This window comes from Mesosutterella porci, from assembly GCF_022134585.1.
Taxonomy (GTDB): domain Bacteria; phylum Pseudomonadota; class Gammaproteobacteria; order Burkholderiales; family Burkholderiaceae_F; genus Mesosutterella; species Mesosutterella porci.
Map to the genome: position 1 here is coordinate 1 of NZ_JAKNCT010000010.1, position 108,379 is coordinate 108,379.

The 108,379-nt window shown below is 62.9% G+C and carries 92 protein-coding genes and 4 pseudogenes; 50 read left to right on the forward strand and 46 right to left on the reverse strand.

Annotated features, from left to right (window positions below):
• Nucleotides 1-680: 680 nt before the first annotated feature.
• The 8 genes from MAF45_RS08490 (at nucleotide 681) to MAF45_RS08525 (ending at nucleotide 8,623) form a co-directional block, all read left to right on the forward strand.
• Complete coding sequence (locus MAF45_RS08490; RefSeq protein WP_237979212.1) at nucleotides 681-1,484, forward strand: nucleotide-binding protein; 804 nt, start codon at nucleotides 681-683, stop codon at nucleotides 1,482-1,484.
• Between the two features lie 17 nt (nucleotides 1,485-1,501).
• Nucleotides 1,502-2,830, forward strand: a complete 1,329-nt coding sequence (locus tag MAF45_RS08495; protein WP_237979213.1) for a nitrogenase component 1 — start codon at nucleotides 1,502-1,504, stop codon at nucleotides 2,828-2,830.
• Nucleotides 2,827-4,035 (forward strand): nitrogenase component 1, encoded by a 1,209-nt coding sequence (locus MAF45_RS08500; protein ID WP_237979214.1) that lies wholly within the window; start codon nucleotides 2,827-2,829, stop codon nucleotides 4,033-4,035. The genes MAF45_RS08495 and MAF45_RS08500 overlap by 4 nt, the downstream gene beginning before the upstream one ends.
• 21 nt (nucleotides 4,036-4,056) lie before the next feature.
• The gene (locus MAF45_RS08505; protein ID WP_237979215.1) at nucleotides 4,057-5,166 is read left to right on the forward strand and encodes an ABC transporter substrate-binding protein; all 1,110 of its coding nucleotides are present in this window, start codon (nucleotides 4,057-4,059) and stop codon (nucleotides 5,164-5,166) included.
• 18 nt (nucleotides 5,167-5,184) lie between these two features.
• Nucleotides 5,185-6,189, forward strand: a complete 1,005-nt coding sequence (locus MAF45_RS08510) for a FecCD family ABC transporter permease (RefSeq protein ID WP_237979216.1) — start codon at nucleotides 5,185-5,187, stop codon at nucleotides 6,187-6,189.
• Nucleotides 6,190-6,208: 19 nt separating this feature from the next.
• On the forward strand, nucleotides 6,209-6,994 hold the full coding sequence (locus MAF45_RS08515) for an ABC transporter ATP-binding protein (RefSeq protein WP_237979217.1): 786 nt from the start codon (nucleotides 6,209-6,211) through the stop codon (nucleotides 6,992-6,994).
• Nucleotides 6,995-7,084: 90 nt separating this feature from the next.
• A complete protein-coding gene (locus tag MAF45_RS08520; protein ID WP_237979218.1) occupies nucleotides 7,085-7,351 on the forward strand; it encodes a DksA/TraR family C4-type zinc finger protein in 267 nt (88 codons plus the stop codon).
• 90 nt (nucleotides 7,352-7,441) lie between these two features.
• The gene (locus tag MAF45_RS08525) at nucleotides 7,442-8,623 is read left to right on the forward strand and encodes a sugar transporter (protein WP_237979219.1); all 1,182 of its coding nucleotides are present in this window, start codon (nucleotides 7,442-7,444) and stop codon (nucleotides 8,621-8,623) included.
• On the opposite strand, the gene MAF45_RS08530 is transcribed toward MAF45_RS08525, so the two are convergent.
• Together MAF45_RS08530 and MAF45_RS08535 are read right to left on the reverse strand one after the other, a co-directional pair.
• Complete coding sequence (locus MAF45_RS08530) at nucleotides 8,592-8,783, reverse strand: hypothetical protein (RefSeq protein WP_237979220.1); 192 nt, start codon at nucleotides 8,781-8,783, stop codon at nucleotides 8,592-8,594. The genes MAF45_RS08525 and MAF45_RS08530 overlap by 32 nt on opposite strands.
• Before the next feature lie 100 nt (nucleotides 8,784-8,883).
• Entirely contained in the window at nucleotides 8,884-10,179 is a 1,296-nt protein-coding gene (locus tag MAF45_RS08535; RefSeq protein WP_237979221.1) for an NRAMP family divalent metal transporter, read from the reverse strand.
• Nucleotides 10,180-10,327: 148 nt separating this feature from the next.
• Here MAF45_RS08535 and MAF45_RS08540 point away from each other — a divergent pair, with 148 nt between their 5' ends.
• Entirely contained in the window at nucleotides 10,328-11,014 is a 687-nt protein-coding gene (locus MAF45_RS08540; protein WP_237979222.1) for an alpha/beta hydrolase-fold protein, read from the forward strand.
• Here the strand turns inward: MAF45_RS08540 and MAF45_RS08545 are convergent.
• Nucleotides 11,011-11,697 (reverse strand): cyclase family protein, encoded by a 687-nt coding sequence (locus tag MAF45_RS08545; RefSeq protein WP_237979223.1) that lies wholly within the window; start codon nucleotides 11,695-11,697, stop codon nucleotides 11,011-11,013. The genes MAF45_RS08540 and MAF45_RS08545 overlap by 4 nt on opposite strands.
• Before the next feature lie 114 nt (nucleotides 11,698-11,811).
• Here MAF45_RS08545 and MAF45_RS08550 point away from each other — a divergent pair, with 114 nt between their 5' ends.
• From MAF45_RS08550 to MAF45_RS08565, 4 genes are all read left to right on the forward strand, one after another.
• On the forward strand, nucleotides 11,812-14,313 hold the full coding sequence (locus MAF45_RS08550; RefSeq protein WP_237979224.1) for an excinuclease ABC subunit UvrA: 2,502 nt from the start codon (nucleotides 11,812-11,814) through the stop codon (nucleotides 14,311-14,313).
• 64 nt (nucleotides 14,314-14,377) lie between these two features.
• On the forward strand, nucleotides 14,378-14,794 hold the full coding sequence (locus MAF45_RS08555; RefSeq protein WP_237979225.1) for a deoxycytidylate deaminase: 417 nt from the start codon (nucleotides 14,378-14,380) through the stop codon (nucleotides 14,792-14,794).
• A gap of 89 nt (nucleotides 14,795-14,883) precedes the next feature.
• A complete protein-coding gene (locus MAF45_RS08560) occupies nucleotides 14,884-16,194 on the forward strand; it encodes a ferric reductase-like transmembrane domain-containing protein (RefSeq protein WP_237979226.1) in 1,311 nt (436 codons plus the stop codon).
• 134 nt (nucleotides 16,195-16,328) lie between these two features.
• On the forward strand, nucleotides 16,329-18,047 hold the full coding sequence (locus MAF45_RS08565) for an ATP-dependent nuclease (RefSeq protein ID WP_237979227.1): 1,719 nt from the start codon (nucleotides 16,329-16,331) through the stop codon (nucleotides 18,045-18,047).
• Here MAF45_RS08565 and MAF45_RS08570 read toward each other — a convergent pair.
• On the reverse strand, nucleotides 18,044-18,694 hold the full coding sequence (locus tag MAF45_RS08570; protein WP_237979228.1) for a nitroreductase: 651 nt from the start codon (nucleotides 18,692-18,694) through the stop codon (nucleotides 18,044-18,046). The genes MAF45_RS08565 and MAF45_RS08570 overlap by 4 nt on opposite strands.
• A gap of 128 nt (nucleotides 18,695-18,822) precedes the next feature.
• On the opposite strand from MAF45_RS08570, the gene MAF45_RS08575 reads away from it, so the two are divergent.
• The 4 genes from MAF45_RS08575 (at nucleotide 18,823) to mmuM (ending at nucleotide 21,459) form a co-directional block, all read left to right on the forward strand.
• Nucleotides 18,823-19,272, forward strand: a complete 450-nt coding sequence (locus tag MAF45_RS08575; RefSeq protein WP_237979229.1) for a MarR family winged helix-turn-helix transcriptional regulator — start codon at nucleotides 18,823-18,825, stop codon at nucleotides 19,270-19,272.
• Nucleotides 19,273-19,331: 59 nt separating this feature from the next.
• Nucleotides 19,332-19,715: a cupin domain-containing protein gene (locus tag MAF45_RS08580; RefSeq protein WP_237979230.1), complete on the forward strand. Its 384-nt coding sequence runs from the start codon at nucleotides 19,332-19,334 to the stop codon at nucleotides 19,713-19,715.
• A 72-nt stretch (nucleotides 19,716-19,787) separates the two neighbouring features.
• Nucleotides 19,788-20,438: an NAD(P)-dependent oxidoreductase gene (locus MAF45_RS08585; protein WP_237979231.1), complete on the forward strand. Its 651-nt coding sequence runs from the start codon at nucleotides 19,788-19,790 to the stop codon at nucleotides 20,436-20,438.
• Nucleotides 20,439-20,502: 64 nt separating this feature from the next.
• The gene (gene mmuM / locus MAF45_RS08590) at nucleotides 20,503-21,459 is read left to right on the forward strand and encodes a homocysteine S-methyltransferase (RefSeq protein ID WP_237979232.1); all 957 of its coding nucleotides are present in this window, start codon (nucleotides 20,503-20,505) and stop codon (nucleotides 21,457-21,459) included.
• 64 nt (nucleotides 21,460-21,523) lie between these two features.
• Here the strand turns inward: mmuM and MAF45_RS08595 are convergent, their stop codons facing one another.
• Nucleotides 21,524-22,165, reverse strand: coding sequence for a 4Fe-4S dicluster domain-containing protein (locus tag MAF45_RS08595; protein ID WP_237979233.1), 642 nt, complete (start codon nucleotides 22,163-22,165; stop codon nucleotides 21,524-21,526).
• An 8-nt stretch (nucleotides 22,166-22,173) separates the two neighbouring features.
• Between MAF45_RS08595 and MAF45_RS08600 the strand changes: the two genes are divergently transcribed.
• Both MAF45_RS08600 and MAF45_RS08605 read left to right on the forward strand, forming a co-directional pair.
• Nucleotides 22,174-23,124, forward strand: coding sequence for a LysR family transcriptional regulator (locus tag MAF45_RS08600; RefSeq protein WP_237979234.1), 951 nt, complete (start codon nucleotides 22,174-22,176; stop codon nucleotides 23,122-23,124).
• A gap of 58 nt (nucleotides 23,125-23,182) precedes the next feature.
• Nucleotides 23,183-23,989, forward strand: coding sequence for a ZIP family metal transporter (locus MAF45_RS08605; RefSeq protein ID WP_237979235.1), 807 nt, complete (start codon nucleotides 23,183-23,185; stop codon nucleotides 23,987-23,989).
• Between the two features lie 188 nt (nucleotides 23,990-24,177).
• Here MAF45_RS08605 and MAF45_RS08610 read toward each other — a convergent pair whose 3' ends face one another.
• The 6 genes from MAF45_RS08610 to MAF45_RS08635 all read right to left on the reverse strand — a co-directional run bounded on the left by MAF45_RS08610 (nucleotide 24,178) and on the right by MAF45_RS08635 (nucleotide 29,605).
• The gene (locus tag MAF45_RS08610) at nucleotides 24,178-24,420 is read right to left on the reverse strand and encodes a cupin domain-containing protein (RefSeq protein ID WP_237979236.1); all 243 of its coding nucleotides are present in this window, start codon (nucleotides 24,418-24,420) and stop codon (nucleotides 24,178-24,180) included.
• A gap of 356 nt (nucleotides 24,421-24,776) precedes the next feature.
• A complete protein-coding gene (locus tag MAF45_RS08615) occupies nucleotides 24,777-25,808 on the reverse strand; it encodes a DUF362 domain-containing protein (protein WP_237979237.1) in 1,032 nt (343 codons plus the stop codon).
• A 164-nt stretch (nucleotides 25,809-25,972) separates the two neighbouring features.
• Entirely contained in the window at nucleotides 25,973-26,323 is a 351-nt protein-coding gene (locus MAF45_RS08620; RefSeq protein ID WP_237979238.1) for a rhodanese-like domain-containing protein, read from the reverse strand.
• Nucleotides 26,324-26,345: 22 nt separating this feature from the next.
• A complete protein-coding gene (locus MAF45_RS08625) occupies nucleotides 26,346-26,660 on the reverse strand; it encodes a hypothetical protein (RefSeq protein WP_237979239.1) in 315 nt (104 codons plus the stop codon).
• 104 nt (nucleotides 26,661-26,764) lie between these two features.
• Entirely contained in the window at nucleotides 26,765-28,369 is a 1,605-nt protein-coding gene (locus MAF45_RS08630; RefSeq protein ID WP_237979240.1) for a phospholipase D-like domain-containing protein, read from the reverse strand.
• Nucleotides 28,370-28,495: 126 nt separating this feature from the next.
• Complete coding sequence (locus MAF45_RS08635) at nucleotides 28,496-29,605, reverse strand: alpha/beta hydrolase (RefSeq protein ID WP_237979241.1); 1,110 nt, start codon at nucleotides 29,603-29,605, stop codon at nucleotides 28,496-28,498.
• Nucleotides 29,606-30,016: 411 nt separating this feature from the next.
• Between MAF45_RS08635 and MAF45_RS08640 the strand changes: the two genes are divergently transcribed.
• The 3 genes from MAF45_RS08640 (at nucleotide 30,017) to MAF45_RS08650 (ending at nucleotide 33,544) form a co-directional block, all read left to right on the forward strand.
• Complete coding sequence (locus tag MAF45_RS08640; RefSeq protein ID WP_237979242.1) at nucleotides 30,017-31,498, forward strand: ISAs1 family transposase; 1,482 nt, start codon at nucleotides 30,017-30,019, stop codon at nucleotides 31,496-31,498.
• A 164-nt stretch (nucleotides 31,499-31,662) separates the two neighbouring features.
• A complete protein-coding gene (locus MAF45_RS08645) occupies nucleotides 31,663-33,153 on the forward strand; it encodes an FAD-dependent oxidoreductase (RefSeq protein ID WP_237979243.1) in 1,491 nt (496 codons plus the stop codon).
• Nucleotides 33,154-33,190: 37 nt separating this feature from the next.
• Nucleotides 33,191-33,544, forward strand: coding sequence for a cytochrome c3 family protein (locus tag MAF45_RS08650; protein ID WP_326520681.1), 354 nt, complete (start codon nucleotides 33,191-33,193; stop codon nucleotides 33,542-33,544).
• Between the two features lie 420 nt (nucleotides 33,545-33,964).
• On the opposite strand, the gene MAF45_RS11410 is transcribed toward MAF45_RS08650, so the two are convergent.
• Entirely contained in the window at nucleotides 33,965-36,889 is a 2,925-nt protein-coding gene (locus MAF45_RS11410) for a YadA-like family protein (RefSeq protein ID WP_237979244.1), read from the reverse strand.
• Between the two features lie 501 nt (nucleotides 36,890-37,390).
• Nucleotides 37,391-37,513 (reverse strand): annotated as a pseudogene (locus MAF45_RS11465) (ESPR domain-containing protein); the annotation flags it as partial.
• Between the two features lie 1,055 nt (nucleotides 37,514-38,568).
• Here MAF45_RS11465 and MAF45_RS08660 point away from each other — a divergent pair.
• Together MAF45_RS08660 and MAF45_RS08665 are read left to right on the forward strand one after the other, a co-directional pair.
• Nucleotides 38,569-39,018 carry a transposase gene (locus MAF45_RS08660; protein WP_326520682.1) on the forward strand — a complete coding sequence of 150 codons (450 nt, stop codon included), beginning with the start codon at nucleotides 38,569-38,571 and terminating at the stop codon, nucleotides 39,016-39,018.
• A 261-nt stretch (nucleotides 39,019-39,279) separates the two neighbouring features.
• A pseudogene (locus MAF45_RS08665) lies at nucleotides 39,280-39,630 on the forward strand (transposase); the annotation flags it as partial.
• Between the two features lie 447 nt (nucleotides 39,631-40,077).
• Here the strand turns inward: MAF45_RS08665 and MAF45_RS08670 are convergent.
• On the reverse strand, nucleotides 40,078-40,809 hold the full coding sequence (locus MAF45_RS08670) for a Crp/Fnr family transcriptional regulator (protein ID WP_237979247.1): 732 nt from the start codon (nucleotides 40,807-40,809) through the stop codon (nucleotides 40,078-40,080).
• Between the two features lie 208 nt (nucleotides 40,810-41,017).
• Here MAF45_RS08670 and MAF45_RS08675 point away from each other — a divergent pair, with 208 nt between their 5' ends.
• The 3 genes from MAF45_RS08675 to MAF45_RS08685 all read left to right on the forward strand — a co-directional run bounded on the left by MAF45_RS08675 (nucleotide 41,018) and on the right by MAF45_RS08685 (nucleotide 45,128).
• The gene (locus tag MAF45_RS08675; protein ID WP_237979255.1) at nucleotides 41,018-42,541 is read left to right on the forward strand and encodes an FAD-dependent oxidoreductase; all 1,524 of its coding nucleotides are present in this window, start codon (nucleotides 41,018-41,020) and stop codon (nucleotides 42,539-42,541) included.
• A gap of 101 nt (nucleotides 42,542-42,642) precedes the next feature.
• Nucleotides 42,643-43,794, forward strand: a complete 1,152-nt coding sequence (locus MAF45_RS08680) for a 2-hydroxyacyl-CoA dehydratase subunit D (RefSeq protein WP_237979257.1) — start codon at nucleotides 42,643-42,645, stop codon at nucleotides 43,792-43,794.
• Between the two features lie 20 nt (nucleotides 43,795-43,814).
• Nucleotides 43,815-45,128, forward strand: coding sequence for a 2-hydroxyacyl-CoA dehydratase family protein (locus MAF45_RS08685; RefSeq protein ID WP_237979259.1), 1,314 nt, complete (start codon nucleotides 43,815-43,817; stop codon nucleotides 45,126-45,128).
• A gap of 429 nt (nucleotides 45,129-45,557) precedes the next feature.
• On the opposite strand, the gene MAF45_RS08690 is transcribed toward MAF45_RS08685, so the two are convergent.
• The 3 genes from MAF45_RS08690 to MAF45_RS08700 are packed head-to-tail and all read right to left on the reverse strand — an operon-like array spanning nucleotide 45,558 to nucleotide 46,687.
• On the reverse strand, nucleotides 45,558-45,773 hold the full coding sequence (locus MAF45_RS08690) for a hypothetical protein (RefSeq protein WP_237979261.1): 216 nt from the start codon (nucleotides 45,771-45,773) through the stop codon (nucleotides 45,558-45,560).
• Nucleotides 45,774-45,776: 3 nt separating this feature from the next.
• Nucleotides 45,777-46,043, reverse strand: coding sequence for a hypothetical protein (locus MAF45_RS08695; protein WP_237979262.1), 267 nt, complete (start codon nucleotides 46,041-46,043; stop codon nucleotides 45,777-45,779).
• Nucleotides 46,037-46,687 carry a porin gene (locus MAF45_RS08700; protein WP_237979264.1) on the reverse strand — a complete coding sequence of 217 codons (651 nt, stop codon included), beginning with the start codon at nucleotides 46,685-46,687 and terminating at the stop codon, nucleotides 46,037-46,039. Before MAF45_RS08700 ends, MAF45_RS08695 begins: the two co-directional genes overlap by 7 nt.
• A gap of 459 nt (nucleotides 46,688-47,146) precedes the next feature.
• Between MAF45_RS08700 and MAF45_RS08705 the strand changes: the two genes are divergently transcribed.
• Nucleotides 47,147-47,644: a GNAT family N-acetyltransferase gene (locus tag MAF45_RS08705; RefSeq protein WP_237979266.1), complete on the forward strand. Its 498-nt coding sequence runs from the start codon at nucleotides 47,147-47,149 to the stop codon at nucleotides 47,642-47,644.
• Between the two features lie 124 nt (nucleotides 47,645-47,768).
• On the opposite strand, the gene MAF45_RS08710 is transcribed toward MAF45_RS08705, so the two are convergent.
• The 3 genes and pseudogenes from MAF45_RS08710 to MAF45_RS08720 all read right to left on the reverse strand — a co-directional run bounded on the left by MAF45_RS08710 (nucleotide 47,769) and on the right by MAF45_RS08720 (nucleotide 51,868).
• A complete protein-coding gene (locus MAF45_RS08710) occupies nucleotides 47,769-49,298 on the reverse strand; it encodes an FAD-dependent oxidoreductase (protein WP_237979278.1) in 1,530 nt (509 codons plus the stop codon).
• 173 nt (nucleotides 49,299-49,471) lie between these two features.
• Nucleotides 49,472-50,194: a Crp/Fnr family transcriptional regulator gene (locus tag MAF45_RS08715; protein ID WP_237979280.1), complete on the reverse strand. Its 723-nt coding sequence runs from the start codon at nucleotides 50,192-50,194 to the stop codon at nucleotides 49,472-49,474.
• Nucleotides 50,195-50,393: 199 nt separating this feature from the next.
• Nucleotides 50,394-51,868 (reverse strand): annotated as a pseudogene (locus tag MAF45_RS08720) (FAD-dependent oxidoreductase).
• Between the two features lie 282 nt (nucleotides 51,869-52,150).
• On the opposite strand from MAF45_RS08720, the gene MAF45_RS08730 reads away from it, so the two are divergent.
• Entirely contained in the window at nucleotides 52,151-53,278 is a 1,128-nt protein-coding gene (locus MAF45_RS08730) for a porin (protein WP_237979305.1), read from the forward strand.
• 412 nt (nucleotides 53,279-53,690) lie between these two features.
• Here the strand turns inward: MAF45_RS08730 and MAF45_RS08735 are convergent, their stop codons facing one another.
• From MAF45_RS08735 to MAF45_RS08745, 3 genes are read right to left on the reverse strand one after another with little or no spacing between them, the layout of a single operon-like run.
• Complete coding sequence (locus MAF45_RS08735; RefSeq protein ID WP_237979307.1) at nucleotides 53,691-53,981, reverse strand: hypothetical protein; 291 nt, start codon at nucleotides 53,979-53,981, stop codon at nucleotides 53,691-53,693.
• Nucleotides 53,956-54,357: a hypothetical protein gene (locus MAF45_RS08740; protein WP_237979309.1), complete on the reverse strand. Its 402-nt coding sequence runs from the start codon at nucleotides 54,355-54,357 to the stop codon at nucleotides 53,956-53,958. The genes MAF45_RS08735 and MAF45_RS08740 overlap by 26 nt, the downstream gene beginning before the upstream one ends.
• Nucleotides 54,320-54,493 (reverse strand): hypothetical protein, encoded by a 174-nt coding sequence (locus MAF45_RS08745; RefSeq protein WP_237979311.1) that lies wholly within the window; start codon nucleotides 54,491-54,493, stop codon nucleotides 54,320-54,322. The genes MAF45_RS08740 and MAF45_RS08745 overlap by 38 nt, the downstream gene beginning before the upstream one ends.
• A gap of 318 nt (nucleotides 54,494-54,811) precedes the next feature.
• Here MAF45_RS08745 and MAF45_RS08750 point away from each other — a divergent pair, with 318 nt between their 5' ends.
• On the forward strand, nucleotides 54,812-55,387 hold the full coding sequence (locus tag MAF45_RS08750; RefSeq protein WP_237979313.1) for an NAD(P)H-dependent oxidoreductase: 576 nt from the start codon (nucleotides 54,812-54,814) through the stop codon (nucleotides 55,385-55,387).
• A 267-nt stretch (nucleotides 55,388-55,654) separates the two neighbouring features.
• Here the strand turns inward: MAF45_RS08750 and MAF45_RS08755 are convergent, their stop codons facing one another.
• Nucleotides 55,655-55,813 (reverse strand): hypothetical protein, encoded by a 159-nt coding sequence (locus MAF45_RS08755; protein ID WP_237979315.1) that lies wholly within the window; start codon nucleotides 55,811-55,813, stop codon nucleotides 55,655-55,657.
• 49 nt (nucleotides 55,814-55,862) lie between these two features.
• Nucleotides 55,863-56,285: an alanyl-tRNA editing protein gene (locus tag MAF45_RS08760; RefSeq protein WP_237979317.1), complete on the reverse strand. Its 423-nt coding sequence runs from the start codon at nucleotides 56,283-56,285 to the stop codon at nucleotides 55,863-55,865.
• A 145-nt stretch (nucleotides 56,286-56,430) separates the two neighbouring features.
• On the opposite strand from MAF45_RS08760, the gene MAF45_RS08765 reads away from it, so the two are divergent.
• A complete protein-coding gene (locus MAF45_RS08765) occupies nucleotides 56,431-57,552 on the forward strand; it encodes an MFS transporter (RefSeq protein ID WP_237979319.1) in 1,122 nt (373 codons plus the stop codon).
• Nucleotides 57,549-57,731: a hypothetical protein gene (locus tag MAF45_RS08770; protein WP_237979320.1), complete on the forward strand. Its 183-nt coding sequence runs from the start codon at nucleotides 57,549-57,551 to the stop codon at nucleotides 57,729-57,731. The genes MAF45_RS08765 and MAF45_RS08770 overlap by 4 nt, the downstream gene beginning before the upstream one ends.
• Nucleotides 57,732-57,862: 131 nt before the next feature.
• Here the strand turns inward: MAF45_RS08770 and MAF45_RS08775 are convergent, their stop codons facing one another.
• The 5 genes from MAF45_RS08775 to MAF45_RS08795 all read right to left on the reverse strand — a co-directional run bounded on the left by MAF45_RS08775 (nucleotide 57,863) and on the right by MAF45_RS08795 (nucleotide 63,098).
• Nucleotides 57,863-58,654, reverse strand: a complete 792-nt coding sequence (locus MAF45_RS08775; protein WP_237979322.1) for an ATP-binding protein — start codon at nucleotides 58,652-58,654, stop codon at nucleotides 57,863-57,865.
• A 90-nt stretch (nucleotides 58,655-58,744) separates the two neighbouring features.
• Entirely contained in the window at nucleotides 58,745-59,491 is a 747-nt protein-coding gene (locus tag MAF45_RS08780) for a hypothetical protein (protein ID WP_237979324.1), read from the reverse strand.
• Between the two features lie 25 nt (nucleotides 59,492-59,516).
• The gene (locus tag MAF45_RS08785) at nucleotides 59,517-60,308 is read right to left on the reverse strand and encodes an acyl-CoA dehydratase activase (protein ID WP_237979335.1); all 792 of its coding nucleotides are present in this window, start codon (nucleotides 60,306-60,308) and stop codon (nucleotides 59,517-59,519) included.
• A gap of 283 nt (nucleotides 60,309-60,591) precedes the next feature.
• On the reverse strand, nucleotides 60,592-61,917 hold the full coding sequence (locus MAF45_RS08790; RefSeq protein WP_237979337.1) for a 2-hydroxyacyl-CoA dehydratase family protein: 1,326 nt from the start codon (nucleotides 61,915-61,917) through the stop codon (nucleotides 60,592-60,594).
• A 20-nt stretch (nucleotides 61,918-61,937) separates the two neighbouring features.
• Nucleotides 61,938-63,098: a 2-hydroxyacyl-CoA dehydratase subunit D gene (locus MAF45_RS08795; protein WP_237979339.1), complete on the reverse strand. Its 1,161-nt coding sequence runs from the start codon at nucleotides 63,096-63,098 to the stop codon at nucleotides 61,938-61,940.
• Nucleotides 63,099-63,437: 339 nt separating this feature from the next.
• Here MAF45_RS08795 and MAF45_RS08800 point away from each other — a divergent pair, with 339 nt between their 5' ends.
• Nucleotides 63,438-63,986 carry a hypothetical protein gene (locus tag MAF45_RS08800; RefSeq protein ID WP_237979341.1) on the forward strand — a complete coding sequence of 183 codons (549 nt, stop codon included), beginning with the start codon at nucleotides 63,438-63,440 and terminating at the stop codon, nucleotides 63,984-63,986.
• 81 nt (nucleotides 63,987-64,067) lie between these two features.
• On the opposite strand, the gene MAF45_RS08805 is transcribed toward MAF45_RS08800, so the two are convergent.
• The 7 genes from MAF45_RS08805 to MAF45_RS08835 all read right to left on the reverse strand — a co-directional run bounded on the left by MAF45_RS08805 (nucleotide 64,068) and on the right by MAF45_RS08835 (nucleotide 72,318).
• A complete protein-coding gene (locus MAF45_RS08805) occupies nucleotides 64,068-64,817 on the reverse strand; it encodes a TIGR04076 family protein (RefSeq protein ID WP_237979342.1) in 750 nt (249 codons plus the stop codon).
• 4 nt (nucleotides 64,818-64,821) lie between these two features.
• The gene (locus tag MAF45_RS11415; RefSeq protein ID WP_237979344.1) at nucleotides 64,822-67,383 is read right to left on the reverse strand and encodes an autotransporter outer membrane beta-barrel domain-containing protein; all 2,562 of its coding nucleotides are present in this window, start codon (nucleotides 67,381-67,383) and stop codon (nucleotides 64,822-64,824) included.
• Nucleotides 67,384-68,168: 785 nt separating this feature from the next.
• Nucleotides 68,169-69,635 carry a sensor histidine kinase gene (locus tag MAF45_RS08815; RefSeq protein ID WP_237979354.1) on the reverse strand — a complete coding sequence of 489 codons (1,467 nt, stop codon included), beginning with the start codon at nucleotides 69,633-69,635 and terminating at the stop codon, nucleotides 68,169-68,171.
• Nucleotides 69,635-70,309: a response regulator transcription factor gene (locus MAF45_RS08820; protein ID WP_237979356.1), complete on the reverse strand. Its 675-nt coding sequence runs from the start codon at nucleotides 70,307-70,309 to the stop codon at nucleotides 69,635-69,637. The genes MAF45_RS08815 and MAF45_RS08820 overlap by 1 nt, the downstream gene beginning before the upstream one ends.
• 166 nt (nucleotides 70,310-70,475) lie before the next feature.
• On the reverse strand, nucleotides 70,476-70,898 hold the full coding sequence (locus MAF45_RS08825; RefSeq protein WP_237979358.1) for a PepSY domain-containing protein: 423 nt from the start codon (nucleotides 70,896-70,898) through the stop codon (nucleotides 70,476-70,478).
• A gap of 178 nt (nucleotides 70,899-71,076) precedes the next feature.
• Entirely contained in the window at nucleotides 71,077-71,811 is a 735-nt protein-coding gene (locus MAF45_RS08830; protein WP_237979360.1) for a DUF6803 family protein, read from the reverse strand.
• A gap of 141 nt (nucleotides 71,812-71,952) precedes the next feature.
• The gene (locus MAF45_RS08835; RefSeq protein ID WP_237979363.1) at nucleotides 71,953-72,318 is read right to left on the reverse strand and encodes a hypothetical protein; all 366 of its coding nucleotides are present in this window, start codon (nucleotides 72,316-72,318) and stop codon (nucleotides 71,953-71,955) included.
• Nucleotides 72,319-72,507: 189 nt separating this feature from the next.
• Between MAF45_RS08835 and MAF45_RS08840 the strand changes: the two genes are divergently transcribed.
• The 3 genes from MAF45_RS08840 (at nucleotide 72,508) to MAF45_RS08850 (ending at nucleotide 76,690) form a co-directional block, all read left to right on the forward strand.
• Complete coding sequence (locus MAF45_RS08840) at nucleotides 72,508-73,839, forward strand: sodium-dependent transporter (RefSeq protein WP_237979365.1); 1,332 nt, start codon at nucleotides 72,508-72,510, stop codon at nucleotides 73,837-73,839.
• Between the two features lie 113 nt (nucleotides 73,840-73,952).
• Nucleotides 73,953-75,650 (forward strand): FAD-binding protein, encoded by a 1,698-nt coding sequence (locus tag MAF45_RS08845; RefSeq protein ID WP_237979374.1) that lies wholly within the window; start codon nucleotides 73,953-73,955, stop codon nucleotides 75,648-75,650.
• Nucleotides 75,651-75,802: 152 nt separating this feature from the next.
• Nucleotides 75,803-76,690 carry a DMT family transporter gene (locus MAF45_RS08850; RefSeq protein ID WP_237979376.1) on the forward strand — a complete coding sequence of 296 codons (888 nt, stop codon included), beginning with the start codon at nucleotides 75,803-75,805 and terminating at the stop codon, nucleotides 76,688-76,690.
• Between the two features lie 489 nt (nucleotides 76,691-77,179).
• Here the strand turns inward: MAF45_RS08850 and MAF45_RS08855 are convergent, their stop codons facing one another.
• Together MAF45_RS08855 and MAF45_RS11470 are read right to left on the reverse strand one after the other, a co-directional pair.
• Nucleotides 77,180-77,659 (reverse strand): hypothetical protein, encoded by a 480-nt coding sequence (locus MAF45_RS08855; RefSeq protein ID WP_237979378.1) that lies wholly within the window; start codon nucleotides 77,657-77,659, stop codon nucleotides 77,180-77,182.
• A 25-nt stretch (nucleotides 77,660-77,684) separates the two neighbouring features.
• On the reverse strand, nucleotides 77,685-78,266 hold the full coding sequence (locus MAF45_RS11470; RefSeq protein ID WP_237979380.1) for a hypothetical protein: 582 nt from the start codon (nucleotides 78,264-78,266) through the stop codon (nucleotides 77,685-77,687).
• Between the two features lie 60 nt (nucleotides 78,267-78,326).
• Here MAF45_RS11470 and MAF45_RS11475 point away from each other — a divergent pair.
• The 3 genes and pseudogenes from MAF45_RS11475 to MAF45_RS08870 all read left to right on the forward strand — a co-directional run.
• Nucleotides 78,327-78,581: pseudogene (locus MAF45_RS11475) on the forward strand (FAD-binding protein); the annotation flags it as partial.
• Between the two features lie 130 nt (nucleotides 78,582-78,711).
• The gene (locus tag MAF45_RS11335) at nucleotides 78,712-79,413 is read left to right on the forward strand and encodes an FAD-binding protein (RefSeq protein ID WP_283207053.1); all 702 of its coding nucleotides are present in this window, start codon (nucleotides 78,712-78,714) and stop codon (nucleotides 79,411-79,413) included.
• A gap of 244 nt (nucleotides 79,414-79,657) precedes the next feature.
• Entirely contained in the window at nucleotides 79,658-80,497 is an 840-nt protein-coding gene (locus MAF45_RS08870; RefSeq protein ID WP_237979382.1) for a hypothetical protein, read from the forward strand.
• Between the two features lie 140 nt (nucleotides 80,498-80,637).
• Here the strand turns inward: MAF45_RS08870 and MAF45_RS11340 are convergent, their stop codons facing one another.
• The 3 genes from MAF45_RS11340 to MAF45_RS08880 form a co-directional block, all read right to left on the reverse strand.
• Entirely contained in the window at nucleotides 80,638-80,844 is a 207-nt protein-coding gene (locus tag MAF45_RS11340; protein ID WP_283207054.1) for an FAD-binding protein, read from the reverse strand.
• Nucleotides 80,802-82,121 carry an FAD-dependent oxidoreductase gene (locus MAF45_RS08875; RefSeq protein WP_283207055.1) on the reverse strand — a complete coding sequence of 440 codons (1,320 nt, stop codon included), beginning with the start codon at nucleotides 82,119-82,121 and terminating at the stop codon, nucleotides 80,802-80,804. The genes MAF45_RS11340 and MAF45_RS08875 overlap by 43 nt, the downstream gene beginning before the upstream one ends.
• 263 nt (nucleotides 82,122-82,384) lie before the next feature.
• Entirely contained in the window at nucleotides 82,385-83,878 is a 1,494-nt protein-coding gene (locus MAF45_RS08880) for an FAD-dependent oxidoreductase (protein WP_237979393.1), read from the reverse strand.
• A gap of 471 nt (nucleotides 83,879-84,349) precedes the next feature.
• Between MAF45_RS08880 and MAF45_RS08885 the strand changes: the two genes are divergently transcribed.
• The gene (locus tag MAF45_RS08885; protein WP_237979395.1) at nucleotides 84,350-85,744 is read left to right on the forward strand and encodes an MATE family efflux transporter; all 1,395 of its coding nucleotides are present in this window, start codon (nucleotides 84,350-84,352) and stop codon (nucleotides 85,742-85,744) included.
• Nucleotides 85,745-85,889: 145 nt separating this feature from the next.
• Here the strand turns inward: MAF45_RS08885 and MAF45_RS08890 are convergent, their stop codons facing one another.
• Nucleotides 85,890-87,677, reverse strand: coding sequence for a flavocytochrome c (locus MAF45_RS08890; RefSeq protein ID WP_237979406.1), 1,788 nt, complete (start codon nucleotides 87,675-87,677; stop codon nucleotides 85,890-85,892).
• A gap of 119 nt (nucleotides 87,678-87,796) precedes the next feature.
• Here MAF45_RS08890 and MAF45_RS08895 point away from each other — a divergent pair, with 119 nt between their 5' ends.
• Entirely contained in the window at nucleotides 87,797-88,681 is an 885-nt protein-coding gene (locus MAF45_RS08895) for a LysR family transcriptional regulator (protein WP_237979408.1), read from the forward strand.
• Nucleotides 88,682-88,835: 154 nt separating this feature from the next.
• Here MAF45_RS08895 and MAF45_RS08900 read toward each other — a convergent pair whose 3' ends face one another.
• A complete protein-coding gene (locus MAF45_RS08900; RefSeq protein WP_237979418.1) occupies nucleotides 88,836-90,620 on the reverse strand; it encodes a flavocytochrome c in 1,785 nt (594 codons plus the stop codon).
• A gap of 391 nt (nucleotides 90,621-91,011) precedes the next feature.
• Between MAF45_RS08900 and MAF45_RS08905 the strand changes: the two genes are divergently transcribed.
• The 3 genes from MAF45_RS08905 to MAF45_RS11420 all read left to right on the forward strand — a co-directional run bounded on the left by MAF45_RS08905 (nucleotide 91,012) and on the right by MAF45_RS11420 (nucleotide 95,700).
• Nucleotides 91,012-91,686 carry an NADPH-dependent FMN reductase family protein gene (locus MAF45_RS08905; protein ID WP_237979420.1) on the forward strand — a complete coding sequence of 225 codons (675 nt, stop codon included), beginning with the start codon at nucleotides 91,012-91,014 and terminating at the stop codon, nucleotides 91,684-91,686.
• Between the two features lie 42 nt (nucleotides 91,687-91,728).
• On the forward strand, nucleotides 91,729-93,072 hold the full coding sequence (locus tag MAF45_RS08910) for an MATE family efflux transporter (protein ID WP_237979423.1): 1,344 nt from the start codon (nucleotides 91,729-91,731) through the stop codon (nucleotides 93,070-93,072).
• A 447-nt stretch (nucleotides 93,073-93,519) separates the two neighbouring features.
• Nucleotides 93,520-95,700, forward strand: a complete 2,181-nt coding sequence (locus MAF45_RS11420) for a YadA-like family protein (protein ID WP_237979434.1) — start codon at nucleotides 93,520-93,522, stop codon at nucleotides 95,698-95,700.
• A 95-nt stretch (nucleotides 95,701-95,795) separates the two neighbouring features.
• Here the strand turns inward: MAF45_RS11420 and MAF45_RS08920 are convergent, their stop codons facing one another.
• On the reverse strand, nucleotides 95,796-97,271 hold the full coding sequence (locus MAF45_RS08920; RefSeq protein ID WP_237979445.1) for an FAD-dependent oxidoreductase: 1,476 nt from the start codon (nucleotides 97,269-97,271) through the stop codon (nucleotides 95,796-95,798).
• A 210-nt stretch (nucleotides 97,272-97,481) separates the two neighbouring features.
• Between MAF45_RS08920 and MAF45_RS08925 the strand changes: the two genes are divergently transcribed.
• The 5 genes from MAF45_RS08925 (at nucleotide 97,482) to MAF45_RS08945 (ending at nucleotide 104,467) form a co-directional block, all read left to right on the forward strand.
• Entirely contained in the window at nucleotides 97,482-99,251 is a 1,770-nt protein-coding gene (locus MAF45_RS08925; protein WP_237979447.1) for a sensor histidine kinase, read from the forward strand.
• Between the two features lie 5 nt (nucleotides 99,252-99,256).
• Nucleotides 99,257-99,889: a response regulator transcription factor gene (locus tag MAF45_RS08930; protein ID WP_237979459.1), complete on the forward strand. Its 633-nt coding sequence runs from the start codon at nucleotides 99,257-99,259 to the stop codon at nucleotides 99,887-99,889.
• The gene (locus tag MAF45_RS08935; RefSeq protein WP_283207056.1) at nucleotides 99,886-101,349 is read left to right on the forward strand and encodes an FAD-dependent oxidoreductase; all 1,464 of its coding nucleotides are present in this window, start codon (nucleotides 99,886-99,888) and stop codon (nucleotides 101,347-101,349) included. The genes MAF45_RS08930 and MAF45_RS08935 overlap by 4 nt, the downstream gene beginning before the upstream one ends.
• 156 nt (nucleotides 101,350-101,505) lie before the next feature.
• Entirely contained in the window at nucleotides 101,506-103,395 is a 1,890-nt protein-coding gene (locus MAF45_RS08940) for a peptidase U32 family protein (RefSeq protein WP_237979461.1), read from the forward strand.
• Nucleotides 103,396-103,528: 133 nt separating this feature from the next.
• Nucleotides 103,529-104,467 carry a PPK2 family polyphosphate kinase gene (locus tag MAF45_RS08945; protein WP_237979463.1) on the forward strand — a complete coding sequence of 313 codons (939 nt, stop codon included), beginning with the start codon at nucleotides 103,529-103,531 and terminating at the stop codon, nucleotides 104,465-104,467.
• Nucleotides 104,468-104,768: 301 nt separating this feature from the next.
• Here MAF45_RS08945 and MAF45_RS08950 read toward each other — a convergent pair whose 3' ends face one another.
• Entirely contained in the window at nucleotides 104,769-105,329 is a 561-nt protein-coding gene (locus MAF45_RS08950; protein ID WP_237979466.1) for a MerR family transcriptional regulator, read from the reverse strand.
• A 288-nt stretch (nucleotides 105,330-105,617) separates the two neighbouring features.
• Here MAF45_RS08950 and MAF45_RS08955 point away from each other — a divergent pair, with 288 nt between their 5' ends.
• Entirely contained in the window at nucleotides 105,618-108,158 is a 2,541-nt protein-coding gene (locus tag MAF45_RS08955) for a molybdopterin-dependent oxidoreductase (protein ID WP_237979476.1), read from the forward strand.
• Nucleotides 108,159-108,379: the final 221 nt, after the last annotated feature.

Sequence of the window (108,379 nt, forward strand, 5' to 3'; positions counted from 1 at the left end):
TCAATTCTATATAGTTATAATTATACTGTGTTTTCTCCGAAAAATAAACCCTCTTTCGAGGGATTAATTGACTGAAATCAAAAATATTTTTGCTCTTAACTAGTTATAAATTTTGCGGAATTTACGCATAAACCACCCGTGCTTTTCAGGCATTCCAATTCAATTTCAATTCAACTGCATTCAATTTAACTAAATTGAATTTTATGTAAATTTTAATTGAACTTATCAATTAAATTATGCACAAATGTTCAAATAATTGAGTTAAATTGAGTTGAAAATATAAAATACGGGGAACTTTTTATAATATGTTGAATATTATATTGAATTGTCGATTGCCCGAAAGAACCGAACGCTCATCGCTGCCAAGTGAATTGAACTGAATGAATTGAATTGAACAGAACTGCAGAGAAGAAAAAAGATGAAACGGCCCCCGCCGTGGTCCGCGGGGCGGATAGGTTCGTCCTGCGGGCATTCCAGACTGAGCCGGCCTCAGGCCGGGCCGGAAGGGGAATAAATATCACTTACGGGTTAATAGTTAACCCTCATTATGCGAAATTTCATATAACCATTTGCGGTTAAAATCCCTAACCCTCGAGGGGTCGGCCGGACAGGCGGGAGCGCCGCCCGAGTCCGACCTTCGCATTGAATTTCGAACGGAAAACGTAAGTTTTTTCTCTGTCATGTACAGAATCGCACTCTACGGCAAGGGCGGGATAGGCAAGTCCACCACAGTGAGCAATCTTTCGGCGGCGTTTGCGAAAAAGGGCCTCTCGGTCCTTCAGATCGGCTGCGACCCGAAAGCGGACAGCACCATTTACCACAACGGCGGACAAAGGATTGAAAGCGTGCTCGAAGCGCTTCGCCGCCGGCCGAACGGGCGCGTCTCCTTCGAAGACATCGTGCACCGGGCCCCCAACGGCGTCTGGTGCGTCGAGGCGGGCGGGCCCTCGCCCGGAACGGGCTGCGCGGGCCGCGGCATCGTGGCCGCCTTTGAAGCGCTCACCGCGGCGCACGCCTTCGAGCGCATCAGGCCGGAGGTCGTGCTCTACGATGTGCTGGGCGATGTGGTCTGCGGGGGCTTTGCGATGCCGATCCGGAAGGGCTATGCGGACAACGTCTTCATCGTCACCTCCGGCGAGAACATGGCGATCTACGCCGCGGGCTGCATTGCACAGGCCGTAGAGAATTTCAAAAACCGCGGTTACGCGCGGCTTGCGGGCATCATCCTCAACCGCCGCCTCGTCGAGGACGAGGACCGGAAGGTGGACGAGCTCGCGCAGACCGTGGGCTCGCGCGTGATCTACCGGCTGCCCCGATCGGGCGACGTGCAGGAGGCCGAGCGGCTCCGCGCGACCGTGGTCGACGCCCTGCCGGACTCGCCAATGGCAAAAGAGTTCGAGAGGCTTTCCGAGGCCGTGCTCGCCGCCTCCTCCAGGGCGCGCGACGAGCTGTTCGTCCCGATCCGCGCGGGCGACTTCATTTAAGGGGAGAGAGCACTCCGATGGCATTGATCATGCGTCCCGCGAGGCCCGATCCGGGCCTTCCGATCGGGCAGGCCTCGTTTCCCGCCCCTTTTCCTCCGACGCTCGAGTACAGCGCCCCGGCCCGGGGTCCCTGGACCATCATGCACCTGGGGCTTCTCGTGCCCGAGACGCACATCGTCTTCGTGTGCGCCGAGGCCTGTCTGAGGGGCGTGGTTCTGAGCGCGGCCGAGGTCCGGGCGCTCGACCGGTTCTCCACGATCACGATCGAGGACAGCAACCTCCTCGAGGGCAACACCGAGGACGTTCTGATCGAGGGCGTGGGCGACATCCTGCGCAAGATCCCCTACAGGCCCCGGGCCGTGATCGTCTACACGAGCTGTGTGCACGAGTTCATCGGCACCGACCTCACTTTCACATTCGAGCGGCTGCGGGCTCTGCATCCTGGAATCGACTTCACCGACGGCTACATGACGCCGATCCTGCGCAAAAGGATTTCACCCGACGCCTGCAACCGGCGCCAGATCTACACGCTGCTGCGGCGGGTCGAATCCCGCGACGAGGGCGTCACGGTCTACGGCGACGTAGTGCCGCCCACGGCCGACTCCGACCTCGCGCGGATCGTGCGCGCTTCGGGCCGCCCCTTCCGGACGATCACGGCCGCGCGCACCTACGGCGAGTACCAGGAGCTTGCGCTTTCGGGCCGCGCGATCGCGGTGAACCCGGTCGCGGGCCCCGCGCTCGAATGGGCGAAGGACAAGCTCGGGCAGGCTCCGCGGATGTTCTCCTGCGGCTTCGGGCTTGAGGAAAACCGCCGGATGCTCGGCTCCTTCGCGCGAGAGCTTGGCGCCGCATTCGATGCGGGCCCGGCCGAGGAGCGGCTCTCGCGGGCGCTGCGGCTCGCGCGTGGGGCGATCCAGGACGCCCCGGTCGCGGTCGACTACACAGCCACCACCCGGCCGCTCTCGCTCGCCCGGTTCCTGCTCGAGTCGGGCTTCAACGTGACGGACCTTTACAGCGACGCCTTCCAGGCGGCGGAAAAGGACGACTTCGAGTGGCTTCGGGCGAACCGGCCCGGCCTGCGGGTGCACCCGACCGTACACCCAGGGATGGTCTTTGCCGCGCGCCGCACGGCTCCGGAGCGCCCCGTGCTCGCGATCGGCCAGAAGGCCGCCTTCTTCACCGGCACCGGCCGCTTCGTGAACGTGATCGAAGGCGGCGGGATGGATGGGATGTCGGGCATGGCCCGGATGCTGGAACTTATGGCGGAGGCCTTCCAAAAACCCCGCAGCGCCCGGGACTTGATTCAGGTGAAGGCCCTCGGCTGCACAAGGAACGGTTGCTTATGAAACAGGCCAACGCTTTTCTGCCGGTCTACGCGGCCGACAACTCCTCCATGTGCTCGGCGCTTTACGAGCTCGGGGGGCTGCTCGTCATGCACGATGCCTCGGGCTGCAACTCCACCTACAGCACGCACGACGAGCCGCGCTGGTACGACACGCCCTCGATGGTCTACATCTCGGGGCTCACCGAAGTCGATGCGGTGCTCGGCAACGAGCAGCGGCTGATCGGGGATGTCGCCGCGGCCGCCCGCGACTACCGCCCGAAATTCATCGCGCTCGCGGGCACCCCGATCCCGATGATGTGCGGCTGCGACTACGAGGGCATCGCCCGCGAGATCGAGCAGCGCACCGGGATCCCTTCCTTCGGGATCGACACGAACGGGACGAAGGACTACGTGGAGGGCGCGGGCAAGGCCTTTTGGCACCTCGCCGACCGCTTCTGCCTTAAGGGACCGGGGGGCGGGTCCGGGACCAGGCCCCGGGTGAACATCCTGGGGTTGACGCCGCTTGACTTCGAATACAGACACACTGCGGGCGACATGCGCGAAGAGCTCGAGCAAGAGGGGTTTGAAGTGCTCTCAGCCTGGGCGATGGGCTCGAGCCTCGAAGAGATCGAGCGCTCGGGCGGGGCCGACGCGAACCTCGTCGTCTCGGGCTGCGGACTGCCCGCCGCGAGGCTCCTGCAGAGGCGCTTCGGGACGCCCTTTGTCGTGGGCGCGCCCGTCGGCCGCTTCATGACGGAGCTCGTCTGCAGGAAGCTGCGCGCTGCGGCCTCAGGCGGCGGGAGCGCGAACCTCGCCTGCGGGGTGCGGGACAACATCGGGGAGGACGAGGCGCCCTCCTATGTGGTGGGCGAGCCCGTGGTGAGCGCCGCAATCCGCGCGAGCCTCGTGCGCGATCACGGGCTTAAGAACGTGCGCGTGCTCACGTCGCTCACCTGCGACCCGGCCCTGCTCGGGCCAGGGGATGCCGCGGGCTGCTCGGAGGACGACTATCTGAGGCAACTCCCGCACGCAGCCCTCATCGTGGCCGACCCCGTCTACCGGATGGCCTCGAGGGGCGGGTCGCCGCGCTTTATCGACCTGCCGCACCAGGCCTTTTCGGGCCGCATCTGGCTTGACGCGATTCCGCGCATCACGGCCGCCCGCTTCGACCAGTGGTTCGATGCGGCGGAGGGCCGGGAGCCGCTGCTGCCCGGGCCGATCCCCTGATTTTTGTTAAGGAAAAAGGCAATGAACCTTCCATTTCTGCTGAAAGCCCTTGCCGCGGCCGCCGCGGCTCTTACAGCTCTCTCAGCCTCGGCCCGCGTCGTGGTCGATCACCTGGACCGGCGCGTGGAGGTGCCGGACCGCGTGAACCGCGTGGTGATCACCAACATCTTCCCCTTCGCCTCCGTCACCGCCGTGTACCTGGGCGGGGCGGACAAGATCGTGGGCATGAGCCGGGTCTCGATGGTGGCTGCCGAAAACGGGCTGCTGGGCCAGATCTACCCCAAGATCAAAAAAGTTCCGACGAACTTCATGAACGGCAATTCCGTGAACGTGGAGTCGCTCATGAAGCTCAAGCCCGACGTTGTGTTCGTGAACGCCGGCGACAGACAGTCGCTGAAGATACTCGACAACGCCGGGATCCCGGCGCTTGCAGTGAGCGTGAACCGCTGGAACTACAACGTGCTGGACACCTACGAGGCCTGGCTGAAGCTGCTGGACGAGGTTTTCCCCGGACATGCCAAAACCGAGAAGGCGGCGCGCATCAGCCGCTCGGTCGCCGCGATGGTCTCAAAGCGCGTCGCCTCGATCCCGAAGCAGCAGCGCCGCAGGCTTCTCTTTCTCTTCCAGTATGACGGGCGCAAGATCGTGACGAGCGGCCGGCGCTTCTTCGGCCAGTACTGGGCGGACGCGGTCGGGGCCCAGAACGTCGCCTCAGACGTCAAGGCCGAAAACGCGAACGCGCAGGTTAACATGGAGCAGGTCTACCGCTGGAACCCGGACACGGTCCTCATCACGAATTTTACGAATACGGTCCCCGCGGACCTCTACGGGGGCAAATTCCACGACTGGTCGAAGGTGAAGGCCGTGCAGGAGAAGCGGGTCTACAAAATGCCGCTTGGGCTCTACCGCAGCTACACGCCATCGGCCGACACGCCGATGACGCTGCTCTGGCTCGCGAAGACCGTCTACCCCGAGCATTTCCGTGACGTGAACCTCAACGCCGAAGTGAAGAAGTACTACCGCGAGCTCTTCGGGATCAGGCTCACCGACCGTCAGGTCGAGTCGATTTTCAGGCCGAAGAGCAACGTGGCTGAGGGCCGCATCACATCGCCCGCCGCGCGCGGCCGCTGATAGAAGGGAAACGGGGCCGTGAACAGGCAGAACTTGATCATGGGGACGGCGGCGGTCCTCCTTGCGCTGGTGTTTCTCGCGGCGCTGGGGTGCGGGCGCTACGGGTTGTCGATCCCCGAGGTGGCGAGGACGCTCGCCTCGCCGCTTACCGGCGACCCTTCGGTCAGCGGCGTCATGAAGTCGGTGGTGTTTCATGTGCGGCTGCCGCGGGTGCTGCTCGCGGTGGCGGCCGGGGCGGGCCTTGCCGTGGCGGGGGCGGCCTTCCAGGCGCTTTTTTCCAACCCGCTTGCGACTCCTGACACGCTCGGGGTGGCGAGCGGCTCGGCCTTCGGGGCGGTGCTCGGCATCCTTCTCGGGCTCGGGGGCGTTGCGATCCAGGTGATCTCGTTTTTCTCGGGGCTTGCCGCCGTGGCCGTGGTCTGGGCCGTGAGCCGCGTGCGCGGTAGGAGCTCGATCCTGATGCTGATCCTCTCGGGCCTCATCGTGGGGGCGCTCTTTTCCGCGCTCATCTCGCTCGTGAAGTACCTGGCCGACCCCCAGGACGTGCTGCCCTCGATCACCTACTGGATCATGGGGACGTTCACCGGCGCGAACATGGAAACGCTGCTGCTCGGGCTGCCCTTCATCGCTGGGGGCTGCGCGCTGCTGTGGCTGCTTCGCTGGAGGCTCAACGCGCTCTCGCTCCCCGACGACGAGGTCCGCTCGCTCGGCATTCCGGTGGGGAGGCTGCGGGCGCTTGTCGTCGTGAGCGGCACGATGATCACGGCGGCAATCGTGAGCATGTGCGGCCTTATCGGCTGGGTGGGGCTTCTCATTCCGCACTTCGCGAGGCTGCTGCTTGGCAACAGCAACGAACGGGTGGTGCCCGCGTCGCTGCTTTTTGGTGCGCTTTTCGTGCTTGCCGCCGACACGGCCGCGAGGTCGGCCGCCGAAATCGAGTTCCCGGTGTCCATTCTCACTGCGCTTATCGGCGCCCCGGTCTTTATTGCGCTGCTGCGCCGCACGGGCAGCTCGCTCGGCTGACGAAAGGGAGGGGCCCGGCATGATTCTTGAGGTGAGGAACGGTTCTTTTTCGTACCCCGGGGGGCGGAAGGTTCTCGACTCGATCAGCTTTTCATTCGACTGCCGCGGCATCATGAGCGTGCTTGGGCGAAACGGCGCGGGAAAGACCACGATGCTGCGCTGTATGCTCGGGCTGCAGCGCTGGAGCTCGGGCGGCACTTACATCGATGGGGTCGAGGCTTCGAGTCTTCCCCCGCGGCGCTTCTGGTCGAGGATCGGCTACGTGCCGCAGGCCCGCTCACTGCCATTCGTGTACACGGTAGGGGAGCTGGCGCTGCTCGGGCGCAGCGCGAGGATCGGGGACTTCTCCCGCCCGGGGCCGCGCGACTGCGAGATCGCCCGCAAGGCGCTCGAGGCGGTGGGCATTGCGCATCTTGCCGACAAGCTCTGCAGCCGGATTTCGGGTGGCGAGTACCAGCTCGCGCTCGTCGCCCGGGCGCTGGCCGCGCACCCTGAGGTGCTGGTGCTCGACGAACCCGAGAGCAACCTCGACTTCAAGAACCAGCTGCGGGTGCTGCGGGTGCTGCAGCGGCTCTCCGAGGAGCGCGGGATTGGCTCCATCATCAATACGCACTTCCCCTCGCACGCACTCGAGGTGAGTTCGCAGTCGCTTCTGATGCTGCCGGGGCGGCCCCCGCTTTTCGGGCCCGCCCCCGAGGTGCTCACCGAGCGCAATCTCTCCGAGAGCTTCGGCGTGCGCGTGCGGATCATCCCGCTTGATCTTCCCGAGCGCCCGAAGTACGCCTGCGTGGTGCCGGTTGCCTGAAAGAAGCGGGGACGGCGCCTCGCCCGGCGGAAAATGGACTATAGTCCCACTGTCTCAGGTCTATTGTTTTCCTTTGTGCGGGAGGCTGTCATGGCGGTGGGCTGGGCTCAGGACGGCGCTGTGCAGGATCAGATTGAGGATTCGCTCAACGACGAGATCGCCCGGGCAAGGAAAAACCTTCACCGGGGCGAGAGCCTGCGCTTCTGCGAGGAGTGCGGCGAGGAGATCCCGGAGGCGCGCCGCCGGGCGCTGCCCGGAGTGCGGCTGTGCGTGCGCTGCCAGGAGAAGGTCGATCGGCTTCAGCACCCGGCACGTCTCTACAACCGCCGCGGCAGCAAGGACAGCCAGCTGCGCTAGCTCGCTTTGAGAGGGGCCTCTGCGCCTCGCGTTTTTGTTTGAAGCCGCGCTTTCCTTCACCGGAGGTGCCCGGCTTTTCGGTTTTTTCCTATGGACACTGTCAATCAGGGCAGGACAGGCCTGCGCGCGTGGCTGCCGCTGGCCGCGATGGCCTGCTCGGTCTTTGCCTTTAACTCCTCGGAGTTCATGCCGATCGGGCTGCTCTCCGACATCGCCTCCGACTTCGGCATCGCCACCTCGAAGGCGGGGCTGCTGATCACGTTCTACGCCTGGGTGGTGTGCGTGATGTCGGTGCCGCTCATGGTGCTTTGCTCGCGCATGGAGTACCGGAAGCTCCTTGCCGCCACCGTGGCGCTTTTTGCCGTGAGCCACGTTCTGTCGGCACTTTCCACGGGCTACTGGATGCTGATGGCGAGCCGCGTGGGCGTGGCCTGCGCGCACTCGGTCTTCTGGGCGATCGCACCGCCCGTCGCGGTGAAGGTCGCCCCCGAGGGCCGCCGGGCCACGGCGCTCTCGGTCATCGCCGCGAGCACCTCGGTCGCGCTCATCGCGGGGCTGCCGCTTGGGCGCACGATCGGGCTCGTGCTCGGGTGGCGCTGCACGTTCGGCGCAGTCGCGGTGGTTGCCTTCCTGATTCTCGCTTTCATCCTGCGGGAGTTCCCGCGCGTGCCTAACACAAGCTACGTGGCGCCCGAGAAGATCCCGGGCATCCTCAGGAAGCCGGTGCTCGTTGCCATTTTCGCGGTGACGGCCCTCACGGTGACCGCGCAGTTCTGCGGCTACAGCTACATCGAGCCCTTCCTCACGAGGACTGGGCATCTTTCGGAGTCGGCCGTCACCTGGGTGCTGATGCTCTACGGGGCGGCGGGCATCGCCTCGAGCGTGCTTTATTCGCGGCTTTACGACGCGAACCGCATGGCCTTCAGGCGCTTTGCGATCCTGGGAATCGCCTCCTCGCTCCTGCTCCTTTACCCCGCCTCGCACTGGGCGGCCGCGGTGGTGGCGCTGTGCGCTTTCTGGGGCATAGCGGTGATGGTCTTCAACCTCGTCTTCCAGTCGCTCATCATCGAGGAGGCGCCGCCCGCCGCGGTCACGATCGCGATGGCGGCCTACTCCGGGATCTACAACCTGGGGATCGGCTCGGGGGCCTTCATCGGAGGCCGGGTCGAGCAGGCCTCCTCAGTCGCCTGGGTGGGACTCTGCGGGGGGCTGGTCGCGCTGATCGCGGCCCTGGTCTTTTTCAGGAAGCTCGCCCCGAGGCTTCACAGCTGAGAGGATCCCCGCGCGGGATGGGCGGCCGTACGGCCTGGACCGCCTCGAGCGCCTCGGCCTCCCCGTCCCGCAGCTGGAGTCTTTCGTGGTTCCTGCAGGCTTCGCAGGGGACCGCCGCGCCGCCGGGCCGCCCTTGCCGGTCGATGGGCCTCGCTTTCATTTTTTGCTTCAGGGCTCCTGTGCATAAAAAAGAGAGGGAGCTTTCGCTCCCTCTCGGGGCTTTAAGGGCGGCCCGCGCCAGGGGCCGCCTTAAGGCTGCTTCAGCGAAGCAGCCCGCTGAACCAGGCGAGGAAGACCCCGAGGAAACCGAAGAGGAAGATGAGCCCGGCCCATCCCCAGACCTTCAGCACCTGGCCGTAGCGCCACTCCTTCGGCAGGAAGTTGCCCGTCATCAGGTGGAAGTTCACCGCGGCGAGGATCGGGGTCGTGCAGAAGGCGCAGATCATGGCGAACTTGAGCAGTGCGATCATCTCGTTTTTAAAGAAGAAGATGAGGGCAAGGCCCGCGATGAACTCGAAGGCGATCCAAAAGTTCATGCCGGGGCGGTAGTCTCCGTCGGGCCTGCCCTTGAGGTACAGCTGTGCCACGGCGCACACGCGCGCGTAACCGTCCATCACAGTCACGGTTGAACCCCAGATGCAGGCAAACGCCATGAGGCTCATGAAGGGGATGGACCAGCGCCCGATCGAGGCGGCGTAGAGGTCGATCAGCTGGCTGGTGAAGCCGCCTCCCTGCATGATGGGCTTTTGGTAGGCGCCGAACATCACGAGAGCGCCCAGCACGCAGAACACCGCGGCGAGCAGCGCCGTCACGATGAATCCCGTGTTGAAGTCAAAGAATGCGCCGGCCTTCGAGACCGGCATCAAGGATTTCTGACGGCGGATCCAGGACGACTGGATGAGCGTGATGTCAAGCGGGCAGGGCATCCAACCGGTGAGCATCACGAGAAAGCCCAGGCCTGCGAGATTCCAGGGTGAAACCGCGGGACGCGAGGAGGCGGCCGCGAGGTAGGAGACGCCGTCGGCGTTCATCGAGCAGAGCAGGACCGCCACGGCAAGCACCGTCACGAAGGAAAGCAGCGCCACAAGGAACTTCGAGACTTCGGAGAGGAGCTTGAAGCGCCCGATCATGATCACCGCGGCGCAGCTTACCATCACGAGGATGGAGCACACCGGCATCGGGATCACCGGGAACATGTAGTGCAGGATCCCGGCCGAGAAGACGCAGCAGGCCGCCGTGCTCGTGAAGCCCCCGTAGGCCATCAGCGCCCACACGAGCCAGACCCAGCCGCGGCCGAGCTTCGCATAGCCCGCGAGTAGCTCGTCGCCTGTTGCCATGGTCCAGGTGGGGCCGGCGCGGAAAAACGGGTACTTCATGAAGTTGATGAGAAGGATGAAGCCCACGAGCGCGAAGCCGAAGAGGGCTCCGGCCTGCGTGGAGGAGACGAGGTGCGAGCCGCCGATGGCGGCCGAGGCCGCCATGATGCCGGGGCCGAGCGTCCTCACGAGTTCTCTGAAGGAGATGGGATTGATGTTTTCCAGGTGTTGTTGAGGCATTTTTTAGTCTTTTGTCTTTTTTATGAGGGGGATTGTCAAATTCTATGTATTTTTAGAAAATGTTTCAAAATGAAACAGCCTGTGCTTTAAAGGAGCGCCGGCGGGGGCCGGCCCCCCTGGCCTTCGCGGCTGGCAGGGAGGGGAAAAAATGCAGGTGAGTCTTCGCTCGGGCGGCGTCTCGGTGAGGCTTTGGGCCGACGGGCCCCAGGAAGCGCCCGCGCTCGTCATCGTGAATGAATACGAGGACGACGATGGCGACCTTTTCGAGGCCTGCCGGAAGGCGGGCTGCCGGGGCTTTGTGCTTGCCGTCCTCACGGATCTTGATTGGAACAGGGACCTGTCGCCCTGGCCCGAGGAGCTTCCGGACTTTGGGGGCGGCTTTGGCGGAGGAGCCGGGAATTATCTTGTGCGGTTGCAGGACGAGGTCCTGCCCTCTCTGGAGGCGGCGCTTTCCCGTCCCGTCTCGGGGCGGATCCTCGCCGGCTACTCGATGGCCGGTCTTTTTGCGCTTTGGGCGGCCACGTGCGGCGCTCCTTTCAGCCGCTTCGTCTCGTGCTCAGGGTCGCTCTGGTACCCGGGCTTTGCGGAGCGCTTCGCCTCGGCTGCGCCCGATCCCGCGCCCGAGGCGGTCTACCTGTCGCTGGGGCTTCGCGAGCCCCGGGCGCGCAGTCCCCTCATGGCGCGCGTGGGCGCGGCGACGGAAGCGGTTTACGAGAGCCTGAGGCGCCGCGGGATCCGCTCGACTTTCGAGTGGAACCCGGGCGGGCACTTCACCGATCCCTGCGGGCGGCTCGCCCGGGGGATCGCCTGGGCGCTGGAGCCTCCCTCCCCTTAGGGCGTCCAGCCGATGACGCGGGCGGGGGCCCCGTCCGAGCCCTCGAATTTAAGCGGCAGCGCCGCGCAGGAAAGAAACCCCGCGGGTGCTGCGGAAAGGCCGCAGAGGTTTTCGATCACCAGCGTCCGGCCGCTCCCGAGCATGATCCGGTGGAGGGAAAGCGCAGCGTCCTCGGCCGGGTCGATCCCGGGCGTATCGAAGCCGAGCGCCTTCTTGCCTTTTTCCGCCGCCCACCGGGCGGCCCCGGCGGAGAGCACCGGGTAGGCTTCGAAGTAGCGCCTTTCGCCCCAGAATTTTTCCCAGCCCGTGCGGAAGAAGAGGAATTCAGCCTGAGGCGCGAGGGGATCCTCCTCCAGAAAGGAAGCGGGAATTTCGGAGCCGGGCGGAAACCCCGTGCAGTCGAGCACGGCGAGACTGCCTGTGAACTGCGAGGCAGGATAATCCTCGAGGGTCTTCCCGCTCGGAAAAATGTGCGCCGGGGCGTCGATGTGGGTGCCGGTGTGCGAGGTGAGAAGGAGCTGTGTCTCGCGGTACCCCTCCCCGCCGATTCCCGCGATTTCTTTAAGTCGTAGCCGCGGCGTCCCAGGGAAAAGAGGCATGCCCGGGCTGATCGTCCGTGTGAAGTCAAGGACCGTCATGGCGTTGTCAGCGGCCTCCTGCAGAAGAAAACGGAAAAAGGCCATTTATCCACAGTGTAATATAGTAATACAGGCGGGAAAACCCGCTCCCCGCATTCGGTTCCGCGGCCGGATGCAAGGGGAAGGAGGGCGGAAAAAAGGACGATCGAGGGAGGTGCCATGGAGCGGTCTGGCGCGAGGGGAGAGCCTGCGGCGATAGAAGTGAGGGGGGCGAAAGTCCACAACCTGAAGGACGTTGATGTCGACGTGCCGCTGCACGGCATCACGGCGATCGCCGGGGTCTCGGGCTCGGGGAAATCATCGCTTGCGCTCGGGGTGCTCTACGCCGAGGGCTCGAGGCGCTACCTCGAGGCGCTTTCCACCTACACCCGAAGGCGCCTGTCGCAGGCGCAGGCCGCCGAGGTCGACGAGGTGCGCTACGTGCCCGCGGCGCTCGCTCTGCGGCAGCGGCCCGGGATCGCCGGCGTGAGAAGCACCTTCGGCACCGCCACCGAGCTGCTCAACATCCTGCGGCTCATGTTCTCGAGGCTCGCGAGCCACCGCTGCCCGAACGGGCACTACGTGCCGCCCTCGATCAGCATCGCGCTCGGCAGGGAGCTCGTCTGCCCGGTCTGCGGCGCGCATTTCCACGGTCCCTCGGCCGAGGAGCTCGCCTTCAACAGCGCCGGGGCCTGCAGGACGTGCGCAGGAACCGGCATCGTGCGCACGGTCGACGAGTCGACGCTTGTGCCCGACGAGAGCCTGTCAATCGACCAGGGCGCGGTGCTGCCCTGGCAGACCCTGATGTGGTCCCTCATGAAGGACATTGCCCGTGCAATGGGGGTGCGGACCGACGTGCCGTTTCGCGAGCTCACCGCGCGCGAGCGCGACATCGTCTTCAACGGTCCGGCGGTGAAGAAGAACATCGTCTACCAGAACAAGACCACGGGGGCCGCGGGCGACATGAACTTCACCTACTTCAATGCGAAGTACACGGTGGAAAACGCCCTGTCGCGCGTGAAGGACGAAAAGGGGATGAAGCGGGTCGAGCGGTTCCTGAAGGAATCGGTCTGCCCGGACTGCGGCGGCACGAGGTTGTCGGAAGCCGCCCGGGCGCCCCGCATCCAGGGGATTTCGCTCGATAAAGCCTGCGCGATGCCGCTCGAGGAACTCGCGGGCTGGGTCGAAAGCGTCCCCGAAGACCTGCCGCCCGAAATGCGTCCGATGGCGGAAAGGATCTGCGCCTCGTTCCGGGACGCCGCGGGGCGACTCCTCAATCTCGGGCTCGGGTACCTCGCGCTCGAGCGCGAGGCTTCGACCCTCTCCAACGGCGAGCGGCAGCGCATGGCGCTCGCCCGTGCGGTGAGAAACAGAACGACGGGGGTCCTCTATGTGCTGGACGAGCCTTCGATCGGCCTTCATCCCGCCAATCTCGAGGGGCTTGCGGGCGTGATGGATGACCTCGTCGCCGACGGCAACTCCGTCGTCCTTGTGGACCATGACCTGCAGGTGCTGAAGAGGGCGGACTGGCTGATCGAGATGGGGCCCGGCGCGGGGAAAAACGGGGGCGAGGTGATAGCCAGCGGAAAGCCCGCAGAGCTCGCGGCGAACCCTCGCTCCGTGATCGGCCCCTTTCTCTCGAGCCGCGAGTCGGTGCGGGTGCACCACCCGGTCCCCAGGGATGAGATCTTTTCGCTTGGACGCATCCGGCTCGAGACCGGGCCGATCCACACGGTGCGGCCCCTCAAAGTCGACTTTCCGAAGGGGAGGCTCACGGCGGTGACGGGCGTCTCAGGCTCGGGCAAGACCACAATGGTGCTGGAGAGCCTCGTGCCGGGTCTGCTGGCCGCGGCCGCGGACCGGCCTCTTCCCGGTCACGTGCGCTCGGTTGACCTCTGCGGGATCCGGCAGGTGAAGCTGATCGATGCGAGCCCGATCGGAGTGAACGTGCGCTCGACGGTGGCCACCTACGCCGGGGTTCACGACGAGCTGAGGCGCCTTTTCGCGGGCACGCCCGAGGCGAAGAAGCGGGGGCTTCGGGCCGGGGCCTTCTCTTACAACACCGGAAGCCTGCGCTGCCGGAGCTGCGACGGCACGGGCATGGTGAGCCTGGACGTGCAGTTCCTGCCCGATGTGGAAATCGCCTGTCCCGAGTGCCGGGGCACCCGCTACGCGCCAGAAGCCGGAGAGATTTTCTGGGCGAATCAAAGCGGGCAGTCTTTTTCGATGCCGCAGCTCATGGCGATGAGCGTGGACGAGGCGAGCGAGGCTCTTGCGGAGGTGCCGCTTGTCGTGCGGCGCCTGCAGACCCTGCACGACCTGGGACTCGGGTATCTCAGGCTGGGAGAGCAGACCCCGGGACTCTCGGGCGGCGAAGCTCAGCGGCTCAAGCTCGCGGGCGAGACGGGACGCGCCCAGGACGGCTCGCTGTTTGTCTTCGACGAGCCTACGATCGGGCTGCACCCGAAGGACGTTCGGGTGCTGCTCGAGGTCTTCGAGCGGCTGATCTCCAGGGGCGCGACCCTTGTCGTGATCGAGCACGACCTCGACCTCATCGCGAACGCCGACTACATTATCGACATGGGGCCGGGCGGCGGGGACAAGGGCGGGCGGATCGTCGCAGCGGGCACGGCCGAAGACCTGCGGCGCTGCCCGGAAAGCGCCACCGGACGGTATCTTTGAGCGGGCGCGGGACCCGCCCGGCCCTTGAGATATGATGGGCAGTGCGCAAGAAGGGGGAAGCGTCATGGATATCAAAAAAGACAACCAGATGTACATGCAGATCGCCCACATTGCAGCCGAGCGCAGCTATGCGCGCCGGCTCAAGGTGGGCTGCGTGATTGTGAAGAACCACTCCATCATCTCCTTTGGCTGGAACGGGATGCCCACCGGCTACGACAACTGCTGCGAGGACGAGATCGACGGCAAGCTCGTCACCAAGCCCGAGGTCCAGCACGCCGAGCTCAACGCGATTGCGAAGCTCGCCTACAACGGCTACTCCTCCAACGGGGCGAGCATCTACATCACCCACAGCCCCTGCATCAACTGCGCGCTGCTCATCCAGAAGTGCGGCATCTGCGCGGTCTACTACCACCAGATCTACCGAGACGACCGCGGCATTCAGTTCCTCAGGAAGGCGGGAATCCGGGTGGAGCAGCTCTAGAAAAAGAAAAAAGCCCCTTGCCCGGGGCTTCAGGCAGGGTTCATATTAAATATGTATTATTTGTGCATATTTAACGAGCTTCCTTTGCCATGCTTCGCATCAACCTTGTTCTTTTCGGGCTCACGGCCCTTTTCTGGCTCGCCGGGGTCTTTTTCTTTCCCTTTGAGCTGAACAGCCGCGGCATCCAGCACCAGATTTTCCTTCTCACGGGGCTCGCGGCCTGGTTTCTCTGGGCGGAGGCTCTCGTGATCGCGGCGCGTCCGCGCTGGATCGAGCGGGTGGGGGGCGAGCCTCTCGACCGCCTGATGGGTGCGCACCGAAAGCTTGGCTGGGGGATGGCCGCGGCCTCGCTCCTGCACGTGGCGGCGCCGGTTTTTGTGGCGTTCCTGCCCGTCGAGCAGGTCTCGGGCATGGCCGAGCGGCCCGTGATGGGGAGCCTCGCCGAGGCGGTCTGGATCTGGCTGCATCCGCTCGGGGCCCTCACGGGCATCCTGCTCACGCTCTACCTGATCCGCGTGATCTGGCGCGACGCGCGCCGCGCAAGCGGGAAGCTCGACTGGACGCGCTGGGAGAAGAGCCACCGGGCCTGGGCCTGGGTCTATCTCTTTTTCATCCTGCACGCCCTGAGGCTCATGAAGGAGACGGAGCTCGCGATGCCGCTCGGGTGGCTCAACGTCGCAGTGACCCTGCTCGGGGCCTGGGCCGCGGTCTCGATCATCCGGCGCCGGCCGGGGAGCGCTCTGCGCGCGATGGGCGAAGTGGTCTCGGTGCAGCGCTCCGAGGGCGAGTTCGTGCTCGTCGCGAAGAGCGCCCTCGCGCGCAGCGTTCGCCCGGGCGAGTTCGCGTATCTGTCGCTGCCCCGTGACCGCGAGGATCCGCATCCCTTCACGGTGGTGGCCGCGGATCCGGGGAAGGGCACGGTCTCCTTCTGGATCAAGGAGGCGGGGGACTGGACCCGGGCGCTTGCCGCCCGCAAGCCCGGTTCGGAGCTGGAAATCGAAGGACCCTGGGGTTCCTTCCTCCCCGTCTGGGAGGCGGGCGGCCCGCAGAGCTGGATCGCTGGCGGGCTGGGGCTCGCGCCCTTTATTGCGTGGCTGGAGGCCGCGGCGGCGCGCCGCAGGAGCACCGGGGAGGCGCCGCGGGCGACCCTCTGGTGGTTTGTGCGGCATGCCGGGCGCGAGCCGTTCCTGCCGGAGGCGAAACGGCTCGCCGAGGCCGCGGGGATCGAGCTCCGGGTGTTCGAGACAGGCGACGACCACCGGCGGGCCGATCCTGCGCTGGTGATCCCGCCGGGGACGGGGCGCGTTGAAGTCTGCGGCAGCCGCGCCTTCGCGCTCGCCTTCAGGCGGCGCTGGAAGGAGCTCGGGGGGCAGGGCGCCTTTCGCTCCGAAGCCTGCTGAAAGCGGCCCCCGGAGGCGCTACCATGGGCCTGCGGCAAGGCGCGTGCCCATGAGCCCTGAGGGACAAGGGGGGGGACAGGAGCGCGCCGCCTGACGCACAGACGAACAAGGCGGGGATAAGGGGGAAAAGCGCCATGATCAGGCTCGAGCGGCTGAGAATCAGGGGGTTTCGGGGCATTTCGAGCCTTGAGATGACGCTCGGGCCCCAGACGGTCCTGATCGGGCCCAACAGCGCGGGCAAGTCCACGGTGCTTGCCGCTTTGCGGCTCGCGCTCGAGCCGGGCGGCTCCACCCGGCCTTCAACTGATTTCTTCGTGGACTCTTCCGGTCGGCGGGGCGAGGAGGCCCTGGTCGATCTGATGTTCGTCCCCTGCCGCGCGGACGGTGCCCGCGCGGAGCGCTTCGAGGGCCTCTGGAAGGAGGCGCTCGGGGCGCTTGCCTCGCACGAGCCGGGCTCCGGGCGCGAATTCTTCGCCTTCCGAACCCGCCTGAGGCAGGGTTCCGGGGAGTCCGCCGCAGGGCTCGAGCGGCGGCTGCTCGTGCGCTGGAGGGAAGAGGAGGGGGCGGTGCTCGCGCAGCCGCCCTCGTGCTTCACGCTGGTGCCGGTCCGCTCCGGCAGCGGCCTTGCGGCGGAGCTGCGCCGCCCGGGGTCGTTTGTGAGCCGGGCGCTTCGCGAGCTCTCGCCAGGCGGCCCCGAGGAGGGGCTTGAGGAAAAGGACTTCGGGGCGCTTCGCGCCGCGGTTGAGCGCTTTGTCTCGGTGCTTGACGGCCAGATCCCCGCTCGCGCGCTCCCCCGGGGACCGGTGACGCTCGGGGAGGTGAAAAGGCTCTTTTCGCTCATCGGCCGGGGCGAGGCGCCCGCGGCCTTCGCGCCCTTTCTCGAGGAAAGCGGCGGGGGCCGCATCGCGCTGCTTCTGTCCACGATCACGCTCGAGCGGCTCCTGGCCGCGCAGCGGGCCGGGCGCGGGGAGGCCTCCCACTTCATCACCGCGGTCGAGGAGTCCGAGCTGCACCTGCACCCGACCGCGCAGCGTTCGATCACGGGGCACCTGCGGCAGCTGCCGGGCGAGGTGCTCCTTGCCACCCACTCGCCTTTCGTCGCCTCGGGGATCGAGCCCCTGAACTACCGCTTCATGGTGCGGGCCGGAGGGCGCGTGCGCGTGCGGTGGCTGCCGCGCCGCACGGATCCCGCCGACATCCGCTCCATCAAGCGTCTCATTCTCCGGAACCGCGGCGACATGCTCTTCGCTCGGGGGCTCATCCTCGCTGAGGGGATCACCGAGGAGCAGCTGCTGCGCGGCATGTTCCGGGTGCGCTTCGGCGCCCCGCCCGAGGACTTCGGGCTCTCGATTCTCGGGGTCGAGGGCAAGAGCTACGAGCCCTACCTGCGGATGGCGGCGGTGATGCAGCGCCCCTTTGTTGTCGTGAGCGACTGCGACGGGGATGCGAAGGAGGTGCTGCGGCGCCAGGCCTCGCGGGTTTTCGCCGAGCAGGGACTGCCCGGCGGACCCGCCGCGGGCTGCGGGCTCTTTTTCCTGTCGGAGGGTCTTGCGATGGAAGGCGAGCTCGCCTCCCGGGAAAGCCTGCGCGGGCTCATCGCGCTTGCTCTCTCGCGCATGTACGCCGACCGGGCCCGCTGCGGTGAGGACTGGAGGCGCCGCCAGGAAAGGCGGATCCTGCGCGAGCCCCCTTCGTCGCTTCGCCGCCGCATGGAAAAGACGAAGTCGGAATACTCGGGCTTTCTCGCCGAGGCGATCGAGGAGAACCCCTTCGGACAGCCCGCCTCGGAGCTCATCCCGCCGGCCGTCGGCCGGGCCTTCGACCGGGTCGCGGGCTGGCTCGCCCCCGCTTAGGCCGCCTCGTCCCGGATCACGAGAAAGTCCTCGAGCGGCGCGCGGCTTGAGCGGAAGCGGTTGAGCGGGCAGTCCTCCTCGTAGCCGAGCGCAATCCCGATCGCGAGCTTTTCACTCTCCGGGATCCCCAGAACGCTCTTGACTGGGCCGGGCCAGGTGACGAGGTTGTAGGCCGGGACCGCGCCCAGGCCGTGGTTCGCGGCGGAAAGCAGGAACATCGCTTCAAAGCCCCCGGCGTCCAGGACCGCCCAGAGGTTCGCGGGGTCCGGGATCGTGATGTAGGCGACTGCCGGCGCGTGGAAGAGCTGCGCCTGGGAGGCCATCTTCACCGCGTTGAGGCCGGCAGCCGTGCGCGAGGCCGAGAAGGCTTTCTGGCGGGCGCGGGCGGCCGCAGACCACCCCGCGCCGGAGGTGGGCGGAAAGTCCGGGCGACGCGGCTCGTTCCTGCTGGTCCTCGCCTGGTATTCGGAGCGAATCGCCTCAAGGGCCCCGCCCACCGCGATCCAGACGCGCCAGTCCTGGGCGTTTACGGTGGAGGGAGCGCGCTGCGCGTCACGCACGATGGAGCGAAGAACTTCTGCAGGCACCGGGTCGGGCCGAAAGAGCCGCACCGAGTGCCGGGCTTTCACGAGTTCAGCGAATTCCATGACTTTTCTCCCGAAAGGAGGCTGAAGGATTTTTTCCCCGCCACGGGAAAAGTCTAACCCCTGGGGCATTTTCCCCGGCGAGGAAGAGGGCTTGACAATTGTTCGTATACGAACTATATTTTCACTCCATGGAACAGAACACAAAAATTGTCTGGCTCGCCTCGCGGCTCCTTGAGAACGCGAACGAGTTCATCCGCGGGGAGCTCCGCAGGGAGGGCGCCGCAGACCTCACGCCCGCCCACGGGGACATCCTCAACTCGCTTTACCTCCGGGACGGCCTGAGCGTGTCGGAGCTCGCCCGCGCGGCCCGCAGGACCAAGTCCACGGTGTCGGTGCTGGTTGACCGGCTCGCAGCCGCGGGCTACGTCGAAAAGCGCCCCTCCGAGGAGGACAGCCGCGCGGTGGGCGTCTGGCTCACCGAGAAGGGCCGCGCCTTCAGGGAGCGCGAGGAGCGCATCTCGCGGCGGCTCAATGAGCGGCTCACCCGGAATCTGCGCGGCCACGAGGTGGCCGCGCTCGAGGACTTCCTCGAGCGCTGCGCCGCTTCGTTCGCCGGGGAAGACGGCAGGCCGAAGTAAAAAAACAAGGGATTTTTTTTAATCAATCGTTCGTTTTCGAACAAAATAAGGACAAAAACATGACGAATTTCAAAGTGACCCAGACGGATGTCTCCGCTCCCCGCGTCGAGCTCCATGACGCGCTCTCCCTCACCTCGGCCGAGGTGTCCGTGAACCGGCTGCCGGCCGGCAGCCGCGGCGTCCCCTTCGTGCACCGCCACACCGGCAACGAGGAGATCTACGTTGTGACCGAGGGCAGCGGCGAGCTCTACGTCGACGGCACGGTGACGCCGATCAAGGCCGGCACGGCCTTCCGCATCGACCCGCAGGGCGCCCGCGCGATTCGTGCCTCGGACAAGGAAGGGCTCACCTACATCTGCATCCAGGCGCGGGCCGGGAGCCTCCAGGGCTTCACGATGACCGACGGCCAGATCGTGAAGGACCAGAAGGCGCCCTGGCAGTAAAAGCGGAAAGGCGGGGGCGGGCTGCCCCTGCACCCAGACCCTCTCATTTCTAACTCATCGAAAGGATAAAAAATGGCACATGTGGTATTGATCGGCGCGACCGGCACGGTCGGACGCGCCATTTTGAAGGAACTGCTCGGGCGCGGGCACAAGGTGAAGGCCGTGGTGCGGGATGTCTCGAAGCTCCAGAAGTCGCCGGGCCTTGAGGCCGTGAGCCTCGACGTGGCCGAGGAAAAAGAGCTCGCCGCGGCTGAAAAGGGCGCGGACGCGGTGATTTCCGCCTACAACCCGGGCTGGGCGAATCCTGAGATCGGCAGGCTCATCAAAGAGAACTACCCGAAGATCCTCGAGGCCGCAAAGGCCTCCGGCGCGGGCCGGCTTCTGATCGTGGGCGGCGCGGGCACGCTTTTCTGCGCCCCGGGGCTGCGGGTGGTCGATTCCGGGGCTATTCCGGAGGCTATCATGGACGGCGTCCGCCCGCTCGGGGATTTCTACCTCAACACCCTGAGAGAGGAAAAGGACATCGACTGGGTGTTTTTCTCGCCCGCGGGGCAGTTCGAGGAGGGAGCCCGCACCGGAGCCTACCGGCTGGGCGGCGACGACCTGATCGTGGATCCGAAGACCGGGACGAGCCACATCTCCTACGCCGACTACGCCAAGGCGATGGTCGACGAGCTCGAGCAGCCCGCCCACCACCGGGAGCGCTTCACGATCGGGTACTAAAAGCCCCGAAAAAGGCCCGCCCCGGACGCCGGGCCGGGGTCCGGCTTTGAGAGGAGGAATAACGATGCGCGCTCCGCTGTCTGAACTGCTCGAAAAGCGGCGCTTTGCCGTGATCGACGGGGCCATGTCGACTGCCCTCGAGGTCCGGGGGCTCGACCTGAAGGACCCGCTCTGGACGGCGAAGGCGCTCGTCGACTCCCCGCAGGAGATACGCGCGGTCCACCGAAGCTATTTCGAGGCCGGGGCGGACATCGCGATTACGGCGAGCTATCAGGCTTCCGAGGCGGGTTTTGCCCGAAGGGGGATCGGCCCCGGGGAAGCCGCGGCGCTCATCGGGCGTTCCGTTGAGCTCGCGCGCGGGGCCGCGCGCGATTCCGGTCCCGGCTTTTCCGGCACGCTCGTGGCGGGCTCGGCCGGCCCCTACGGCGCCTTTCTTGCCGACGGCTCCGAATACACGGGCGCCTACAGGCTTTCGGCGGAGGACTACCGGCGCTTCCACCGCCTGAGGCTGGAGGCGCTTTGCCGCGCCGGGGCCGACCTCATCGCCTTTGAGACGCAGCCGAGGCTCGACGAGATCGAGGCGGTGCTCTCGCTGCTCGAGGAGTTTCCGCTCACCTGCTGGGTCACGGTGACGCTGGACCAGAGCGGGACGCGGATGCCGGACGGCACGCCGCTTGACGACCTTGCGAGGGTTCTCGATGCCGTCTCCCGGGTGGAGGCGATGGGCGTGAACTGCGTGCCCCGGCAGAAGGTCTCCGGAGCCCTGAGGCTTCTCGCCCGCGGGACGGGCAAGCCCCTCATTGCCTATCCCAATTCGGGAGAGACCTGGGATGCGGGCTCCAGGACCTGGAAGTGCCTCTGCGGCGGGGGCGGCGCGGGCGCCGCCGAAGGCTGGGAGCGGTTCGTCCCCGAGTGGCTCGCGCTGGGCGCGCGCTGCATCGGGGGGTGCTGCCGGACGCTGCCCGCCGACATCCGCGCCATCGCCGCGCTGGTCGAGAAGGCGCGCGCCGCGGGGCGCTGAAAAAAGGAAAAGCGCCTTTCTCCGCGGCTTCCGAGCTTTCCCTCAGGCTTTGCGGGGCTGCCCGTCAGGTCCTGGAGACCGGGACCGTGAACATGCTCTCGAGCTTTCCCCAGTCGTCGGCGCCGCCCGAGCTGCCCCCGGAGTCTTCTCCGGCCGCGCGCTCGCATTCGAGCGTCTCTTCGCCCGAGGCGGCTTCTTCAAGCGAGGCGGGTTCGAGCTTCACGGCGTTTTTGTAGCAGAGGTCCATGCACAGCCCGCAGCCCGTGCAGAGCTCCGGGTCGACCACGGGCACGTTGTCGTCGTTGAGCGTGATCGCACCCTCATTGCAGGCCTCGTAGCACTTGGTGCAGCCGCCGCTGCGAAGCGCGATGCAGTTTATGGTGATTTCGGCCGTGCCGATCGCCTTCGGGCGGTCGAAGGGGCCGGGTTCCGCAAGGGGTTCGAGCGCCCCGGTGGGGCAGGCCTCTGTGCACTTCATGCAGAAATTGCACCAGCCGTGGTGGAAATCCATTCTCGGGGTCCGCATCTGCACGAACCCGTCCGTGACGGAGGCCGGGCCGATCGCGTGCAGCGGGCAGGCGCTTGTGCAACGGTCGCATTTGATGCACAGCGCAAGAAAGTCCTTCCCCCGCGCCGCTCCCGGCGGCCGCACCAGGGGCCTGCCCTCGGTGCAGGCTGCGGCGCTCCCCGCTGCGAGGTGTTTCATTGAAGTCAGTGCTTGATAATCTGCTCGCCTGGCGTGCTTTTCTCGCCGTTGCCAAAACCGGGGCCATCTCAGTCGCGGCCCGGCTCCTGGACCTGGACTCGGCTGCGGTCTCGCACATGGTGGCGGAGATCGAGCAGGCGCTCGGCTACGCCCTGTTCGACCGCTCGAAGCGGCCCTTCAAGCTCACGCCCCGGGGCCGCGTGGTGGCCGACACCGTGAATCCGCTTTCGAGCGGGCTCCTCGACCTGCGGGAGCTTTTCGACGAGGACACGAACAGCTTCATCACGGTGGCGGCCCCCACCGATCCCAACCAGTGCTATCTTCATGATCAGCTCTTCCAGTACTCGCTTGAGCATCCGGGGGTGCACTTCTACCTGCGCTCTGCCTGCTCCGTGGAGGACGTTCTCTCGGGACGCATCGACATTGCGCTGATCGACTGCCCGATCGCGAGCCCCGAGCTCGTGATCCGGTTCTGCATCCAGGCGGTGGCCGTTCCGCTCGCCTCCCGCGGCTACGTCGAGCGCTGCGGGGAGCCGAAGACGATCGAAGACCTGAAGAACCACACGGGGCTGCTGCTGCGGCAGGGGATGCACCAGAGGACGAGCTATCTTTACGACAGCGCGGGGGAGATCTCGCCCGCCCTCAAGTGGAAGAACGTCTTCATGACGGACGCTCAGCTCACGCTCAACCACATGATGCTCGAGGGCCTGGGCATCGTGGTCGACTGCGTGCCGCAGCACCTGCTGCCTCAGCTCGAGTCGGGCGAGGTGGTGCCGGTGCTGCGCGGCTGGAGGCGAAAACCCCAGGAGTTCTCGATCGTGACCCGGCGCGACCGGGAGGGGCTCTCCGACGAGCTGCACGCCTTCGCGCTCTGGTGGTGCCGGAAGGAAAAGGAGGCCGCGCGGGAGCGCACGCGGAAGGCCGATGCCCTGCTCTTCAGCCTTTTCGGGAAGGGCTGACGGGCGCTGGGGAGTTCCGTTATTATTTGTTAATGATAGCCATTCTTATTTAATAGCCATGATTTTCTCTGTTCCTGCTGACGCCCTGCTCTACGCCGTGAAGGGTACGGGCTTTGCCTTCGCGATGACGGCGCTCGGGGCGGCGGTTGCGCTTTTTTCCGGCCGCAGGGCCTCTCCCGCCCTGCAGCGGGCCTCGCTCGGGTTTGCCGCGGGCATCATGATTGCGGCCTCGGTCTGGAGCCTTCTCATTCCCTCTGCCGAGGCCGCGGTGAAGCTGGGGCTGCCGGGGTGGCTGCCGCCCGCCGGGGGCTTTGCGGCCGGCGCTCTGTTTCTGCTTTTCATGGACCGGCTGCTGCCGCACCAGCACCCGATGGAGGCTTCGCCCGAGGGGCCGAAGTCGAGGCTGCCCCGGACCGCGCTCTTAGTCTTCGCGATCACGCTGCACAACGTGCCCGAGGGGATGTCGGTGGGGCTTACGGCCGCGCTGGCAGGGCTTACCGAGGATCCGGTCGAGATTTCGGCCGCCGCGGCGCTCGCCCTTGGCATCGGCATCCAGAACATTCCTGAAGGGGCGGCGGTGTCGCTGCCGCTGCTGGAGGCCGGAAAAACGCGCGGCCGGGCCTTCTTCTGGGGCGTGATGTCGGGCGCGGCCGAGCCGGTGTTCGGTATCGCGGCCGCGCTTTTCGCGGGCTCGGCGGGCCCGATGATGCCGTGGCTGCTCGCCTTCGCGGCGGGCGCCATGATGTACGTAGTGGTCGAGGAGCTCATCCCCGCCTGCTCGCTCGACTCGCACCATCACGAGGGGACGCTCTCCGTGCTGGGCGGGTTCCTCCTCATGATGGTGCTCGACACCGCGCTCGGCTGAGGGCGCCTCCGGGGATTACTTGAGCCGCGCGTACTCGGCGGGGTCGACCGGCTCCAGCCACTCGGTTTTGGACGGCGCCATGATCGAGAGGTGCTGGTACCAGCCGTCTTTGCCGCGCCGTGCCAGTGCTTGGTTCCCGCGGGGATCGTGACCGTGTCGCCCGGCTTCACTTAGCGCGCGGGCCCGCCCTAGATCTGGTAGTAGCCGCGTCCGGAGACCGTCGTGAAGACCTGGCAGGACGTGGTGTGGATGTGCCAGTGGTTGATAACGCCCGGGGCGAAGGTGACGTTCGAGACCCCGAGCGCCTTGTCGCCGCCCAGACTCGCGAGGCAGGTGGTTCCCGTGAAGTATTTTGCGTAGGCCGTGTTGAGGCGGCCGATCGGAAAGACGGTGCCGCCCGTTTTTTCAAGCGACTGGGTGATCTCGCGCACGGTCTGCGCGTCAGGCTCGGGCGCATCGGCCGCGCGGGCGGCTGGAAGGGCGGCGAAAAAGCGGCGGCAAAGAGCGCGGCCTGAAAAATGAGACTCGTTTTTTTCATGGCAGTGTCCAAAAAGGAGAAATGAAAGGGCATCGGGCCCGGGCCTTGAGAAAGTTCTTCCGGCTGAGGCGCCGGCCCTTGCTCCAGGCCTACTTCATTCGATAGAAAATATGCATTAATAATTTTTTGTAATTATTTATTTGCATAACACATGGCGCCTTTCCCCTCCTTTCCCGACGCACGAAAAAGGCCTGCTTCCGGCGCTCCGGAGGCAGGCCCTATGAAGAAGTGCAGAGGCTTTGCCGCGCTTTAGATTTCGATCAGCCGGTAGGTGGACGCCCCCATGCGGTTCCTGCGCATCGCGTCAAGCTGCGCCAGGCCGTGGCGGGACTCCATGCGCTCGACGAGGTCGTGGTTGTGGCCCGAGCCGTAGACGAGGTCGCAGGAGGCCTGGTCGATCGCGAGGATGTCGGTCGAGGCGAGGATCCCGATGTCGGGAATGGTGGGCTCGGCCGCGCTCGTGCCCGCGCAGTCGCAGTCAACCGACATGCGGCGCATCACGTTCAGGAACGTGATGTGGCGCCCGAAGTGGTCGCAGGTCGCCTTCCCGGAGTCGGCCATGAGCTCCATGAACTGATCCTTCATGGGCATCGCGCCCCAGTCGAGGTCGGTCGACCAGGGCTTCACCCCGTGGACCTCGGCCTTGCCGACGCGGCCCGAGGCGCAGCCGATTGCGATGTTCTTGAGCGATCCGCCGAAGCCTCCCATCGCATGGCCCTTGAAGTGCGTGAGGACCACGAGCGAGTCGTAGTTCGCGAGGTGCGCCCCCATGGCGACTTTCTTGAGCCGCAGGCCGTTCTTCACGGGGAAGTCCACGTACTTGTCGTCCGCGTCCATGATGTCGACCGGGCAGAAGGTCCAGCCGTTCACTTTCAGGGTCTCGAGGTGGCCCTTCGTGGTGTAGCGGTCGCCGTGGTAGAGCGTGTTGCACTCGACGATCGCGCTGTTCGGAATCTGGGCCTGGAAGGCGCGCACCATGTCGCGCGGCAGGATGTTGGGGCCGTGCTTTTCGCCAGTGTGCAGCTTGATGCCCACCTTGCCCGTGATGCCGGCGTTCACGAGCTTGTATAGCCTGATGAGGGTCTCGGCGTCGATTTTGCGCGAGAAGTACACCTTCGCCGTATCTGCCTTGGCCTCGGAGGCCGCGACGCGGCGGCAGCCGACGACGGGGGCCTGCCGGAAGGAGGAGGGGGTCTCGGCGGCCTGGCTTTCGGCCGGGACGAGGGACGCGAGCGCAGCCGTCCCGACGCCCTTTAGAAGCGAGCGCTTGGAAATAGTCATGTTGTAGGTCTCCTCAAAAAAAACAGTGTGCGCGGCCCAGGTCCTGGGCGCTTTATGGAAAATATATCACTAGGACTCTCTAAGTAATTGTTTCAATATCTTTTATTATTTTTGTGCATGCACGTGAATAACTTTTCAGTATGGCAGGAGGGCTTCCCCTCCGCCTACCAGCCCCGCTTCCAGTCGTTGTACTCGTCAAAAGGCGGCACGCCCGCGATGTAGGACACCTCGGGAATGTCGGGCCTCAGCTGCCGAAGGACCTCGAACCAGCCGACGACCATATGGCCGCGGCGGCAGTGCAGCATGACGGGCCTCCCGGAGGGCAGGGCGAGCAGCCGGAGTTTTGACTCTTTCTCTCCCAGGTCTTCGGTCGGGATGTTGACCTCGCCTTCGAAGTGATTTCTGTCGTAAAAGCCCCGGCCCGCGACGTTCACGATGATGAGATCCGGGGTTTTCTTCATGTACTCGAGGGCGGCCTGCGGGGCGAGTCCTCCCAGATTCTTCTGCTGCGGCATGTCTGGAGCTCCTGAACGTGGGTCAACGGCCTTTGCTGCTTTTCGAGCAGGCCGCCTCCGACCCTTCGAGCCCTTCCTTGGCGCCTTTCACCGCGCCGGAGGTGGCATGTCCGATCTTTTTCGTGGTGTCGCGGAAAAAGTGGCCGGTCTCGCGGGTCACGTCGCGGAAGAAATGCCCGACGCTGCGGCCTGTGTCCTTCACGGCTGCGCCCGTCTGGGAGACGGCGCCGGCGGAGGAGCCCGCCTGAGGGCTCGAGGCAGCGGGCGAGGGGGCGGCGGCCCAGGAGGCCGCGCTGAAGGCTGCGGCCGCAAGCATGATAAGCATCTGGCGCATCATCTTGATTCTCCTAAAAAGGAAACGCACTGAGAGCGGGCAGAGCCGCTCTGCCGCACAGCTCCGATTCTAGGCCTGAAAGGGCGCCCGGACGAGGCCCGCTCGATTCACATCAGCGGCGCGATCACGTTGAGCACGGCCCCGAGGAGCCGGCGGCCCGTTTTTTCGTGCCGGACGCTTCGGCGGGTGATGCGGCGGCACTGCCTGAGCGTGGCCTGGAAATCGGATTCAATCTCGGAGATGCAGTCCGCTTCGCGCAGGAACACTCCGCATTCGAAGTGGTGGTAAAGGCTACGATAGTCGAGGTTGATCGTGCCCACGAAGGCGCGGCCGCCGTCGCTCGTGCAGACTTTTGAGTGGACGAAACCCGGCGTGTACTCGTAGATCTTCACCCCGGCTTCGAGCAGCCCCAGGTAGTGTGATCGCGCAAGGGCATCGGCAAAGGGGTTGTCATTTTTCCCCGGGACGATGATCTTCACGTCGATGCCGAGGCTCGAGGCGAGCCGCAGAGCTGTCTCTAGCTCGCCGTCGAGGATCAGGTACGGGGTCATGATGTGCACGTAGTGGTGAGCCCGGTTGAGGATCGACAGGTAGACGCTCTCGCCCACCTTGCAGGAGTCCATCGGATTGTCGGCAAACGGGATCACGAACCCGCTGCCTGCGGGGTCGTCCGGCGAATCCAGCCTCGCGTCGGGCAGAGAATCGATCTCCCGCTCGTCAGCCCACATCTGCAGGAAGATCAACGTGAAGGTGGCCACTGCCCGCCCCGTGATCCGCACTCCCGCGTCCTTCCAGACGCCGTAGGGACAGTGCAGATTGATGTACTCGTCGGCGAGGTTGAAGCCCCCCGTGTAGGCGCACTCTCCGTCTATTACCATGATCTTCCTGTGGTCGCGGAAGTTGAACCGCGTGGTGAGAAAGGGGCAGGCGGGGGAAAAGACCCGGCAGCGGATCCCCAGGGCCCGGAGTTTTTCGGGATAGTCACCCGGAAGTCTTGAGAATTCGCAGGTCCCGTCGTAGAGCACCCGTACGTCGAGCCCCTCGGCGGCCTTTTCCGCGAGGATCTCGAGGATGCGACCCCACATGATCCCCTCCTCGATGATGAAGTACTCGAGGTAGATGAATTTCTTCGCTCGTTCGAGCCGCCCGAGCATGTCCTCGAAGGCGGGCTCGGCCATCGGGAAGTACTTCACGCCGCTCGCCTCGTAGACCGGGTAGCAGCCGGTGCGGGCGAGAAAGCGCGCGATTCCCGCTGTCTCGGGGTGAAGACAGCGCAGACGCTCCCAGGTGCCGGGGTTCTGCCGGATCGCGAACCGGGTCTTTCTTACGATTTCCCGGGCCGAGCGCTTGAGCTTTCGGTGCCCGATGTCGTACTTGGTGTAGAGCAGGAGCAGCACCCCCAGCACCGGCAGCACCAGGATGAGAAAGAGCCAGGTGATTTTCGCGCTCGAATCCATGCGGCTATTGATGAGCGCGAGCACGATGGGGACGCTCACCGCCATCCACACGAAGATGTAGTCCGTCGCGTAGCCCGCGAGCCGATAGGCGAGGAGGAACAGGAACGCGGCCTGCACGGCAAAGAGCACCAACAGAAACCCTGTGCGGCTGAAAAGCAGGCCCCAGAAGCTGCGTCTGCCCTGCTTGAGCAGGCGCAGCCCCCTGTCCGCGGTCCTGCGTTTTGCCCTTTTGAAAAAATCCTGCGTGCTGCTCACAGCCGACTCCTCCCCTCTTCAAGGTCTGATTCTAAGAGGCTTTAGGATGCAAGGCCCCTCTTTCAGACGGAGCCTTGAAGGGCGGCAGGGGGCGGGACGGGATTAAAGAAAGACAGGGAGGGTTTTTCAGAGGTTCTTTCTGAAGAACGCCTCGATCCGGTCGAACGGGATCACGTCCATGCGGTCGTAGAGGTCGGTGTGCACCGCCCCCGGGACGATGAGAAGCTCCTTGTTCTTTCCCGTGAGACGCTTGTAGACATCCTCGCTGTAATAGCGCGAGTGCGCCTTCTCGCCGTGGATCAGGAGCACCGGGGTCTCGATCTCATCGGCGTAGACGTTGATCGGGGTGTTCATGAAGGCAAGCAGCGAGGTGAGGGTCGAGCCGGTCGTGGAGCCGAAGGATCTCGGGTGGTAGCCGCGCTTCGTCTTGTAGAAGTCGTGGTAATCGCGCACGAACTGCGGCGCGTCGGCCGGGAGCTTCTCCGGGACTCCACCCGCCATGGCGTAGAGGCCCGACCTGTAGTCGGCCGTGCGCTGGGCGCTGATCCTCTTTCCCGCTGCGATCCGGGCCGCCCGCAACTCTTCCTTCGGCTTCCCGTTGTCGAAGTAGCCGTTTGCGATGTTGCGGCTCATGTCGTACATGGTGGAAGTCACCGTGGCGCGGATCCGGGGGTCCTGCGCCGCGGCGTTGAGGGCAAAGCCGCCCCAGCCGCAGATGCCGAGGATGCCCACGCGCCCTCTGTCCGTTTCAGGATTGTTGAGCAGGTAATCCACCGCGGCGGAAAAGTCCTCCGTGTTGATGTCGGGGGAGGTGGTGTTGCGCGGCTGCCCGGCGCTCTCGCCCGTGAACGACGGATCGAAGGCGAGCGTGAGGAACCCGCGGGCGGCGAGCTCCTGCGCGTAGCGGCCCGAGACCTGCTCCTTCACCGCGCCGAAGGGGCCTGCAAGCGCAATCGCCGGCAGCTTCTGCCCGGCGGAGCGGGCTCTGGACTCGTAGAGGTCGCCCACGAGCGTGATGCCGTAGCGGTTGTGAAAGACCACCTTGCGGTGGGCGACCCGGGCGTCCTCGGGAAAGACTTTGTCCCAGGCCTGGGAGAGGCTCGAGGCCTGGATGGTTTCCGCGGGCGCCCGCGAGGGCCCGGGGGTGTCCGCAGCGGCGGCCGTTCCGTCGCCCAGCGCGATGACGCCGGAGGAAAGGGCGCCAAGGGCCCATCGGATGAAACGCTTCTTGTCCATTGCTGTCTCCTTGCCGCTCCCGGCCTACCTTCTGCGCTTTAGCGCGCGGGCCGGGCGGAAATGAACAGGAGAAATGTTCCCACGGAGCGTCACCGGGAAACTGCCTTAATTGATCTTTTTATGAACTTTGCGAAACAGCGGGGCCTTCTTCGCCCCTGGAGCGGACGTGGCTTTAGATTCCGGCGCTTTCCGCGGCTTCGGGCTGCCTTGAAGGCCGGGCGGCCCCTTTCTTTTTTGCCTGAAACAAGCTTCCTGGCGCGGGAGAAAAGGCGGCGGTCAGGTGCCCAGGGCGAACGCATGAAAGACAAGCTCTAAAAAATGAAAATTTTGAAAACTCAAGGGATAGGCCGTGACTTTTATAAATATACATATAATATATATTATAATAGATCAAGATCATAGGAGGCCCCAATGCCCGTCGACCAGAAGATCCTGAAGCTGATTCCCGAAGGCTGCCGAGTGAACTGGAACGCCACCAACAAGCGCTACTACGTTTTCAAATCGAAGTACGTCTACGATCCATCGAAGAAGCGCGGGAAGGAGATCCGCACGCAGGTCGGCGTCGTGGTTGACGGAAAGTTTCAGTTCTCCAAGAGCTACCTGCTCAAGCAGCAGGTCAAGGAGCTGAAGGAGACAGCTGCCAAAGCCGCAGAGAAATCGTCTGCTCGAACGGAAAAGCAGACGGCCGCGGCCGCGGAAACGAAACCTGTGCCCGACGGCGTAAAGGCAGTGCTTGATTCCGCGTCAGAAGTCAAGGACAGTCGTCAACAGTCCAAGGTCGTATATCCGCTGGATTACGTTTATCTCATTTCGCTTCTTGCCAGTCTTTCGGGACAGACCAGCTGCGTGCAGATCGCCGATTTCTGGGCATCGAGCCGCGCGGCCTTGGAAGCGCTCTTCGATGATTTTCCCAGGGAAAACATCCCGCATGACACGGTCAGGCGTCTGCTGATGCTGATTGACCCGGCCGAATTTGCCTCGTTTTACAAACGCCTGGTCACCCCGCTGCTGGACCAATATCTCTCGCGCGTTGCGGCCGTTGACGGCCAGGCCGTTCGAGCAAGCCGTACGGAAAAAGCCGCCTCAGGCCGCTTTGTGCTGGCCTTCCATGATACGGAAAACGGAGTGGCGCTGTGCCAGAAGGTCGTGGGCGAGAAGGAAAATGAAATCACCCATGCGGCCTCCATGGTCGAAGGACTGGACCTGAGCGGGTGCGTTGTGACTGCGGATGCCATGAATACGCAGAGGAGTTTTGCCAAATCCCTGGTGGAAGCCGGGGCCGATTACTGTCTGGCGGTCAGGGAAAATCAGAAAACCCTCTGGTATGACATCCGGATGGCGTTTCTGGACGTCACTGAAACCCGGGCCAGGTCCTGGACGGGAGACGCCGCGCTGGAGCACGGCAGACTGGAGCGCAGGAGCGTTCGCGTCCTGCCGGGATCCGTGCTCGGGCCGGCGCAGTGCGGGCACTGGATTGGACTGGAGGAAGGCTGCATCATCGCAGCAGTGACCGAGTCAATAGACAAAAAGACCGGCAGAGAATCCAGCCAGGAGCGCTACTTCATCACCACGCTGCGCTGGGACAGCCGGCTGATTGCCGAGCAGGCCGCACGGGCGGTCAGGAGGCACCGGGGTGTGGAGAACGAGCTGCATTACGTCCTCGACGTGAATTTCCAGCAGGACCGAACGCAGTGCAAAAATGCGAACTACCTTTACAACCGCGTCCTGCTCAACAAATTTGCCGTCGGAGTGTTGAACAAGCTTCAGAATGAAGAGAGCAAAGAATCAGCCGCTGAGCCCACAAGCAAAAAGCGTTGGATGAACAAACTGCACTCTGCTCAAACGGCTCTCGCCGCTTTAGCGAGGGTTTACCAGGCGGCTGTTCATGCGTAGGCCCTGTCAGGTACCTGAGGCTGTGGGAGGGGCGTGGCTTTTTCCGCGAGCCCAGCAGTACAATTTTCCTTTAGAATAGCAGATTTACGCCCGGTGCGGTGCAGAGACGCTGCAGGAAGGCCGCGCCGTGCGCCCTTAGCAGAAAAAAAGAAGGAGGAGAGAAGATGAAGCTCGATCTCACAAGGCGCTCGCTCATCGGCGGCGCGGTGGCGCTGGCGGCGGCCGGCAGCTTTCCGGCCCTGGCTGCTCCGGGGGCCCGCCGCGCGGCGCGGGCCGAGGGGCGGGAGTTTGACGCGGTGATCATTGGCGCCGGCTGCGCGGGGCTGGTTGCTGCGATCTGGGCCGCAGACCTCGGGGCGAGGGTGGCCGTGCTCGAAAAGCGGGAGCGGCCCGACGGGAACGCGATCTATGCGCTGGGGACACTCAACGCCTGGAATACGAAGCAGCAGAAGGCACAGGGCATCAAGGACTCGAGGGAGGCGTTCATCGCCGACATGATGAAGGTTTCGGCCGGCCGCGCCGACCGCAGGCTCACCGAGACCTACGCCGACCGCATCGGGCCGGACGTCGACTGGCTCGCCGATAAAATCGGCGTGAAGTTCGAGAAGATCCGGATGAGCCCTTGGCCGCGGCTCGGGCGCGGTCACCGCGTGACCAAAGGCGGCGGAACCGGGGGCGGCACGCTGGTGAAGACGCTGCTCAAGGCCGCGAGGCAGAGAAAAAACATTAAATTTTTCTTCGAGCATCCCGCGGTGAGGCTGCTCACCGACCGGACAGGCGCCGTGACCGGCGTGGTGGCGAAGGCCGAGGGCGGCCGCAGAATCTTCCGCGCGAAGGGCGGCGTGCTGATCGCGACGGGGGGCTTTTCCGCCAACCCCGAGATGACCGACATGTACATCGGGGGCTGGGCCTCGAGGCTTGCGATCCGAGGCTCGCGCAGCACCACGGGCGAGAACATCTCGCTCACGAAGCCGCTGCGCGCGAAGCTTGTCAACATGGACCAGTTCCACGCCGGCCCCATCGTGGCCGAGACGCATGTGAATCCCGCCGACGTCCTCAACTCGATGCGGGGCATCATCGTGGATCTGCGCGGGCAGCGCTTCATGAACGAGCAGAACACCTATGTGATCAAGGCGAAGACCTGCGCCGAGAAGACTATTGAGAACAAAGCGTTCGCCATCGTGGACGCGGACTGCCCCGTGCTGGGCACCACGATCCCGAAGTTCGAGCGCCTGCATAACCCCTACGGCAAGGCCGACTCGATCGAGGAGCTCTGCAAAAAGGTGGGGCTGCCGCCCGAGGCGACGCGAGCATCCGTCGATGCCTTCAACCGGGCGGTTGAGGCCCATTCGCTTGAAAAGCTCAATCCCCCCAACACGTACAGGAAGCCCGCGAAGATCGAAAAGGCCCCGTTCTACGCGATTCCGTTTGAAGGCGGCATGACGGCTACCTTCGGCGGCCCGCTCATCAACACGAAGGCCGAGGTCCAGGATCTGGACGGCAACACGATTCCCGGGCTCTACGCGGCGGGTAACGCCGCCGGAGGCCTGTTCTTTCGCGACTACATCGGCGGCTCCCAGCTCGGGGGCGCGACTGTCTTCGGCCATATCGCGGCCGAGCAGATGGCCGCCCGGGCGAAGGCCGCGAAGATCTGAGCCGCAGCGGCGCAGGAACATATAAGAAAAGGAGAACATGATGCTTAGGAAACTCACTGCTGCCCTGCTGGCTGCCGCGGGGCTCGCCTTTGCCGCGCAGGCCATGGCCGCGGACGGCCCGTATCTGGCCGACCGCCATGTGGCCCGCGGCGCAACATGCGAAAGCTGCCACGGCGTGAAGACGCCCGCTCCCGGCTCCAGGGTGAAGACGGAGAAATGCCTTGCCTGCCACGGCTCCTATGAGAAAGTGGCGCAGAAAACCGCGGCCATGAAGATGAACCCCCATGACTCGCATCTGGGAGAGGTGAAGTGCACGGCTTGCCACAAGGGGCACCAGAAGCCTGTCCTGATGTGCAATGACTGCCACAAGTTCGACATGCAGCCAAAATAAGGAGGGTCGAAAGGCTGCGGCCCCTGTGAGCTGCGGTCTTTCGATGTGTGGGCCGCAATCCCGGACCGGGCTGGCCTGAGCACCAGAGACGGCACCGTGCCAGTCGGACACGGTGCGGGTCGCTCAGCCGGGGAAAGAATTAATTTTAAAAGGCCTTTCCTGTTTTTTTGTCCGAGCGCTCCTCGGGGCCCTGCGAGGTCCCGAGGAGTTTTTTTAGTGCCGGCGGCTGAACCGGGCCATGCCCGGACCGCGCAGGATGAACCCGCAGGGCAGAGTCCAGAAGAGGCTCTGAGCCGGACAGAATAAAGAATGGCCCTTCAGATAAAGATGTCTGAAGGGCCTGTGAACCTCTGCCGGGGCTGCGTAATCCGAAAGTTCCGATTCGGATGGAGCAGCCCGGCAGGCTGTTTTGCCTTTTTGTTACTTGGCGGCAGTCAGCGAGTCCACCTTCGATGCCAGAGCGTCGAACTTCGTCTGCAGAGCCGCAAGCTTGGCCTCGAGGGCGCGGTTCTTCGCTTCGGCTTCTGCGAGCTTCGCCTGGCTGTCGGCCGGATGCTTGTAGCTGCCGCCGAAGCGGTAGGAAACGCCCATGTTCACCATGTGGCTGTCCGAAGCCGACGCGGCGTAACCTGCCGAAATCAGCAGATTGCCCGTGTCGGTCGGATACCAGAAGGCGCCGATCGACACGCCTTCCCTGCTCTTGTAGTGACCGAGGCCCGCGGAGATCGAGAACCTGTGATCAGGATCGAAATCGAGCGGGTGCAGCGCGGCCAGGGCGGCGGCTGCGGCGCCGGCTTTGTCGATGTCCTCATTGAGGTTGTCGATGCGGCGGTTCGTGGCCCAGAGCTGGCTGCCGACTACGGCATCGGTGGAGTCCTTGGAGAGGGTTCCCGGAGCGAGGTTGGTGAACTGAGCTCCGCCTGCGTCGACCTTGCCGTCGGTCATCACGATGCTGGTCGAGCCGACCGTATGCGTGATGGACTGTCCAGCCTGCTGGACAATCGTCGTGCTGGACATGTTGCTGATGGATCCAGCAGTGACTCCGTAAGCTCCGGTGACGTTGTTGGTCAGATTGCCGCCGACCGTGTTGGTCAGATCGCCGACCGTCGTATTGGCGATTGACTGGGCGCTGTTGGTGATGGCGCCGGTGACACGGTTGTCAAGATTGCCGCCAATCGTAGCGCTCTGATTGCCGGTAATGGTGATCGTCCGGTCGCCGGTGACATTGGTCGTCTGGCCGCCGTTGTAGTTCTCCGTCACGAGACCGGTCACGGTCTGCGTGAGCGCACCGCCCACCGTCGTGGTCTGATCCTTGGTGACGCTGGTCACCTGGGAGCCGGCCACCTTGGTCTCCATGTCAGACTTGAAGTCCTCGGTGACCTTGCCGGTGACGGTGTCAGTCCTGGCGCCGCCCACCGTCGTGGTCTGATCCTTGGTGACGCTGGTCACCTGGGAGCCGGCCACCTTGGTCTCCATGTCGGACTTGAAGTCCTCGGTGACCTTGCCGGTGACGGTGTCAGTCCTGGCGCCGCCGACCGTCGTGGTCTGATCCTTGGTGACGCTGGTCACCTGAGAGCCGGCCACCTTGGTCTCCATGTCAGACTTGAAGTCCTCGGTGACCTTGCCGGTGACGGTGTCAGTCCTGGCGCCGCCGACCGTGGTGGTCTGGTCCTTGGTGACGCTGGTCACCTGGGAGCCGGCCACCTTGGTCTCCATGTCGGACTTGAAGTCCTCGGTGACCTTGCCGGTGACAGTGTCAGTCCTGGCGCCGCCCACCGTCGTGGTCTGATCCTTGGTGACGCTGGTCACCTGGGAGCCGGCCACCTTGGTCTCCATGTCGGACTTGAAGTCCTCGGTGACCTTGCCGGTGACAGTGTCAGTCCTGGCGCCGCCGACCGTCGTGGTCTGATCTTTGGTGATATTGGTAACTTGGGCACCGCCCACAGTAGTGGTCTGATCCTTGGCGACGGAAGTGGTCAGGTTCGAGCCGTAAGTCTCGCTCACATCCCCAGCCACTTTCTCCGTGAGAGTGCCTTTGACCTCATTGCTCTGGTTGCCGCCGACCGTGTTGGTGGTGTCACCCGTCGAGGTATTCTCTATCGTTTGAGCAGCAGTCTTGACTGTGCCGTTCGAGGCCGTCAGCGTGATGTTTTCAGCCGTCTGAACGATAGAAGTGGAGGAAGATGTGCCGGCCACCGTCGTGCTCTTTTGGGCAGCACCGTTCTGAAGCGTGCTGGCCTCAGTGACGGAGTTGGTCCCTGCTTTGTCTGCCACCTTATTCGTGATGGAGGTGGCGGTCACAGCCGAGGAAGCGGAGTTGTCATCTTTGTCAGTCACAGAGAGGCTGACGTTGCTGGAAGAGGCGTTAAGGCCGAGCTGCGAGCTGTCGGAAGAGTCATTCAGCTTCAGTTCAAGACCGCTGTAGTCCAGCGAAGCAGATTCCGACTGAGTCGTGGAGGAAGACTTGTTCGAAATCTTGCCCTTATCGATATCGGTATAGTTGTCGTCTTCATGTCCGACATGAACCTTGTCGGTGTTGAAGGCTCCTGTTACAGTGAGATCGCGGGTGGTCGTCGTCCCTGCGACGGTCATATTATTGACCCCAGTCACATTCCCATCAGAGGAGACGTTGACGGTTCCAATGCTTCCGCTTGTAGCGGTCAGTTTATTGACGCCGGAGACGTTCCCGTCAGAAGTGATCTGCACGGTTCCCAGCTTGCCTCCGTTTGTACTGGAAATGGTATTTGCGCTCAGGGTGTTGACGCCGCTTACATTACCGTCAGAAGTGAAGCTGACAGCCCCGATGCTTCCGGTGGCAGCCGTCATCTTTCCGGTAGCTGTGATGCTGCCGTCAGCAATGGAGACGTGCTGGGTCTCATTGCCGAAGTAGCCGGTCTTGCCCTTGATTTGCCCGGTAGCCGTGAGATCGCCGTTTACCTGTGTGTTATTAAGAGTTGTGGTACCGGCGACCGTCAGGCTACTTTTGAGATTAGTGGCGCCGGTGACATCGAGCGTACTGGTGAGTGTTGTCTCTCCGGCTGAAAGAGCCCCCGTAACGGCGGCGGAGCCCGCCTGAAGTTTGCCGCTGACTTCAGCGGTTCCGGCCTGGAGGTCGCCCGTGGTCTTGATGGTTCCTGCACCGGCGTCAAGGCTGGAGACTGTGGTCGCTCCCGCGTCCAAAGTCCCCTTCAACGTAAGGTTATCAACAGTCGTTCTGGCGCCGGAGCTTCCTCCATAGGACAGCTGGCTGGTTGTCGAATCGTACTGGACGGCGTCCAGTGCTTTGGTCTTGATGTCTGCGAGAGTGGTTCCGTCGACTGTTGCGTCACTGTTGATGCTGGTCACTGTGGCTGCGCCGGCGCTCAGGTTTCCGGTGGTCCTAATGTCTCCGGAGCGGGCATCTAAGCTGCTAACAGTAGTTTGACCGGCGCTCAAAGCTCCAGTAACTGTAGCAGAGCCGGCCTCCAATGAATTTTTGATTACGGCGTAACCCCCGGACAAAGTCCCCGAGGTTTTGATATCGCCCGAAGTGTCAATTGTCGTGGCCGTCAGAGCTCCCAGCTCGGCGTCGTCGCCCTTCGAGATGAGGTCGGAAGCCTTTTTAGTGACCGTGGTGTGTTCACCACTTTTGAAGGTAATGGACTGGGACTGGCCCCGCGGATCCAAGGTGACGGAATTGTATCCAGATTTGTCTTGAATAACCGTGACCCCGGTTCCCTCCTCGACTGAGATTAAAGTTTTTCCGCTGACCGGCCCATCACCCTCCTCAATAATAGCAATGCCGTCAGTTGTATCTTTGATCTGCGCGGCATAAGACGTACCCACCCCCATACCAGTTGCAGCAATCCCTCCAAGAAGAACTGCTGTCGCGGCTTTGCGGGCGGCCTTCTTGTGCGATCTTGCAAATTCGCTGGCGACGACAAACATGTTTCGGGAGGTGTCCCAGACAACTCTATAGATTTTGTTCATATGAGAAAGCTCCTTTGATTTGGTTTGAGAAAAACGATCGGAAATTCTCTGGGGACTGAATCGAGTCCGTCCGCACGTACACCTTGCGGAAAGAGCCGAAATAAAGACCGTCGGAAAATTCGTTGTAGTGCTCAAGTGCCAGGGAGGTAGTAGAGGACTCCCCTTGACCCCTGCACTGGCGGGGTCTTGAAACGGATGAACTGCTGTAGGAATGCTTGCGGCTGATGCATGCGCCGGAAGGAAGGCGGAAAGGAGACTGCGCGGGACGTGAAAATGAGAGCGGCAGAGAGAGGGTTGCGTCTGGAAGCAACGACGTGCATCCGCGCGGGGCGGGGTCTGGTGGTTTGCTTTGACTCCCAGCGGGTCTCAGTAAGCCGTGTTTCACGTCAAATCCTTTCTGTGTATGGAGGGCAGGGCCGGCGGGGTCCCCCCCTAGCCGCTGCATTTCCGGCTTTAAAAGGTGATGAAATCCCAGCGCTTGCAAAACAAGTGTAGTTAAATAACACTTAAAAACTGTTGATTGCGATCAAAAAATAAATTTTTCTTAAAAGGAATTTCCCTCAAAAGTAAAACGGGTGGATAGCGGGAAAAAATGATAATCGATGCAAATAAATTTAATTACTTTAACGAATTCCAAGAAATAGGTTCTTCAAGGAATAGCGGGAAGAACTACCTCAAATCGAATATCGCTCTCGCTCGCAAACAGCCTGCAGCGAGCCATTTGAAGCGTTTTCCGGATCAGGGAATTCGGGACTAGAAAAAGGACAAAAACAAAAGGCGGTGAACGCCGTTAAGGTCATTGAAGTCACCACACTGTCAATGTAACGACGCCACCGCTGTGTCCGGTTTAACAAATTCATCCCTGCCGCCTAAACTCGATTTTCTCTCCCAGCTCCGTTGCCCCGGTTCTTTCATCAAAGACATGAAACGAGAAGCGGACGGAAGCATTCACATCTACTTGGAACCTGTGTGCGAAGCAGTCTGCCCCGCTTGCGGTAAACGGTGTTCCTCAATTCACGAAAGCACGCGACGGATTGTGAGAGACGCGGGAACGCGTGTACGTTCACTTTGAAGCCCGGCGGGTTCAATGCAGCTGCGGCTGTCATAGGACGGAACGCCTGCCCTGGGTCAGCCAGCGATCCAGGCTGACGAATCTGATGATCGCTAACATCCAATCCCTGCTCCGGCTCCGTGTGTCCACCAACGATGCAGCCGCCCACTGCCGCCTGGGCTGGGACACGGTCAAGGCTTGTGACAAGGTTCGCCTCAAGCATTTATTCCAGAAAGTTGGTTTCACCGGTGTGAAACACCTGGCCATTGACGAATTCGCCGTCCATAAGGGACATCGGTACGCAGCGGTCGTCATGGATCTGGACACAGGGCGCATCCTGTGGGTAGGAAAGGGAAAAAGCCGCAGAGACGTGGAGCCCTTCTTTGAACTCCTGCGGCAACACCACGCCTCCGGCCAGATCCAGTCCGTATCCTGCGGCATGAACGCCGCATAGCCTCGGATGGTGAAGGATCACCTGAAGGGGCGGCCGTGGTCTATGACCTTTTCCAAGTCATGGCCAATTTTATCAAGGAGGTCCTGACTGAGGCCAAGACCGTCATCCGTGAGCAGATACGGAAGGAACTTCGTAAAAACAGCAAAATCCGGGAGAACGAGGAAACGAGGAAAAGCAGAGCCGGTCTGGTCAGGAAGCTCTCCGATTTGAAAAGCGCGGAATGGGTGCTTGCGCGGCGGCCGGACGATCTGCAGGTCGACATTGAACCGTCTGAAGGCCGACAACGGGCTGCTGGCTTCCCTCTACCCGATTGCCGATTTAATCCGAAGAATATGGTGCTGCCGTTCGGAGGTTCTGGCTCGTGAGGCATTACAAAAAACAAAAAACCTGCTGGAGGCTGCAGCTGAGAAACATGATTTCAGTCCGGCACGGAGATTTGCCAAAAGGCTCGGCCGCCGCGCAGAAGGCATTGTCAATGCCGGGAAGTTCAAACGGGGTACCGGCCCTCTTGAAGGAGCGAACAATGCGATCAAAGTGCTCAAGCGAATGGCATACGGCTTCAGAAACTTTGAGTATTTTGTACTGAAAATCAAGTCCATTTTCCCCGGAAGGAACCTGTCTCCATGGAGAAGCCTTCCAGACTATGCCGCTGTGTTGAAATCAGGGCTGTGGGTACCAGCTTTTCCCGGTATACCATGAAGAACCAAAAAATAAAAGGATGCTTGGAAGAGCTTTAATTTCTCGATGTATAAGCAAAATCTTTAAATGATGTATGCAATATGCTTATTTGACGAGGAAGGGGCCGCCGCAGAGGCTGGACAATTGAGATTGAGGCGCAGGTGCGCAGACTCTCTTTCTTTCTCGAGTCCGCTCTCCCGTCTTGAGGCGGGCGCCCAAGCCTCTGCCGGAGATCGGCGCTCCGTTTAGGAAAGCAGCGGCCTTTGTGTTTAATGGTCAGAGGCTCTGTTCAAGGCTTTTTCCACGGAGAAAAGAGAGCCTTTCGCACAAGGATGCCGGCGGCTGGCGGCCCGGGGCGCGGGCAGGAGAGGAGCCCGGCGGTCAGGCCGCCCGTGTCCGGGCGATCTCCCGCAGATTCTTGTTTCCCCTGATGGGATCGAAGAGCGAGGAGTGCACGAGCAGCATCCTGCCGTCTTTTTTAAGAAGTCCCTCGGAGCTCCACTGGGAGAACAAGCGGCTCACCCAGGAGCGGTTGCTTGAGACAACGGTCGCAAACGCGGTCACGCTGAGGGGCACCGGAATCGGGTTCCAGCCGCCCTCGGAGAGCCGGTAGTAGGCCTCGATGAGCGAGTAGAGCAGTACCCGCAGCCGCATCTCGACAGGCAGCGTGTAGTTGCAGATCATGCCTTCCATCGTGCAGTGGTGCTTCCAGATGCAGGAGCGCATGGCCGTCTCCATGAGGGAGGTCGAGCTCCGCAGGGCCGACACATACTCGCAGTGGTCAAGGCTGAGCGCCTCGACGGGCCGCACGCAGGCGGCGTTGATCGGGAAGGCGACCGGTCTGTCCGGGCAGGCCGCTGCGTCGAACTCCCCCACGCAGCGCCCCGGCAGCAGGATGTTGAAGACCTGAAGCCGGTCGCCGGCGTCGTAGTAGCCGAAAAGGACCACGCCCTTCGTGAGGAGATGAACGGCAGCCTTCTCGATCCCGTGGGGAATCATCTCGCCGAGCGAGAAGCGGACGGGTTTTCCCTTTGAACGGAAGATGTCCTGGATTTCCCGGGGCTCCTCGGGCATGACCCAGGGGGCGGTCTGAAAAATAGTCTGTTCAAGCAAGGTTTTCAAAGTCAAAGTGCTGCAAAGAAGCCTTTTGGAAATCTAGCCTAAAAAAAGAAAAGGATCCATCCCCCGGCACCCGCAGGAGCCCGAAACCGTCTGCCAGGACACAGTGGCTTCTTCAGTGTGTGCTGCCGCACGGCTCCGGAAAAGGGCTCTGCCTAAGATTTCATTCATCCGAAGTAGTTCTTTTGAAGGGGGAGGGGAGATGAAGAGAAGAGGTTTTCTCAAGCTCGCGGCGGCAGGAGTGCTAGGGGTCTGCGCGTCTGTTCCCGCCTGGGCCGCGGCCCAGGCGGTTTCGGCAGACGTGGTTGTGGTCGGGGGCGGCGGCTCCGGGCTTGCGGCCGCGGTCCGCGCTGCGGAGCTTGGCGCAAAGGTGGTGCTGCTTGAGAAAAACGGGGTGGTGGGCGGCGGCGCGGCTTTCGCCGAGGGGCTCTTCGGCATCGAGTCGCGCTGGCAGAGGGCGAAGAACTACGGGCTTTCCATCCCGCATGCGGCCGAATACCTGCAGCGCTTCGATCACTTCAAGTCCGATGCGAAGTTCCGCAGGCTCTACCTCGAGCAGTCGGCCCCGACCCTGGACTGGGTCGCTCAGCACGGCGTGAAGTTCGAGGCCATCCAGGTGAGCCCCTCTGAAACCCTCACTTGGCACGTGATCGGGCAGTACAAGGGCGACCAGCACGGGGCGGCCTACGTCCACGCCCTTGCGGACTCGGCCGCGAAGCTTGGGGTGAAGACCTTGCTGAGCACGCCGGCCAAGAGCCTCATCATGAAAAACGGGCGCGTGGCCGGCGTGAAGGCTGAAGGTGCGGCGGGCGAGCTTGACATTTCGGCCTCTTCCGTCATCCTCGCCACCGGGGGCTTTGGCGACAACCCGGAGCTGGTCCGCAGCCTCTTAGGCTACGATCCCGCACGCGTGAAGTCGAGCGTCCCGCTGCATAAGACCGGCGACGGCTTCCTCATGGCGAAGGCCGCAGGAGGCGCGCAGACCGCGGCGACCGCGGTCATGCATCCCGGCACCGAGGGCAGGGGCATCAAGTTTCTGAGCAATCTTTACGTGATGAGCTGGCAGCCTGCAAACCTCTGGGTGAACGATCATGGCGAGCGTTTCGCCCCCGAGACCCTTTCATTCGAGTTCGCCCTGGCCGGCAATGCGATCGCCTCGCAGCTGCACAGCGAAGGCTGGGTGATCTTCGATGACGCCGCGATCGACTACATGAAGACCCAGGGCGCCGACGTCGGCGTGGGCGTCATCATCCCGACGATGACCAAGCTGCCCAACATCCGCAGCGAAATCAATGCGGCGATCGCTCAGGGCAGCGACGCCGTGAAGTCGGGGGCCACGGCCGAGGAGCTCGCCCGGGCCATCGGCGTGCCGCCCTCCGCGCTCAAAAAGACGCTCGAGACCTACAACCGCGCGACCGAGGAGAAGTACGACGGCGAGTTCTTCAAGCTCACGCAGTGGCTGCGCCCGATCGGAAAGGGCAGGCTCTACGCCCTGAGGCTGCGCCCCTACTGGTTCTGCACGCTGGGCGGCACCCGCACCGACCGCAGCCTGCGCGTGGTTGACGGCGACGACCGGCCGATTCCAGGACTTTATGCGGTCGGGGCCGAGACGGGCCGGATGTACGGCGACACCTACACCACCTGGACCTCGGGCCATCTCTTCGGCTTTGCGGCCTGGTCGGGCAAAGCGGCGGCCGAGACTGCCCTGAAGGATATGGGGAAATGAAAAGGAAGCGGAGGCGCGTCCTCCGCTTCTGAAAAAAAAGACCCGCCGTCCCCGAAGGGCGCTCTGCGCTCCTCCCGGGCGGCTTCTCGCAGGAGAAGGACATGAGACAAAAAGCCATACCGGCGCTCGAGACCCTGATGTCGGCGGCCCGCACCATCGGGAACCCTTATCTGGAGCGCGCGAAGAAAGCAGGCCGGAAGATTGTCGGGGTGCTCTACGACGAGGTGCCCGAGGAAATCATCAGCGCGGCGGGCGCCGTCCCCGTGCTTCTGCGGGGCACCGGCTCGGACGGAACCGAGCTCGCGGACCCGTATTTCAGGGAGCTCACCTGCGGCTACACCCGCCACACCTTCAACGAAATCCTGAATGGAAAGTGGGACTTCCTTGACGGCGCGGTGATTTACAACAGCTGCGACCACATGCGGCGCATCTATGACAACTGGGTCCGCAGGCCCGTCTCCCCTGTCTACAGCTTCATCTATGCTCCGAAAAAGGGCGGGGAGCTGGCCAGGCGCTTCTATGCGGAGCAGATCCGCGACTTCCTGCACAGAACCGAGGAAAGGTTCTGTGTCACCCTCAATGAGGAGCGGTTGGGCGCAGCGATCCGCCTGCACAACGAAAAGCGCCGCCTGCAGCGCGAGCTCTATGCGATGCAGAAGGGCAGGCGCATCGCCCTTACCGGCACGGAGCTCCTGCTCGTGATGATGGCCGGGAAGTCCCTGCCGGTTGAAGACTACAACGCGCTGCTTCGGAAGCTGATCGCTTCGCTCAAGTCGTGCGCCGAAACGTTCGAGCCCGGGGTGCGGCTTCTCTACATGGGAGCCCATGCCGACGAGCCGCTGTTCTTTGAGACGCTCGAGAGCGAGGGCGGCCAGATTGTGGTCGACAGCACGGGCTTTGGCGAGCAGTCCTGCGAGCTTGACGTCCGCGAGGACGCGGATCCGTTCGAGGCTCTCGTGAGCTACTACTTCGAGGAGACCCCCGCGGTGCCGCGCAAGTTCGGAACAGCTCCGGCGCGCGCCGGGCACCTGCTGCGGCTCGTGAAAGATTACGCGGTGGACGGCGTCATTGTGACCCGCCTTACGATGTGCGACCTCTGGGCCTTCGAGCAGTACATGCTGCGCCCGGTTCTCGAAAAACAGGGGATTCCGTCACTCGAGCTAGAGACGGACTACATCCTGCAGAACCGGGGTCAGCTCGCAACCCGCATCCAGGCTTTTGTCGAAAGCATCCGCAGCTCGCGCGGGTCCTGAAAAAGTGGAGAAACAAGAAAATGACAGCAAAGATTCCAGGCACGGAGCGAATCGAGGAGTACGTCACCCGCCTCACCGGGATGATCGACCAGATGAAGGCGCTGCCCGCCGAGCAGCAGAACCCGCTCGCGATTTTCCTGCTTGAGGCCCTTCGCGAGCGCGACCAGCGCGTGCTGCACGCGGCAGCGGCGGGCGAGCCCTTCATCGTGAGCTGGTACGGAAACCTGCCCGAGATCTCGGACTCGATGGGCATTGTCGACTACAACCCGATTTCCGACATCTTCTTTCACCTCGGAGTGACGAATCACGCCGACGCCTACGAGCTAGACAAGCTCGACTTCGATCCCCACGTCTGCACGCTGATCCGCTTCGGCATCTACGCGATGAAGCATCACCTGATGCCAAAGCCCACGGCTTTCGTTGCCATGGCCGAGCCCTGCGACGGGCAGCTCATGATCCATCAGTCCTGGGAGGAGATCGGAGCGGCGGCGGGCGCCCCCGTCTATCAGATCGATCCCACCTACGGGACGACCGAGCGGGACTACCGCTATGTCGCCGATCAGCTGCGCGAGCTGATCGCCTTCTACGAGAAACACTGCGGCGTGAAGTACAGCTTTGAAAAGCTCAAGGCCGTGGTTGACGAGACCAACGTCCAGTACGACCTCTGGAAGCAGGTGAACCAGTGCGCGTCGGCCATTCCCTGCCCGCTGCCCTCCTTTGCGGTGAACGACGCCTTCTGGTACCTGATGCAGCACCTGATCCCCTGCGGCGACAAGCGCGTCACGCAGGCGATGCGCGCGGTGCTCGACATGGCGAAGAAAAACGCGGCGAATCACGTCGGCGCGGTGCCGCACGAACAGATCCGCGTCTACTGGCCGGATCTCAATCCGCTCTGGGACATGAGGCTTGCCGACTGGCTCGCAAAGGAGTGGGGCGCCGTAGTGGTGGGGTCGTTTACCGGGCTCACGCCCTATGAGTGGATCGACACTTCGAGCGAAGAGAGCACGCTGCTCGGGCTTGCAAGAAGGGGCACGACCGAGGTGCCGATGATCCGGCAGGGACGCGGAACCGTCGACCTCTTTACGGAAGACCTCACGCGCGAAGTGCAGAACCTCAATGCGAACTGCGTGATCTTCCCCGGCCACATGGGCCACAAGGACCAGTCAGGCATCGCGAAGTTCCTGCGCGAGGCCTGCCGGGATCTGGACGTCCCGCTGCTCAGCATGACGACCGATCTGTTTGACTCGCGCTGCGAGAACTTCGACAAGATGACGAGCGACATCTCGAACTTCTTCAGCGCGCACGGCTGGAAGCCGCTTCGCGAGCAGCGCTGAGAACCGAGGGGCCCGGACCTGCCTTCAGGCAGTGGCCGGGCCCGCGCGGGAGAAGCTTAACAAGGCCTTCAGGAGATGCCAGGCCTCTCCTGAAGGCCTTTTCAGCACCTGCTTTCCCCGGGATGAAAACCGTTGCTCAGCCGGATGCGGTTCTGGGGTGCGCTGCCCGACGAGCCAGGGCAGACCCGGATCTGCTGAACCAGTTTCCCTTCCTCCAGCTCCGGCGTGGTTCTTTTAGAAGCGCTCTTTCCCTCGGGGGAGCAAACCGCAGCGGGACAGATCGTCCATGGCAGCCTCGGCTTCGGCTGCAGGGCTGCGCTAAGAGCGCAGGACGAGCGGCGGCCCTGCAGCCAAAGCTCGAATCTAAAGCCCCCGGTCGTCACCGGGGCTCTAAAAGCGGAAGGACTGCGGTTTGGCCGGCGGGTCCGGTCAAAAGTCGTGGCTGATGCCGGTAAACACCGTTTGAACGTCCTTGCCGCGGTAGTTGGTCTTGTAGAGGAAGTCCGTCGGGGCGAAATTGAAGTGCAGGGAGCAGTCGGTTCCCGCTTCGACCGCATAGCCCGCGTTGTCTTCATTGAAAACTGCCTGGATGCCGCAGTAGATGCGAGTGCGCTTGGAAAGTGGATAGTTGTACTTGGTGCCCACTGATCACGCATCGGCTTTTCTGCGAGACTGATTCTTGAAATAGGAGCCTGAAACCATCCAGAGGCCTCCCGCGACCGGGGTCGAAGTTCCGGCTTGGACCATCCAGAAGCTGCTGGATCCATTTTCTGCGGAGCCCCATTTCTTTTCAAACTGCAGCACAGGCCTCGTAAAGGCTAAGTCGTAGCTCATGGAGGCGTTGAGCCACTTGACGTCGTAGGGCTCATGGGAAATGACGGTTTGGATCCGGTTCTGATAAAGGAAGCTCACCATGACCGAGAAAGCGCCGTGGTCGAACTTCGCCGCATAGAGCTGTACAAATTTCCCCTGGTGCTCGATTTTGAGCCGCGACCGGCAGTCTGCTCGCCCAAAGACATGAAGAGGAAATTAGTGAGGCCTATCGAAGTGGGAAGAACATAGGAGAAAGGGTTGTTGATTCGGCTGAGCTCGCCGTTGTCGCCGCAGGTGCTCGCGGGACCTGCCATGAAGAAGCTCGAGTCCGAAGAGCCGATTGAAAGCCCTGTTGGGTCGTAGAAGAGGAAGGTGAGGAAGTGCGGCGTGTACTGGCGTCCAAACGAGAGCGAACCCCAGTAGCCGCGGATGCCGACGTCGGCCTCCCGGTCGAATAATGTACGGCCGTCGTTCGTCCCGCTGTACGAGCCTTGGTCGATGTAAAACGCGGTGTCAAGGTTAAAGAACACTTGGCTGCCGTTTTGAAGGTCTTCCACTCCTTGCATTCCGATGTGCGTCGCGTTGACGCCGCCGCTTGAAAGCGCGCTCGAGTACTCGCTGCCCATACGGTTGACGGCGATGAATGTGTCTACGGTGCCGTTGATCTTCAGGTAAGAGGAGGCTCCTGAGGAAGCGCTCACGGCAAGGACAGTCGCCGTAGCGAAGAACTTTGCGGCTTTATTCATCTAGCTCTCTTAGAAGACAAATTCTCCTAAATTAAAGTCTATAGAGAGGATTGATTTATCGATGTGTTTTGGTTAACGGCAGCTCAAGGAGCGTCCGCGGGGCAGCTGCACGGCCGATGGGAGAGAAAGTGCGGCAGCAAGCAAAAAAAACCGGCAGACTTTTTTACAAGGCTGCCGGAAAAACACATTCAAAGGAGAGTCCGCCATGCAGAATACTGCGGCTCGGGGCGGTGCCGATTCGCAGAGGAACGCTTGATTCCCATGCCTGAAACTATACCTGCGGGGCCTGCAAAAAACCTTTCTGAAGTGCAACCAAATGCGTGAATCGGAAACATTTTGGAAACAACCTCCTCCGGGGCCGCTGCGGGCTGGAGGCTTCTATACTGAGAAAGTACTTTATTCCGCCAAAGAAAACGGCCCGCGTTTTCCGGGGTCTGAAGTGAAGAGGAGAAAAGAACTATGGGTGGAAATTCCGCTGAAACGGCGGTGACGTTCCGGCAGGCGCAGAGAAAGGACGTGGGGGTCATCCTGCAAATGATCCGCGCGCTTGCGGCCTATGAGCGTCTGCAGGATCAGGTGACGGCCACCGAGGCGGTACTCGAGGAATGGCTCTTCGACAAAAAGAAGGCCAGGGTGCTTTTTGCCATGGCGGAGGGCCGGGAGGCGGGCTTTGCGGTCTATTTCTACAATTTTTCAACCTTCCTCGGCCGGGCAGGGATCCATCTGGAAGACCTCTTTGTCCTGCCGGAGTTCCGCGGCAGGGGGATCGGGCATGCCATTTTGAAGCGCCTGGCCGGAATCGCCCAGGAGGAAGGCTGCGGCAGGCTCGAGTGGACCTGCCTCGATTGGAACGAGCCCTCCATCCGCTTTTACTTGTCGCGGGGAGCGCGCCCGATGTCGGACTGGACGAACTACCGGGTGGAAGGCGCGGCCCTGAGAAAGCTCGCGCAGGAGTAGCGCGGGCCGCGTTCCGCCGGCCTTTCCCGGGAGGGGAGAGGCAATTCCGAGGGAAAACAAAAGCCGTCGGGGCTGTTTTTGAGTCCCGGCGGCTCCGTCTGCGCGGAGAGAAAGTTTCAGACGGTTACTTGAGCTTCAGATCCTTGATTGCCTGGGTGACGGCCGCGTGGCCGGACCAGGAGGAGAAGCCGAAGGCATTACCGGAGGTGAACACCGGGTAGGTGTCGCCGTAGATGCCGGATACGTCCATGCCGGTCACGTAAAGGCCGGTGATCGGCTTGCCGTTCGCGTCAAGGGCGTGCAGGTACTGGTCGACCACCACGCCGCCATAGGAGGTGAAGTGGTAGGGCTTCACGCGAAGCGCGTGGAACGGCCCCTTCTTGAGCGGGACCAGCCACTGGGCTTCCTTCTGGAAGGCGGCGTCGTAGCCCACTTCGCAGGCCTTGTTGTACTGCTCGGCCGCGGCCTTGAAGTTCTTTGCCGGAACGCCGATCTTCGCGGCAAGCTCGTCCAGGGTCGCGGCGCTCTTGAACCCGTCGGAATTGACGGCGTCAGCCGCAGCCATTTCCTTTCTGAGGTTGGTGAGCTTCTTGCCGGTCGGAATCAGGACGCCCACGCCGTTGTCGATGCCCTTGGTCTCGTAGAACTTCACCTGGTCTTCGTCGAAGATCGCCCAGGCGTATTGGCCGCGCTGCGCAATGAGGGCATTGCCGGTGTCGGAGAACTCGTGTACCACGGTCTCACGCACGAAGCGGTTGCCGTCGGCGTTCACCCACATGCTGCGCGGGGCCCAAGTGAGAGAATAGAGGTCGCCCAGGAACTTGATGCCCCTGCCCTCGGTGCCGGGATGCAGCATGAGTCCCACGGGTCCCGGGGCCGCGCCCGCTTCGCGGGCCATCACGATGCCGTCGCCCGTCTTGTTAAGGGGCGCGGTCGGCTGCACGAGCTTCGGGTTCACGTGCGCCCAGTCGCGCAGCTTCTCGGGGCTGTTGCCGTAGCCGCCCGAGGCGATCACGACCGCCTTCGCGCGGATCGTGTAGGTGTTGCCCTTGTTGTCCGCGGCCTTCACGCCAACCACCCTGCCGCCTTCCTTGATGAGGGACTTGGCTGGAGTGCTGGTGTAGATCTTGCCGCCGTGGGCGAGCACGTAGTCATTGAGCAGCTGAATGTAGGCCGCGCCGTGCTCCGTTCCCTTGTAGGGGCCGACGACGTGCCAGGAGATAAGCTCTGTGGTGGACATCTGCGTAAGGTTGAATTTCATCCCGTGGGCGGCGAGCCAGTCGAGGTTGCCGGCAGAGCCCCTAAGGAAGCGCTTCACCAAAGCGCCGTTCGCCTTGTAGTGTGTGAAGTCCATGATGCGGCCGTAGGCGTAGTCGACCGGCAGCGAGTAGTTCCTCAGCCTCTGCCACTCCGTCTCGGCACCGAAGAGCCCTTCGGCCAGGGCGGCGCCACCGCCGACGAAGGCGTTCTTTTCAAGCAGCACCGTCTTCAGGCCCGCGTCGACCGAGGCCGTGGCCGCAGCCATGCCGGCAGCGCCGCCGCCCACGACGACCACGTCGGCGGTCATGCGGTTCTCAGCTGCGCCGGCCGCTCCGGCCATCGCGATGACAGCTGCAGCCACCGCTGTTTTTGACAGAAATCTCTTGAAACTCATGGGTGAATCTCCTCTTCTGTGCTGTGCGGAAAGACGAGGGGAGCAGTCTCCGCCCGGCGCTTTCCGTCTTTTAAATAGAGGATATAAAAAGAGGCCCGCCTGGGCTGTCGCCTGAGCAACAGAAAGAAGGGCGGCGGGGAGATCTCCCCGCGCAAAAGGGGGGCTTAACGCTCTTATTTCTCCATGAGCCGAGCCCGCCTGGGCCCGTCGACTTCCCGGGTCCAGTCGTACTCGTTTGCGAAGAGGGTGCCGTGCAGCACCAGGCGGCGGCCGTCCCTGCGGGCGAGTCCCTTTTCCACCCAGCCGTTCACGATCGTGCTGATCGTCGAGCGGTTGGAGGCAACGATGTCGGCGATCTCAAAGGTCGTGAGGTTGAGCGGCAGTGGGTTCCAGCCCCGGGGCTTCAAGGGATAGTAGGTGCCGATGAGGGCGGAGAAAAGGGCGATCACACGCTGCTCGAGCGGGAAGGTGAAGTTAGCGAAAAGCCCTTCCATATGAGCTTCTTCCTTGGCGATCGCGCTGCGCGTATAGAGATAGAGCAGGCTGGGGTCCTTCAGGATTTCCCGCCGGTAGAGGTCGCCGGATACCGTGAGGACCTCGGAGGGCCGGGCGGTGATCGCGACGATGTTAAGATGGAACTCCGTAAGGGCATCCAGATCGCCGATCACGCGGTGGGGCGGCAGCAGGGCGAAGATCCGGTCCCGGTCCTCGTTGTCGGGAAAGGAAAAGAACGCCATGCCTTTTACCAGGTAGCTCACACCGCCCTGCTCCCCGCCGTGGGAGAAGAGGTGCCCTTTCGGAAGCTTGCGTTGGACGCCGTAGGTTTCAAAAATACGGGCCAAAGGTTCGGGCTCTTTCTGGTGGATCCAGGGACGGCTGAGAAAGACCTGACGCATAGGCTCTGCTCCATGAGTTGCTTTGATTCATCAAACGCGAGCATAATTGCGATCCGCTGTGGTTGCAATTTCGTTATTCCGGAGCGGCCCTGAGAGGGCCCCGGCCGGCTTCAGGCGCCGGGGCCGCTCAGGCTATGACCAGTTCTTTTCCTTTGCAATTTCCCGGCCGGTGATTCTGCCGTACACCAGGGACTCGGCGTTATTGCAGGCGCCCTGATAGCGCGCCCCACATGGACCCCAGCTCTCCGGCCGCGTAAAGGCGCGGGATCGGGCGCCCCAGAGCGTCCATCACCTGACCGCGGACGTTCTTCTTCGGCCCGCCCTGGGTGTTGACGAGGGTGGGCCGAAGGATCACGGCGTAGAAAGGCGGCTTCACGATCGGGGCGGAAACCGCGGAGCCGTCCCAGGCGTAGCTCTTTGTCTTGGTCTTGACCGGGCGCCCGAACTCGGTGTCGGCACCTTTGACGATATCCTCGTTCCAGCGGCGGACGGTTGCGGCAAGATTGCTTTCCGGAACGCCCAGAGCCTGCGCGAGGCCTTCGATGGTGTCGGCTTTTCTGGCGACGCCAAGCGACACTTCCTTGGAGAGGTCTTTGGACCACTGATGGCCCTCGCGGTTGATCGCATAGCCGGATCCCAGGGAGCTCGCAAGCGGCCCCGCCTTGAGCGCGTCGTTATCGAACACGAGATAGCAGGGGATACGGGGGTAGCAGTGGTTGATGGCGTCAATCAGTTCGTTGGAGAAGCGTCTGCCGTGCTGATCGACCCAGATCCAGGAGGGACCGCGCACGGAGCAGGACACCGAAGTCTTGAAGCCGGGATACTTTACGCCGAGGAAGGCCGAGTAACCGGACATGTGCCAGATTCTGGCATCCATGGACTGGGCAAGCCGCAGGCCGTCTCCAGTGTTGCCGGGGTTTCCGATCGCCCCGATGGAGGTGCCGAGCGTAAAGCTGCGCAGGCTTTCCGGATCAAACTCATAGCCGCCCGTGGCGAGAACTACTCCCTTGCGGGCGCAGATGTTCATATTTCGGCCATGGTTCAGGACCGTTGCGCCGACCACTTCGTCGCCGCGGCGAATGAGCTCGACGCAGCGCGTTTCGAGCATGAAGGGGATGCGGCGGGCAGTCACCGCGCCCTTGAGAACCACGAAAAGAGAGTCGCCGCCGCGCCTGGCGGCTCCGGGTCTGGCTCTTACGCGATAGCGCCTGATGGTTTCCTGTCCCGGAAGATTCATGAAGCCGGCGTAACCGTAGACCAAGGTTTTGACGCGGGGATCCAGCGACTTGAGGAAATCTTTCGTCTTCATGTTCTCGCGGCAGAAGACCCGCAGTAGCTCCTCGTCCATGTCCGAGCCAACGAATTTGTAAGTGCCCTTGCGATATTCGTAGGCTTTTTCCTCGTTGTCGGGGATCATGAAGCCGCCGGCGGCAACCGCCGTGTTGCCGCCTTCCTCCGCATCTTCTCGACAATGAGCACGCGGGCACCGGAGTCGTGCGCCGCAATGGCCGCGCAGGCTCCGGCCCCGCCGAATCCGATGACCAGAGCATCGGTCTCGCGGTCCCACTTTATGGATTCGTCGAGGGGCTTCGCCACGCTGCTTGCGGCAGGAATGGCCAGAGCGGATGCTGCGGCGGCCTTGAAGGCCGCTCGTCTGGATAAATCGACTGTCATAGGTACTTTCTCCTTTGTGCACGAGTGGCCTGGAATGCCGCCGCTCTCTGGCCACGCTGCCCCTGGCCCTTACTTAGGTAATTGGACTGGGATCAATGCAGCGAGGCTTCTTCCCGACAGCGTTCCGGCATCCGTTTCGGCCAAACCCGCAGTCCTGCCAAACTGTCGTCCAGACAACGCAGTTTCTTTCCGAATTTTCTTATCTTTACTTTGTCGGGATCAGGATGGGATCAGCCTGTCGGCGGATTCATTCGGGACTCCCAAACCAAAGGAGAAGACAACATGCGCAAATCACTCGTAGCCGCTGCCTGCGCGGCCGCGTTCGGACTGGGGGCTGCTGCGGCTCAGGCGGCTCCCTCTGTTTCTGTCTACGGGGCGATCGATGAATACATCGCCGTGAACAATGACAGCGGCACCGTGAGTTCGGCCCTGAGCTCCGGGGGCTCCACCGGCAGCTATTTTGGCTTCAAGGGAGAGGAGACTCTTGCGGTCTGGGGCGGCACGAAGGCCGTTTTCAAGCTCGAATCGGGCTTTCTTGCTGATGACGGCACCTATGCCCAGTCCTACGCCGGCAACACCAACAGGATCTTCCATCGCGAGGCCTGGGTGGGCCTGCAGAACCGCCACTTCGGTCAGATTTCGTTCGGCCGCCAGTACACGCCCCACTTCCTCACCTGGGCGATGAGCGACGTGAACGGGCTCTCTCTGGGCACCGCCTCGTCTCCCTTCTTCTATCCGGGCCCGGGTGCCACGATGGGCGGCTCCGACCCCACCAATGACGACCTGGTGCGCCGCAACAACTCGATCTTCTGGGCCACCCCGAGCTACGCGGGTTTCTCTGCCATGGCCTACATGGCCTTCGGTGAGGCGGATAAAACTTCGAGCTCGAACGGCAACGTCTACAACATCGCTCTGCAGTACGCGAAGGGTCCGCTCTTCATCATGGGCAGCGCCCTCTACCAGAACCTGTCGACCCCGACTCCGGGGTTCTATCGCACGGGCCGCGGCCACGATCAGTACTATGAGCTCGCCATGAGCTACGACTTCGGGTTCACGAAGCCCGCGATCCAGTTCGAATGGAAGGAGGGCGACGACACGGCGGCGCGCAACGACTTCTGGCTCGTGCAGATTGGAACGACTACTCCGATGCTGGGCGGCAGGCTCAACACCACCGCGGCCTACTACAAGAACAGAACACTCAAGAAGTCCGACGCCTACAGCTTCGGCGCGCGCTTTGACTATGACCTCTCCAAGCGCACGATGCTCTACGCGGGCGTTGAGGCCCTGATCCAGGAAGACAATGCGCAGTTCGCGATTGAAGCCGGCCCTGACAGCGCCGAACACTTCGCCACTAGCGCTCCGGGCAACGACACCCAGCAGGTGTTTGTGGGCATCCGCCACCGCTTCTAAGCCAAGCGCCTTTTTCGGCAGAGGACGTTCCTCGAAAAAGCCGCCGTCCCGGAGAGTGACTTCATTCTTCGCAACGGCGGCATTTTTAGTGCGCTCGGCATGAGCGCGTTCTAACGGGTGAAAGTCCCGAGTGCAGGAGACAGCCCCAAGCACATAGCCGGAGGCAAGGGTGTCCTCCGCGAGGCGGAATCTGAAGAAAGCCCGAGGCAAACCGCCGATCCGACGAACAGGAACCGCATAAGGCATACGAGAAAGGACGAGCCTGCTAAACAAGGTGAAGTCTCAAGCTGTCCGGATTCCGAGGTGTAAGTAAATGCGGCGGATGCATGGCGGGAAAGAACGTGTTCTTACCCGAGGAGATCTCGCGGACATGAAGCCTTCCGGTTCATGGAGTAAAGCTTGCCGCGAGAAGTCAGCAAAGGGCATAGTAGCCGGGGCACCAACCCGAGCGAGGCGGCGAACTGCCGGCTGTCGCGAAACGGGAGGCTTCCCCGCCGTGCGCGAGCAGCGCTCCGGCGCTTTTGACGCCGATGCCCGGGATCGTCATCAAACGTTTCGCATCATCGTTCTCTTTCACGAGCCTGTCATACTTTTGCCCGGCCTGCCGCTCGCGTTCCAAGGCCCGCAGCCAGCTGTCCCGAAGCTCCAGGATCGCTTCCCGGGTCAAAGGTGACAGCTCATCGGGGTGTTCCTCTATGAACACGGGCAGCTTCCCGGCAATGAAGGCTGCTTTTTTGGGGACTGTGAAGGCCGTATTCGAGCAGCAGGGCGTGGATCCGATTGCCAGGCTCTATGCGGATCTTCACATAGCCTTGATAAATGCGCTGCTGGACCTGGAGATCCTGCTGGGCCTGTGTTTCCGCGGCCACAAAGGTGATTCCCGGGATATACCAGGCCCAGGCGATGCAGGCCGCGTCAAGCATGTTGTTCTTCTGATGGCCGCCCCGGATGCGCTTCACGTCGCCCGGGTTCAGAAGCCGGCCGTCGTGCCCCGGCGCCTTGACCTTGCGGACGAAGCAGTGGCCCCGCCGCGGGCCTCCATCAGCACAACGGCGCGGGGCATGTTGAGAGCATCTCAAGCAGTTTCCTGTGTGGGATGCGGGGGCGTCTCAGCACCATCTTCCGGTCCTTGTCGCAGCCGACGACATCGCAATGGCTTTTGGCAAGATCAATGCCGATGACAACAGCGGGGTTGCCTGAGAAGGTAGAATTCATGGTGGAGCGCTCCTCTTTTTGGGATAACTCAGAAGATAACCCCGGGCGGGGTTATCTTCTGAGAAATAAGGGCGCTCCTTTTGTTTTCTAATGAAGGTTTCATGATGGATGGTCGCTGAATAATGCTCCGCTGCAGGGGCTGACCATCCCATTAAACAGGCCGCGAGGCCTGCCTGCCAGACCGGTACGGGCGGTGGTGTGAGAGGACGGCGGGCGAACCGCCCGTCTCCTACTCGATTGTCAAGGCTCAGGGGCTTTGAACAAAAGGATTAAATTCACGGCCGCAGTGCTGTGTGCATTTTTTGAGGAGCGGTTTTCATGAAGATTCTTATTATTGACAGCGGGCTGGCTTACGGCAGCGCCCAGGGCGGACTCAATCACCTTCTGGCCGATACGGCTCGGGAGACGCTTGAGGCGCTGGGGCACAAGGTGCAGATCACCCGGCTGCAGGATCCGTACGATCCCGAGAAGGAAAGACAGAAGATCCTCTGGACCGACGCCGTGATCTACCAGTTCCCGGTCTGGTGGATGGAGCCCCCGGCCGCCCTGAAGAGCTACGAGGACCGGGTGTTCGGCCCCGGCATGATCACGGGCGACGGGCGGCATCGCGACAACCCTGAATACAACTACGGCACCGGCGGGCTTCTCACCGAGAAGCGCTACATGATTTCAGCCACATGGAACGCTCCCCGTACGGCCTTCACGGACCCGAAGGAGTTTTTCGAGGGGCGCGGGATGGATGCCACGTTCTTCGGGCTTCACAAGGCGAGCCAGTTCCTCGGCATGAAGCCGTTGCCTTCCTTTGCCTGCAACGACGTCATGAAGAACCCGAAGACCGACTCCGACCTCGCACGCTGGAAGGAGCACCTGACCCGCGTGTTCGGAAAGGCCTGATGATCGGCCGGGGCAAGGGAAAAGTAAAAAATTGTGTACTGGATCGCTCGGGTATTGATTTTTCCTTAAATCCGAGTAAAGTACTCAAGTATGGAACGGGGCCCCATGTCTCCTGGGCCTCCTTCTGCGGGAGGAAAGAAAAAGCGGCCGGCGACGGCCCGCCTCTCCTTTCCTCCGGGTCAGTCTCCTAGATTTAAGCCTTCGGCTCTCTGCAGAACCGAAGGCTCTTTTTTTATGGGGGCGCGAAGCCCCGCCGGGTCTGCTTTTTCAGACGGCTTCGTAGGAGACGGAGAGCTCGCCCTTCCTGAACTTGATCTTCGTCACCCGGATCGTTCCGATCTGGGAGGTGTCCGCGATGTGCGTGCCCCCGCAGGGATAGGCGGGGGCTTTCCCAGGTGACGGTGCGCCAGCCCCGGCCGTCAACAATGCTCTGCCTGAAGGTCAGCTGCTCTTCGGCCGTCTTTTGCAGGAACGCCTAGATGTCCCGCGCCTCGGGCAGGGGCGGAGGACTGCCGGCATCCCGGGGCTTGAACACAACGCGGCTCTGGCCGGGAAAGTGGTCGCCCTTCTCCGCCAGCCAGCCCTGCGGCTCGAGCCAGGCGGAGAAGAGGTGGTCTGCGGAGTGCAGCCTCGAGTGCAGGGTCCGCTCGGCCTCATCGACCCGGGCGCGGACGCAGGAGCCCTCGGCAAGGGGGCTCGCCGCGGCATGCACGATGCCGCCCGCGCCGTCCTCGAAGACCGCCTCGACCGGCACGCTCGCGGGCGTGCCGCGGTCCGCGGGCTCGTCCCCGCCCTTCAGGTGGAAGGGCGTGCGGTTGAGCACGACCGCAAAGAGTCCTCCCTCAAGGGGGAAAGCAGGAGAGGACGCGGCAGTCAGCCTTAAGGCAGTCTGGCGCATAGTAAAGCCTTTCGGTGGGCATGGGTGCGGTCCTTCAGTGAGTAAAAAAAATCAGAAGCAGCAGGTCATTTTAAAAGGGCGCCGGTGAAGCGGCTTGCGGGCCGGGGAGCAGGCCGATAAACTCAAAACTTTCAGGACTTTTTGCTTGAAGGGGGCGCTTGTGACCAATCGGGGCCGGCTGCTGCCGTCGGACGCTCTGAGCTGCTTTTTCTTCTTTACGGCTGCGGGCGGGTACTATTCGCTGCTCACCTCGCGCATGCCCGCCATCAAGGCGGGGGCGGGGGTCGGGGACGCGGAGGTGGGGCTGGCACTGCTCTGCCTCGGGGCGGCCTCGATCACCGGGCTGCTGTTCTGCGGGCGGCTCATCCGGCGCTTCACCTCGGCGCGTCTCCTGCGGGTCTCCTCGCTCGCGCTGTTCCTGCTGCTGCCGCTGGCGGGGCTCGCCTCCGGGAAGCTCGCGCTTTTCGCGGTCTTCGACGTCTGCATGAACACGCAGGCGATCCTGCTCGAGGCGCACAGCCGCATCCGCCTCATGGGGCGGATGCAGGCGGGCTATAGCCTCGGGTGCATCCTGGGGGCGGCGCTGGGCGCGGCCTTTGCCTGGGCGGGCGCCGGGGCCTTCGCGAACTTCCTCTTTTTCTCGCTCGTCTGCCTCGCCTGCCGGGCCGTGGCCGGCCGGCACCTGCAGGAAGATCTCCAGCGAAAGGACTCCGCGCGGCGCTCCCGCCTGCCGCTTTTCGTCTATTTCTGCGGCTTCATGGAGATCTGCGCCTTTTCGAGCGAGGGCGTGGTGGGCGACTGGGGAAGCATCTTCCTGCATTCCGTGAAGGGGGCGCCGGAGTCGACCGCGGCGCTCAGCTTCGGGGCCGCGGCCGCGGCGATGGCGCTCGTGCGGCTCTTCACCGACGGCCTGCGCGTGAAGCTGGGCGATGCGCCGCTGCTTGCCGCGGGCGGGCTGCTCGTCGCAGCGGGCTTTGTGGTCGCGATTGCTGCGGACAGCCCCGTGGTCTGCCTGGCCGGATTCTTCCTTGCCGGCGCGGGCGTGGCTCCGGCCGTCCCGATCGTGATGAGCCGCGCGGGCAGCTGCCCGGGCGTCGACCCGGGGGCGGCCTGCTCGGCGGTCTCGACGATCGGCTACGGGACGTTGCTGTTCCTGCCGCCGCTGCTGGGCTCGGTGTCCGATTCGATCGGGATGGGAAAGGCGTTTCTTATTCCGATCGCCTTCGCGCTGCTGCTGACGGCCGGCAGCCTCGTCTTCAGGAAGTGAGCGCGGCCGCGGAAAAGGCCTCCGGCAAGCAGAAGAAGTTTCTCGCCGAGCACCTCGCGCCCTGGGTGGGAGCCTTCTGCGCGGACGTGAGGAAAGGCCCGGGGTTCTACAAGACGGTCTCTTATATAACCGAGGGTTTCCTGCAGATCGAAGAAGATCTGCCGGGGTTGCGAGCCTGAAAGGGGGGCGCCCGAAGGCGGCGCTTTCCCAGGCCGCTCCCGCTGCCCCGCCCGGAAGACGAGAAGCGCCCGGACTTTTAGGTGCAGCCGGGCGCTTTAGGTTCTCTTTTTGTTAAGCTTTCAAAGCTTTTTCAGCGCTCGCTTGCGTTGACCGCGGCGATCGTTGCGCGCACGGCCCTGAGGGCGGCGTTCCCCTCAGGCAGCTTCATGAGCGACTCGCCCCTGCGGTCGAACTGCTCCACCTCGCTGTCAAAGGGGATGAAGCCGTAAACCGGGAGGTTGAAGACTTTCTTCAGGTCCTTGTTCGAGCTCTCGTCGCCGGGGATGCGGTTGAGCACTACGCCCATACGCTCGCAGGCCGGGACGTAGCCGTCGGCGACGAGCTTCTCGATCGTCTTTACGGTCTGCTGGCCGCGGAAGGACGAGTCGGTGACGAGCAGCAGCGTGTTCACGTGATCGGTCACCTGGCGGTTGATCTGCTCGATGCCCGCTTCGCCGTCGATGAGGATCGTGTCGAACTGGTTCACGAGCTGCGCGAGCGAGTCGTGCAACAGGTCGTTCACCGAGCAGAAGCACCCCTTCGCGTTCATGTGGCCCATGGCGAGGTAGGAAAAGCCCTCCGCCTCCTGCAGCGCATTGAGGATCAGGTAGTCGAGCTGCTCGGCCACCTCGGCCTTTTCGCCCGCCGTTCCCTTCTCGGCCGCCTCGAGAATCTTCTCCCTCACCGCGCCGATCGAGCGGCTCGTATCCACGCCCAGCGCGTAGAGCAGCCCCATCGCAGGGTCGGCGTCGACAACAAGGAGACGGCCGGTCTCGGGGTCGTCCCTGAGCACCCGTGTGAGCATCGTGGTGAAGGCGGTCTTTCCGACGCCGCCTTTGCCGCAGACCGCAACGATTTTGCCCTGGATGTGTTTTTCAGCCATTTTTCCGTTCCTTTTCCCTGGCCTGCCCGTGAGTTCGACGTTCTTTCAGGCAAGGGCCGCGGGTCATGAAAATATGTTTTAGGGCGCCCCTCAGAGGGTTGCCCGGGACGCGCCTTCGCGCCGGTGCCGCAGCTTGACCTTTGCCTCCATCTGCCGGATGGAGGAGCAGGTCTTCTTGTCGGCGCAGGAGCCGCAGTGTCCGGCGAGCTGGCAGGATTTGTAATCAAAGCCCCGGTCTTTCCAGACCCCGGCCTTGATCGAGGTGATGAGCTCCGAGGCGGCCTCGGCCGCGGCTTCTAGCCGCCGCACCAGGGCCTCGTTGCCCGTGACCCAGACGAGGTCGACCGCCTGCACCTGCGGGAAGGCCTCGTGGATGCGGCTGAGAAAGGTCGCGGAGACCGCCTCGAGCCCTTTTTCGGCCGCCTGAGGGGACACCCGCGCCATGAGCCGGTCTTTTGCGGTCTTCACCATGAAGCCCGGCTGGTCGAGGAGCCTCTGGTGGCGCTGCACGAACTGGTAGAAGACCTCCGAGGTGACCTCCGGGCCGCGCAGGACCGCGGCCTGGGCGAAGGCGACGGGCTCGCGCGGCAGCTGCGTGAGAGCGGGCCCGATGAGACGCACCCGGTCGCCGCCGGGCAGCGCCTCGTTCGAGTAAAGGAGGTAGCGCGTCCCCGGGACGCTGTCCGAGCCCAGGTTCGCCCGCGCCTCGCCTTCGAGAATGAGGCCCGCGCGGCCGTTTTTAGCCGCGGGCTCGATGCCGGCGACCGACAGGCTTTTCGTCTCAAGACCTTCGAGCGCCTTCTGCAGCTCTTCCACTTCTTTTTCAAGCGTGCTCATCGATTTTTCCGCCTCTGCCTTTTCCTTAGGCCGCCTTCGAGTGCTCGAGGGCGAAGATCGCCGCGCCGAACGCGCCCATGATCTGGGGGTTCTGCGACAGCGCCGCGAGCTTCACCCCGAGGTGGCGCTCCAGGGCCTGGGCGAGCGCCTTGTTCTGGGCGCAGCCCCCGGTGAGGGCGAGGTCCTCCTCGAGCCCCACCTTGTAGACCATGCCCTTGATGCGCCGCGCGATCGACTCCGTCACGCCCGCGCAGATGTCGGGCAGGGGCATGTTCTGGTTCACGAGCGAGATCACCTCGGACTCGGCGAAGACCGAGCACTGCTTGGAGATCGGGCTCGGGTTTGAGGACTTGAGGGCGTTTTCCGAGAGCTCGGTGAGCGTGATGCCGAGCACCCGCGCGATCACCTCGAAGAAGCGTCCGGTGCCGGCCGAGCACCGATCGTTCATCTGGAAGTCCATCACGCGCCCGCGGCTGTTCACCGAGATCACCTTGCAGTCCTGGCCGCCGATGTCGACGATCGTGCGCACCGTGGGCGCGATCTCGTGGGCGCCGAGCGCGTGGCAGGATATCTCCGAGATTTCCTCGTTCTTCTGCTGGAAGTTGTTGCGGCCGTAGCCGGTCGCGGTGAGGTAGGCGATCGGCGTGTCCGGCTCCAGCCCCGCCTTGAGGAAAGCTTCCGTGCGGGCCCGGGCGGCGGTCTTCTCCGGGCCTCCCAGGGACGGGACGATGGACCAGCCGAGGATTTTCTTCGTTTCATCAATCAGTACGACCTTGCCCGTGGTGCTGCCGAGATCAAGGCCTGCGTATAGACTCATTTTGCCCTCCTGTGTTCCGGGCCGGAAGCGCTTCCCTTTTTGGGGGGAGGGGAGCCGTGCTCCTGGCTAATTATCTGTGTCTATGAATAGGGTACCCGACCGGGGAATCCGGAACCGTTGCCCAAATGACACTTCCCTTCCTGTCCCTGAAGGAGAGGAGGACGGCGGGTCCCCGCAGTCCCTCCGGACAAAACAATCCCGCCGCCTCTGTCTGGGCTGAGCCGCGGCGGGATCCGAGCTTCCATCCCCTCAGGGCTCGCGGGCCCTGAGGGGAAGAGGCGCTTCAGTCCGGATTGGGCTTGAAGCCGTTTACCGACAAGAAGTTGCTGATGTCATTTTCCACCTTCTCGAGTGGCGTGTAGCGTTCGTCAAAGAGGCTGGTCGTGAGGTTCAGAAGCGGCACGCCCATATCGCGGCAGACCTTTTTCAGGAACTGAGTGTTGCCGGCCTTGTCCTTGTGGCCCATGTGGCCCGGGGCGATCACCACGTCGGGGTGGTACTCGTTGATCATGTCGGTGAGGTCATCGATCAGCACGTCGACGAAGCCGCGGCCCTGGCGGATCATCGGCACCTCGAAGACCGCGCGGCGGGCGAGCCCGTAGAACATCGCGTCCTCGTTGCTCGTGTCGATCACCTCGTAGGGCTTGGAGTACTGCTGGTCGGTCATCACAACGGTTGCGTTCCACTTCTTCGCGAGCCACTCGGTGAGCGCTCCGTTCCAGAGCGGATCGAGGTCGGGCCAGACGATGCGGATCTCGTTCTTCATAATCGGACCCACGTGCTTTTTCACGTTTTCCTGCGCGGCCCCGAGCAGCATCCGAGCCACCGCCGTGCAGCGCGGGTTGCCCGCGGGCAGATGCTGGGTGAGCGGCCACATCACCTCCGGCACCGTAAAGCCTGGCAGCGGTGCGGGCGAGGCCTTCATGCACTCGTTGATCTCCTTCCAGATCCGGTACTGCTCGTTGGTCTCGTCCACCACAGCGGCCACGCGCTTGAAGTCGTATTTCGCGCCGGTCACCTTCTCGAGCCAGTGGGCCATCTCTTTGAGTTGCCGGCCGACGTACTCGAAGTCCTTTTTGTCGTGGCCGTAGGAGGGGTCGATCTGGTAAATCGGCACATCGCCGAAGAAGTCGCTCTCCTTCATCGCCTGGTGCACCATGAGTTCGCCGTCGCAGGGCTCACCCATTGCGATGATCACGTTCGGTTTGACGAGAAGCCGGTTCTGGACCGCGTAAATCGCATAGCGGATGAGCGAGCAGACGTTGCCGTCGAGCGGGAAGGAGTCACATTTGTAGGCATCGGCGTAGTTGGTGAACCCGAGGTGCATCATCAGATCGACCACCGGGTTGTAGTTGAGGATGCCCATGCCGTTGAGGATCTCGGGGGCGTTGCCGTACCAGGTGACGGCAATCGGCCGGCCCTCGCGCCGGGTTTTGATTTTGTCCATGTTCCAGTCGCGAAAGAGCCCGATCAGAGCCTCCAGGATCGGGTTTCTCTGTTCGGCCGGAGCCTGGGCCATCTGCGCGAGGATGCCGTTCAGGCGGTCGACGTACTCCTGGGTGCGCTCGGTGCCGTCCAGTTTGGAAAGATCAGTCTTAGCTTCAGTCATTTTCTTTATCCTCTGTTGGATCAGGCCGCTGCGGTGCGGGAAGCGATGCTTTCCTGGAAAGCCTGGATGCGGGTGCGGATCTGTCCGATCCCCTCGGGCCTGTAGGTGGTCTCCAGCTGTATGAAGGGGATCTGGTTCTTCTTCGCGCGCCACAGCAGCATGAGCTGCTCGAAGGCCTCCTGGTCGCAGAAGGCGATGCGCATAGCGATTACGCCTTGGCAGCCGAACTCGCGGCAGAGCGCTTCGACGCGGTCGAGCCTCTGGCCCTGGGTCCCGAAGACGCGGGGCTGCGGCACCTTGTCCCAGTAGTAGTAATGCAGGACGTTTTCGACCGGGTCGCCCTCCTCGGGGATGTCGCGGGCCGCGCTGGCCAGCCCGTTGCCCAACGAGTCGCAGACCACGACACCGCCGTCCTGCTCGAGTGTTGCGATGATCTCGGGGCGGTCTGCGTGGAAGCCGTCATAGAAAAAGCGGCAGGCTGGGCGCACAGTTTCGCCCCCGGACTTGAGCTCTTTAATGAGCGCGGCGAGCTTTTCGTTTGCTACGGCGCGCGGCACGGAGGAAAGCGTCATGAGCACCGAGGCGGTCTCGGTGCCATCCAGGTACACCTCATCGCCCTTCTTCAGCTCGTAGAGTTCCCGGATGAGACGCCGGGTCTCGTTGGCCGCGCGGATCGCCTCGCGGACCTTCTCCGGGGTGATTTTGACGCCGAAGCGCTCTTCGGTCGCAGCGATCATCGTGCGGACCTGGTCCTTGAAGAAGGCGTAGCCGTTGTCGTCTCTCTTTTTTGGGAAATAGATGAAAGCGTAGGCCGGGCAGTCTTTCCGGCAGGCCTTCCAGTTGTCCCAGATGCGGCGCATGTGGTCGCAGTTGTTGAACCAGACCGCGCCGTCGAGGAAGCTGTACTTGCCGTCGAGGATCTCGTTGAAGGTCGCGCGCGTGAACTCGCAGGCGATCGGTTTGTAGTAGGCGTCGGCGAGCTCCGTGCCGTCGGCGGTGTTGCCGCGCAGGGAAAAGGTCATCGCGCCGGCTGCCTCGAGCAGCTCCGCGGGCGTGTCGGGATAGAACATGCCGATCACTTTTCCGCCCGCAGCTTTCCAGGCTTTGGTTTCGGGATTCTCAAGCATTTGGGCCGTACGCTTGAACCAGTCAAGCACCGGAGTCGGTTTTGTCCGTTTCATGAGATGCCTCCTTAAATGGCGAATCCGCGGCTGCCCGGCAGCTGGGATCCTTGATCTGCTGAACCGCGGGGTTCCGGCGGGGCCGGGCGCGGCGATCGTTTTCCGGGCGAAGGGCTCCTCCGGCCGAAGGCCGCGGCGGGCTCTGCCTCTAGTTATTAGGGACTACTAGCAGAATAGCCAAAGGAGGTGTCTGAAACCGTTGTCCAATCGACAGTTTATTCCGGCGGGGAAAGAGGACGGACAGCGGCGGAGGAACCCGCCGATTCCGCCGGGGTGTGACAGCGGGAGCGAAACTAATCTTTCGGGCCCGCAGGAGACGGGGAGAGGGGGGGAGCGGTGATGGAACGAACATTCAATACGCTCGATTTCGAGCACTTTGACGCCGTCGCGGCGGACGAAAAGTGGGCGGTCGAATACAGGCAGCCGCGATGCCCCGCCGTGAGGATCCTTATCGACGGACGGGATCTCAACGAGATGATCGTCGAGGCCGAGGCGCGGTTCAAGGGTGAGCCTCCACGGAACCCGGACGATGAATACGGGCATGAGTCTGCCCGAAGTCTCCTGAAAGAATTAAAGCCTTCCGAAGGCTGGGAGGATGAGAAGGACTACTGGCTGGAGCTCAACTGCTGCTCAGAGTGCGGTTCCACCGGCTGCTGGGGGGTAACGGCGTACTGGGTGGAAAGACCCGGTGAGGTCGTCTGGCACCATTTCGAGCACGCTCACAGGGACTATCCCTACGATTTCGCATTCCATTTTGAGAAGACGGCTTACGAAGCCGCGATCGGCAAACTGGAGGCGTTTGCGCATGAAGAGGAGCTTTTCTATGCCGCACTTGAAAAAGAGCGGAATCAAGGAGGCGCGAAAGAAGGGACAGAGCCGCGGGATTAACCGTCGCCCTTGAGAGGCAGCCTGGCGCGGCTTCAGCGTTCTTTTTTAAGTGAGGCCCTTTTAAGTAAGGCGGCCCGCTGCTCAAAATGAAATCAGAAGGGCCTTTAGGCTTTCCCTGAAGCCATGCAGGGAGCCAGCAGGACGGGAGGCGGCCGATGCTGCCGCACCGAGGCAGGCCGGCCCCAAAACCACCGCATAAAGTCCGGAGCGCCGATAACCGAAAGAAGGGGGCACCGGCACACTTTTGAGCAGCCTTCTTTCGGCAAAAAAGCCGCCGCCCGGGTGTTCGGGCGACGGTTGAAAAAATCCGGGGAAGCGTAGCGGCGTGCCTGGATCAAGGGGCGGCAAAAAGCCAGGCGGCCGCGGCCAGGGCGGAAAGCGCCACCCGGACGAAGCGCGGTGGCAGAGGCGTCTTTCTGGTTTTTCCCATGTGTCTTTCGGGCTCCGGCGGAGTGCCTTCCTCTTTCCCTTCAGCCCGCGTAGGCCGAGTCCGCGCCGTTTTTGAAGTTCTGAGCCGCAAGCCACCGGCGCTCTTCGTCCGTCTCCCGGGATGTCGATCCTCTCGATCTTGAAGATCACGGGCCTCGTGCCGTCGTTGCAGCAGGCGATCATCACCCGCTCGTCGTTTGTCCAGCGGTGCATGATAGAGCCGCCCTGGAGCGCCGTGTAGACGTACCTGCTGATCGCGTCCCAGGCCTCGCCGCAGAACCGCCCGTTCATGAGGTGGTAGAAGTCGTCCTGCTGCTCGTCCCTTCGCAGCAGGAAGGTGTCGCCAGCCTTGAAGCAGGGGCAGGGGCCGGAGGCGGTTTGCTCAAGGAGCGCCTGCTTCAAGGGCTCAGAAGGAGACCTTCAGCCCCAGCCGTCCCTCAAGCTCGGTGGCATAGCGGTGGCCGTGCTGCGTTTCGAGGTACCCGTAGAGCTTCACGCTCTTGTTGAGGTACTTCTCGCCGCCGATGCCCGCGTAGCCGCGGACCCCAAGTCCGTCCACGTCGTACTTTTCGCCGTTCACGTGCACCGTCTGGTCGCCGTCGAACTCGTAGAGCACGCCGCCCCTGACGTAGAGGTCGCCCGTGAAGTTCCCGTCAGCCCCGAAGAAACGGCGGCCCGCGAGGACGCCCGCGTGGCCCGTGACGCTTGTCATGCTGTCCTCATCCACCTTCATGCCGTTCGTTAGTCGGTAGTCCGCGCCTTCGGCGCGATACCAGGACGCCTGCAGCGAAGGCTCCACAAACCATGCCCCCTTCTCGCCGAAGCAGAACTGGTGGCCGCCCTCTACGGATACTCCGAAGCCGTGGGTTGTGTAATTGCCCTTGAAGCCGCGGCCGTCAAGCATCGTGCCGCGCATCTCCTGGTGGTAGAGGTCGGCGCCCGCGACGATGTCGAGGTAGCTGCCGCCCGCAAAGAGCCGGGTCGCATAGAGCGAGAAACTCTGCGAGTTCGAGTCGCCGCGACTCGTGTTCCAGTCGTTGCGGGCCTTGTCGTCCGAGGTCGTGAAGTGGAAGTAGCCGCCGAGAATCCAGTCTCCCGCCTTGCGGTCCGCGCCCGCGTTCACGCGGAAGGCGCTCTTGCGAAGCACCTTCCCTTGGTAGCCCGTGAGCCTCGAATAGCTGCCGCCCGCGCTCGCCCACAGCCCCGTCCCGTCCTGATGGCGGGCGTCTCCGAGGCGCTTCCTCAGGTCATCGAGCCCCGTGATGAAGTTGGATGTCATGCTGCTGGAGCTGCCCATGGCAAGCACTGTTGCGGCTGAAGGCGACAGTATGGGGACCGTCGGAACGACGGGCTTGTCCGGATTGGCCGGTTCGACGGGAGTGACCGGCTCGTCCGGAGTGACCGGCTCGACGGGCCGCTCCACGCGCTTCAGGTACCATTCGCGGGCCTGGCCGGAGTCGGTGTCGGCCCTGCGGTCGGCAAGGGTGTAGACGTAATTGCCCTGATCGATTACATTCACATAGCCGCCTTGGTTTGCAAGCGCGAAGGTTGCGTCGCTGCCCGCGCTGACGGCAGAGGCGGTCTCCTGGACGAGGAAGGTAGACATCGCCTCAGGCAGCGGCTCGGAGCCGCAGCCCTCGACAAGGAGCTTGTGGCTGCCGCTCGCCTTGTCCGTGATAATGATCTGGTCGGCTTTGTCGGCGTTCACGTCCGCCCGGAGGCTGAACGTGCCGTCGCTGCCGGTGAGCGTCCCGATCGTGAGCTTCCGGTAGGTGCCTTCCGGCGCGTTGTAGCCGACGTTGATCGCTGCGCTCTCCACCTCCAGGTTGGAAACCGAGCTGTCCATGGTCATGTTCCAAGACGCGCCGTTCTTAAACTGGAGTGCGGCGCTTCCGCCCTCAACGAGCGCACCGCCCGTGAGGGACGAAGAAAAGCCGGCAAAGGGGAAGACTGCCTTGCCGCCGCCTTCCACATAAATATTGCCCGTCGCCTTAAAGCTGGAGGGATCGGAGCTGCCGTTGAAGTTTTTAAAGGTGACTTCGCCGCCGCTCTTGACCATAAAGACATTGCCGTTGCCGCCCCCGTTGGAGGAGGCGTTGACAGACTGCGTTCCGGTCACGCCGGTCTCGGCCTGGATCTGATCGGCCTTGATGGTCACCGAGCCGACTTCCGCATCGACCGCCGAGTTGTTGGTCGATTTCATGATGAGGCTGCCGGCCTTCAGGACAGTGGAGGCGCCAGCCTGGCCGCTCTGGACGGCGGCGTATTTTCTGCCGTCATTGGAAATGGTCGCCGTGCTGCCGGAGTTGCCGAGAACTTCGACTGTGGAATCACTCAAAGTGCGGATCGCGGATTTGGTCCCCGAGGTGATGTCCAGGTTGTTAAAGCCGCTCAGGGTCACTCGGTTGCCTGATTGGGCGAAAACGGCTTCGCCGGCCTTAAGCGTTATTTTCTTCGCCTTCACCTCTACCCATGAGCCTGGCTGGCCGTTGCCCCGGTACGAGGTGTAAATGGCGTAGTGATACGGCTCCATGTTGTTGACCAAGCTCGCCGTGCCCACGTCGATCAGGACATTGTGCTTGCCGTCAGCAGCAATTCTTTCATTGGTGTCAAAATCAAAGTTGCCGAGAATTGATGAGTCACTTTGGGTGGTCGAGGCCTCGATATCCAGGACGGAATCGCTCCCGCCATGGAAATAGGTCGTCCAGATGGGACTGTAAAGCGAGTAATTAAGCGTTTCCTTAATATTGAGCCGGCCCGAATTGTTGAGGTCAACCGATGTTTTGTAAAAGAGCTCGGGCGCGCTGCTGCTGGCTGTATACGTGATTGTCGCTTGGTTTCCGTCTTTTACATAGTAGCCTTCGGCATTGGAAAGCGACTGGCTCCTTTCTGTAATGGTTGCATCATGAAGCTCAATCTGAGCAGCGCCCGCCGGGAGCGCGGCCAGTCCTGTACAGGCTGCAAACACCGCTGCGGCAATCTCTGTCCATACCCCCCCCTTATACAAACTCTTGAATTTTCAGCCATTCTCATTTCTCATCCTTTGAATGCGGCCTTTGAGATAAAGCCCGGGTTAATGTTCGTAAAGAAAAAGCAAGACATGTAAATTTTATTACTTCAGTGCCCTCAGGGGACAGGGCAAAACAAGAGCGAAGCCCGCTCTCGAAGGGGCTGTTGCTTCGGGTAGCAAAGAAACGGGATTTTCGGACTCAGAGCTCTTGGAGAACCGGGAAAATCAGGCCTTGTGGACCAATCACGGGACTTATTCGACTGCAGGCGTTTATCCCTGTTTGCAGCGAGCCGAGGCGAGGGAGCCGTCCGGAAGCTTCAGCCCGGTCCGCCGCGGGGCTGAGAGCTTTTCGCTCAAAGGCAGCCGCCTCCTCAGAGCCGGCGCAGGGCAGGAGATGGACGGGCGGGCGACGCAGGTGACGTCACTCGGACGGAGCCGGCCGCCGCGGATCCGTTGCCAGACTGTCCGCCGGATCCCCTGATCGGCGAAAGGCTTCAGGCTTGCGGGGAGGCTGAGGCGATTCATTCTTCGCTCTGGTCAGTACGTCTCCGGCGGTTCGAAGGCCCCTCGGTCTTCTGGCGCAGTGACGGCGGCGGGCTGCGGCAGACTGTTTCCGAAGGCTTTTTCCCCGCGTTTGTTGAATGTCTGCGCGGCCGAGCCTTTTCGGGACGGGCCGGGAGGGCGCGGCTTTCTCTTTTTCCCGCTGTTTTAGGGCCGCGCGGGAAGCTGAAAAAAAGGAGAGGTCAGTCCTTCGAGGCGGGAAGGAACACAGCCGCGCACAGCCCCGGAGGTCTCTCTCCCGGCCTCGCGTCGGAAAGCGTCACGGTGCCGCCCGCCATGTCGGCGTAGGTCTTCACGATCGCGAGCCCCAGGCCCGTGCCCGCCACCCCCGAGCCCTTGATCCGGTAGAAGGGATCAAACACCCGCTCTCGCTCGGACTCCGGAATGCCGGGGCCTGTGTCCCGGACGGTGAACTCGAGCCCCTGGTCCGTACGCTTGGCGGTGAGCGTAATCGAGCCGCCCCCGGGCGTGTAGTGCACGGCGTTTTCAAGGAGGTTCCTGAGGATCGCGAAGGCCGGGGCGCGGCTTACGCCCGAGACGGGCTGCTCGCCCTTTCCGTCCAGCCCCTCGGCCGAGAACCTGAGGCCCTTCTTCTCGATTTGGTCGAGCAGGGGCTCAAGCGCCTCGCCCGCGAGCTCCGACAGGTACCAGGGTCGGGCGTCGCGGCGCAGCAGCTCCGGGGCCTCGCCGCTTTGCGCCCGGGCGAAAAGCAGCAGTTGCGAGACCTGCTTCACCGAGCGTTCGAGCCCTTCGCGGAGCCGCCGCACCACGGGTCTGGCCTCGGGGGAGTCCGTGATGCGGTCGAGGTGCTCGGCCTCGAGCGTGAGCGCGGTAAGCGGCGAGCGGATTTCGTGCGCGGCGTCCGCAGTGAAGCGAATTTCGCGGGTCCTCGCCTCCCGCACCCGGGCGAGGAGCGCGTTCACGGCGTTCACGAAGGGCCGGATCTCGTCGGGGACGCCCGCCGTGGAAAGCGGCTCGAGGCTCGCGGCGCGGCGCGAGGCCACCTCGCGGGTGGCGGCGTCCAGGGGCTTGAGCGTCTTCCAGATCACCCAGGCGATCACGCCCAGCAGCACCGGCAGAAGCGCGGCCAGCGGCAGCACCGCGGCCGTGGCGGTCTTCAGGGCCGAGCTGTCGCGCTGCTGCAGCGGCTCGGCCACCGCCGTGTAGCGCCCGGTGGGCAGGAACACGACGCAGATCCGAAGCTCCTCGCCGTCCACGCGGCGCGTGGTGAGGCCGGATCGGAGCGGCGAGTTGAAGGCGACGTGTACCGTCTGGCCCTGCAGCGTCATCATGCGGAGCGCCACGGGTTCACCCGCCGGAATCTCGGTGCGCTTCATGGGGTTCACGAACACGGTTTCGCCCGGCATCATCATCATGCGGCGGCGCCGCACGACAAGGGGCTCGTCGGAGTCGAGCCGTTTTTCGAACTGCTCGGGGGCCATGGTGAGGGCGCCGGGGATCACGTTGGCCACGTCGGCTCGGGCGAGCGCCACGGCCATGTCCTCGAGGTGCGCGTCGCGGGTGGCGAGTGCGTCGGCCCGCACGTTCTGGAAAAGGAGGGCGAGGGCCGCCGCCACGAGCAGCAGCGTTGCCGCGGCCACCGCAAGGAGCGTGCGCGTGAGCAGCGACCTCGAGCGCAGCGGGGCCATTACGCGCTCTCCTTCCTGATGCGCCAGCCGAGTCCGCGGATGTTCTCGATGAAGCCGGATCCGATCTTGCGCCGCAGGGCGTGGATCAGGTACTCGACGGCGTTCCCCTCGGGCTCGTCGCCCGGCGCGTAGAGCTTATCTTCAAGCGCCCGGCGCGAGAGGATCGCTCCGGGACGCACGAGAAGCGCGGCAAGAAGTGCATATTCGCGCTTGGAAAGGGTCACCGAGGAGCCACCCACCGTGCACTCGTGGGTGACGGTGTTGAGCGCGAGCCTGCCCGAGCGCAGCACCTCTCCGGCGATCGGCCCCTTGCGGCGCATGACTGCCCGGAGCCTTGCAAGCAGCTCGGAGGTGTGGAAGGGCTTGAGCACGTAGTCGTCGGCGCCGGCGTCTAGCCCCTCGAGCCGGCTCTCGAGCGCCTCGCGCGCGGTGACCACGATTACCGGGAGGTCGCACAGGGGACTGGGCATCGCCCGGATGCTTTTGAGGACGTCGATCCCGTCCATGCCCGGCAGCCCCAGGTCGAGCAGCACCGCTTCGGGCGAGCCGCTTTTTACGGCCTCGAGCCCTTCGGGCCCCGAGGGGGCCCAGAGCACGGTGTGAGCCTCATTCTCAAGTGCGGCGCAGAGCGCCCGGGCGATGAAAGGGTCGTCTTCGATAAGCAGGATTTTCATGGCGCCAGGGGCGGGAAAGGAGTCTCTCCCGTCCTCAAAAAAAACGGAAGCCGCGCCCGGGGCGGCTTCCGTCGCAGGAAAAAAAGAGGGGGCGGAAGTCTCTCCCGGCCCCTCTAGTTTAAGCGGGGAGCGGGGGCAGCCGCTCCCCGGTGGGAACGGGTGGGCTTTAGTAGCAGCCGCGGCCGCCCATCATGCCCGGGCCCATGCCCCAGTGACCGCGCGGCCCCATGGGGCCGAAGGGGCAGCCGTAGCCGTTCGTGCTGCGGTTGCCGAGGTCGAAGGCCGCCTGGATCTTGCCGCTCTGCGCGTCGACGAGCGCGGAGATCATCTTCCCGTCCTTGTCCTGCAGAAGCACGTCCCAGACGAGGCCATAGTGCGAGCCGCGCAGCTGCGCACGGCGGCTCTGACCTCCGTAGGCTTTCTCAGCCGTGGAGACGGCCTCGGCCATGGAGATCTTGGGCGTCACGTTCTGGCCGTAGGCGGGGCCCCCGAGAGGCTGCGGGGCCGGAACGCCCGAGGCCGCGAAGGCGGCGCCGGAAAGGGCGAGAGTGCCGGCGGCAAACAAGGCGGCAGCGGTTTTTTTCATCATGATGGATGTCCTCCAGGTTGTGTTCAAGTTTTCGAAAGGGAGCGGTCCGGTTTTCACCTGAACCGCTTTCCCTCATCTCTTGACTGACAGTGTAGGCGGCGAAACTTAGCCGGACGGTAGCTTTTCCTTAGTTTTCCCTAAGTCGGGGTAACGAAGTGTAGAAAAGCGCCGCAGGCTGTTACGGTTTCGCGGCCCCGCCCATGTTCATGCCTTCGTGGCTCATGTTCATGCCTTCGTGGTTCATGGGGCCGCCCTGCGCACCTGGGTCCGCAGGCGAAGAGGCCGCGCCGTCGTGGAAGGGGCAGCCGCTGCCTGCCTGCCCCATCTGGCCCTGCATCGGCATGGGCTGGGGCGCAGGCACCTCACCCATCTTGTGTCCGCCCATGGGGTCGTCCGCGTTCATGGAGCCGTGCATATGCTGCATCTGCATGGGAGCGGACGGATCCTGCCAGCCCGCGATCGCGGGGTCCACCATGCCGAAGATCATGGCGACGTGCGAGAGCACGAGGAAGGCGGCCACGCAGCCGATGTGAAAGCCCTGCCTCGCGCGCTCTGCTGCGCTCCTGAGCAGCACCCGCGCGTGCAGCAGCGCGATCAGGATCATCGGGATCCCGGCCAGGAGGTAGGAAAAGACCGAGACCACGTCAACCCAGGTGCGCCACTGCCTGAGCTCGGTCACCGGCACCACGACGGAGGGGATCAGGTAGAGGCCGATCGCGAGGAAGACAAGGCCCGCCAGCACGCCGCAGACCCGGTTGAGGGTGACGAGCGCGGGGTGCCTGCCCGGGGAAAAGAGGTTGATGAGTTCGGTAATGGCAATGGTTTCGGCAAGGATCACGGGAATCGCCATGAAAAGGATGAGGTTCCAGGGCGAGTTCACCATGAGCAGTTCCATGTAATGCGTCATGGACATAGAAATTCTCCAGTCAGTTGTTCAGTTCATTACAAAAGAGGCGGCCCGGGAGGGCGCGGAGGCTCAGCCTTCGGTTTCGCGCTGTAAAAAATGAGAGCGTGGCGCCCCGGGCGCCGTCAAGGCAAAAAAGGGACGGGAGAATCAGGCTATGGGCGGCCTGTAGATGCCGCCGCCCTGCAGCTCCGGGGCGGCAGTCCTTGCCGCGGGGAAGGGAGCGGGGGGCGTCATCAGCCCTGCCGGCGCCGACGGGGAGCCGGCGGCAAGCGTGAGCTCGCAGCAGACGTGATGGAAGCCGCCGCCCTGCGGGGCAGCGGCGGCACTGGCGCGGTGCTGGCCCAGGCCGGGGCAGCACGCGTGCGGCCCGGCCACCGCGGGGACCGCCGCGGCGGCAGGCGCCTGTCCCATCATGCTCACGGCGGCGCTCGGCCGCAGCAGCAGCGCCGCGGCCAGAACGAAGAGGAGAAGCGCTCCAAGCGCCGTCCTCAGAAAGGCGTTTGCATGATCCATGGGGCAGAAAAACGAGGATGTAGAGTAAAACTTTCGGAAACGACTCTACCTTTCAGGGCCCGTGGCGTCAACGCCCCGGTGTTTCGAGTTGTTAAGGGGCCGGAAACGCCCGGTGGCCGGGGCCTGCGGCCTGATCCGGGAGCTTTGTGCTAAGGTAGCCTGTTGCAATTTCTAACAGGAGGGGAACACATGACTCAGAGAGCGACCTGGGCTTCTAAAGCCGGTTTTGTCCTTGCGTCGGCCGGAGCCGCCGTGGGGCTGGGGGCGATCTGGAAGTTCCCGTGGCTCGCGGGCAGCAACGGGGGATCGGCCTTCGTGCTCCCCTACGTGCTCCTTTCGCTCACGCTCGGGTTCGTGTTCCTCACGGCCGAGATCACGCTGGGCTACATGGGCCGGGGCTCCATTGTGACCACCATGCGGAAACTGGGCGGCCCGCGCTGGGTGCCGGTGGGCTACATGGGGGTCGCCACCGGCCTTCTCGTCCTCGCCTTCTACTCGGCGATCGGGGGCTGGACCATCGCCTATCTCGTCGACGCCCTGATCGGCCGGGGGCTTGTGGCCGACCAGGCGCAGCTGGGCGCGCGCTTTGCCGCGGTGAGCGGCAACCCGACTCTTGCGATCGGCTACCAGGCGCTTTTTCTCGCGCTTACGGCCGGCATCGTCGCGCTGCGGGTGAACAAGGGCATCGAGCGGCTCTCGCGCGTGCTGATGCCCGCGCTTTTCATCCTGATGCTCATCCTCATCGTGCGCGGGCTCACCCTTCCCGGGGCGGGCAGGGGGCTGGCCTACCTCTTTGCCTTCCGGCCCGAGGCCTTCACCCGCGAGAGCCTCTACGCGGCGCTCGGCTTCACGTTCTTTTCGCTTTGCGTGGGCTGCGGCTGCATGATGACCTACGGCTCCTACCTCCCGCAGGGCAGCAGGATCCTGCGCTCCTGCGCCGAGATCGTGGGGCTCACGACGCTCGCCTCAATCCTCGGGGCCCTCATGGTGATGCCCTCGGTCTTCGCCTTCGGGCTCGATCCGGCCGCCGGCCCCGGCCTTACCTTCGTCACGATGCCGGCGGTCTTTGCGCAGCTGCCCGCGGGCGGGTTCTTCGCGGTTGCCTTCTACGCTTGCCTCGCCTTTGCCGCGCTCACGAGCTCGGTGTCGCTGCTTGAGCTCGACGTTGCGTTCCTGGTCGACGAGAAGGGCTTCGGCCGCGTCTCTGCCTCCGGGCTCTGCGCCGCGGCCGTGATGGCGGCGGGCATTTTCTGCTCGCTCTCCTTCGGGCCGCTCGCGGACTCGAAGTTCCTCGGCCGCAACCCCTTCGAGTGGTGCGACTTCCTCACCTCCAACCTGTCGCTGCCGCTCGGCGGCCTTGCCGTCGCGCTCCTTGCGGGCGTGTTCTGCTGGCCCGCCTTCCGCCGTGCCGTTGCGACCGGCTCGAACCTTCCGGAGGGCTGGTGCCGGCTTTTCCGGGTGCTCCTTACGGTCGCCTGCCCGGTCCTCGTGATCGCGGTGCTCGTGACGGGGCTGGCCTGAAAAGGAGGGTTTCCACGGATTCTGGTGCGGGAAAAGCCCGCCCGGGATGCCCCCGCTGCGGCGCCGCAGCGGCGCAGGCCGCGGTTCCCGATGGCAGCTGGACCGGAGAGGGCATGGGCCGTAACGGCCCCGTGAAGGTCGAAGTGACGACGAAGGCGGTCCGCATCACGCAGGTGAAGGTTCTCAGCCACAAGGAGTCGGTCGGCATTTCCGACCCGGCCTTCTCGCGCGTTCCGAAGGAAATTGTCGACAACCAGACGGTGAAGGTCGACGCGGTGGGCGGGGCCACGCTCTCCTCGATGGGCATCATCAACGCCGTGGCCGCGGCCCTGAAGAGCACCGGTGCTGACGTGAGCGGCTTCATGAAGCCGATGAAGCACAAGTCGCTTGCAGGCGCCGCTCCCAGGGAAGTGAGCACGGACATTCTCGTGATCGGCGCGGGCAACGGCGGCATCACGGCCGCGGTGAAGTCGGTCCTTGCCGGCAAGAAGGTGATCCTCATGGAAAAGCGTGCGGCGGTGGGCGGGGTCTCGGCCCTCAACCACGGCGGCTACGCGGCCACCGGCACACGCTATCAGAAGGAGGTGATCAAGGAACTGCACGACTCGCCCGATCTCCTCTACAAGGACATGATGAAGGGGGGCGATAACCGCAACGATCCGGTGCTCGCCCGCATGACCGCGCAGCGCACGGGCGAGGCGGGCGACTGGCTCATCGACGACCTGCACATCCAGTACGGCGCGGCCTGGGTGAAGTTCCCGGGCCACAGCGCGGCGCGCCAGATCAGCGCGAAGGGCAACTCCCTGCACTGGCAGCAGCAGATGCTCGACATCTATAAGAAGCACGGCGGCATCATCATGACCGACACCCGCGCGACCTCCTTTGTGGCCGACAAGGCGGGCAACGTGATCGGCGTGAAGGCCTCTGGCGTGAACAGCCAGCCCTACAGCTTCAAGGCTAAGTCCTACATCCTCGCCTCGGGCGGCTACGGCGGCGACCCGGCGATGGTGCCCGAGCAGGCGAAGCACGCGCTTTTCTACGGGCTGCCCACGGAAACCGGCGACGGCTTCAAGATGGCCGGCGCGATCGGGGCGGACAAGATCAACATGGACTGCATCACGATCTACCCGAACGGCATCGAGGTGCAGCCCGGCCGCTCGATGGACACGACCGGCTCCTCGACCCTTGCGGTGCGCAACAGCGCGATCTACGTGAACTCCGACGGACGGCGCTTCATCAATGAGAACAGCTCGCTCAAGGACCTCGCCCGCGCCACTCTCGCGCAGAAGAACTACATCATGTACCTCGTGATGGACGACGCGGCCTGGAAGATCTACCAGAAGAAGGCGGTGGATGACCATACGGTCACCTCGGCCGCGATTTTCGATTCCTGGAAGTCGATCCGCAACCACGGCCGCCCCGTGATCTGCGAGGGCACGATCGATCACTGCGCCGGCGAGATGGACATCAACGCCCAGGGCCTGAAGCAGACGATCGCCGACTGGAACGCCTCGGTGAAGGCGGGCGAGGACAAGGCCTTCGGCCGCAAGACCCTCAAGGCGATCGGCGAGGGCCCCTACCACATCGTCGAGCAGAAGGGCCGCTACCAGACGACGCTGGGGGGCCTCAAGGCCGACGCCCAGATGAGAATTCTCAACACGCAGGGCAAGCCGATCGGAAACCTCTTCGGCGCGGGCTCAGTGGTGGGCGGCGCGAACGGTGCTGACGCCCTGACGACGCTCAAGAACACCTGGGTGATCGTCTCGGGCTACGTCGCGGCCGAAAGCGCGCTGAAGAACCTGCAGAAGTAAAGACGGAGAAAAAGAGAAGGGAGGACTTCGCATCTCTTTTCTCTCCTCGGCCGTTAAAATGAAACAGGGCGCACCGTCAATCGGACGCGCTCCGTTTCTGCTTTATTTCCCTGTCGTCCCCTTTTTTTCCTCCCCGTTGGGTTCCGGAGACTATGGCTGTCCGATCGCTTTGGATGCTCGCAGCGTGCTTTTTCTTCATGCTGATGGCGCTTTTTGCCAAAATCTGCACGGGGCATTTCTCGGCCTGGGAAGTGGTCTTCTACCGCTCGCTCGTGGGGCTTGTCTTCATGACCGCGGTAATGGTGAGGAAAAAGGTCGCCTTCGGCACCCGCTGGCCGCTCCCGCACCTGAAGCGCTGCGCGGCGGGCACCCTCTGTTTCGCGCTTGAGGTCTCGGCGCTAAAGCTTCTGCCGCTCGGGCTCGCGCAGTCCATTTCCTACAGTAGCGCGCTCATTTTCATTGTGTTTTTCATCGTCTCGAGCCTCGCTCGGCGCAGGCCCGTTGAGTGGCCGCTGGTTGCCGTGACCGCGGCCGGGTTCGGGGGCGTGCTGCTCATCGCACGCCCCGGCGCCTCGGGCTTTGACCCGGCCGGGGTTGCTATGGGACTCGGGGCGGCCTTCTGCGGGGCCTGCGTCTCCTGGTCGCTGCGCGAGCTCGCCAGCCAGAACGAGCCCCGGGAGCGCACGGTGTTTTACTTCATGCTGGCCGGGGTGCTCGCGGGGTTCGCCACGACCGCGGCAGGGTCCGAGGGCTTCCACGAGGTAACGCCGCAGCTCCTCGTCCCGCTCCTTGGCGTGGGGGTGAGCGCCGTAATCGCGCAGATCGCGATGACCTACGCCTGGACCTGCGGTCACCCGATCCTTAACTCCATCTACGATTTTTCGGGCATTCTCTTCGCGACGCTCGCCGGCATCTTCTTTTTCGGCGAGTCCCCGGACTTGTTCTCAGCGGCCGGGATGGCGGTCGTGTTCGCTTCGGGCGCAGCCGCAAGCGTGATGCGGCTCCTGGTCGAGAGGCGTTCCGCGCGCTCTTCGGCGTGAGGATGCGAAAACCGGCCGTTCAAAGAGACCTTGAGAAGATAAAAGAGCGGGCTACGGCGCTCGCCCGGATGAGGATGAGCCTTGGGTGGAAGGAACGGCTTTCGGGGAGGCCTGCCTCCTCTTTTTCGGTGCCGGCTTCGGCGCAAAACCCCGGATGGTCTGATGGAGGGCCGGAGGCGCTGCTGCCTCGGGCCGGGGACTTTAAAGCCGTAGCGGCCCAAGGGCTGCAACGGCCGCGGTCTGAGCGGGAGTCAGCGATAGTAGCCTCCCATGCCGTCACTTCTCACATGGCCCCGGTCGGTGTAGAAGCCTCCCATGCCGTCGCTGCGGCGCTGCGGATGTGTTCGGCAAAGGCGCTGCTTAAGGGCAGGAGAAGAGCAAGGGCAAGGACAAGGATTTTTTCATTATCAGTCTCCTCTTTCACTGAAAGAATGATAAAACAGGGTTCGGCCGAAGGCTTCCGGGCCGCGGCGGCATCCTCCCGCAGCGTCAATAACCTGTTTTCTGATAAATTCCGTCAATTGGGCAGGTCTCTCCATTTTCAAACTTCATTCGGCCCGTGCCCCGGCCCGAGAGGCGCAGGGCCGCTTTCTCGTACAGGGCGAGCTCAAGGCAGAGGCTTGAATGGAGGAAAAAGCCCGCATCGGTCTGATACCATCCGTCGTCTTCGCGGTTTACCTCCGCCCGGTATCTCCCGGCAGGCAGACGGACCGGGCGGTAAATGCCCTCGAGGTCGCAGGTTTCCCTGGAATCTTTGAAGTAGACGCTCTGGCGGTTCGTATCGATGAGGCTGTCTTCGGAGTAAGCGTATTCAAAGCAGTATTTTGTCTTCACGAGAAAGCGCGAGGACTCTTCCTCGTAGAGGTTGCTGCTTCGGCGGGTGAGGGTGGCCGTATAGCTGTCAGCCCAGGCCGCAGAGGCCAGTCCGAAGACGAGCAGTGCCGGTGCCAGTGTTTTCAGAATCTTCAATTGCGAATGCTCCGCGCTTTGCGCCTTATCGGCACAGCTCCAGGTAAATGGGAGTGAGTTCCGGGTTCTTCACCGCGTTTTCAAGCAAGGACGGTGCCGGGTGGTGGGTAGCGCTGAAAATCTCCCGTGAAATCAATTTACTTGAAGGGACGTGCTCTTCGAAGAACCGGGTTTCCAGAGGTAGCATGAGGCCGTTCGAGCAACCGAGGACGTAGCTCTGAAGAGCGCCCATCGCCCCACTGTCCTGCCTGCGGCTGAAATTCCGGGCGACCGCGACCTGATAGACCACGGAGCTGTCGGAGCATCTTACTCTTTTTTCGGTCAGCTCCGGGATGAAATAAGTGTCGTGGTCCTCGCATGCAAAAATTTTTTTCATCTTCTGCTCGGCCGGGGCTGCGGCGCTTTTCTCGGCTTCGGGCTTAATGCAGGTGAAGTAGATTCTCCCCTGGCCGTAGGTTCCGGTTGGAATGGCCATGTTTGAGATGCCCGGGTTGAATCCGCCCCAGAAGCACCCGCCCGAGGTTGGCAGGGCGGAGAAGGGGCGGTGAAGCTTCCCGAGTTCTTCAAGCGGATCGCCCCGGGGGCGAGGCTGCGCGTCACCGGCCACGTGAACTAGCCGTATCTGCCGCACGCCGGCAACATCACGAAGTACCGTGTGGGCGGCAAGATGGCGGGCGGGCTCGAGCTGATCGCCGCGCTCAAGAAGTGCGTCGAGGAGAGAAAGATCGAGACCTGGCTCAACTCTCCCGCGCTGGAACTCATCCGTGAGGGAAATACGGTGGTCGGCGCGACCGCCCGGCACGACGGCCGCGTGGTGCGCATCAAGGCCCGCCGCGGCGTCATTCTCACCACCGGCGGCTACGAGTACGACAAACAGTCTCTGCAGAACTTCTGTCAGGGCACGAAGGTGCTCGGGCTCGGAAACCCCGGCAACACCGGCGACGGACTTCGGATGGCGGCCTCGATGGGCGCCCGCATGTGGCACATGACCTCCTACTCCTGCCCGCTCGGGATCAGGATTCCGGGCTGCAACGGCCGCGGTCTTCGTCACCATGATGACCCCGAACTACATCATCGTGAACCAGGACGGAAAGCGTTTCTGCAACGAGGCGGGCGTCGACTTCCACGGCTTCATTTACGCCGTGAACCAGCTCGACGGCGTGAAGCACCGCTATCCCGCGATCCCTTGCTACATCGTGATGGACGAGGCGGGGCGGCTCGCCGGCCGGCCCACCCACTTCAAGTACGGCTACGCGGCCGGGATCGAAGGCTACCACTGGAGCGCGGACAGTTCGGCTGAAATCAAGAGCGGCATCGTGAAGAAGGCTGACACGCTCGAAGAGCTTGCGAAGATGATCAAGGCCCCGGCTGAGAACCTCAAGGCTCAGGTCGCGCGCTGGAACAAGGACATCAAGGCGGGCGCCGACACCGAGTTCGGCCGTAAGATCAAAAAGACGGGCAAGTCCGCTTTCGCCGGCACAGACGTTCCGACGCTTTTCGCGCCGCTCTCCGAGAAGGGTCCGTATTACGCGATAGAGTGCTACCCGGCGCTGCTCAACACCCAGGGCGGCCCGAAACGCGACGCGAAGGCCTGCGTGATGGATGTCTACAACCGCCCGATTCCGCACCTTTTCGCCGCGGGCGAGCTGGGCTCCATCTGGGGCTCCATCTACCAAGGGTCCTCCAACGTCTGCGAGGCTCTGGTCTACGGCCAGATCGCGGGTGCGAGCGCTGCGGCTGAAAAACCGCTCTGATTCTTAGAACAGAATCTCTCCTTGGACTAAAGCCCCGTCGCGCTCTTTTTTGGGAAACCGGGGAGCGCGGCGTTATTCCTTAAAGCGCGGTGCTGCTCTCCGCATCGCTTTTTTCCAGGCCTTCATCTTCCCTGAAAATTTGTTTTTCCGCCCGCAGGGAGGGCGTTTCAATAAAATAGAAGCGAGATCCCCCGCCCCGTACTACGGGCTAAAACCAGCTTTCCCCCGTGAAGGTCCCCCAAAAATGCGAAAACTCTTCATTCCGGTTTTCTGCGCATTGCTGCTCGCCGCGGGCTCGGTTCCTGCGGCGGCGCCCGCGCCGACCGACGAGCAGATTGCCGCGGTTTTATCGCGAGAAATGCAGCAGCTCGACCTCGAGTCCCAGTATGCGCGGACGATGCGGCTCGAGCCTGCGGAAAAGAACCGGGTGACGGCCGATGCGGTGAAGCGGCTTTTCTCGGATCAGGACTTTGCCCGCTACGCGGTGAGCCAGATGAGGCAGGTCGGGGTGTTTTCAATGAAAGACCCCGCGAAGGTGCGCGAACTCTCCGCGAGCCTCGGCCGCAGCCTCATGCTTTCGCTCTCCGACAAAGGAGCGAGCCGCCTGCCCTACGAAGACCAGCGGGCGCTCATCGCTTTTTCCCTGCGCCGGGCGCTCACCTCGCCCAACAGCCGCGCCTGCCGCTCCCAGCTGCTGAATGATCCGTCGCTTTCGAGCGTCTCGGAGCTCGCGGCCGCCGACCACCTTTTCATCAACGGGCTCTCGGTCCAGGCCTACAGGGCGCAGATGGACCGGGTGGTCCGGGCGACGCTCTCCGAAGTGAAGGGCACCCCGCCCGTGCGCCGCGCGACCGCGGCGCAGAAGGAACTCGCGGCCGAGGCTCTGCAGCGGGCCTTCGAGGCGAGGATCTCGAAACTTGACGGGCGGCGCAGGCAGCAGCTTCTTTCCGCGCTGCTCGAGCCTCGGAGCGCAGACTCCGAAGATTTCTGCGAGGCGATGAAGATCACCCTTCGTTCATATCTGGACTTGAGCGGCGAGGTGGCCGACTGGGCCTACGAGGATCTGTTTGCGGGCGGACGCTGAGCCGGGCCGCGAGGCTGTTCGGGACCGCGCGGTGAAGCATGCGGGTCCCAAGGCGGAGAGAGAAGAAAAAATTCCGGCGCGCGCCCGGGGAGAGAGGACCGGGTGCGCGCCGGAAGGACAGACAACTTGAAAAAACGCTTTTAAAGCTTCTTCGCAGCCGATTCGCCCTCCTTCTTCCCGAAGGTGTAGACGTCGGCGATTGCGTTTCCGCCCAGGCGGTTCGCGCCGTGAATGCCGCCGGTCACTTCTCCCGCGTCGTAGAGGCCCTTGATCGGGACGCCCTTCTTATTGAGCACCTGGCCGTTCACGTTGATGCGGATGCCGCCCATCGTGTGGTGAACCGACATTCCGGCATAGCAGGCCCAGAACGGCGCCTTTTCGATTCTGCGCAGATTGCGGGGGTTTTGCCGAAGGCATCCTTCTTCTCATCGCACCCTTTGTTGTACTCGTCCACCGTCTTCTTGAGCTGCACGGGATCCACGCCCATTTTCTTGGCGAGTTCCTCAATGGTGTCGGCGGTCCAAGCGTCTCCGGTTTCAAGTCCTTTCTTCGCGCCGTTCTGGTGCCCGAGGTTCAGTTCGGAAAAGCCGCGGCTGTCGATGATGGAAAAGCCGGTCTGCCCCGGAAGAGAGAGCACGGCGTCGCGGATAACGTCGCGGCGTTCGTCCTCAGCGACAAAGCGCTTGGCATCCTTGCCGACCATAATGAAGTTGGCGGCGTTCAGGTGCATGATGACCCGGTGGCTGCGTCCCGGAGGGCAGCCGGGGTTGTACTGGATGAAGTCCATGCCGACGGTATCAGCGCCGATGTCTTCGAGCAGCGGAATCAGGTCGCCTGTGGAGCAGGGCCGGTTAGTGGTCGTCAGGTTGAGGAACCGGGGATCGTATTTGGCGCGCATCTTGGGATTGGCGCCGAAGCCTCCGGTCGCGCAGATCACGGACCTGCGGGCGCGGATGAAGTGAGGCTTGCCGGCTTTGTCCGTGTATTCCACTCCGAGGACCGGGCCGGCCAGGGGCTGTTCGCGGATCACATGCACAACCCGGGAGTTCGTGCGGATCTTGACGCCGAGCTTCAGCGCCTGCGGTTCGAGCACCTTGATGTAGTCGCTTCCGAGCGACCCGTAGGGGCCGTGGGCACGGGGATAAAGCCCGCCGTAGATCTGGTAGACCTTTGGCTTGAACTTCATGCCCATCGACTCGAGCCACTGAAGCGCGGCGTAGGAATTTTCCGTCATCGTTTTCACGAGTTCAGGATTGGCGCGGTTGTCGCCGCCGGCCATGGTGTTTTTGAAATGATTCTCAGGGCTGTCGACGATGTTTTGGGCCTTCTGGCGCGGCGGGTCGTAGGTGTTGAAACCGCCGCCCGAAATGGAGGTGTTGCCTCCAACAAATGACATTTTTTCGAGAATGAGAATGTTCTTAACGCCGTGCTGGGCGGCCGAAACCGCGGAGGCGAGGCCGGCGCCGCCCGCGCCGACGACCACCACGTCAAAGGTTTCGTCCCACCTGCGCGGCAGCTTGCAGGGATTTTCAACCGCAAAGGACGGAGCCGCGGCAAGGCCTACGGTACCGGCAACGGCAGATCCGAGAAAACGGTGTCTGTTGAGGAAGATTCTCCTTTCCAAGAGTTAAAAGGCGTGAGCCGGCTCTTCGCCGGCTCCTGCAAAGGAGTGCAAGCAGGAGTAGGCCGTGAGGTCAACCCCGTTTGAATTAGGGAAATGCCGGTTGACGCGTCGGCAGAATCGGGAAAGAAAAAGCCGGGAGAGACCTCCCGGCCGAAAAAGAAGGGAAAGCAGCCGTCCGCCTGAAGGAGAGAAGCAGGCGGGCGGCCGCTGAAGGGGCAAAGCCGATGCGCCGAAAGAGTGCGCAAGGGCTTCGCCCTTTTTTGTCAGACCTTCTGTGCGGCAGACCGGCCGGCGATGCGCCCGAAGACGTGGATGTCCAGCACGGCGTTGCCGCCCACGCGGTTCGAGCCGTGGATGCCGCCGGTCACTTCGCCCGCGGCGTAAAGGCCCGGGATCACCTTGCCGTCAAGCCCGATCACGCGGGCGTTCTTATCGATCCTCACGCCGCCCATCGTGTGGTGGCAGGCCATCGCGGAGACCGCGGCCCACCAGGGGCCTTTCTCGAGCTTGTGGATCAGCATCGAGGGATCGCGCCCGAGCGGATCCTTCTTCGTGTCCACGGCCTTGTTGTACTCGTCGACGGTCTGCTTGAGGACCGCGGGATCGATCTTGATCTTCTTCGCGAGCTCGTCAAGGGTCGGGGCGGTGTAGGCGTCTCCTGTCTCAAGGCCTCTCTTTGCGTCGCGCTGGGCGGCAGCGGGGTTGGCCGCGAAGCCGTCGGCATCAACAATCACATAGCCCCACTGCTCGGGGAGGTTCAGCACGGCGTCGCGCAGCACGTCGCGGCGGGCGTCCTCGTGCACGAAGCGCTTGCCGCGGAGGTCGACGTAGATGTAGCGCGAGACGTCGAGGTGCAGGGACTGGCGGATGCCGTTCTGGTGGCCCGGGCGAGGACCCGGGTTGCACTGGATGTAGTCGGTGCCCACGAGCATCGCGCCCGCGGCGTTCGCGGCGAGCATCACCTCGCCCGTCGAGCAGGCCGTGTTGTTGGTCGTCGTGAGGTTCCTGAGCCTCGGGTCGTAGACCGAGCGCAGGATCGGGTTCGCAGCGTAGCCGCCCGCGGCGAGCACCACGCCCCGCTTCGCGCGGATCGCGATCTTTTTGCTGTTCTGGGTTGCGAGCACTCCGAGCACGCGCCCCTTCTGGGCGCCTTCGCGGACGATGTCGCTCATCTTGGTGTTGAGGAGGAACTTGACGCCGAGCTCATCGGCCTTCGCCTTGAGCACGCGGATGTAGCCCGCGCCCTTCGACTCGGCCGCGAGGTGGGAGCGCGGATAGAGCGCGCCGTAGACCTGGATCACCTTCGGCTGGAACTTCATGCCGAGGGACTCGAGCCAGTGCAGGGTGGGCAGGCCGTTTTCGCAGAGCGTCTGCACGAGGACGGGGTCGGCGCGGTAGTCGCCCGCAGCGAGCGTCTGCTTCACGTGCAGCGCCACGCTGTCCTTGATGCCCTGCTTGCCCTGGCGCTCAGGATCCGGGGAGTTGTAGTAGCCCGAGCAGAGAAGCGTGTTGCCGCCCACAAAGCCCAGTTTTTCAGCGACGATGACCTTCGCGCCAGACTGCGTTGCAGAAATCGCGGCAGCCAAGCCCGCTCCGCCCGAGCCGATCACCACGACATCGGCCGTGTAGTCCCATTTCGTCGGTTTTTTGCAGGGGTCGGCCGCAGCGGCGGCAGTCTGGGACGCGGCAAGCGCGGCAGAAGCAGCCGCTACCCCGCCCGCTTTCAGCAGGTTTCTGCGATTAAGAGTGACGGACATGGTCTTCTCCTTAAAAACACATCAGAAACAATAACATCTATGCGATATCACTTAAAAAATTAGACCTTTTGATTATGAAAATAAAATATTATTTTTGTATGAGTTCCATATATTCAAGATATGGATAAAAAATAAATTCATACCTAATGAACGGAAAGAAAAAGAGTAATTTTTTCACCTCTTTCTGAACATGCCTTTGGCGCAGGCGCGCTGAAGCTAAACGAAGCTGATTCTTTTGGATGATGCCTGGATCAATCAAACCCGGAGGGACAAATCAGGGCCTGAATTTCGTTCGTGTCCCCGCACTCTTTTCCCCAAAGAAAAATTCATACGGGCTTCCCGCTCGTCCAGCCCTGCGGCCGGACGCAGGACGGCAGGTATACTGGAGCTCCTGACGCCTAAGAACTTGGCGGCGGCCGGCCCGGTCCTGCCGCCCGCCAGATTCCAGCGCCGCACCTCCTTTATCCCTGCATGCCCCAGAGCTCCACTTCGTCCGCCCCGCCGCTTCTGCGGCAGATCGCGTCGCTTGCCGGCCCCATCTTTATCGCCAACCTCGCCATCGTGCTCACGGGGACGATGGACACGGTGATGGTGGGGCACGTCTCCGCGGTGGAGCTGGCCGGCGTGGCGCTGGGAGCCACCGTCATCAACTGGCTTCTCGTCTCCTTTGCGAGCGTGATCCAAGGGCTCTCGCCGATCGCGGGCTATCTCTTCGGCGCGAAGGACTACCCGAAGATCGGGCTCGCCCTCGCGCAGGGGCTGTGGCTGAGCGTCCCGCTTTCGATCATCGCGCTGCTTTTGGGCGCGAACACGCAGTTCTGGCTCGACCTCGCCGGCATCTCGGGGCCGGAGGCGGAGGTGGCGGCGCACTACATTCGCTCGGCCCTTCCCAGCATTCCCGCGGTGATCCTCGCCCGAAGCTTCATCGCTGTGAATTCCGCGGTCTCGAAGCCGGCAATCACAATGGCCGTCATGCTGGCCTCGGTCGCCCTCAAAATCCCGCTCAACCTGCTCTTCATCTACGGGGGAGCGGGAGTGCCCGCGATGGGCGGGGCGGGCGCGGGGCTCGCGAGCTCCGTGTCCTGCTCTTTTTCGCTCGCGGCCTACGCGCTTGTGTGGCGGCTGCACCCCTGCTTCGTGCGCATGCGGGCCGGGGCCCGGGCTCGGATTTCCCTGCCGCTTCTCGCGAGGCTCCTCCGGCTTGGCGTCCCGATCGGGCTCTCCAGTTTTTTCGAGATGTCCTCCTACACCCTGATGGCGATTTTCATCGCGCGGTTCGGGGTTGAGGCTCTTTCCGCGCACCAGATCGTGGCGAACCTCGTGTGGCTCTACTACGTGCTTCCCATGGCCGTGGGGATCGCGGGGAGCGTCCTCGTCTCCCAGGCCCTCGGGGCGGGCCGGGCGGAGAAGGCCCGTGAGGCGGCGAGGGCCTGCGTGCAGGTCTCGCTTTGCTGCGCCGCGGTTATCGCTGCGTTCACCTGGTGCTTCAGGGCGGGCATCGCCTCCTTCTACAGCTCGGACCCCGCGATCCAGGCCGCGACCGTCGCGTTTCTTGCCTGGGTGCCGCTTTACCACCTGATGGACAGCCTTCAGTGCGCGAGCTCCAACATCCTGCGGGGCTATCAGGTCACGTTCCTGCCGATGGCGGTGAGCAGCCTGCTGCTCTGCGGGGTCGGGGTGGGGCTGGGGTGCGTGTTCTCGGGGGTGGTTCCGGGGACCGGCTTTCACGCCGGAGCCATAGCGTTCTGGCAGGCGGCCGACGCGGCGCTCGTCCTCGCGGCCGCGGCGCTCCTTTTCCTTCTCAGGCGCTGCGCAAGGCGCGCCCTTCACAAGTTCCCTGAAGCGATCGCGGAGATGAAGCTGTAGATAAGGCGCGGGGCAGGGGGAAAAGGGGCTTGCCGCCCCTTTTCCTCCCGCCCCGCGTGATCTCAGGAATCAACGAGAGAAAAAAGACCGGCGGCCGAAAGGAGAGAGAAAAGCCGGCCGCCGGCATGAAACCGCTTCGGAAGCTTTAAAGCTTCTTCGCAGCTGACTCGCCCGCCTTCTTGCCGAAGGTGTAGACGTCGGCGATCGCGTTTCCACCCAGGCGGTTCGCGCCGTGAATGCCGCCGGTCACTTCGCCCGCGGCGTAGAGGCCTTTGATCGGAGCGCCCTTCTTATTGAGAACCTGCGCGTTCACATTGATTCGGATCCCGCCCATCGTGTGGTGCACGGTCGGCACCTTGCGGCAGGCGTACCAGGGCCCCTCGGTCATCGGGGCGTCGTCGGTGTTCGTGGCGACGAATCCGAACTTGTCGGGCGTGCCCTTGTTGCGCGCAGCCTTGTTGTATTCCTCGACCGCCGCCTTCAGGTGGTCGGCCGGGACGTTGAGGATCTTCGCCATGTCGTCCAGGGTCGCCGCCTTCTTCACGCGGCCGAGCGCGAGCATGTCCTTCATGGTGACGCCCATGCGGTCCGGCTTGTTTTCGTCGGGGTAGCGCAGCTTGTTCATGAGGAGGTAGTAGGTGCCGCCTGGCTGCTTGAAGATCGCCTTGCAGAGCGTGTCGCGCGCGGCGCCTTCGCTTACGAATCGGTCGCCGTTCTTGTTGATGAAGAGGCGGTTGCGGCCCGAGGTGGCGATGTCCTGCATGAGGCCGGTGCCGGGCGTTCCGTTCGGGTGCAGCTGGATGTCGGAAAGCCCGATGATGTCGGCTCCTGCCTGTTGCGCGATCTTAAGCCCATCGCCCTGAGCGGCCTTATTCACGTTTGTGGTGCCGATACGCGAGTCGAGCTTCACTTCCTTCCACACCCCGGTGTTCACCTTCTGGCGGAAGGGAATATTGGCCCCGAAGCCGCCGGTCGCGATCACAACGCTCGGGCCCGTCACAGTGACGCTTTGTTTGTCGTGGCGCAGCGCTTTCACGCCCGCGACCGCCCCGTTTTTCATGACGAGAGACTTCGCCTGGGTGTCAGTGAGGATTTCAACCCGGTCGCCGAAGCTCTTCAGGCGGCTTTCAAACACGGACGTGTAGGCCCAGCCGGCCGGCTTCACCCCGTAGTGGCTGCGCTGTCCGAGGGAGCCCGTGGCGGCGCCGATCTTGTCGCGGAACACGACGCCTTCCTTTTCCAGCCACTCGAGGGCGTGAATGGAGTTGTAGGTGAGGTAGTGCACGAGCTCGGGGTCGCCCTTGTAGTGGCCGCCCCGCATGGTGGCCTCAAAGAAGATGGGGAAGGAGTCGACGATGCCCTGGGCTTTCTGGCGCTTGTCGTCCACGGCGTTGAAGGCACCGCCCGAGACCTGCGTGGAGCCACCGAGGTAGCCGAGTTTCTCGAGGATCACGACCTTCTTCGCGCCGCTCTCCAGTGCGGAGAGGGCGGCGGCCATGCCCGAGCCGCCTCCGCCGATCACGATGACGTCACCCGAGGTCTTCACGGGCGCCGTCGCGTATTTTTCCGTGTTCTTGTTCCACTGCTTGAGATCCTTTTTCGTCGCGCCCGCCTGCTCGAGGCACTTCTGTACGCCTTCGACCAGCGCGCCGCTCGAGATCGTGGCGCCGGTCATCGCGTCAATGCCGATTGACTGCCGGTCGATAATCTTGCGGGAAAGGGCGGGGAGCGCCACGCGCCCGATGCCGTTGGACTCAAGGTTCTTCGAAGTGTCGATGGCGCTGAGCTTTCCGCCCGCAATGGTGACTTTTACCGTGAGCGGCGCATTGTGCCCGTTGACCCGGGCCTCATAGGTGCCGTCCCTCAGGGCGGCGCTCGCCGAGAAAGCCACCGAGGCGGCGGCAAGCCCTAGGACGATCTTCCTGAATCTCATGCTGTTTTCTCCATGGATGGCTGCGGCAGAAAGAGTTCGGCCGCGCATCTTGAAAACTTTAGGAGAACAGTGAATAAATGTAAAATATATATTAAATATTTTTACTATTTATTTTTCATATGAATATACGCAGACTCCGCAGCTACTGGCTTTTCTTCGTCGTCGCGCGGGAGGGGAGCTTCTCGGTTGCGGCCCGGACCCTGCACATGACGCAGCCGCCGCTTTCCATGCAGATCGCGGAACTCGAGGAGGAGCTCGGGGTGAAGCTTTTCGAACGCACGCCCCGGGGCGTGAGGCTCACCCTGCAGGGCAAGGGGCTGTTGCCGCTGTGCGAAAAGCTCTTCCGGCAGATCGAGGGATTCGAGGGGGCGCTCAACGGGGTGGTGCAGGGCGTGGCGGGCACCATCCGGATCGGAGCGATTCCCTGGATCACGCAGTCCGTGCTTCCGGGGCTTGTGAGCCACATCCGTCTGCTCTACCCGGGGATGCAGATCAAGGTGAAGCAGCTCGTGAGCAGCCAGATGCCAGGCGGGCTTCTCGGCAACGAGGTCGATCTCTGCCTGGGCTACCTCAGCTCGGCCACGAGAGACGATCTCGAGCTCGTTCCGATCAAGAAGTACGAGCTCGTGGTCGTGATGCCCTCCTGGCATCCGCTCACCCAGTACCAGCAGGTGTCGCTCTCAAGCCTCAAAAACGAGGACTATGTCATCACCGACTGGCGAAACGCGCCTGAATACCATGACACTGTCGTATCGCAGTGCCTGGAGAAAGGGCTGTCGCTGAAGATTTCGACCATCGCGGGCAGCGTGTTTTCCCAGCTCTGCTATGTGAACTGCGGCATGGGCATCGCGCTCATCCCCAGAGCGTGCCTGAGCACGCTGCCGCCCAACGTCCGCTACCGGGAGCTTAAGGAGAAGGTCTATCTGGTCCTGAAGTGCATAACCCGGAAACAAGACGAATCGCCGGTCGTGGCGGAGGCGAAGCGCTACCTGGAGGGCCTCTAGAGGCCGCGCCCGAGGGACTTTCGCGGTGTACCGCCTCACTTCCGGGGGACCGGCGCGCCAGGAGGCGGCGGGAGCGCGGACGGCCGCGCGATCCGCGGCCTCCTGACTCAGCCCGTGCCGCGGGGTCAAAAGCTTCCGCGAGAGCGGAGCGCCTTTAAAGCGCGTTCGCGGCGTTCCTGCCCGCGATCCGGCCGTTGACCATGCAGTCGGCCACGGCGTTGCCGCCCAGGCGGTTTTCGCCGTGCAGCCCCCCGGTCGTCTCGCCCGCGGCGTAGAGGCCCTTCACCCACCGGCCGTTTTTATCCAGAGCGTGGGCCTTCACATCGACCCGGATGCCGCCCATCGTGTGGTGGATGGTGGGCACTTTCTTGGCGAAGTACCAGGGTCCGCGGGTCATTTCGCGGTCATCCGTGTGGTTGGCGACGAAGCCGTACTTGTCCGGAGTGCCCTTGTTTCTCACGGCCTTGTTGTACTCCTCGATCGAGGCCTTCAGGTGATCAAGCGGCATTCCGGTCATGCGGGAGAGCTCCTCGAGGTCCTTCGCCTTTTTCACGCGTCCCTGCTCCAGCATGTCGCTCATCCGGCGGCCCGAGAGCAGGTCGATCGCATGCTCGTCGGGGTAACGCAGGTAGTTCTGCACGAGCCAGTAGGAGGAGTGGGGCTGCGCGAAGACTGCCTTTGAAAGCACGTCGCGGGCGGCTCCTTCGTTGACGAAGCGGTCGCCGTTCTCGTTGATGAACAGACGGTTGCGCCCCGAGGTCTTAATGTCGAGCATGAGTCCGGTGCCGGGGGTGCCGTTCGGGTGGATCTGGATGTCCGCCAGGCCGATCAGCTCAGCGCCGGCTTTCTGCGCCATCATGAGGCCTTCGCCCTGGGCCGCGACCGAAATATTGGAGCAGCCGATCCGCTCGTCGAGCTTTGCTTCTTTCCAGATGCCGGTATTCACCTTCTGGCGGAAGGCCACGTTCGCCCCGAATCCGCCCGTCGAAATAATGACGCCCTTGGTGGCCGTTGCGACAACCGGACCGGCCTTGCTCCGGGCCTTGACTCCGACGACCCTTCCGTCGCGTACGATGAGGTCGGTCGCCTGGGTCTCAAGGAGAACCTTCACGCGGTCCGGGCCGTACTCGTGCAGCTTGTGCTCGAGGACCGCGATGTAGGTGTGGCCGCCCGCGGGATTCGGATAGTGCGAGCGCTGAAAGAGCGCACCGGTGGCGGCGCCCACCTTCGGGTTCACCTCGAGCCCCATCGTCTCGAGCCACTGCAGTGTCTCCTTTGCGTGGTCGGCGAGGTTGTGAACCAGAACCGGATTGTTCGTCATGTGCCCGCCTTTCATCGTGTTCTCGAAATGTTTCTGCGGGCTGTCCTTGATTCCCATGGCGCGCTGGAAGGAAGTGTCGGAGGCATTGAAGGCGCCGCCGCAGACGTTGGTCGATCCCCCGAGGTAGCCCATCTTCTCGAGGATGGTGACGGTCGCCCCGTTCTGCAGGGCGCTTACCGCGGCGGCCAGACCCGCGCCGCCGCCACCGATCACGACGACCTCGCTGCGGGTCTGGATCGGAGCGGCAGCGGCGGGCTGAACGGCCCGTGCTGCGAACTCGGAGTCCGCGGCCCCGGCCTTTTTAAGAGCCTCGCGCACGCCCTGCTTCAGGGCAAGGCTTGAGAAAGTCGCGCCGGTCACGGCATCGATCTCCGTCGTCTGACCGGCGAGCATCCTGGGAATCAGCTTGTCGATTGCGGTCTGTCCAACGCCGGGGCTTTCCAGGTTGTGCGTGACGTTGATGTCGGTCATGCGGCCGTGTTCGAGCGTGACAAGCACGTTGATCGGCGCATTGTGGCCGAGCACCCGGGCTTCGTAGGTGCCGTCTCTGACGGCCGCGGTGGCCGGAAGCGCCGCGGTAGCGACTGCGGCGGCCAGGATGACGGGTTTGAATTGCATGTTTTTTCTCCTTGAATGACTGCGGCCGGATACAAGGGGCCGCAGATTCGGGAGAATTTAGGCAGGCGGCTTATAAATGTAAAATATATATTTAATATTTTTATTATTTGTTTTATATATAAAGCAGGGATGCGGCCCCCCGGCCGAGGCGGCTGCCGCGCCTCATCCGGCCCGAAGCGGCAGGTGAGTATTTCGCTGAAGACACAACACAGCAGCTCGCCGCGGACGGAGCGGATTTCAGGAGGGCGGCAGGGCATGACGAGCACAGCGAAACGGCGCGGGCAGGCGGTTCCGGCGTTTCTTCTCCTTCTTTTTTCTGGGCCTGGCCCGGGCTCATCCTTCCGCGCGCACTTCACGAGGAGCTGGGACTTGCGTTCTTCGCGCTTTCGGCTTGGCACTCGCAGCCCTTAGTCCGGGGACCGGGCCGACCCCGTCTCCCGGTCTGCTCCTTACGCTTTTTCTCGCGCTTTCGCTGATCGCACTCCTCGTTGCCGGGCTCGCGCTTACGGGCTGGTTTTCGAGCCCCGGTAGCTTGAACTGGCGCTCCATTCATCTTTTGGCCGCCGGCTGTGCGCTGCTTGCCGTATTCGGGCACACGCTCCTGATGTCTGGCAGGCTCAGGCGCAGCAGTTCCGCCTTGGCCGCGGGCGCCGGGGTCTTTGTCCTTGCTGCGGCCGTTGTGTTCGTTCTGCCTTATCTCGACCGCTGGTTCAATACGGTAGAGGTGAATCAGGCCCGGCTCCTTTCCGGGGAGAAGGCGCCGCTGCCGGGCCGGACTCTGACCGTTTACTTCACCTGGCCTGAAAATGCTGCCGTTCCTGCCGGAGCCGACGCGGTCTCCGGGGCCTCACTGATGCGCGATGGAAAGGAGATGATCGGAAACGCCCGGATGATCCCGCTCCTCGCGGAGAGCATCGCAGGCGGCGGTCTCGCCGCCATCAGGTCCGCGGCCCCTTATCCTGCGGAATACGGCGCAGTCACGGCCCGGGCGAGGAAGGAACTGGACGAGGGGCCCCTTCCGGAGCTCTCCGCCGGGGCAGCCGCCCGGACGCGTACGACAACCTGATCCTGGTCTATCCACCTCTGGTGGGGAACCCTGCCCCAGCCTGTGGCCCGGTACCTCACGGACAACCGTCAGGGCCTTGAGAGAAAAAGGCTGATCCCCATCGTCACCCACAGCGGAAGCGGGGCTGGGGAAAGCTTTGAGAGAATCCGCGCCTTCGCGCTCGGCGCCACGGTCATCAACCGGCTCCTGGTTTCCTTTGCCGGCGTGATACAGAGCCTGTCGCCCATCGCGGGCTATCTCTTCGGCGCGAAGTACTACCCGAGAATCGGGCTGAGCCTCGTGCAGGGGCTCTGGCTGAGCGTTCCGCTTTCGCTGCTGGCCGTGCTGCTCGGCTCCAACACGGCGTTCTGGCTGGATCTCGCCGGCATGACGGGGCCGGAGGCTGACGTGGCGGCGCGGTATATCCGGGCCGCGCTTCCGAGCATCCCCGCGGTCATTTTCGCCCGAGGCTTCATCGCGGTGAATTCCGCGGTGTCCAAGCCGGTCCTCACGATGGCCGTCATGCTGGTCTCGCTCCTGCTCAAAATCCCGCTGGACCTGCTGTTCATTTTCGGCGGGCTAGGCATCCCCGCGATGGGCGGAGCCGGAGCGGGGCTGGCGAGCTCGCTGTCCTGCGGCTTTTCGCTCGCGGTCTATGCGTTCCTGTGGTGCAGGCATCCCTGTTTCGCGCGCAAGCGGACCGGGACCCGGGCGCGGATTGCTCCGGCGCTGCTCCTGAGGCTGGGTGTTCCCATCGGGTTGTCGAGCTTCTTTGAGATGTCCTCCTACACCCTGATGGCTATTTTCATCGCCAGGTTCGGCGTTGAGGCGCTCCCAGCGCATCAGATCGCGGCCAATCTCGTGTGGCTGTATTACGTGCTGCCCATGGCCGTGGGGATTGCGGGCAGCGTCCTGGTCGCTCAGGCCCTGGGTGCGGGCCGCACGGATCGCGCCCGCGAGGCGGCCAGGCTCGGCGTGCTTTTTTCACTGGGCTGTGCGGGGATCATCGCCGCTCTGACCTGGCGGTTAAAAGCTGAAATTGCCTCTTTCTACACCACGGATCCCGCGATCCGGAGCGCCACCGTGTCCTTCCTGACCTGGCTGCCTCTTTACCACGTGATGGACAGCCTTCAGTGCGCCAGCTCCAATATTCTGCGAGGCTACCAGGTTACATTTCTCCCAATGACCATCAGCAGCCTCCTGCTCTGCGGAGTCGGCGTCGGACTGGGGTGCGTGTTCTCCGGCGTGATCCCCTGGACGGGCTTTCACTCGGGCGCCGTGGCGTTCTGGCAGGCGGCGGCTGCGGCACTCGCGCTGGCGGCTGCCGCGCTTCTCCTGCTGCTCAGACGCGGCGCGGGGCTTGAGCTGGTGAATTCGTCCGAAGAGCCTTCTCTGCGAAAACTTTAAAACAGGGAGCAGGATCGGGAAGCCGGGGCTGAAGCCGGCTCTTCTGCCGCGGCGATTCTGTTTCCTAAACTAGGCCTGAAAAGGGCGGTTTCAGGCGCTTCAGGCGGCACGCATGGGAGGACAGAAAAAAAATTCAAAGCGCTTTGTGCCCCTATAAATTCATAAGGGTAAAGCCTGTCATCCATGCCCCCGGAGTTTGGTAAAGTGGATCTTTACAAAGTTCAATATTTCTTTTCGTTTGAAAAACAGGCCTCTAAGGCCTGCGTTCAACCCATCGCTTGAAGCGCCATTGTTTCAAGTGGCTTTTTTTCTTAGTTCCAACCTAAAAAGGAGATTTTATGTTTGCTTTTAACTACCACTTTTTAATTACCCCCCCCCTCATCAACACCGCCACCCGTCAGCATTAAAAGAGCGGCTGCCGCGGTTGCCGCAGCCTTATTTCTGACCGTGTCCCCTGTCTGGGCCGCTGACACGTCGGCGGGTTCTGGCAGCGGGGTCGCCATCGGCACGGGCAGCAGCGCCCCCAAGGCTGAAAACGTCGCTATCGGCAAAGGGGCCGGCATCAGCTATTCAAACGGCGCGAGCAATGCGACCGGCGACATCGTGGTCGGCGCCGGCGCGAATATCAACAACTATGCGAGCCAGGGCGGCAGCATAGCAATCGGCAAAAATTCAAAGGTAGAGAACATGGCCGGCGGCGCGGAGGCGAGCTTCGCCTTCGGCCAGACGAAGTTTTCGGGATCCATCTTTTCTTCTGTCCGGATCCCTGAGGATCCCACAAGGGTGGTGGGCAGCGTTGCCATCGGCGACAACACGTTCGCCCGGACGGGCAGCACCATGATCGGGTCCCATAATTACACCGGGGCTTTGGGCGACACCACCGTCGACACGGCCTCTACCCGCACCTACGCCCTGAACGTCTACGAGACGACGCTGGGTGCGAACAGCTTCAGCAACGGCGCTTTCGCGACCTCCACCGGCGCTTTCAACATCATTTCGAGCAATTACAACGGGGGGCGGCTCTCCAATGCAGTAAGGAACTTCGGGGCGACCGTGACCGGGTCCCTCAACAGCATCGAATCGATGTCTGGCAGCTATTATTCCGGCATTGCCAACAGCATTGTCGGCGTGGCCAACCGTGCGGCCAACTCCAACGGCTCTCTCATTTTCGGCGCGGGCAACGAGATCACGAATTCCGTGGCCTTGATCGGAGACCCGTCAAGCGGCGGCGATTCTGCCAAGGAGCTGGCCGACACGCTGCGCAGCGTGATCAGGAGCTCGGAAGGCGGCGGCTCCACCCTTGCGATCGGCGGCGGCAACATCGCCGACTACACCCAGACTTCACAGCTTATCGGCGTCAACAACACCCTCAAGGGCTCCTCGGGGTCTGAAAGCAAGTACAACCTTCTCGACGGTTACAAAAATACCGCGGAAAATGTCCAGCACGTCACCGTTCTGGGCTCTGAGAACACGGTGAAGGACACCTCCGGTGCGGTGGTGATGGGCGACCGGCGCAGCCTCACCGGCGCGAATCATTCCGTCGTCATCGGTTCTTCAGACACGACGCTTGCGACGGACAAGGAAAACGTCGTCTCCGTGGGCTACAAGGCGAACGCAACGGCCAAGGGTGGCGTTGCGCTGGGATCCGAATCCGTCGCCTCAACGGAGGCGGGCAAGGCGGGCTACGATCCGGGGACGAAGGCCGCCTCGACCAGCACGGACAGCGCCTGGGTGTCCACCCGGGGGGCCGTCTCGATCGGCGACGCCTCGCAGGGAATCACCCGCCAGATCACGGGCCTCGCGGCCGGCAGCCTTGATACCGATGCCGTGAACGTGGCTCAGCTCAAGGCCGTGAAGGCTGATGCTTCCGAGGCGGTCGCCGAGGCGAAGAAGCACAATACCGTGGCCGCAGGTAAGAACATTCTGGTGACTTCCCAGGCCAACGCCCAGGGCGGCACCGAATACACCGTGGCGACCGCTGAAGACGTCGCCTTCAGCTCGGTTACAGTGGGCGGGGTCTCGATCAGCCCGTCAGGCATCCAGGCCGGAGGCCAGAAAATCACGAACGTGGGCGCGGGAGAGGTTTCCGCTTCCTCCACTGACGCCGTGAACGGCAGCCAGCTCTATCAGGTGCAGCAGGGGATTAACAGGAATGCCGCAGGAATCGGGGACCTGACTCACCGGGTGAACGATCTGGACGGCCAGATCGACAAGGTTGGAGCGGCTTCCGCGGCTCTGGCGGCCCTCCATCCGGTCGACTTCGACCCCAGCCACCGCTTCCAGATGTCCGTGGGGCTCGGTCACTATAAGTCGCGCGAAGGCGTCGCGGTGGGGGCCTTCTGGTATCCGACCGACACGGGCAACCTCCTCATGTCCGTCGGGTATGCCTCTTCGGCCTCCGACAACCACATGGTGAACGCCGGCCTCACCTACCGTTTCGGCGGCGACGGTCAGGCCTCCGGGAGTCGCCAGGGCATGGTGGAAAAGATGAGCGCGCTTACCGCCGAGAACCGGGATCTCTCGGCCAGGCTCGCGAGCTCCAGCACGAAGCTTGAGGCTGCGGCGGCCCGGATCGACAGCCTGACAGAGGAAATCCGCGCCATCAAGGCAAAGCTCAACATGCGCTGATCCCTGGCTCAGGCGTTAAGGCCGCAGTAAAGAACGGGCCCCTCGCTTCCGAATCTGGAAACGAGGGGCCCGGAGCAGGGAGCGTCCTGAAAGGGCTACTTGCCCTCGGCCACGGCGATGCCCGTGAGCCGCCCGAAGGTGAAGATGTCGCAGATGGCGTTGCCGCCCAGGCGGTTCGTCCCGTGAATGCCGCCGGTGAGTTCTCCAACCGCGTGCAGATGGGGAATGACCTGGCCGTAGCGGTCAATCACCTGGGTGTATTTATTGATGGTGATGCCGCCCATCGTGTGGTGAACCGACATTCCGGCATAGCAGGCCCAGAACGGCGCCTTTTCGATTCTGCGCAGATTGCGGGGGTTTTTGCCGAAGGCATCCTTCTTCTCATCGCACCCCTTGTTGTACTCGTCCACCGTCTTCTTGAGCTGCACGGGGTCCACGCCCATTTTCCTGGCGAGTTCCTCAATGGTGTCGGCGGTCCAAGCGTCTCCGGTTTCAAGTCCTTTCTTCGCACCGTTCTGGTGCCCGAGGTTCAGTTCGGAAAAGCCGCGGCTGTCGATGATGGAAAAGCCGGTCTGCCCCGGAAGAGAGAGCACGGCGTCGCGGATAACGTCGCGGCGTTCGTCCTCAGCGACAAAGCGCTTGGCATCCTTGCCGACCATAATAAAGTTGGCGGCGTTCAGGTGCATGATGACACGGTGGCTGCGTCCCGGAGGGCAGCCGGGGTTGCACTGGATGAAGTCCATGCCGACGGTATCAGCGCCGATGTCTTCGAGCAGCGGAATCAGGTCGCCTGTGGAGCAGGGCAGGTTAGTGGTCGTCAGGTTGAGGAACCGGGGATCGTATTTGGCGCGCATCTTGGGATTGGCGCCGAAGCCTCCGGTCGCGCAGATCACGGACCTGCGGGCACGGATGAAGTGAGACTTGCCGGCTTTGTCCGTGTATTCCACTCCGAGGACCGGGCCGGCCAGGGGCTGTTCGCGGATCACACGCACAACCCGGGAGTTCGTGCGGATCTTGACGCCGAGCTTCAGCGCCTGCGGTTCGAGCACCTTGATGTAGTCGCTTCCGAGCGACCCGTAGGGGCCGTGAGCACGGGGATAAAGCCCGCCGTAAATCTGGTAGACCTTTGGCTTGAACTTCATGCCCATCGACTCGAGCCACTGAAGCGCGGCGTAGGAATTTTCCGTCATCGTTTTCACGAGTTCAGGATTGGCGCGGTTGTCGCCGCCGGCCATGGTGTTTTTGAAATGATTCTCAGGGCTGTCGACGATGTTTTGAGCCTTCTGGCGCGGCGGGTCGTAGGTGTTGAAACCACCGCCCGAAATGGAGGTGTTGCCTCCAACAAATGACATTTTTTCGAGAATGAGAATGTTCTTAACGCCGTGCTGGGCGGCCGAAACCGCGGAGGCGAGGCCGGCGCCGCCCGCGCCGACGACCACCACGTCAAAGGTTTCGTCCCACCTGCGCGGCAGCTTGCAGGGATTTTCAACCGCAAAGGACGGAGCCGCGGCAAGGCCTACGGTACCGGCAACGGCAGATCCGAGAAAACGGCGTCTGTTGAGGGCTGTCATGGTTTCTCTCCTTACTGATGTCAGGAACCCTTTCCTTCCGATTCCTGAAAAAATTGTAGAAATGAGTTCCGCCGCTCAGGAATACCTCTTAGTACTAAGACCAAGGTCTCATCATCGGACCGGCAGCTTTTCCCTTTGGCCACAAAGGGGCTGGATACGGGCAGCGGGCCCCGTTAAGATGGAAATCCAGACATTCGATTTGCCGCTGACATGACAGGGTTGCTCTTTGTGTTTGCCGCCGCAGCTTTCCTTGTCCAGCCCGGGGCCGCGCCCGCGCAGGAGGGGCCGGTCGTGGTCGCTGTTTCGGCCAATGTCGGGCCGTGGTTCTATGTCCAGACCTTCGAGCCCACCATGGAGAGGCTGCGGGCTCGGATGCCCCGGGTTCACTTTCAGTCGGTGGAGCTTTCCCCAGAGGCACTGCGCCGGGAGGCCAGGGAAGGGAGGATTGATTTTTTCATGGCTCCGAGCGGATCCTTTGCAAGCATCGAGGAGGAAAGCGGCGCAAGGCATCTGGCGACCCATCACCCCAGAGGCGCGAGCGATCCCGCCCGCTCCATGGGTTCGGTTTTCCTGGTGAGGGCGGACTCGGCGCTGCGCAAGCTCTCGGACCTGAAGGGCACGCGCTCCGTCGCAACCGATCCGGAGTCCTTTGACGGCTGGATCATTGCCCAAGGGGAGCTCTTTTCAGCAGGGTTCGATCCCCAGAAATTTTTCAGAAGCACGGAATTCACCGGTTACGGGCTGCCGGACGTGCCAGCTCTGCTGCTCTCGCGAGACGCGGACGTGGGAATCCTCAAAGCCTGCGACTTCGAAATGATGACGCAGGCCGGCATCATCAGCGGCCGGGATTTCCGCATCCTGAACGAGAAGCCGGCCGGATCCTTCGCCTGCCGGGTGTCCACGGATCTTTACCCCGGTGTGGTTTTCGCCTCCTTGCCGCGGGCGCCTTCGGATCTTGTCAAGTCTGTTTCAGTTGCGCTGCTCACGATGCCGGAAACGCCCGATGGCAACAGCTGGGGCTTCGCAAGCGACTTCAGCCAGGTGCGTAACCTGTACCGGAACCTGCAGATCGGCCCGTATGCGTATCTGAGGGAAAACTCTCCGCTCGCGCTGCTGAAGCGCTACAGGTTTTTCCTCTTCGCTGCCGTCGCGCTGCTCGCTCTCGCTCTGTTTTATGTGGTCTCGGTCAGGCGGATTGTGAAGATCCGCACCCATGCCCTGCAGGTGGCGCTGAAGGAAAAGGATCGCGCGCAGGAAAACGAGAGGAAAAGCCGCGAGAGGCTGTTTGCTCTTGAAAAGGCCGGGGTCGTGAGCGGGCTTTCCTCGATGTTCGCACACGAGGTGAGGCAGCCGGTCGCCTCGCTCATTAATTATGCCGGAGGGCTGCGCATGTACCTGAAGGGCAGAAGCGGCGACCCGATGGTGGCCGAGGCGCTCGACGAAATCACGGCTCAGTCCGAGCGGGTGTCCGCGATCGTCGGACGGGTCTGCTCCTATGCACGCAACGAGGCGCGGATAAGAAAGCTGAAGGACCTGGAGGCAGTCGTGGACAAGGCGCTGGAAGCTTTTTCCCACAGCTCGTTCTCGTCCGGAGTGCGCATCGAGCGGCAGCGCCGAGGTCCTGCGCTCTGCTGCATGGATCTGCTCGAGATCGAGCTGTTGGTGGTCAATCTTCTGCGTAACGCGGGGGCGGCGATCCAAAAGAGCGGCAGCCCGGTCATTGCCCTGGCGTTGTCCGCAGAGGACGGATTCTGGAAACTGTCGGTGACCGACAACGGACCTCCCCTGTCGGACGAGACCCTGAAGAGCCTGGCCGCTCCGACCCGAAGCTCCCGCAAGGACGGCCTCGGGCTGGGGCTTTCCATCTGCCGGGTGATCGCGGAGGGGCACGGCGGACATCTGAGCTTTAGACGAGCCAGCCCTCACGGGCTGACGGCGCTACTGTATCTGCCGCAGCCCGAAGAGGCCTGCAAGGAGTGAAACACATGACTGTCAGTTCAGTTCCACTGGTCCGGATTATCGATGACGAGGAAACCGTAAGGAATTCGGAGCGCTTTATCCTGAAAATCGTCGGGCTGGAGTCCGAGGTTTTCGAAAGCGCCGAGGAGTTTCTCGCGCGCGGCGATTTTTCCCGCCCCGGGTGCCTGATCCTCGACATTCGCATGGGAGGCATGAGCGGGCTCGAGCTGCAGAAGAAGCTTCTCGACAGAGGCTGTGATCTCCCGGTGCTGTTTCTGAGCGGGCACGGGACCGTTCAGTCCGCCGTTCTGGCGCTCAAGCGCGGCGCGGCGGATTTCCTGGAAAAGCCCGTGAGGCCGGAAAAGCTCCAGTCGATCGTGCAGCGTTTGATCGAGGACAATCTCAGGGCGCGGGCTTGCAGGCTGCAGAAAAGCGAGCGCAGGGCGCTTTTCGACACGCTCACCGACCGGGAAAAGATGGTGCTGAGACAGGTGGCTCAGGGAGCGCTCAACAAGCAAATCGCAATAGACCTGGGGATTGCGGAGCAGACGGTCAAGATCCATAGGGCGAATGCCCTGCACAAGCTGCGAATCCGAACGGCGGTGGACGCTCACGCCTTCCTCCTTTCGATCGACGAAAGGCCGCAGGAGCAGCCATGATCACGATGAGCAGAAGACACGCTTTGGGGGGCGTGGCCGCGGGGCTGCTCGGGATGCCTGGGGTTTCAGAGGCCCTGTCGCTCAGCGCATACCTGGGGGAATGGCTGCAGGTAGGGACGGACGTCATAGTCGTGGGCTCCGGCGCAGCGGGTCTGTCGGCTGCGGTCGAGGCGGCATCGGCCGGCGCCCGGGTGACCGTGCTGGAGAAAGCTCCGGAAATCGGCGGGAACACACTGATCTCGGGAGGCTATTTCGCGGCTCTAGACCCCGTGCGTCAGAAACGACAGCACATTTTTGACTCGACAGAATTCTTCTACCGGCAGACGTTTGAATTCGGCGGTCGCAGGGCCAAGCCGGAACTCGTGAGGCGGCTGGTCGAAAACTCCACCGAAAGCCTGCAATGGCTCGAGGGGCTCGGCATGCGCTTCAAGCCCAAGGTGATCGAGCTCTACGGCGGACACTGGGCGCGCTGCCACTGCCCCGTCCTGCCTTTGGGGCAGGGCTATATTCGCGCGCTTTCTGCAGCGGCGCTTCGCTGTGGAGTCAAAATCTGCACGGGCTCGCCGGTGGTCGATCTGGTGTTTCGGGACGGGCGGGCCGCGGGCGTGACGGTGCTCGAAGGCGGCCGCATGCGGACGCTGCGGGCTCGGAAGGCCGTGGTGCTCGCTTCCGGCGGCTTTGCCGCCAACGCCCGGCTGATCGAGCGCTACGCACCGCAGCTTCGGGGGCTCACGACCGACAATATCCCGTCTTCAACGGGAGAGGTGATGCTCGTAGCTCACCGACACGGTGCTGCTCTGCGCGATATGCAGTACATTCAGTGTCTTCCGGGCTGCCCTCCTGGGAAAACTCACCGGGTGAGATTCCATTCCGTCGTCTCGAGATTTATCTTCGTCAATACCGAAGGAAGACGTTTCATCCGGGAGGACGGACCGAGGGATGTTCTGCGTGATACAGTGCTCTCGCAGCCTCACCGGCTGGCTTTTTCGGTGCTCGATGACGCGGGTTTCAGGGACTACGGAATTCTGGTCCAGAAAGAAGCGGTGGAAGCGCTCGAGGCGGGCGAAGCCTGGAAGGCGGGGAGCGTGAGGGAGTTGGCCGGAAAAATGGGAGTTCCGGCGGCGGCGCTGATCGAAACCATCGCGCAGTACAACCGAGGAGTCAGAAGCCGGTGCGATCGCTGGGGAAAGTCGCCCCGGGAGCTTCGCTATACGCTGAGCCATCCGCCCTTCTGGGCCTGCTATGCGGGCATGACGATCCATTACACGGAAGGCGGGCTCGACATCGACGAAATGGCCCGCTGTCTTGATGCGAAGGGCAGACCCATCCCTGGACTTTTTGCGGCCGGGGCCGTCACCGGCGGCGTGCACGGCAGCAACAGGCTGGGGGCGAACGGACTGACTGGTGCGGTCGTGTTTGGCCGGACCGCAGGGAAAATGGCGGTTCGCTTGAACGTTTGAGATAGATTTTTATACATTTTTTATGTTTATTGAATTAAACAAACTAAGTTTAATTTATGGCGTTAAGGATGTCGGTTTCCATGAAAGTGAACCTCCGATGAATGCACGGTTCGAAGAAGGGAAATCGTCTGCCGCTCGCCGTCGGGGAGCTGCGTTGTGACCGAACCGGAAAAGCTGGAACTGCTCGCGCCGGCGAAAACGGCTGACATCGGCATCGAGGCGATCCGGCACGGGGCGGACGCCGTTTACATCGGCGGCCCTATGTTTGGCGCGCGAAGCGCCGCCGCCAATTCGATTGCCGACATCGCGAGGCTCTGCGAGTTCGCCCACCATTACCGGGCGAGAATCATGATGACACTGAACACAATCCTTCGCGACAGCGAGCTTGAGGCGGCTGCGAAGCTCGCCTGGGAAGCGTGGAATGCAGGGGTGGATGCGCTCATCGTGCAGGACATGGGGCTTCTTGAGTGCGATCTGCCCCCGATTCAGCTTCACGCCTCCACGCAGTGCGACATCCGCACGGTCGAGAAGGCGAAGTTCCTCGAGGCGGCAGGCTTTTCGCAGATCGTGCCGGCGCGCGAGCTCACGCTCTCCCAGATCGAGGAAATGCACCGGGCGCTTGCGAGCGCCCGAATCGAGTACTTCATTCACGGCGCGCTTTGTGTGAGCTACAGCGGCCAGTGCTACGCAAGCGAGGCGATGAGGGGCCGAAGCGCCAACCGCGGCTCCTGCGCCCAGATCTGCCGGCTGCCCTTTGAAGTGAGGACCGGGTCGGGCGAAGTGCTCACAGAACGCTCGCACGTCCTTTCGCTCAAGGACAACGACCAGCGCGCGAACCTCGAAGCGCTTGCTGTCGCCGGGGTCCGAAGTTTCAAGATCGAAGGACGGCTCAAGGACATGGCCTACGTGAAGAACGTGACCGCGAGCTACCGGAAGCTTTTTGACGAGCTCCTTGACAAACATCCTGAGTACGCTCGGGAAAGCGAGGGGAGGGCGGTGTTCACCTTCGAGCCCGATCCCTCGCGCACCTTCAACCGCGGCGGGACGGACTATTTCCTGCATGGGACCCGAAGCCGCATCTGGGACTTCGAGACGCCGAAAAGCGCGGGACAGCCGATCGGGCGCGTACGTCGCGTGGGAGAAAAGAGCTTCACCCTGAAGACGAAGGAGCCGCTTCACAACGGCGACGGACTTACGTTCTGGCTCGACAGCGGCGAGCTCTCGGGGCTTCTCGTGAACAGGGCGGAGCGTTCGGAAGGCAGCCTCTGGGAGGTGTTCACGCGCGAGTCACCGCAGAAAATCGCAGGCCTCAAGCCCGGGATGGAGCTGCTTCGCAACCGTGACACGGCCTGGATGAAGCTGATGGCAGGCGAGACCGCCCACCGCGACGTGCCGCTTTCCCTCCATGCGGCCGTGACTGAAAATGAGGTTCGGCTGCAGCTCACCGATCCCGAGGGGATCGAGGCCGAGGCGAAAGCCTCCGGGCGGTTCGATCCCGCGAAGAATCCGGCGCGTTCGGCCGAACAGGCAAGATCCTCGCTCTCAAAGCTTGGCGGCACGGGCTACGCCGCGGATTCCATTGAAATCGACTGGGACGCGCCCCGGTTCATCCCGGTTTCCCTCCTGAACGGCCTGCGGCGCGAAGCGGTCGAGCGCCTGGAGAAAAAGCGCCGCGAGGCCTATCGAAGGCCCGAGCGTGCCAAGCCCGATCCCGAGGCGCGCTTCCCGCAGCTTGAGCTTGATTACCATGCCAACGTCGAAAACGAGCAGGCGGTGCGCTTTTACGGGCGGCACGGAGCGCGCGTCACCCAGCAGGCCTTCGAGAAGGGGGGCATCATGGGCGAGGTGGAGCTCATGCGCTGCAAGCACTGTGTGCGCTACGCACTAGGGCTCTGCCCCAAGGAAGCGAAGAAGCGGGGCGAAAAGATTCGGCCCGAACCCCTTTACCTGCGATCGGGTGACATCGAACTGAAGGCGGTCTTTCACTGCGGGCCCTGCGAAATGTCGCTTCTCGGCCGTAGGCGGGCTCCGGCCTCCTGCCCTTGAAGAAAAAGGCGCAAAAGGCCGGCTTCCTGATAGGTTAGCCTCAATGCCGCGGCGTACGGGAGCAGAAGGAAAGGGTAATCTCAACGCTGCGGGCGTCTCAAGCGCCCTGAAAAAATTCTGATGGAGGTAACCGATGGACAAGTCAAAGTGTCTCGTGGATGTCGACCGCTACAGGATCGAACCCGGAACCAAGGTCGACCTCGCGAAGAGGCCGACCGCGTGCGACGTGAAGATCGACCGCGCCAAGGTGGAGAACGAGCTTTTCCCCAAGGTGATCGGCAAGCTGCAGGACTATCAGGAAAAGCTTTTCGCGCAGAACACCTACGGGTTCATCCTCGCGCTCCAGGCAATGGACGCCGCGGGCAAGGACGGGACGGTGAAGCATGTCTTCGGGCCTCTGAACCCCGCGGGCGTGAAAGTGGTCTCCTTCAAGCAGCCCACGAGTCTTGAAAAAGACCACGATTTCCTCTGGCGCTTCAACGTGAACCTTCCCTCGCGGGGCGAAATCGGGATCTTCAACCGTTCGCAGTACGAGGACGTGGTGACGGTGAGGATTCACAAGCTCCTCAAGGGCAGCGGCATGCCCCCGGAGTTTGTAAACGATGGCGTCTGGAAGCAGCGCTACGGCGACATCGCCGCCTGGGAGAAGTTTCTCTTCCACAACGGCTTTCCGATGGTGAAGGTGTTCCTGCACGTCTCGCGCACCGAGCAGCAGCGGCGGCTCGCCGAGCGGATCCTGCGCGACGACAAGAACTGGAAGTTCTCGATGTCTGACCTCACAGAGCGCCTCTACTGGGACGACTACCAGAGGGATTACTCAGAGGCGATCGAGGCCACCTCCACGAAGGAGGCCCCCTGGTACGTGGTGCCGGCCGATGACAAGTGGTACACGCGCTACGTGGTCTCGCTCATCACTCTCGAAGCGCTCGAGGCGATCAATCCCCGCTTCCCTGAGCCGAACGAAGAGACGAAGCAGAACATTCTGCAGATGAAGAAGCTGCTCGAGCTCGCGGCCGAAAGCGACTCCGCGGATCTCGAGAAGCTGAAGGCGCATTTCGGAAAAGGAAATTGAGCGCTCGCCCGAGGGCTGGAAGGCGGCCCTTCGGAGTTCTGTTGTGAGGCCCGGAGCGGGATCTCCCGCTCCGGCCTTCCACTTCCGGGAGCCCCTGGTGCTTTTCTTTTTTTAAACCTTTGCACCCTGAAAACTGATCGGACCCGCTGGAATAGGCTTCCGTAATTTCGGTCCTTTGAGGGATCGTAGCCCGAAGGAGGATCAGAAAGAGCTGTCTGCTGCCGCCCTGGCCCGGGATCCGGATCAGGGGTCAGACAAGGCAGAGGAGCACTCCGATGGTTTCCGTCTCCCGGTCTGGGTTTCAAGAGGAGCCTGATTCTTTTCTGCTGGCGGCAAGCCCGGGTTCCCTTGTTTCAAGGCTTTTCGTCAGCTCATTTGTTGCTCGAGGAGCCTCTCCGGCCCCGCTGCGGCCGGTTTCTTCTGCCCCGGGGGTTCCGCTCTTTCCGCCCGCCTGAGTCGGGCTTCCGGCAAGCGCGGATTCATAGGCCTCCAGCACCGCCCTGATGAATTTCCGGAAGTCTCCGCCCGAGAGCTCGCATAGCTTCGGGTCGAAGAGGATCGAAAGCCCCCGCCCCACCGCCACTTTGGAAACCAGGGACACAGTGCCCGGCGCGGGGTCGGCCGCAGGCGTGGTCCTGTCTTTTTCTGAGTTCAGCCTGATCTTTATTTTTTCAAGCGACAGCCCCCGCGAGGCGAGCCTCTGAATCTGCAGAAGCTCTTCCAGGTGCCTGGCCGTGTACCAGGCTCCCCGTTTTTCGCCGCAGGGGCGAGAAACCAGCTCGAGCTGGATGTAGAAGCGGATAGTCCGCTTAGGGATCAGCGTGAGCTGCGAGAGTTCGTCCAGTGAAAATTTCCTCTGCATGGCAGCCTCCTCTGAAAAGCATCATATTACTGTCATAAATAACTGTTAAATAATTTTGGCCTGCTTCCCTTTGAATAATTGGGGAAAACCGTACTGAATGAGAGTGAGTATTAATCCATATGAAAAGAAAAAAAGTTGTTTAAAAAGCACCATTATTACATTAATGAATAACGATGAGCGCTGATTATTTGCTCACTTTTTACTGGATCTCATCGCCAGAAGTGGGTATGATGGGCGCCGTCTTTTGTAGCAGTTAATAAAAACACCAGAAACCTTTAAGGTATAAAAATGACTGGGATTTCTCGTCGCAACCTGTTCAAAACAGCCGCCATTACGGGTGCAGCGGCTGCCGCCGCTCCGGCGGTCCACGCGGCTCCGGCCTCCCGCCCCGTCCACGAGGGCTATCCCGCCGCAGCGAAGAGCGCGGCCCTCTGGCCCGAGGAGCTTCCGGAGTCCAACCTCGGCCTCACCGGCACTTTCAATCTCGGCAAGTCGCAGCTGAACGACGGCACCTCGATCACCGCTTTCCGCTGGGGCGTCGTGCGCCCGGTGGTGAAGGGCGGAAAGATCGTCGCCTGCCTGCCCTTTGAGCATGACTACGCGCCCTCGATGAACCTGCAGGGCCTGGCCGAACTCCCGTACTCCTCCGCCCGCATCCGCTACCCGATGGTGCGCGAGGGCTACCTCAAGAATGGATCGGCCTCGCGCGAGCAGCGCGGCCGCGACAAGTGGGTGCGGGTCACCTGGGATCAGGCGCTTGACCTGGCCGCCAAGGAAATCAAGCGCGTTTACGACACCTACGGTCCTTCCGCCGTGTACGGTTCGTCCTATGGGTGGTATTCCACCGGCAAAGTGGTCGCAGCGACTCCTTGCCAGCACCGCTTCCTCAATCTCATGGGCGGCTTTATCGGCAGGAGAAACAGCTATTCCACCGCCGCCATCAACACGATCATGCCTTACGTCGTGGGGACCGGCGATCCGCGCTGCACATCCTGGGACGTTGTCGTGAAGAACTCCGAGCGCGTGGTGCTCTGGGGCTGCGATCCGCTAGTGACGAATGACATCGACTGGTACACGACAATCCACAACTACGCGGGCTATTTCCGGGCGCTCAAGAAGAAGGGCACGAAGACCTTCTCCGTCAACCCGATCATGACCGACACCGCCGAGTACCTGGGCTCTGAGTGGATCGCCCCGAATCCCGGAACCGACGTCGCGATGATGGCCGCGATGATCTATGAGCTGGAGTCTTCCGGGAAGGCCGACCACGCGTTCCTCGAAAAGTACACCTACGGGTGGCCGCAGTTGCGCGCCTATATCTTCGGGGGCGAAGACGGCGTGAAGAAGACCCCGGAGTGGGCCGAGAAGATCTGCGGCGTGCCCGCCGCGAGGATCCGCTCCTTCGCGCACGAGCTGCAGGAGCACCGCACGATGCTGATGTTCGGCTGGGGCATCCAGCGCGAAGACTTCGGCGAGCAGCCCCACTGGATGATGGTGGCCCTCGCCTCCGTCTTGGGCCAGATTGGCCTCCCCGGCGGTGGTTTCGGCACCAACTATCACTACAGCTCCGGCGGCTCTCCGCTTTCCAACGCTCCCTTCATGCCGCAGATTCCGAGCAACGTGAAGCCCGTGCATCCCTCTAAGCTTCCGTGGAAGGGCAGCAAGGTTCTACCGGTGGCCGCCATTTCCGACTGCCTGCTGCATCCGGGCAAGACCGTGGACTACGACGGCAAGAAGGTGACCTTCCCTGACGTTCACCTTCTCATGTGGACGGGCGGCAACCCCTTCGCGCATCACCCCGACACGAATCAGGTGGCCCGCGCCTTCAGGAAGCCCGACACCGTAATCGTGACCGACTACGTCTGGACCGCCACCGCGCGCCACGCCGACATCGTGTTCCCGGCCTGCACGGCTTTCGAGCACCCGGACATCACCAATATCGGCACGTACTCAAACGACGGCTTCATCGCGATGCACCAGACGATAGAACCGCAGTGGGAGTCGAAGACCGACTACGAGATTTTCTCTCTGCTCGCGAAAAAGCTCGGTATTGAAAAGGAATACACCGAGGGTCTGGATGTCATGGGCTGGGTGAAGCGCCTCTACAATCAGACGAAGAAGATGGGCGACGCGAACGGCACCCCGATGCCCGACTTCGACACCTTCTGGAAGAAGGGCTACCTCCTCTTTGACGTGTCGGAGAAGAACCGCAATTACGTGATGTTTGAGGACTTCAGGAAGGATCCGGAGAAGAACAGGCTCTCGACCGAGTCCGGGAAGATCCAGCTCTATTCGCCCAAGATCGCCTCCTACAAGTACGACGACTGCAAGCCGCATCCGACTTACTTCGTCGCGACCGAAGGCGTGGCGCACGCGACCCGCGACTACCCGCTCGCCCTCATGGCCTGCAAGAGCCGTTACCGCATGCACAGCCAGCTCGACTGCACGAACGCGCGCTCGCGCGCAGCGATCGAGGACCGCGAGCCGCTCTGGATCAACCCGAAGGACGCGAAGGCCCGCGGGATCAAGAACGGCGACCTCGTGCTGGTGCAGAGCCGCCGCGGCAAGGTGCTCGTGGGCGCTCTGATCACCGAGCGCATCATCCCGGGCGTGGTGGTGCTGCACCACGGTGCGTGGTACAACCCGACGCAGACCGCCCAGGGCGAAGTCGACGTGCGCGGCAACTCGAACACCCTCGTGCTCGACAAGCCCACTTCGAAGCTCGCCCGCGGCAATCTCGCTTCCACCGCGAACGTCCAGGTCTCGCTCTGGAAGGGCGCGGTGCCGCCGGTTACGGTCTACAACCAGCCTGACCGCGTGATCAGGTAATCTCAAAGGACAGCGCCTGGCGGTAGCCAAGCTTCAAGTCCTTTACGAGGCCTCGCTCCTAAACAGGAGCGGGGCCTTTTCAATTGATTTGCCTTGAAGTGGTATTGGTTTTTTGGACACAAAGGAGCCCAAAACCATGTCCATCCCACTCTCCATTAGAGAACAAGCCTGCGAGGGGCTTTTACACGGTCGCCCCAAGAAAACTCTGGCCAGAGAGCTTG

What these genes read in the sequence shown, in the direction of transcription:
- MAF45_RS08490 (WP_237979212.1), top strand. Translation starts at nt 681, where the DNA reads ATGTACAGAATCGCACTCTACGGCAAGGGCGGGATAGGCAAGTCCACC.
- MAF45_RS08495 (WP_237979213.1), top strand. Translation starts at nt 1,502, where the DNA reads ATGGCATTGATCATGCGTCCCGCGAGGCCCGATCCGGGCCTTCCGATC.
- MAF45_RS08500 (WP_237979214.1), top strand. Translation starts at nt 2,827, where the DNA reads ATGAAACAGGCCAACGCTTTTCTGCCGGTCTACGCGGCCGACAACTCC.
- MAF45_RS08505 (WP_237979215.1), top strand. Translation starts at nt 4,057, where the DNA reads ATGAACCTTCCATTTCTGCTGAAAGCCCTTGCCGCGGCCGCCGCGGCT.
- MAF45_RS08515 (WP_237979217.1), top strand. Translation starts at nt 6,209, where the DNA reads ATGATTCTTGAGGTGAGGAACGGTTCTTTTTCGTACCCCGGGGGGCGG.
- MAF45_RS08520 (WP_237979218.1), top strand. Translation starts at nt 7,085, where the DNA reads ATGGCGGTGGGCTGGGCTCAGGACGGCGCTGTGCAGGATCAGATTGAG.
- MAF45_RS08525 (WP_237979219.1), top strand. Translation starts at nt 7,442, where the DNA reads ATGGACACTGTCAATCAGGGCAGGACAGGCCTGCGCGCGTGGCTGCCG.
- MAF45_RS08530 (WP_237979220.1), bottom strand. Translation starts at nt 8,783, where the DNA reads ATGAAAGCGAGGCCCATCGACCGGCAAGGGCGGCCCGGCGGCGCGGCG.
- MAF45_RS08535 (WP_237979221.1), bottom strand. Translation starts at nt 10,179, where the DNA reads ATGCCTCAACAACACCTGGAAAACATCAATCCCATCTCCTTCAGAGAA.
- MAF45_RS08540 (WP_237979222.1), top strand. Translation starts at nt 10,328, where the DNA reads ATGCAGGTGAGTCTTCGCTCGGGCGGCGTCTCGGTGAGGCTTTGGGCC.
- MAF45_RS08545 (WP_237979223.1), bottom strand. Translation starts at nt 11,697, where the DNA reads ATGGCCTTTTTCCGTTTTCTTCTGCAGGAGGCCGCTGACAACGCCATG.
- MAF45_RS08550 (WP_237979224.1), top strand. Translation starts at nt 11,812, where the DNA reads ATGGAGCGGTCTGGCGCGAGGGGAGAGCCTGCGGCGATAGAAGTGAGG.
- MAF45_RS08555 (WP_237979225.1), top strand. Translation starts at nt 14,378, where the DNA reads ATGGATATCAAAAAAGACAACCAGATGTACATGCAGATCGCCCACATT.
- MAF45_RS08560 (WP_237979226.1), top strand. Translation starts at nt 14,884, where the DNA reads ATGCTTCGCATCAACCTTGTTCTTTTCGGGCTCACGGCCCTTTTCTGG.
- MAF45_RS08565 (WP_237979227.1), top strand. Translation starts at nt 16,329, where the DNA reads ATGATCAGGCTCGAGCGGCTGAGAATCAGGGGGTTTCGGGGCATTTCG.
- MAF45_RS08570 (WP_237979228.1), bottom strand. Translation starts at nt 18,694, where the DNA reads ATGGAATTCGCTGAACTCGTGAAAGCCCGGCACTCGGTGCGGCTCTTT.
- MAF45_RS08575 (WP_237979229.1), top strand. Translation starts at nt 18,823, where the DNA reads ATGGAACAGAACACAAAAATTGTCTGGCTCGCCTCGCGGCTCCTTGAG.
- MAF45_RS08580 (WP_237979230.1), top strand. Translation starts at nt 19,332, where the DNA reads ATGACGAATTTCAAAGTGACCCAGACGGATGTCTCCGCTCCCCGCGTC.
- MAF45_RS08585 (WP_237979231.1), top strand. Translation starts at nt 19,788, where the DNA reads ATGGCACATGTGGTATTGATCGGCGCGACCGGCACGGTCGGACGCGCC.
- mmuM (WP_237979232.1), top strand. Translation starts at nt 20,503, where the DNA reads ATGCGCGCTCCGCTGTCTGAACTGCTCGAAAAGCGGCGCTTTGCCGTG.
- MAF45_RS08595 (WP_237979233.1), bottom strand. Translation starts at nt 22,165, where the DNA reads ATGAAACACCTCGCAGCGGGGAGCGCCGCAGCCTGCACCGAGGGCAGG.
- MAF45_RS08605 (WP_237979235.1), top strand. Translation starts at nt 23,183, where the DNA reads ATGATTTTCTCTGTTCCTGCTGACGCCCTGCTCTACGCCGTGAAGGGT.
- MAF45_RS08615 (WP_237979237.1), bottom strand. Translation starts at nt 25,808, where the DNA reads ATGACTATTTCCAAGCGCTCGCTTCTAAAGGGCGTCGGGACGGCTGCG.
- MAF45_RS08620 (WP_237979238.1), bottom strand. Translation starts at nt 26,323, where the DNA reads ATGCCGCAGCAGAAGAATCTGGGAGGACTCGCCCCGCAGGCCGCCCTC.
- MAF45_RS08625 (WP_237979239.1), bottom strand. Translation starts at nt 26,660, where the DNA reads ATGATGCGCCAGATGCTTATCATGCTTGCGGCCGCAGCCTTCAGCGCG.
- MAF45_RS08635 (WP_237979241.1), bottom strand. Translation starts at nt 29,605, where the DNA reads ATGGACAAGAAGCGTTTCATCCGATGGGCCCTTGGCGCCCTTTCCTCC.
- MAF45_RS08640 (WP_237979242.1), top strand. Translation starts at nt 30,017, where the DNA reads ATGCCCGTCGACCAGAAGATCCTGAAGCTGATTCCCGAAGGCTGCCGA.
- MAF45_RS08645 (WP_237979243.1), top strand. Translation starts at nt 31,663, where the DNA reads ATGAAGCTCGATCTCACAAGGCGCTCGCTCATCGGCGGCGCGGTGGCG.
- MAF45_RS08650 (WP_326520681.1), top strand. Translation starts at nt 33,191, where the DNA reads ATGATGCTTAGGAAACTCACTGCTGCCCTGCTGGCTGCCGCGGGGCTC.
- MAF45_RS08675 (WP_237979255.1), top strand. Translation starts at nt 41,018, where the DNA reads ATGAAGAGAAGAGGTTTTCTCAAGCTCGCGGCGGCAGGAGTGCTAGGG.
- MAF45_RS08680 (WP_237979257.1), top strand. Translation starts at nt 42,643, where the DNA reads ATGAGACAAAAAGCCATACCGGCGCTCGAGACCCTGATGTCGGCGGCC.
- MAF45_RS08685 (WP_237979259.1), top strand. Translation starts at nt 43,815, where the DNA reads ATGACAGCAAAGATTCCAGGCACGGAGCGAATCGAGGAGTACGTCACC.
- MAF45_RS08695 (WP_237979262.1), bottom strand. Translation starts at nt 46,043, where the DNA reads ATGGTGAGCTTCCTTTATCAGAACCGGATCCAAACCGTCATTTCCCAT.
- MAF45_RS08700 (WP_237979264.1), bottom strand. Translation starts at nt 46,687, where the DNA reads ATGAATAAAGCCGCAAAGTTCTTCGCTACGGCGACTGTCCTTGCCGTG.
- MAF45_RS08705 (WP_237979266.1), top strand. Translation starts at nt 47,147, where the DNA reads ATGGGTGGAAATTCCGCTGAAACGGCGGTGACGTTCCGGCAGGCGCAG.
- MAF45_RS08710 (WP_237979278.1), bottom strand. Translation starts at nt 49,298, where the DNA reads ATGAGTTTCAAGAGATTTCTGTCAAAAACAGCGGTGGCTGCAGCTGTC.
- MAF45_RS08715 (WP_237979280.1), bottom strand. Translation starts at nt 50,194, where the DNA reads ATGCGTCAGGTCTTTCTCAGCCGTCCCTGGATCCACCAGAAAGAGCCC.
- MAF45_RS08730 (WP_237979305.1), top strand. Translation starts at nt 52,151, where the DNA reads ATGCGCAAATCACTCGTAGCCGCTGCCTGCGCGGCCGCGTTCGGACTG.
- MAF45_RS08745 (WP_237979311.1), bottom strand. Translation starts at nt 54,493, where the DNA reads ATGAATTCTACCTTCTCAGGCAACCCCGCTGTTGTCATCGGCATTGAT.
- MAF45_RS08750 (WP_237979313.1), top strand. Translation starts at nt 54,812, where the DNA reads ATGAAGATTCTTATTATTGACAGCGGGCTGGCTTACGGCAGCGCCCAG.
- MAF45_RS08760 (WP_237979317.1), bottom strand. Translation starts at nt 56,285, where the DNA reads ATGCGCCAGACTGCCTTAAGGCTGACTGCCGCGTCCTCTCCTGCTTTC.
- MAF45_RS08775 (WP_237979322.1), bottom strand. Translation starts at nt 58,654, where the DNA reads ATGGCTGAAAAACACATCCAGGGCAAAATCGTTGCGGTCTGCGGCAAA.
- MAF45_RS08780 (WP_237979324.1), bottom strand. Translation starts at nt 59,491, where the DNA reads ATGAGCACGCTTGAAAAAGAAGTGGAAGAGCTGCAGAAGGCGCTCGAA.
- MAF45_RS08785 (WP_237979335.1), bottom strand. Translation starts at nt 60,308, where the DNA reads ATGAGTCTATACGCAGGCCTTGATCTCGGCAGCACCACGGGCAAGGTC.
- MAF45_RS08790 (WP_237979337.1), bottom strand. Translation starts at nt 61,917, where the DNA reads ATGACTGAAGCTAAGACTGATCTTTCCAAACTGGACGGCACCGAGCGC.
- MAF45_RS08795 (WP_237979339.1), bottom strand. Translation starts at nt 63,098, where the DNA reads ATGAAACGGACAAAACCGACTCCGGTGCTTGACTGGTTCAAGCGTACG.
- MAF45_RS08800 (WP_237979341.1), top strand. Translation starts at nt 63,438, where the DNA reads ATGGAACGAACATTCAATACGCTCGATTTCGAGCACTTTGACGCCGTC.
- MAF45_RS08815 (WP_237979354.1), bottom strand. Translation starts at nt 69,635, where the DNA reads ATGGCCCCGCTGCGCTCGAGGTCGCTGCTCACGCGCACGCTCCTTGCG.
- MAF45_RS08820 (WP_237979356.1), bottom strand. Translation starts at nt 70,309, where the DNA reads ATGAAAATCCTGCTTATCGAAGACGACCCTTTCATCGCCCGGGCGCTC.
- MAF45_RS08825 (WP_237979358.1), bottom strand. Translation starts at nt 70,898, where the DNA reads ATGATGAAAAAAACCGCTGCCGCCTTGTTTGCCGCCGGCACTCTCGCC.
- MAF45_RS08830 (WP_237979360.1), bottom strand. Translation starts at nt 71,811, where the DNA reads ATGTCCATGACGCATTACATGGAACTGCTCATGGTGAACTCGCCCTGG.
- MAF45_RS08835 (WP_237979363.1), bottom strand. Translation starts at nt 72,318, where the DNA reads ATGGATCATGCAAACGCCTTTCTGAGGACGGCGCTTGGAGCGCTTCTC.
- MAF45_RS08840 (WP_237979365.1), top strand. Translation starts at nt 72,508, where the DNA reads ATGACTCAGAGAGCGACCTGGGCTTCTAAAGCCGGTTTTGTCCTTGCG.
- MAF45_RS08845 (WP_237979374.1), top strand. Translation starts at nt 73,953, where the DNA reads ATGGGCCGTAACGGCCCCGTGAAGGTCGAAGTGACGACGAAGGCGGTC.
- MAF45_RS08850 (WP_237979376.1), top strand. Translation starts at nt 75,803, where the DNA reads ATGGCTGTCCGATCGCTTTGGATGCTCGCAGCGTGCTTTTTCTTCATG.
- MAF45_RS11335 (WP_283207053.1), top strand. Translation starts at nt 78,712, where the DNA reads ATGATGACCCCGAACTACATCATCGTGAACCAGGACGGAAAGCGTTTC.
- MAF45_RS08870 (WP_237979382.1), top strand. Translation starts at nt 79,658, where the DNA reads ATGCGAAAACTCTTCATTCCGGTTTTCTGCGCATTGCTGCTCGCCGCG.
- MAF45_RS11340 (WP_283207054.1), bottom strand. Translation starts at nt 80,844, where the DNA reads ATGTCGGTTCACCACACGATGGGCGGCATCCGCATCAACGTGAACGGC.
- MAF45_RS08880 (WP_237979393.1), bottom strand. Translation starts at nt 83,878, where the DNA reads ATGTCCGTCACTCTTAATCGCAGAAACCTGCTGAAAGCGGGCGGGGTA.
- MAF45_RS08885 (WP_237979395.1), top strand. Translation starts at nt 84,350, where the DNA reads ATGCCCCAGAGCTCCACTTCGTCCGCCCCGCCGCTTCTGCGGCAGATC.
- MAF45_RS08890 (WP_237979406.1), bottom strand. Translation starts at nt 87,677, where the DNA reads ATGAGATTCAGGAAGATCGTCCTAGGGCTTGCCGCCGCCTCGGTGGCT.
- MAF45_RS08895 (WP_237979408.1), top strand. Translation starts at nt 87,797, where the DNA reads ATGAATATACGCAGACTCCGCAGCTACTGGCTTTTCTTCGTCGTCGCG.
- MAF45_RS08900 (WP_237979418.1), bottom strand. Translation starts at nt 90,620, where the DNA reads ATGCAATTCAAACCCGTCATCCTGGCCGCCGCAGTCGCTACCGCGGCG.
- MAF45_RS08920 (WP_237979445.1), bottom strand. Translation starts at nt 97,271, where the DNA reads ATGACAGCCCTCAACAGACGCCGTTTTCTCGGATCTGCCGTTGCCGGT.
- MAF45_RS08925 (WP_237979447.1), top strand. Translation starts at nt 97,482, where the DNA reads ATGACAGGGTTGCTCTTTGTGTTTGCCGCCGCAGCTTTCCTTGTCCAG.
- MAF45_RS08930 (WP_237979459.1), top strand. Translation starts at nt 99,257, where the DNA reads ATGACTGTCAGTTCAGTTCCACTGGTCCGGATTATCGATGACGAGGAA.
- MAF45_RS08935 (WP_283207056.1), top strand. Translation starts at nt 99,886, where the DNA reads ATGATCACGATGAGCAGAAGACACGCTTTGGGGGGCGTGGCCGCGGGG.
- MAF45_RS08945 (WP_237979463.1), top strand. Translation starts at nt 103,529, where the DNA reads ATGGACAAGTCAAAGTGTCTCGTGGATGTCGACCGCTACAGGATCGAA.
- MAF45_RS08950 (WP_237979466.1), bottom strand. Translation starts at nt 105,329, where the DNA reads ATGCAGAGGAAATTTTCACTGGACGAACTCTCGCAGCTCACGCTGATC.
- MAF45_RS08955 (WP_237979476.1), top strand. Translation starts at nt 105,618, where the DNA reads ATGACTGGGATTTCTCGTCGCAACCTGTTCAAAACAGCCGCCATTACG.